This window comes from Tsuneonella aeria (assembly GCF_009827495.1).
In the GTDB taxonomy this organism is placed as follows: Bacteria; Pseudomonadota; Alphaproteobacteria; order Sphingomonadales; family Sphingomonadaceae; genus Tsuneonella; species Tsuneonella aeria.
Genome location: NZ_WTZA01000001.1, coordinates 1838302 through 1944952, shown reverse-complemented (window position 1 = coordinate 1944952; position 106651 = coordinate 1838302). Strand labels below are relative to the sequence as shown.

The following is a 106651-nucleotide window of genomic DNA, read 5'->3' as shown; positions in this document are numbered from 1 at the left end:
GATATGCACACGCGGAGCGAGGAGAAATCGGTTTTCGCCAGCGCGGGATGATCGAGCAGGGCCTGATACATCGTGGGCACGCCGGGAAAGGCCGTGGCACGGACCCGTTGCAGCGTCTTGAGCGCCTGCCCCGCGTCGAACCGCGGCAACATGGCGATGCATCCCCGATTGGCGACCGTCCGGTTGAGAACGCAGGTGTTCGCGAACACGTGGAACAGCGGCAGGACACCCAGGATCACGTCGCGCGCACCGTGGTCGGGATCGATTGCCTGGACCTGCAGCGCGTTGGTGACGAGATTGGCGTGCGTGAGCATCGCTCCCTTCGGCCGCCCCGTGGTGCCGCCCGTGTACTGGAGCAGCGCGAGATCATCGGGCGACACTTCGGGAAATTCCGCCGACCCGTCCGACAGCATATCGCCCCACCGCAGCACATCGGGGCGCGAAGGGATCGCAGCGATGCTCTTGCGGCCCAGGAGAGCCAGGGCGATCCGCTTGGGCCACGGCAACATGGCGCCGAGGCTTCCCACCACGAGCGTTTCCAGCGCGGAGCCTGCCAACACTTTCAGCGCGGTCGGCAGCAGGCTGGCGACGTCCACCGTGACCAGGAGCTTCGCACCCGAATCGGCGACTTGTGCGGAAAGCTCCTCCACCGAATACAGCGGTGAGAAATTGACCACCACCGCGCCTGCCATCATCGCGCCGTAATACGCCGCAAGGTAGATCGGTACGTTGGGAAGGAACAGGCCGACGCGGTCCCCGGGCCGGATCCCCCGCGCGGCGAGGCCCGAGGCGAACCGCACCGCCTCCGCATGGACGGTTCGATAATCGTAAGTCCGGCCGAGGAAATCGATGGCCGGCGCGCTCGGCGCCTTCCGCGCCGCGTCTTCCAGCAAGGTCGGGACCGTCCGCCGCGGAATCGCGATGTCCCATGGGCACGGGTGCCGGTACTGGTCGGGAGAAGGATGGTCGGGCGCGCTAATGACATCCATGTCAGTATGGATGCGGGATTCCGGCGCGCTTTACAAGCGACCGTGCGCCGCCGAACGCGAACCCGTCCCGCCTGGCGGAGACGAGCCATTATCGCACAAGGAAAGCGGGCCCTGCGCCGACTGCCAGTCGGCGGGGGGCAAGACCGTCAGCCCTGGCCGCCTGCGGCTTCTTCTGCCCGCTTGGCTTCGAGCCATGCGGCTGCTTCGGCTTCCTGCGCCGCTTCGACCGCGACCTTGGCGGCAACTTCGCGTTCGGCGCGCAGTTCGGTGATCAGCGCTTCGCGATCGTTGCCGAGGCGCGCATCGCGCGAGCCTGCGTCTTCTTCCAGGCCCGCCTTCTTCGCCGCCTTGGCGACCATCGCGTCCAGTTCCCGCTGCGAGCAGAGGCCGAGCGTGACGGGATCCTTGGGGTTGATGTTGGCGATGTTCCAGTGGCTGCGGTCACGGATCGCGGTGATCGTGTTGCGCGTGGTGCCGATCAGCTTGGAAATCTGCGCGTCGGATACTTCGGGATGATTGCGCAGGATCCAGGCGATGCCGTCCGGCTTGTCCTGCCGCTTGGAAACCGGCGTGTACCGCGGGCCCTTGGTGCGGCTGACCGCGACGGGCACCTTGTGCATCTTCAGGCGGTATTCGGAGTCCGCCTGGCCGCGCTCGATCTCCTCGTTGGTGAGTTCGCCGGCGTGGACGGGATCGCGGCCGGTGTACTTCGCGCCGGCCAGATCGTCGGCCATCGCCTGCACTTCCAGGATGTGTAGGCCGCAGAATTCGGCAATCTGTTCGAAGCTCAACGCGGTGTTATCGACCAGCCAGGTGGCGGTCGCATGCGGCATCAGCGGAGTGGGTTGGTCGGCCATGGAGGGGTCCTGAAAATAGCGAGGCCGCCCCTCGCGGGGCGGCCGTTGCCATGCGATCTAGGCTATCGAACCCCTCAGGGCAAGGGTTACGCGGCGGAAGGAAGTTCCGCAGGCCTCCGTCCGCGCGCACGCCGCACAGCGAGCAGATCGACGACCTTTCGCACCGGCGCGGCAGCGCGCGGCAGGCGCGAGGTCGTGCCGGGATTGTTGCCCACCAGCCCGTTTTCCCAGTCTTGCAGCATAGCGTCTCGCCCCGGATGGAACCCTGTCACGGGCACCGATGGCACACCGATGTGACGGCAACGCGAAACTTGTCGGTCCATGATGCGTCAATATGACAGAACGGAGGCGGTCGGCCCGGTCAGCTTGCCGCGACCGCCAGTACGATCTTTCCGATATGATCCCCTTGCTCCATCCGCAGGTGCGCCGCAGAAACGTCCGCGAGGGGGAACGTCCGGTCCATCACCGGGCGTACCGTCCCGTCTGCCACCAGCGGCCAGGCATTGTTCGCGATCTCGTCGGCCAGCAGCGTCTTGAATTCGGCAGAGCGCGCACGGAGGGTGGAACCCGTCAGGTGCAGGCGCTTGCGCATCACCAGCGCCATGTCGATCGTCGCCTTGAGGCCACCGAGCACGGCAATGGTGACGTGGCGGCCATCTTCGGCAAGGCACTGGAGGTTCCGCGCGACGTAATCTCCCGAAACCATGTCGAGCACGACGTTCACACCGTTACCGCCCGTGAACGCCTTCACCTCCTCCACGAAATCCTGCGTCTTGTAGTTGATCGCAAGGTCCGCCCCCAGGGCGCGGATCGCGGCGCACTTGTCAGCGCTGCCGGCCGTGGCGATGACTGTCAGGCCGAACGCCTTGCCCAGCATGATCGCCATCGTGCCGATACCGCTGGTGCCGCCGTGGACCAGCAGCATCTCGCCTTCGCGGGCATAGGCCCGTTCGAATACGTTGTGCCACACGGTGAACAGCGTTTCGGGCAGCGCAGCCGCCTCTGCCAGCGAGACCCCGGCGGGGACCGGCAGGCAGTGATTGGCGTTCGCGAGGCAATATTCGGCGTACCCACCGCCCGAGACCAGTGCGCAGACCAACTGGCCCATGAGGTCGCCCGCCACGGCATCGCCTTGCGACACAACCTCGCCCGCGACCTCCAGACCCGGTATCGGCGAAGCACCGGGCGGTGCCGGATAGAACCCCTGGCGCTGGATCACGTCGGGCCGGTTGACCCCGGCATAGGCGACCCGGATCAGCACTTCGTCCGGACCGGGCCTTGGCACCGGCAGCGTTTCTTCCCGGAATACCTCCGGACCGCCGGGCGCATCGAGGCCCATCGCGGTCATCGTTGCGGGTATCGGCTGTCCCATGCGTGTCACCCCTGTTGCGCGAATGCGACAACGCGCCGCGCGTGCTGCGGGTAGCCGTGCCGGCCATTGACAGCAAGCGGGCGCAAGCGCGAAGATTCGCGGATGGACGACGACAACCGTCCCCGCCCCAAAGGTGACGCGGCCAGCCTCCTCGCGAAGGAGGACCTGTCTCCCTATTCCCTCGCCGAACTGGACGACCGGATCGCGCTGCTGGAGGCGGAAATCGCGCGGGTGGCCGATCACCGGCGCAAGTCCGCGGCCCATCGAAGCGCCGCCGACGCCCTGTTCGGCAAGCCGCGTACATGACCGCCGGCCCTCGCAATCGGCGAAGGCTCTCCCATATCGATGGCAGGCCCGTTCGGGCACACGCGATCACGGCGCGCGCCCGGCCGCCGATCCTACCCGCTGCCCCCCAGTTGCGCGCAATCGCGCGTTCACGTTCGCTGACGAAAGATACCTGAATGCCCAGTTTCGCCCAGAACCTCGAAAAATCCCTGCACGCGGCGCTCCATGGGGCGTCCGAACGCCATCACGAATACGCGACGCTGGAACACCTGCTGCTCGCGCTGATCGACGATGACGATGCGGCACAGGTCATGATCGCGTGCGGGGTCGACCTGGCCGAGCTGGGCGAGGTGGTGCGCCGATACCTCGACGAGGAATACCAGAAGCTGGAAACTTCCGAGCGGGCCGATCCGCAACCCACCGCGGGGTTCCAGCGGGTGATCCAGCGCGCGATCCTGCACGTCCAGTCGAGCGGCAAGGATACCGTGACCGGCGCCAACGTGCTCGTCGCCCTGTTTTCCGAACGTGACAGCTACGCAGTCTATTTCCTGCAGCAGCAGGACATGAGCCGGCTGGATGCAGTAAGCTACATCAGCCACGGCATCGGCAAGGGTGGCAAGCCGGCCGACATCAAACCGCCGCAGGGCACCGATTCGGCCGCGGGCGGAGAGGAGGGCAAGGCCGAGACCAAGGGGGGCAAGGATGCCTCCGCGCTCGACCAGTTTACCGTGAACCTCAATGAAAAGGCGCGGAACGGCAAAGTCGACCCGCTGATCGGCCGCGGGCCGGAAGTCGACCGGACGGTCCAGATTCTCTGCCGGCGAAGCAAGAACAACCCGCTCTACGTGGGCGATCCCGGTGTCGGCAAGACCGCCATCGCCGAAGGGCTCGCCCGCAAGATCGTCGAAGGCGACGTGCCCGAAGTGCTGGAGCCGGCGGTGATCTACAGCCTCGACATGGGCGCGCTGCTGGCGGGCACCCGCTATCGCGGCGATTTCGAGGAGCGGCTGAAGCAGGTCGTCTCCGAGCTCGAAAAGCTCCCGCATGCGGTGCTGTTCATCGACGAAATTCACACGGTAATTGGCGCCGGGGCCACCAGCGGCGGCGCGATGGACGCATCCAATCTGCTGAAGCCGGCGCTGAGCGGCGGCACCATCCGCTGCATCGGCTCGACCACGTACAAGGAATTCCGCAACCACTTCGAAAAGGATCGCGCGCTGCTGCGCCGATTCCAGAAGATCGACGTGAACGAACCCACGATCGAGGACACGATCAAGATCCTGCGCGGCCTGCGCACGGCGTTCGAGGAACACCACAAAGTCACCTACACGCCCGACGCGATCAAGACCGCCGTCGAACTGTCGGCACGCTACATCAACGACCGCAAGTTGCCCGACAAGGCGATCGACGTGATCGACGAAGTCGGCGCGATGCAGATGCTGGTGCCGCCATCCAAGCGGAAGAAAAAGATCACCGCGCGCGAGATCGAGCAGGTCATCGCGACGATGGCCCGCATCCCGCCCAAGAGCGTGTCGAGCGACGACAAGAAGGCGCTGGAGCACCTGGAGCGTGACTTAAAGCAGGTCGTCTACGGCCAGGACGCGGCGGTGAAAAAACTGTCGACCGCGATGAAGCTTTCCCGCGCGGGGCTGCGCGATCCGGACAAGCCCATCGGCAGCTTCCTGTTCTCCGGCCCAACCGGTGTCGGCAAGACCGAAGTTGCGCGCCAGCTCGCCAGCATCATGGGCATTCCGCTGCAGCGCTTCGACATGTCGGAATACATGGAACGCCATTCGGTCAGCCGGTTGATCGGCGCGCCCCCGGGCTATGTCGGGTATGATCAGGGCGGCCTGCTGACCGACGCGGTCGACCAGCAGCCGCATAGCGTCCTGCTGCTCGACGAGATCGAGAAAGCGCACCCCGACCTGTTCAACATCCTGCTGCAGGTGATGGATAACGGCCGCCTGACCGATCATCACGGCAAGACGGTCGATTTCCGCAACGTCGTGCTAATCATGACCACCAACGCCGGCGCGAGCGACATGGCGCGCCAGGGCATCGGGTTCGGCGACGTGTCCAAGGAAGACGCGCAGGAAGAGGCGGTGAAGCGCATGTTCACGCCGGAATTCCGCAACCGGCTCGATGCGATCGTTCCGTTCACCTACCTGGGCCGCGAGACCGTGGCGCGGGTGGTGGACAAGTTCATCCTCCAGCTCGAGCTGCAGCTGGCCGAGCAGAACGTTCACATCCAGTTCGACGGCGATGCGCGGGCGTGGCTGGCGGATCGCGGTTATGACAAGCTTTACGGCGCCCGTCCGATGAGCCGCCTGATCCAGGAAAAGATCAAGCAGCCGCTGGCCGAGGAACTCTTGTTCGGCAAGCTCGCCGATGGGGGGGAAGTGCATGTGACGGTGAAGCACGACCAGCCCGCGTTCGAGCTCACGCCGGCCCCTCCCAAGGGGAAGGCGTCACGCAAGGCCAGGACCGCCGGGAAGGACAAACCCGCGGCCGAGGCGTCCGAGAGCAAGTCCGAGGACTAGGAGCCACCCGGAACCGGTGGGGTTCCGGACGGTCCCGGAACCGAGTACCCGCCCGGCTGATTGACACATCCGATGGCGCGCGACTTCGCATGGATCCGGCCCGAGCCGTGGGGCATCCACGTGGTCCCGGCGGATACCTGGATCGACCCCGCCCGCCCTGTCGGCCATGCGCTGGTCACGCACGGCCATGCCGATCATGCACGCGGTGGGCACGGCGTTACCGTCGCCACGCCGGAAACGCTGGCCATCATGGACTTGCGCTACGACACGCGGGACGGCGCGGTGCCGGTCCGATACGGCGAGACGATCCGGCTGAAGGGCGGGGTCGACGCGACCTACATTCCCGCCGGCCATGTCCTAGGCAGCGCGCAAATCCTGCTGGAGCATGCGGGCGAGCGAGTCGTGGTGACGGGGGACTACAAGCGCCGCCCGGATCCCACGTGCCCGCCCTTCGAAGTGACGCCTTGCGACATCTTCATCACCGAAGCGACGTTCGGCCTGCCGCTTTTCACCCACCCCCCGATCGCGGAGGAGATGGACAAGCTGCTGGCCCGGCTCGCCGCCCATCCTGACGCCTGCGTGCTGGTCGGTGCCTATGCGTTGGGGAAGGCGCAGCGGGTGATCGCCGAATTGCGCGTGGCCGGATACCACGAGCCGATATACCTCCACGGCGCGCTGGAAAAAATGTGCCGCCTCTACGAGGATTTCGGCGTGCCGCTGGGGGACCTGCGCCTGGTCAGCGACTCGACGAAAGACACGATGCGTGGCCGCGTGGTGATGTGCCCCCCGTCCGCGCTCAATGACCGCTGGAGCAGGCGGCTGCCCGAACCGATCACCGCGATGGCATCGGGCTGGATGCGCGTCCGCCAGCGCGCCCGGCAGCGCAACGTGGAGCTGCCGCTGATCATTTCCGACCACGCCGACTGGGGCGAACTCACCCGCACGATCGAGGAGGTAAACCCGGCCGAAACCTGGATCACCCATGGCCGCGAGGAAGCGCTGCTGCGTTGGCACCAGCTCCACCAGCGCAAGGCGCGTGCCCTGGCGCTGGTGGGATACGAGGACGAGGATGACTAGGAACGCGGGGCAACGCATGCCGTTGAGCGGAAACAGCAGTTGGAGGAAAGCACTGTGAAAAAGACGTTCGTGACGATGATCGCGGCCTGCGCACTGTTGAGCGCATGTGGCGACGCGGAAACGTCTTCCGAAGCGCAGGACGCCGATGCCCAGCAGGATCTGACGCCGGAAGGCCCTTCGATCCTGTCCAAGCTGGTCGGCGGCGGAAAACCCATGCCTCTGGATATCCAGCAGGCCCATCCCAACGGCGTCATCCTGCAGATCAATTCCATTCAGGCGAAGCCGAGCGAGACGGTGATCGTAGCCACGATCACCAATGGTGACGACGGGGAGCAGACGCTCAACCGCGGCAACAGCAAGAATACGTATATCGTGGCGGGCGACGGATCGAAACTCTACCTTTCGCCGCCCACCGCCAATCCGCGGCTTCAGATACCGGCAGGTCAGCGGATGCAGGCCGAGCTCGTGTTCCTCGGCCGTCTCACCAGCGCCGACGGCGCGACGCTGATTATCAACGATGGCAACCAGACCGACAGCCAATACACCAGCACGCCCGGATTTCGCGTTCCGCTCCCCTTGAGCGAGGCGGCCTTTTCGGACGATGGCTCAAAAAAAAACTGAGCAGCACACGCAACCTGGGTGAGGTGTCGCGATCGTCGCTGCGCGCTGCCGAAGCCGGCGCGGGCGGAACGGCTATCGGCGGGATTTCGACCAGCAGCGTGGGGTCGGTCGAAGCGATCCGAAGCGAGCTCGGCGCCACGGAAACGGCGCGCGGAACGGTGGTCGCGCTGCCGGGCGATGTCCTGTTCGACTTCGACAAGGCGGACATTCGCCCCGACGCGCGTCCGACGCTCGACAAGGTCGCGCAACTGATCGCGCAGAGCGGGGGCGCGAAAGTCGCGATAGAAGGGCATTCGGATAGCAAGGGCGAAGACGGCTACAATCAGAAGCTGTCGGAAAGGCGCGCGATGGCGGTGCGCGATTACCTGAAGGATGTCCGCATGATCCCGGGCGATCGGCTGGAGGTTCGCGGGTTCGGCGAATTGCGCCCGGTCGCGGCCAACCTGACGCCTGACGGGAAAGACGATCCGGCAGGACAGCGCCGAAACCGGCGGGTGGAAGTGATTATCGCGAAGACAAGCTGACCTTGGAAGCACTCGCCGCCCTGATCGATGCGCTGGTCTATACGCGCAGCCGCAACGAGAAGCTGCGCCTGATCGCTGAATACCTCCGCGCGACGCCCGATCCCGACCGGGGGTGGGCACTGGCGGCGCTGACCGACGGGCTGGATTTCCCGGCCGTCAAGGCATCGGCGATCCGCACGATCCTGATGGAGCGGGTCGATCCCGTGCTGTGGACACTGAGCCGTGACTTCGTCGGCGACACGGCGGAAACCGCAAGCCTGCTGTGGCCCGCACCCGACAATCCGCCCGACCCGCCGACGGTCAGCGAAACGGTCGAGCTGCTCTCCGCAATGACGCGCCGGTCGGTCTTTTTCGAACTGCCCGCGCTGATGGACCGGCTCGACGCTTCGGGCCGTTATGCGCTGCTCAAGCTCGCCACCGGCGCCATGCGGATCGGCATCTCCAGCCGCCTCGCCAAGGTTGCTTTCGCGCAAGCGTTCGCGGTGGGGATCGAGGATGTGGAGGAGCACTGGCACGGGCTCGCTCCGCCTTATCAGCCTCTGTTCGATTGGGCGGCGCATGGGCACGACGCGCCCGATACGGCGAACATGCCCACGTTCCGGCCGTTCATGCTGGCCCATCCGCTGGAGGAAACAGTCGTCGATCTCGCCGCTTACGCGGCGGAGTGGAAGTGGGACGGCATCCGCGTCCAGCTCGTCCGAATGGGTGGCGAGACGCGGCTATATTCGCGCGGGGGCGACGATATTTCCGGCACTTTCCCGGAGTTGCTCGACGTGCTGCCGATGGACGCGGTGCTCGATGGGGAGCTGTTGGTGCGCGGCAGCCACCAGGGCGGAGAGGCCGGCGGCGCGGCCAGCTTCAACGCCCTGCAGCAGCGGCTGGGGCGCAAGAACGTCGCAAAGAGAATTCTCTTTGAGTATCCTGCGTTCGTCCGATTGTACGATGTGCTTATCCTTGAAGGGAAAGACGTGCGCGCGATGCCGTGGTCGGACCGCCGCGCCCTGCTGGAGGCGCTGGTCCCCCGCCTGCCCGCCAGCCATTTCGACTTGAGCGCGGTGATCCCGGCCGAAAACTTCGAGGACCTCGCCCGAATCCGCGCGGGCGCACGCGATGACGCGATCGAGGGGCTGATGCTCAAGCGCCGCGATTCGCCCTACATCCCGGGGCGCAAGACCGGGCTGTGGTACAAGTGGAAGCGCGATCCGCTGCTGATCGATGCGGTGCTGATGTACGCCCAGCGCGGCAGCGGGAAGCGCAGCAGCTTCTATTCCGACTACACCTTCGGCTGCTGGGACGGCGACCCGGATGCGGGCGCCGAGCTGCTGCCTGTCGGCAAGGCCTATTTCGGGTTCACCGACGAGGAGCTGAAGAAACTCGACCGCTATGTCCGCAACCACACCGTCAACCGTTTCGGCCCAGTGCGGGAGACCGACCGCAGCCTGGTGTTCGAAGTCGCGTTCGATTCGGTGCACGAATCGAAACGCCACAAATCGGGCCTCGCCATGCGTTTCCCGCGCATCCACCGCATCCGCTGGGACAAGCCGCCGCACGAGGCGGACCGGATCGAGGCGCTGCGCACGTTGATTCGCGATTGATGGCACGCCGGTCCGCGCTACACCCGTAGCATACCGCACGAGGACCGCACCGATGACCTATCGCGACGATGCCTGCATCACATTTGCCAACACGCTGCGCACACTGGACGGGCTGGCGGCCAGGGCCGAGGCGGCGGACCTTGGCGACGACGCACTTGCAGCGAAACTGGCCGACGACATGTTCGCGCTGGAAACGCAGTTCCGCATCGCGTTGAACCAGGTGATCATCGCGCTGACACGCGCCGCCGGCGCCGCGATCCCGCTCGACGAGACGCCCTATGGTTCATGGCCGGAAGTGCGCGCACGACTGGAGGCCGTTCGGACGCAAGTCCCCGATTGGGCGCAGAAAGAGTGGCTGGCCCCTGACGAGCAGGTCGACATGACGCTTCCGAACGGCATGCGGTTCGTCATGTCGGCGCAGGAATTCGTGCGCGACTGGTCGATGCCCAATCTCTATTTCCACGCCTCGATGGCCTACGCCCTGTTGCGCCGCGATGGGCTGGCACTCGGCAAGGCGGATTTCCTGCCGCACATGGCGCGGTACGCGGCAAGGCCAGCGGAATAGCCAAGTCGCGCGGCGCAACCTTCGCGCCCACGCCAGGACGCGCCGCCTCCGCGCGTCGCTAGAGCCCGCCCACCGCGGCCGCATGGGCCTTGGCGTTCTCGGCATAATGGGCGACGCCCATGCGCATGCCGGCGATGGCCATGTCGTCGAGATCGCGCATCTTGCGCGCGGGGCGCCCGCCCCACAGCTCGCGGTCGGCAATGACCTTGCCTTCGGTCAGCATGGCGCCGGCCGCCAGCATGGCATCGCTTCCGATCACCGCCTTGTTCATCGCGATCGCACCCAGCCCGACGAAGCCGCGGTCCGCGATGCGGCAGCCGTGCAGCATGGCCATATGGCCGACCAGCACGTCATCGCCGACGATCAGCGGCGCGCCATCGGGATCGCCGGGCCGCGCCGGATCGCAGTGGAGCACGCTGCCGTCCTGAATATTCGTTCGCGCCCCGATCACGATCCGGCTGGTATCGGCGCGCAGGACGCAATTGTACCACACGCTGGAATCCGCGCCGATCGTCACGTCGCCGATGATGACGCAGCCGGGCGCGATGAAGGCGCTGTCATGTATCTGCGGTGCGCGTCCGTGGATAGGGACGATGGTGACGCCGGGGCGGTGCATGGTCACAGGAACTTGCTCCAGATGATATCGGGCAGGATCGAAGCGTAATCGTCGGTCCACTGGCGGCTGCGCGAGGTGTCGATGGCGTCCCATTCGGCATCGCCCGCCGCCTGAAGCGCTTCCAGCCGGGCGGGATCGCGCGCCATCGCCACCCATTGCGATTCGGTGAGCGGAGACTTTGCCCCGCGGTCGAGCCGCACGATCGCGGACAGCCCGTTGGCCCGTGCCGCGGCACCCAGCGCGGGTTCCAGGTCGATGAACCGGTTGGAGATATGGATCAGCAGCAACCCGTCCCGGTCGAGCGCCCGGAGATAGACCTTGATCGCCTCGTCCGTCAGCAGGTGCAGCGGCACCGCGTCGGATGAAAACGCGTCGATGGCAAGCAGATCGTAGGTGCCCGCCGGCGCCTTCGCCAGTTCGATGCGGGCATCGCCGATCACCATCCGCGCATCGGGCGCGCAGCGATTGACGAACGTGAACTTCCCGCTGCGCGAATAGCTGAGCACCTCGGGGTCGATCTCGTAGAACGTCCACGACTGCCCGGGCTGGCGGTAACAGGCGAGCGTGCCGACCCCCAGGCCGACGATCCCGACGTTCGCGTTCGGGCCGAGCAGGCGCTCGCCGGGCGACAGCGCAAGACCGACGCCCGAACTGCGGCCGTAGTACGATGTCGGTTCCAGTTCGCGGCCGGGCTCCCGCAACTGGATTCCGTGCAGCGTCGTCCCATGCGCGAGGTTGCGCGATTCGGAACCGATGTCGCGAATGGTGTAGATGCCGAAGTAGCTGCGGCTGCGATCGCCCGACAGGCTGACGCGCATCGCGTCCATCCCGCCGAGCGACAGCATGGCCAGCGCCAGCAGCAGGCCGAAGGCGAGGCGCCAGCGCACCACCAGCAGCCCGATCACCGCGACGAGCCCGGTCAGTCCGAGGATCAGCCCGTCCGACCGCGGCGTGTCCGCAACGGCGTTTGACAGGAGGGCGATGGTCCCCAGGCCCACGGCCAGCAGCACGGCCATGACCAGCCGACCGCGCCGGGGATCGAGGCCAAGCCGTTCCGTCCAGCGGGCATAGGGCGGCAGCGGCACCAGCAGCGCCGCCGCGACGATCAGCAGCGGATGCTCCCACGTCCAGTCGAAGAACGCGGGGGCGATCAGCGCTGTGAGCACGCCGCCGAGCGCGCCGCCCGCCGACATGACAAGATAAAAGAGCGTGAGGCGCGACGGCGCGGGCCGGCTTTCGTAAAGCCGCGCGTGAAGCGCCACGGCAACGGCGAACAGCAGGAGAATGCTGACGATCGCGGCCGCCATCGATCCGTTCGCGGACAGGAGCATCGTCATGCTGCCGAGGCCGATCACGAGCGCCGGGGCGTGGCGGGAGAACAGATTGGCCGCCCCGCGCCGCTCCGCAAAGGAGATCGTGAACGACAGGAGATAGAGACCGAGCGGGATGACCCAGAGCAACGGCATCGCGACGATATCGGTGGTGAGATAGGTCGTCGTCGATAGCATGAGACCGGACGGAACCGCCGCCAGGGCGAGCCACAGCGCGATCCGCTTTGCGCCGATCGCTTCCTTCGCATCGTCGGGGGCGGTTGGCGCGCCGGTTGGCGCGGCCGGGGCAGCAGCAGGGTCGGCGGGGGCGCGGGGCAGGGTGCGCCCGGCGACAATCACCAGCAGGATCAGCGCGGCATAACCAGCGGCCCATGCGCCGCTCTGCCACCCCAGCGGGAGCAGCGGCTCCGCCAGCAGGGGATAGGCGATCAGGCCGGCAAAGCTGCCGAGGTTGCTCGCCGCGTAAAGCGCGTAGGGATCGCCCGCGTCGGGCCGCGCGGCGAACCAGCGCTGCATCAGCGGCGCCTGGGCCGATACGGCAAAGAACAGCGGGCCGATGGTGGCGAGAAACAGCAGCGGAACCCAGAGCACTTCGTTGCCGGGCCCGCTGGCCGGCAGGTTGGCGAGCGAGATCGGCAGGGTCAGCGCGGCCATCAGCAGCACGCCGACATGGATCATGGCCTGCCGGCGCAGCGGGAGGCGGCCGAGCGCGTGCGCGTAGGCATATCCGCCCAGCAGAAGCGCCTGGTACACCAGCATGGCGCTGTTCCACACGTTCGGCGCCCCGCCGAGCCGCGGCAGCGCCATGCGCGCCACCATCGGCTGCACCAGGAACAGCAGGAAGCTGCCCAGGAGGATGGTGGCCGTGAACAGCATGCGCGGGTTTCGGGTCATGCGCGTTTCTCCCCCTGAGCGGCGCGGTCGATCGAATGAACGATCGTCGGATTGAGATCCTCGCCGAAGCGTGGATCGACGTAGTCGAGGTCTTCGCGGCGGCGCATGCCCAGCCGGCGCATCAGTCCCCAGCTCCCCGTGTTGCCCTCCACGGTGAGGGCGACGACTTCTTCCGCCCCGTAGCGGTCGAACGCGGCGGCGAGCGCGGCGCTGGCGGCTTCGCGCGCGTACCCCTTGCCCCAGGCATCCTCGCGCAGGCGCCAGCCGATTTCCACCGCGCCCGTTACCGTCGAGCCGGGCGCATCGGCCCTCTTCAATCCGCAGAAGCCGAGAATCTCGCCGTCGCTCTTGCGCTCGACCGCCCAGAAACAGAACCCGTTGGCCGCTGCGCACGCCTCGACCCGGCCGCGTGTCGCCGCCATGCCGTCATAGTCCAGTACGCCGCCCAGCCAGCGCATCACCGCCGGCGTATTCGTCCCCGCCCAGAAGCGCGGCCAATCGTCGGGCCGCCAGTCGCGCAGGACGAGCCGCTCGGTTTCGATCATGCGCCGAGCAGGCGGGCGGCGTGGGCCGCGTGGTAGGTCAGAACGCCGGAACAGCCGGCGCGCTTGAACGCGGTGAGCGTTTCCAGAACCAGCGCGTCGCGTTCCCCCGCCCCGGCCGCCGCGGCCGCCTCGATCATCGCGTATTCCCCGCTGACCTGGTAGGCGAAAACCGGCACCTCGAACCGATCCCTTACCCGGCGCACGATATCGAGGTAGGGCAGCCCCGGCTTGACCATCACGCTGTCTGCCCCTTCCGCGAGGTCCAGCGCCACTTCGCGCAAGGCCTCGTCGCCGTTGGCCGGATCCATCTGGTAGGATTTCTTGTCGCCCTTCAGCAGGCCGCCCGACCCCACCGCGTCGCGGAACGGGCCGTAGAACGCGCTGGCGTACTTGGCGGCATAGGCCATGATCTGCACGTTGGGGTGGCCGTTTATCTCCAGCGCCATGCGGATCGCGCGCACGCGGCCATCCATCATATCGGACGGCGCTATGACGTCAGCTCCCGCCTCCGCCTGGTTGATCGCCTGGTCGACCAGGACGGCCACGGTATCGTCATTGACGACGTAGCCGGCGGCATCGATCAGCCCATCCTGACCGTGGCTGGTGTAGGGATCGAGCGCCACGTCAGTCAGCACGCCGATGTCGCTGCCGCACGCGTCCTTGATCGCCTTGATCGCCCGGCACATCAGGTTGTCCGGGTTCAGCGCTTCGGACCCGTCATCGCTGCGGCGGTTCGCCTGGGTGTTGGGAAACAGGGCAAGGCACGGGATGCCCAGCCCGGCCGCCTCGCGCGCGCGATCCGCGATCCGATCGGCCGACCAGCGCGATACGCCTGGCAGGCTGGCGATCGGTTCCTCGACGCCATTGCCCTCTGTCACGAACAGCGGCCAGATCAGGTCCGCCGGGGTCAGCACGGTTTCGCGATGAAGCGCGCGGCTCCAGTTGCTGGCGCGGGTCCGGCGCAGGCGAAGGTTGGGATAGGCTGCGGTCATATGCGCTCGCTGTTGCCGCATCGCATGGCGACGCGCAATCGCGGCCCGTCAGATCGCCGGGGTCCGCACGCCGGCGCGGTCGATTTCGCGCGTGGGTTCGGGCGCCCGCGCCGCGGCGGGGGCGGGTGCGAGATCGGCCAGCGCCGCGCCCGCCTCCACCGTCTTCAACCGGGCGAGCACGCCGCGGAATCGCTCCAGGCTTTCGCCCGAGAGCAGCGCGCGCGTGACGAACGAGACGCTTGAAGGATTGATCGCCTGCCCGTTGCGGTACATTTCGTAATGCAGGTGCGGGCCGGTGGAGAGGCCCGTCGAACCGACATAGCCGATCACCTGCCCGCGCCGGACCGCCTGGCCGGCACTCACCGCCATGCTGCTCAAGTGGCAGTAACGGGTCTGCAGCGCGCCGGCGTGGTTGAGGCGCACGGCGTTGCCGCAGCCTCCCGCGCGACCGGCCGACGCGACGTAGCCATCGGTCACCGCCACGATCGGCTGGCCATGCGCGGCCTTGAAATCCATCCCCGCGTGGCGCCGCATATAGCCCAGGATCGGGTGGCGCCGCATCCCGAAGCTCGATGTGATCCGCCCCGGAACCGGCTGCAGCAGGCCGCTCGTCTGCTCGCCCACCCCCGATGCCTCGAAGAACTGGCCATCGCTGCCCCAGCGCATCAGCTGTGCGCGCGGCTTTCCGTTGCGCTCGATCCCGGCGTAGAGCAGCTCGCCCGCCTTGCGCTCGCCGGTCGCGGCGCGGCGGTACGACACGATGAGGTCGAACGTGTCGGTCGGCTGCACGCCGCCCTCGAGGTCGATTCGTTCGCCGATCTGGCGGAGGTAGGCCTGCACCGCGCTGGGCGGCGCGCCGGCCCCGCGCATCGATCGGTAGAGGCTCTCGCCGGCAAGGCCGCGAATGCGCAAGGGCGTCGTATCGACCCGGATCGGCTTGCGCTCCAGCGACAGGACACCGCCTTCGCGCCCGATCTCCAGCGCGAGGTCGAACCGTGCACGGAAGGATAGCGTGTCGAGCGGGCGCGGCTGCCCCGCGGCGGCCCTGCGGCCCAGGGTGACGTCGACCGGCGTGCCGGCCGCGATCTCGTCGAGCGGCATGGCTGCCGTCACCAGGCGTTCCACCCGCGCGGCGTCGGTTGCCCCGACCCCGGCGCGCTGGAGCATGCGCCCGAAGGTGTCGCCCTGCACCAGCGTCGCCACCAGTTGCAGGGTCGGGCGTTCGGGTGCGGCCTTCAGCGTTGTCACCGCCGCCGTCGGGCCCATCTGCCGGCCGGCATCCCCGCCGAGCGCTAGCGGCATGATCATCTGGCTGCGGAATTCATCGCGCACCGCATCGTCCACCCGCGTCGCGGGCGCGGCTTCGAGCGGCGCGAAGCCCGGCCAGAACGCCAGGCTGAATGCGCTGAGGCCCACGAAGGTGCCGAGGCCGCGGAACCACCGGCGGGTGCCGATCCCTTGGGCAAGGTCGGGCGCGAGATCGACCGAGGCGAGGCGCGCCTCCGCCCGCCAGCGCACCGAATCCCATCGATCGACGAGCGCCCGGGCGCGGTGCCGAACGACGGCCGGCTCTTCGGAAACGATCTGGGCATGGATGAGCGCAGCCGCACGCCCGCCGGCCATCAAGGCCCCGGGCGCATATCCGGCCATCTCCCCTTCGCGGTCACGAAACACCGCGCGCCTCCATCGTTGCAACAGCTTGCGCATCCGGGATCCCCACCGGCGCGCGCCCGGGCCCCGCGGGCCCCCGGCATGGCTCTGTGCCCGATCGAAGTTAATGCCGGCCTAATTTGCACTCGCGCCAGCCAGGTCCAACAGGCCGGTTGCGGCGGCGGGGGCGCACTGCCACATTGCCTGGCGTGACGATCAAGGCGGTCCTCGGGCCCACCAACACCGGCAAGACCCATCTCGCGATCGAGCGGATGTGCGGCCATTCGAGCGGGGCGATCGGCTTCCCCCTGCGCCTGCTCGCCCGCGAGGTGTACGACCGGGTCGTGGCGCTGAAGGGCGAGAACGCCGTCGCGCTCATCACAGGGGAGGAGCGGATCGAGCCGCGTGACGCGCGGTATTTCTGCTGCACGGTTGAGGCCATGCCGCGCATCGGCGGGGGCCCGGATGGCCCGCTCGCCTTCGTGGCGCTGGACGAAGCGCAGCTCGCCGCCGACCGCGAACGCGGGCACGTTTTCACCGACCGCCTGCTGAATACGCGCGGCCGGGACGAGACCATGCTGCTCGGCTCCGCCACGCTGGAGCCGATGATCCGCCAGCTTGTGCCCAGGGCGGAAATCGTCACCCGTCCGCGCTTCTCGACGCTGACTCATGCCGGCGCGCGCAAGCTCAGCCGCCTGCCGCCGCGCAGCGCGATTGTCGCCTTTTCGGCCGAGCAGGTCTATGCCGTGGCCGAGATGCTGCGCCGGTTCCGCGGTGGCGCAGCTGTGGTCATGGGCGGGCTGAGCCCGGAAACCCGCAACCGCCAGGTCGCCCTGTTCCAGTCCGGCGAAGTCGATTACATCGTCGCCACCGATGCCATCGGCATGGGGCTCAACCTCGATGTGACCCACGTCGCCTTCGCCGGCCTGACGAAGTTCGACGGGCTGCGGCAGCGGCGCCTGACGCCGGCCGAAATGGCGCAGATCGCGGGCCGCGCGGGGCGTCACCAGAAGGACGGCAGCTTCGGCACCCTTGCCGGCGGCGGGGCGGGCGGTGCTGGACAGGCGCCCGAGTTCACCGACGAGGAAATCTACGCGATCGAGGAACACCGGTTCGCGCCGTTGACATCGCTTTACTGGCGCGAGGCGGAGCCGCGATACGACAGCGTGCGGGTGCTGATCGATGACCTCGAATCCGCGCCGCCGCAGCCGGGCCTCGCCCGCGCGCCCGAGGCGACCGACCTTGCCGTCCTCAAGCGCCTGGCCGATGACCCGGCGAAGATCGACGCCCGCACCCCGGGCAGCGTCCGCCGCTTGTGGGAAGCCTGCCGCCTGCCCGATTTCCGCCAGAGCGGACCCGATACGCACGCGCGCTTCGTTGCCCGGCTGTGGCAGGACTTGCGCCACGGGCACCTCGGGGCCGACTATGTCGCGGCGCGCATCGCCGAGCTCGACCGGCCGCAGGGAGACATCGACACGTTGCAGGGCCGGATCGCCGCCATCCGCAGCTGGGCCTACATCGCCCAGCGCCCGGACTGGGTCCTGGCGCGCGACGAGATGGCCGCCCGCGCCCGCGCGGTCGAGGCGCGCCTGTCCGACGCGCTCCACGCCCGCCTGACCGAACGGTTCGTCAACCGGAGGACGTCGATCCTGATGAAAAGCCTTGGCAACGATGCCGCGCTGCTGCCCGTGACCCTGGCCGAAGACGACATCGTGTCGGTGGAGGACGAGCCCATCGGCCACCTCGAAGGCTTCCGCTTCGTCGTCGACGCGGGCGCCAGCCACAGCGACCGGCGGATGCTGCTGGCCGCGGCGGAGAAGTCGCTCCCCCGACTGCTCGGCGAACGCGCGCGCACGGTGGCGGCCGAGCCGGGGCAAGTGGCGCTCGCCGACGGTGCGCTTCGCTGGCGCGAGACGGAGATCGCCCGGCTTGAGCGCAGCGGCGCGGCCGGTCGTTTTCGCCTGGCGCCTGCGCGCGACCTGGCGCAAGTGCCCGATGCGGACCGTCAGGCGCTGATGACCGCTCTCGAAGCTTGGCTCGCCCAGCGCCTGACGCCGCTTGCCCCGCTGGCCACGCTGGAAGCTGCCGCGCGCGACCCCGCCGCCGGGAGCGAGGCGCGTGCCCTGCTGCTCACGCTCATCGCCGGCCATGGCGCGATTACCCGGCAAGAGGCCGGGATCGAGCATCTGCCCAAGGAACTGCGGCCGTTCCTCCGGCGCCTGGGCGTCACGTTCGGCGCGCTCGATATCTTTGCCGCCGCGCTGCTGAAGCCAGCCGCGCGACAGGCGCTGCACGATTCGGGTATCGATGCGCGGCCACTGGCGCCGGGCATGCCGCCGGTCGTTCCTGCCACTCGCCGCCTGCCCGCCGGATACCGGCATGCGGGCAGCCAGGCGGTGCGCGTCGATGTCGCGGAGAAGCTTCTGCGCGCCGCGCACGAGACACGGGTCAAGGCCGGCACGCGGCACTTCGCGCTCGACCCCGCGCTGGCGATCTCCACCGGACTCCGCCGCGACGGCTGGGCACGGCTGCTGCACGCGGCGGGCTTCCGTGTCCAGCGCGCCCGGGCCCTGCGCCAGGGGGCAAGCGGGCCGCCGGCGCCAGACGCGTGGACCTGGCGCCCCGCCCCGCGGGCCCGGCCGGCCCCGCCGCCCTCCGCGCCCGAGGGCAGCGCGTTCGCCGCGCTCGCCGGGCTGGTCAGGCGCTAGGGCGCGTGCGGGTCGACAAGCTGCTGTGGCACTTGCGCCTGGCGAAGACCCGGAGCGTCGCCCAGCAGATTGTCGCCGCGGGGCACGTGCGGCGCAACGGAGTGCGCGTCCTGCGGTGCAGCGCCGACATCCATCCCGGCGACACGCTGACGATTCCACTGGCAGGCGGTGTGCGGGTGATCGAGATCATCGACCTGCCCGCCCGGCGCGGGCCGCCGGCCGAAGCCCAGGCCTGTTACCGCGCGCTTGACCCGCAGGCGGGTGCGGGCCTAGCAGCAGACACGATTCACTCGCCTGGAAGGGGCCAGCCGCAATGACCTACGTCGTCACCGACGCCTGCATCAAGTGCAAGTACACCGATTGCGTAGAGGTCTGCCCGGTCGACTGCTTCTATGAAGGCGAGAACATGCTCGTCATCAACCCGTCGGAATGCATCGACTGCGGCGTGTGCGAACCGGAATGCCCGGCCGAAGCGATCCTTCCGGATACCGAAGACGGGCTGGAAAAATGGCTGGAGCTCAACACGAAGTTTTCCGCCGAATGGCCGAACATCACCCAGAAGAAGGAACCGCCGGCGGACGCGGATGCGCACAAGGGCGAAGAAGACAAGTTCGATAAATTCTTCTCGCCCGAGCCGGGCGAAGGCGACTGACGCTAACTGCACGCCGGGCAGGTTTTTGCCCGGCGCGCCGTCACTTGCTGCCCGCCACCGCGGCGCCCTGCGGGGGGTGGAAATTTTGTTGCCGGCGTGCTATATAATGCAACAAGCGCGCCGGTGAGCGATTCCCGGCGTTGAAGCGAAGAGTCAGAAAGGGCGCATCACACCAGCGAAACGGCAGGCTTGCCCCCGACCGCGCGCCGCCCGGTCGCCCAATGCTGTCGCCATCTTTCGCGGAGTCTGCGTCCTCACGAAAGGACTATGAATGGCGAGTTTGGCCCCTGCTTTCGACGTTGGCGACTACGTGGTTTATCCCAAGCACGGCGTGGGCCGTGTGATCGAGCTGCAGAGCGAGGAAATCGCCGGCATGAAGCTCGATCTTTACGTGCTCCGCTTCGAAAAGGAACGGATGACCCTGCGCGTTCCCGTCAACAAGGTGGAATCGATCGGCATGCGCAAGCTGTCGAGCGACAAGACCTTGAAGGAAGCGATGGAAACCCTGAAGGGCAAGCCCAAGGTCAAGCGCACGATGTGGAGCCGCCGGGCCCAGGAATACGAAGCGAAGATCAACTCCGGGGACCTGGTTTCCATCGCCGAAGTGACGCGCGACCTGTTCCGCCCGGAAGACCAGCCCGAACAGTCCTATTCCGAACGGCAGATCTTCGAAGCGGCCTCCAGCCGCCTCGCGCGCGAACTCGCCGCGATGGAAAAGACCGACGAGCCGGCCGCGCTCGAGAAGATTCTCGACGTGCTGCGCGAACACGCCCCGAAGTATTACGAGAGCGCCGCGGAAGAGGCCTGATCGGCCCGCTTTCGATCAACGCATGATCCGAACCAACGAAGGGGCCGCCTGCAAAGGCCGGCCCCTTTCTCGTGATATTGCCGACCCGCGCATGCTGTATTGCTGTGGTAACACGGAAAACGGCATGCGTTTGGGAGAACCGGCATGATCAGGAAACTTGCAAGGACCTTGGGCCCGGCTGTCGGCATCGCGCTGGCCGCCGCCGCCCTGTCGGGATGCAGCGGCGCGGTCGCCTTCGACACCGGCGAAGGGGTTCCCCTGGCCGACCTCGACCTCACGGGCGCGGCACCGACGGGGCTGGTCCTCGCGGGGCCGGACAACGCCGTGGTCACACGCGGCGACAGGCTCGCCATCAAGGTGGAAGGCGATCCGGAGGCGGCAGCCGCCTTGCGCTTCACGCTGGAGGACGACGCGCTGGGCATCATGCGCGAAACGGATTTGCGGAGCGAAGGCACGGCCACCGTTCGCGTGACGCTGCCGGCGCTCACTCAGCTCACGCTTGCCGGCTCGGGCACCGTCGATGCCGATAGGATGGACGGGAACGCCGAGGCGACCATCGCTGGTAGCGGGACTGCGCGCGTCGCCGCTCTGACGGCCGATAAGCTCGACGTCACGCTGGCGGGATCGGGCACATTCGGGGCCGCCGGCACCGCGCGTTCCCTCGATCTCACCATCGCTGGGTCCGGTTCAGGGCGGATGGGCGGCCTCGCGGTCGAAACCGCGGACGTCACCATCGCCGGTTCGGGCGACGCGGCCTTCGCATCGGACGGAACCGTGGACGCTTCCATCATGGGATCGGGCGCGGTGACGGTGACTGGCAACGCCACCTGCACAATCAATGCGATGGGATCGGGCACTCTGCGTTGCAACCCCGCACCCGCCGCCGCGACGGCCCGTCCCGCCAGCGAGTAATTCATCCCGCTGTAACGCCACCGGGTCTAAAGGGCCGCGCAAACGGAGATTCCTCGATGCGCGGCCCAACCCTTCTCATGCTGCCGGCGGTGGCCCTGCTCCTGTCCGGATGCCTCGCCAAGACCGCGTTCGATGTCGCGACCGCGCCGGTGCGCGTGGCGGGCAAGGCGGTCGACCTCGCCACCACCAGCCAGTCGGAGGCGGACGAGAACCGCGGCCGCGAAATTCGCAAGCGCGAGGAACGGTTGGGAAAGCTGGAGCGCGAGCGCGAGAAGTCTCAGAAGGCCTGTTTCGATGGCGACCGGCGCGCATGCCAGCGCTTGTCCGCGATCAACGCCGAAATCCGCATCCTCACCCCGCAAGTCCCTTACGAACCTGACGACGACTGAACCGACTGGGCGGCCGCCCGGCGCAGCCGGTCGTTGATCGCCGCGCCGATCCCGTCCAGCGGCACCGGCGCGATCGCCACCGACGGGTGCGCTGATCGGGCCGCGCGGTGCAGGCAATCGTACAGCCGCGCCGCGGCCTCCGCCAGGTCGCCGGCCTGCGACAGCGAACAGGTGCCGGCGACAGGACCGAAGCCGATATGGAATTCGTCAGCGGTCGCGGTAACCGCATCCAGCCGCACCGGTTTCCCTGGTGAATAGTGAGCGGCAAGCTGGCCGGGCGCCTCGATCCGCGCGGACGCGATCGCGTGCGGCGGCCCGAGCAGGTCGGCGATCGCGCGCGCGCTCACCGGCCCCGCGCGAAGCAGTTGCCAGCCGAAGTCGCGTAGCGCGACAATCGACGACTCCAGCCCTTGCGCACACGGGCCCCCGTCCAGCACCGCCGGGATGCGGCCCTCCAGCGTGGCCAACACATGATCTGCGGTCGTCGGACTGACGCGGCCGCTCCGATTGGCCGAAGGTGCGGCGAGCGGGCGCCCCGTGGCAGCCAGCAGTTGCCGCATGATCGGATGCGCCGGGCAGCGCACGGCGATCGTCGGCAGGCCGGCCGTCACGGCAGGCGCGACAGCGGCGCCGTCACGCAATGGGAGCACCATGGTCAGCGGGCCCGGCCAGTACGAATCCGCCAGCAGGTCGGCACGCGGGTCGAACGTGGCCAGGCGGCGGGCGGCGGCCTTGTCGGCAACATGGACGATCAAGGGGTTGAAGTCCGGCCGCCCCTTTGCGCGGTAGATCGCCGCCACCGCGGACGCATCGTCGGCGCGCGCGGCGAGGCCATAGACGGTTTCGGTCGGCACCGCGACCGGCTGGCCCGATTCGATGAGCGCAGCCGCACGAGCGATGCCCGCGGCATCGCCCGCCAACCGTTCCGTAGCGTGCTTGTCGCCCATGGCAGCGCGCTATAAGCCTGCCCGCGGTCAAGCCAAGGAGAACCGCCCGTATGTACCGTCCCGCCACCGCCGACCAGTTGCTGGCCCTGAAGGTCTGCGCGGGGATCGAGGAGCTCGCCGGGTCAGAGCGGTTTGCCGCAGCCGAGCCCGAGATGGCCGAAGCGATTGTCGAGGGGATCGGCCAGTTCGCGGCGGGCGAATGGGCTCCGCTCAACCGGGTCGGCGACCTCGAGGGCGCAAAGCTGCAAAACGGAAACGTCACCCTGCCGGATGGCTTTGCGCAGGCGTATCGCAATTACGTCGAACAGGGCTGGAACAGCATGGCTGCGCCGGCCGAACACGGCGGCCAGGGCCTGCCATTCGCGCTAGGCTGCAACGTGCTGGAAAATCTCGGCACCGCGAACTTCGCCTTCAACCTCCTGCCCATGCTCACCACCGGCGCAATCGACGCGATCGAGCAGCATGGTTCGGCCGCGCAGAAGGCGCTCTACCTGCCGAAGATGATCAGCGGCGAATGGTCGGGCACGATGAACCTGACGGAGCCGCAGGCGGGCAGCGACCTCGGCGCCCTGCGCACCACGGCCGTGCCGGTCACAGAAGGCGAGCACGCCGGCAAATACCGCATCGCCGGCACCAAGATCTTCATCACCTGGGGCGATCACGAACTGGCCGCCAACGTCATCCACCTCGTCCTGGCGCGCCTGCCTGACGCGCCCAAAGGCAGCCGGGGCATATCGCTATTCGTGGTTCCCAAGTACCACGTCCACGCGGATGGAACGCTGGGCGGGCGCAACGATCTCCGCGCGGTGAGCCTGGAACACAAGCTGGGGATCCACGCCTCCCCCACCTGCGTGATGAGTTTCGGGGACGGCGGCGAATGCGTCGGCGAGCTGGTGGGGGCACCGCACAGGGGACTGATGGCGATGTTCACGATGATGAACAACGCGCGCATCAACGTGGGCAACCAGGGCGTGCAGATCGGCGAGCGCGCCACGCAGGCGGCGGTGGCATATGCCATGGAGCGGGTGCAGTCGGCGCGCGCCGGTTCGCCTGACAAGTCGGCGGTTCCGATCATCGAGCATCCCGACGTGCGCCGCATGCTGCTGCGGATGAAGGCACTGACCGAGGGCGCGCGGGCGCTGCTCTACTACACGGCCGGCCAGGTGGATCGCGGCACGCTGGGTGACGCAGCGGCCGCGGCCCGGGGAGAATGCCTTGTGCCCATGCTCAAGGCCTGGGGCACGGACATCGGGGTGGAGGTCGCCAGCCTGGGGGTGCAGGTCCACGGGGGCATGGGCTTCGTCGAGGAGACGGGCGCCGCCCAGCATTACCGCGACGCGCGCATTGCCCCGATCTATGAAGGCACCAACGGCATCCAGGCCGCCGACCTCGTCACCCGCAAGTTGGGGCTGGAAAATGGCGCGGCGCTGGATGCGCTGTTCGCAGACATCGTGCGCGATTGTGGCGAGGAGGCTGCGCTGACCGAGCTTTCCGATACCTGCCGCGAGATTGCGCGCTGGATGCGGGAAGATGCCTCGATCGACGACCGGCTGGCGGGGAGCGTGCCCTTCACGTCGATGGCCGCGGTTGCAGTGGCGGGCTGGCAGATGCTGCGACAGGCGCGCGCGGTCGAAGCTGGCGCCGCGCCCGCGCTTGCCGTCACCAAGCCGGTGACGGTGGGCTACTTCCTCCGCCGGGTGGTGCCCGAGGCGCTCGGGCTTGCCGCGTCGGCGCGGGGGGGCGCGGACCTGCTCTACGCTGTGCCGGCCGAGGCGCTCGCCGGATGAGCGACCCGCTAGAGCGGATCGCCGCCGCGCTGGAGCGCCTGGCCCCAGCGGCGCTTCCGGCCACGGACTGGATGCGCGCGCCGGCCTATGTCTGGGATGGCACCGCGGGCCGCGCGGTCGCGCGGATCGATGCGCCTTCCCTCAACCAGCTCAAGGGCGTCGATCGTCAGAAAGAGGCGGTCGCGGCGAATGTCGCCCGGTTGGCCAAGGGCCATGCCGCGCACGACATGCTGCTGTGGGGCGCGCGGGGCATGGGCAAGAGCGCGCTTGTGCGGGCTGCGGTCAATGCTGCGCTGGACGCCGCGCCCGGGCGGCTGGCGCTGGTGCAGGTGACCCCCGATGCCCTGCCTGCCCTTCCCGCGCTGTTTCGCACCCTCGGCGCGCAGGCGCGCAGCTTCCTCGTCTATCTCGACGATCTCGGCTTTGCGGAAGGCGACGGGACCGGTCCGCGCCACCTGCGGGCCTGGCTGGAAGGCGGCGTCGAGGCGCGCCCGGCCAACGTGCGCCTGGCGGTGACCAGCAACCGGCGCGCGATCGTGCCCCGGCATGGGGCGGAGCAGGCCGATCCACTCAACCCGCGCGACGCGGTGGACGACCTGCAAGCCCTGGCCGACCGGTTCGGGCTATCGCTGGGATTTCACGCCGCCAGCCAGGACGAATTCCTTGCGATGGTGGCGGGTTACGCCGACCCCTTGGGTCTTGAGTGGACGCCCGCCGCCGCAATCGAGTGGGCGACCCGCCGCGGCAGCCGTTCCGGGAGGACGGCGTGGCAGTTCGTCACCGAGCTTGCGGGTCGCGCCGGCCGCCGCCTGTGACGTCCATCCGCACTGCTACGGCGTCGCCTCGCGCGCGAAATCCTCGTCGAAAGTCGCCGTGCCACCGCGCAGTTCGCGCTGAGGGGGCATGCGCGCACCCGTGATCCGCTGGATCGGGGCGGAGCGCGCCGCGCCGGGCGCCGTGACCCGCCAGACGATGCCGGCGGTATCGTCAGTCACCAGCAGCGCCCCGTCGTTCGCGAAAGCGACCCAGGTCGGGCGTCCGCGCGTGGTCTTCCCGTCTGCCGAAAGAAATCCGCTGAGCACGGAAACAGGCTTGCCGGCCGGATTCCCCCGCGCGTCGAATGGCACGTAGATCACGTCGTATCCCGATTTCGGCACCCGGTTCCACGATCCGTGCCGCGCGATGATCGCGCCGGAGGCGAACCTGTCGCCAAGGGTCGATCCACCGGATGTAAACGCGAGGCCGAGGGCGGCGACGTGCGGCCCCAGCGCGTATTGCGGAATGCGCACATATGTCGGGTTGAAGCTCGACGGCGTCGGGGCGTCGACCCGGTCGTCGAAGTTGTTGCGCCACCAGACCCACGGCCAGCCGTACTGCGCGCCGATGGGCACGTTGGTCAGGTAGTCGGGCACGAGGTCCGATCCCAGCATGTCGCGTTCGTTGACGGTGGTCCACAGTTCCCCGCTCCACGGGCTGAAGGCCAGTCCGTTCGGATTGCGCAAGCCGGTCGCGAACTGGCTCTGGCGGTTCGTTGCGAGATCGTAGCGCCAGATCATCGCCCGGCCTTCTTCGGCCTCCATGCCTTTTTCGCCGACGTTGGAGGCGGAGCCCACCGCCACGAAGATCTCGCTCCCATCGGGGGCGATCAGGATATTGCGCATCCAGTGGTTGCCCGCCGGGGGCAGGTCCATCAACTTGCGCGGCGTGCCGGCGAGCGCCGTCGCGCCCGGCTGATAGTCAAACGCCAGCAGCGCATCGTGGTTGGCGACGTATAGCGTCCCGTCATGCCAGGCCATGCCCGAAGGGGACGCGAGCGCCGCGTGAGACAGGATCGCCTTTTGCTCGGCGCGCCCATCGCCGTCGGTATCGCGCAGCAGGGCGATCGTGTCGGCCGACGGTGTCCCGGCGCCCGCTTCCTTGAACAGCAGGCCCATGATGAAGCCTTCGATGCCGCCCGGGCCTTCATCCGGCGGGCGGTTGGTCTGCGCCACCAGCACGTCGCCATTGGGCAAGGTCAGCATGGTGCGCGGATGATCGAGGCCATCGGCGAAGCGGGTGACGGCCAGGCCTTCCGCAGCGGCGGGCACTTCGTTCGCCGCCCAGCCCACCGGCTTGGCGATCGCAACAGTCGGAAAAACCTCCGCCCTCGGCGCGACAAGCTCGGGATCCGTGCCGGTAACACGCGATACCGGCACTTCGGCCCGATCGGGAGTCATCAAGTATGCCGCCACGCCGATGACCAGCAGGATCAGGACGAGGAAGCCGATAAGTATCTTGCGGCCTGTGCTCATGATCCCGACGATAGGGACCCGCACCGCTTGCGGCAACGGCGCACGGCGCTAGAGCACGCCGAATGTACGATTTCCGCCCGGATGAAACCCTGCCCAAGGCCGAACGCTATCGCCAGCTCTGCGCCGCCGCCGACGCGCTGACCGCGGGTGAACCCGATGCCGTCGCCAACATGGCCAATGTCGCGGCGCTGATCGGGGAGTTCGTGCCCGGACTCAACTGGGCGGGGTTCTATCGCGCGATCGATGATGTGCTCGTCCTCGGCCCGTTCGTCGGCCGGCCGGCGTGCATCCGCATTCCGTTCGGCCAAGGGGTCTGCGGTGCGGCTGCCACCAGCGGAAAGACGCTGCTGGTGCCTGACGTCCACGCATTTCCCGGCCATATCGCCTGCGATGCCGCCAGCCGCTCTGAACTCGTGGTACCGGTGATGCGTGACGGCGCGGCCGTGGCGGTGATCGATCTCGACAGTCCGCATCTGGCGCATTTCGATGCCGAAGACGCTGCCGGGGTAGAGGCCCTGGCCGCCCTGCTGGCGCCTGGCATCTAGCGGCCCGAAGCGGGACACAGGTGCGCCCGGCCTTGGGCGGTGCGCCTCCAAGATGCTAGAATTCTTACTGTAAGCGCGATTTCATCTGCGCCCGAAGGGGATTGACCGCCATGGCCACGCTTCGCCGAAATCTCGTCGTCTCTGCAATCGGGATCGGCCTGGCATGTTCCGGGCCCGCAGCCGCCCAGGACGTCGTCCAGGGCACGCCGCCCGCGGGAGAGGCCATCGTCCTTCCTCCACCGCCCCCGCCGGTGGTAACGCCGCCAGGGCCCTATGCGCCTCTGCCCCCCGTTTATCCTTACCCGGTGCAGGCCTATCCTCCGTCCCCGCCGTATGGTGCACCGCTCCCCGGCTACGGCGCACCGGCCGTCCCATATCCGGGCCCGTACATGCAGCCGGCCATCCCCGCGATATCCGCTACGCAAGCCACGTTCGATCGTAACGCGTGGATCGCCGATTGCAGCCGCGGATTGCGCGGTGACCGGCTGCGTGAACGGGAGGCGGAGTGCGCGCGCTATCTCGACAGTTATCTCGCAGGCGCCGCGGCCGGCTATCCGGGTTATACGGTGGTCGGTTATACCACCAGGCAGGTGATCGTGCCGGTGCCGCAGCAGCAGGTCGTGCGGGAATATCTGGCAGAGGAGCCTGTACGCACCCGCTCCATCCCGCCGCGCCCGACGCCGCGCAGCGTGCAACCGACCGGCAAGGGGACGAAGATCATCAGGGCGCGGTGACGCGGGCGGCCAGGGCGGGTGTGCGCTTGCCGGTCCGGCCATCCCGGGCACGTTTCGGAGCAGACGTCGGCGCCTGACTCTCCATTTCGGCGATCGTGACCGGCCGGCACGTGATCGCCGCGCCGCTCTCATCCGCCAGCACGGCTTCGGTGAGCTCGGCAACGCATCCGTTGCCCGGGGCACCCACCATCAGTCGGTCGTCCTGCGCCCCCGCGTTGATCTCCACCAGCCCGTCGAAGCCGACGATGCCGGTCAGGCCGGAGGGCATGAACTGCACCGCGGTGCCGGTGGCAATCACCGCCCCGCCGGTGTCGCGCAGCTGGCGCAGGACCGGCCGGAATCGCGTCGTCTCGATCTCCACCAGCGCGACCGCCCGCTGGGGGACTCGGATCATCTTCGTCGTTTCGCGGACCAACGCGTCGGCCGGGAGCCTGTCGGCATCCACGTCGATCTTGATCGTCGCCTGTGCGGGAATATTCTGGACCAGCAACAGCCCGCGATCGTTGGTGACGCCCACGGCCTGGTTTTCGCGCGTGATCGGGATCCCGCCGACGCGGCCCGTTCGCACGAGGGCATAACTGCCGCCGGTCTGGTTCCGCGCGAACACCGCGCCGCCGGCCAGCAGCAGCGTGCCGCGGGCATTTGCGCGCGCCGCGACGCTGCCGTTGACCGCCTCCACCTGCCCATCGACCAGCATGCGCCTGTCGCGCCAGGTAAGGCCGCCGGATACCCTGTGGCTTCCCTGCGAGATGCTCGCCGCCCCCCGGTATCCGATCTCGCCATCGCGGATCGCATCGCGCGCAAACGTTGCGGAACCGGCGGCGCGCCCGTCGTCATAGCTCGTGTAAAGGCCCGTGTTGGTCCGCTCGCCAAAGCGCATCGAGAGGCCGAGCGCGACCGACCAGCTCGATCCGCTCGAGCTTCGCCGCCACCCAGCACCCGCAAAGAAAGTTGCGCGAGACGACAAGCGGGCGCGCAAGTTGGCGTTCATCACCTCGCTGAGCGGGTCGCGCGGGCGCGGCCCGGGCAGCACCCGGAACTGCTGCCGGGCGTAGGAGACCTGGAACTCGGTATTGGGTGCCAGGCGGTAGAACACTTGCGCTGCGTATTGCCGCGGCGGCGGCTCGTCGCCGAGACGGCTTGCCACGTCGCGATAGCCGGCGCTGGGCAAAGTCGCGCGGATGCTGCCGCCGACTTTCTGCCCGATCGATTCGAGTGCGATGTTGAGCAAGGTGCCGCGTCCGGTGTCGGAATCGGAGCTCACCCGCCCCTCGATCGTCGCCAGCGCGACTTTCGCCAGGACGAAGTCGCCCCGAAGGCCGCCGTTGCCGACGCCCCGCGTCCATTCGCCGCTCGCCTCCGCGGTCAGAGACGGCGAAAGCCCCCGTCTCACGAAGGCAGTGGCTGCAAGTTGTCCGTAATCGTTGCTGGCAAAACCGTATCGTCGGCGCACGAAGCCCGCGTTGACCGCATAGCCGGTGGTCCGCGGCGCGAGCAGCGCGTCCGACACGTAGAACCGCGCAGTCTGCACCACTTCGCGGCCCAGCGGATCGCGCAGGATCACGGACGCCTCCCCCCGCCCCGGCTGGGTCGGCACGTTGCGCACCGAGAATTCTCCCGGCTCGATGTCGCCCAGGGTGTATCTCTGGTCGCCTGCCAGGACGTCGATCGTCGTCGGCACCGCGACGTCGCCCGAGAAGGCGGGAAGCGGCAAGGTCACGAGATCGGGCCGCAGAGCGAAGTCTGACGCGATCTGGATCCCGCCCATGCGGACCGCGCGCTGGCTCTGGCTCCCTGCACTGACGAAATCGCCCAGCGAGGCGGCCGTGCCGGTGGCGGGGATCGCGAGGCGGGCGGCAGTGTCGAGCCGCAGGATCGTGGGCGTGCCCAGTTCCGGCACGGTGCTCGCCCGCGCGCTGCCGTGAAGGGCGAAATTGCCGTAAACCAGCGTCGACGACAAGAGACCGCCCGCGCTGGAGCGCGATTGGGAGAGGGTCGCCGTGAGATCGTAGTCGATCCGTAGCGCCAGCAGGGGCGTGCTTTCGCTCGCCTGGCGCGGGCGGGGGGCGAAATCCTTGAGGTTCGCGTTTTCGCCCGTGCGAAAGCGCTGGACCGTCAGGCGCTGGCGGAGGGGATCGAACGACCAGGCGTAAAGTTTGAGCGAAGCCAGGCGGATCGGCCCGGAGGCCCCCTCCGGCACGGGTAGGCCGGCATCGCGCGCTTCTTGTGCATCGATGGCCAGCGCGTCGCCGCTGCCGGCAAGCGTGACCATCCGCGCCCCAGCCTTGCCGTCGACGACGATCTCGGACAGCAGCGGAACCGCCGATTGCGCAACACTCTGCGCGGTCAGGCCTTCGGGCAGGGCAAACGGATCGCTTTGCGCCGCAACCGGCGTGTGGGTGGACAGTGCCGCGAGCGCAGCGAGGAGGGCGGCCGGCGGCCTAGCTACATGTCGAGCGAGGCTGGGCATTGACCGTCCCGCCGTCGATCGACGCGGTAACGGTCACCGTCCCGATCGCACAGGCGTTCTCCATGGGCCAGGCGATCGTCGAGTTCCCCAAGACATAGCGGAGCGAATTGCGCTCGAGCGGGACGATGGCGCCCGCAACGTTCTTCACTTCGACCTGCACGATGCGAGCGGTCAGACCGCCTGCATTGGTGAGTTCGAGGCCGCCAGGCCCGATACGCCAGTCGAGCTGGGCCGGGGAAGCCTTGGAACGGTCCAGGAATACCGGCACCGAGAAGCGGATGCGCGCCTCGGCTTCGCCGGCCCTCGCCAGTGCCGGATCGGGCAACTGGTCGACGATCAGTCTGTAGCGTTTTTCGCCGGGAACAGCCGGACCGGCGCGCAGGACGCGCACGATCTGGGTTTCCCCGGGCGGAATGGAGGTGATGGACGGAGAAATGGTCAGCTCGCTGCTGGGCGCATAGACGTCCTCGCCGCCCGCCTGCGACCAGGCAAACAGCCGAGTCTGGACAGGCAGCGCGCGCTGCGAGCTGTTGGTGAGCATCACCGTCGCGCCGCGGTTCGCATCTTCGATCTCGATGCGCAGCGGCGTGATAGTGAGGCCTGCGCCGAATTCCGACGGGGCGGAATGGGCGGCGCTCGTCAGCCCGGCGATCAGCGACCCGCCCAACGCAACGGCGGCCAGGGCGCGCAAGGTGCGGTTAGGGCGGGTCGTGATCATCGTAAGGGCTGCCTCGGTCTCAGTAGTTGACGGTTACGGTGACCGTGTCCTTGTAGTCGCCGGCGGCGACTGCAGGCTGGACCGGGACCTGGCCGAAAATCGTCATCGGCTGGTCGCTGCCGTTGCCGATTCCGGTCACACCGGACAGCGTACCGCCCCAGGGCGCGGTGCGCGCGCTGTCGGAGAACAGGTTGTAGTTAACCGTGGCGGTGCCGGTGGTCGACTTCAGCTTGCGCTGCGTGCCAACCGGATTGACCCCGTAATCGAGGTTGACGGTATAGGCCGCGCTCGGCGTGCACTTGACCGTGGTCGGCGACGATGCATCGACGACGCTGTCGAACGCGCTGACGGTCCCGAAGGCGAGCGGTTCGGCGGTCACGCTGCAGGCCGCGCTGACGTTGAGCGAAACTTCGACAGTGCCGGTGGCGGTCCCGGCGACGGCCGGGCTGGCGGCGAGGGCTGCGACAGCAGCGGCTCCGAGAGCAATCTTACGCATTACCAACGTTAATCGGTCTGAGTGCGTAGCTATACTTAGGAAAGGATGGTAAACGTCGGGTAAACGGTTAACCGTTTCCGGGCATCAGGCTGCTGACAACACTACGCCATCAGAAGTTGAGCGTAACGACCAGCGTGTCCTTGTAATCACCGGCCTGGATCTTGCTCGGGAGCCGAATGCGCCCATAAAGCGTGATGTCGAGCGCGGCACCGGTTCCCGAATTGCCAGTGACGTTCTTCAGCTGGCCGGTGCCCCAGACGTTGCCGCCCGGCCGATCGCGATAGACGTCATATGCAAGGAAGCTGTTGGTTTCCACGCTGCGCATCCGGCGATTGATGCCATTCGAATGCAGGCCCTTGTCGATGTCCACCGAATAGGCGGTGTTGGGCGTGCATTTTACCGTGACCGTGCTGGTCGAATCGAGGTCCATGTTGCCGATGTTGCCGGCCGGCACAACGAAGGTCAGGGGCCGGGTCTTGAGCGAACAGCCGCTGTAAACGTGCAGATCGACGCGCATCGTGTTGGTCGTTCGCCCGGCGTGCGCGGGCGCGCCACCGGCTGCAAGAGCCAGTGCCGTCAGTCCCGTTAGTCCCAGGCGCACCTGTCGATTCACGCATTCTCCCACGTGTGCGGAAGCTGCGATCTAACGGAGAACCATTAGGCCAAGGTAAACGGACCGGCAATCATGGGCGGCACAAGGCGGCCGGCTCGGACGATCAGATATCTCCGCCGGTCAGGCGCTGGCATACGAGATCGAGCTGGTCGAGCGTTCGATATCGGATGGTCACCTCGCCCGATCGCGGGTCCGCATCGGTCTTTATTCGGACGTGCAGGCCAAGAAGTTCCTCGAGATGGCGCTGGACCGCGACGATGTCCGCATCACCCGCAGAATCGCGCGCTACCCGCGGCTTGCGGCGGGTGCTCTCCCCCTCCCCCGCACGCCGTGCCAGCCGCTCCACGTCGCGCACGGAGAGGCCTTCCGCGACGGCCCGATCTGCGAGCGCCGCGGCGTCGGGATTGCCGATCAACGCGCGGGCGTGTCCCATCGACAGATCGTCGCGCTCGACCATGTCGAGCACCGATTCGGGCAACTGGAGCAGGCGCTGGAGGTTCGCGACGTGGCTCCGCGACTTGTCGACAAGCCGGGCGATTTCCGCCTGGGTCATCCCCTCGCTGTCAGCAAGTTGCTGATAAGCCCGGCCTTCCTCCACTGGGTTGAGGTCTTCACGCTGCAGATTTTCGATGAGGGCGAGCGCCATAACCTCGCGCTCACTCAGATCGCGGACGATGGCAGGAATCTCGTGGAGCTTCGCCCGTTGTGCGGCTCGCCAGCGGCGCTCCCCCGCGACCAGGCGATAACGGTCGCCGCCGAGTGGGGTGACAATGATGGGCTGGATGACGCCCCGCTGCGCGATCGACGCCGCGAGCTCTTCGAGCGCGGCCTCGTCGAACCGCCTGCGGGGCTGCCCCGGAAGCGGCTCGATCCGCGCGATCGCGATGGCGGCCAGGCCCTCGTCGGGGCGCGGCTTGTCGCCAGCCCCGGAAGCGCCGGATTCGTCGCCGGATACGACCAGCGGCTCCTCCCGGCGGCTCTGGCCCATCAGCGCTTCCAACCCTTTACCGAGTTTCTTGCGCGTGTCGCCCTTGGGGCGTTCCGGGATCGAGAAGCGAATCGGGTCCGTTGGGGCACTCATGCGGCTTTCCTTTCCGCGGGCAGGCGGCCAATCAGCTCGCGGGCAAGAGCCATGTAGGCGCGGCTTCCGGTGCAGTTGTGATCGTAAACCAGCGCCGGCAAGCCATGGCTCGGCGCCTCCGACAAGCGGACGTTGCGCGGAATGACCGATTCGAACACCAGAGGCCCGAGACAGTCGCGCACGTCGTCAGCCACCTGGTCCGTCAGGCGATTCCGCCGGTCGAACATCGTCAGGACGACCCCGATGATGCCCAGATCGGGGTTGAACCGCTGCTGGACGCGTTCGACCGTCAGCAGGAGCTGCGACAAGCCTTCGAGCGCGAAGAACTCACACTGTAGCGGAACCAGCAGCGTGTCTGCCGCGCCGAGTGCGTTGAGTGTCAGCAGGCCCAGCGAAGGCGGGCAATCGATAAACGCGATCTGGTGCTGCGTGTGGTTGGCGAGCGCCTTCTCGAGGCGCGCGGTGCGATCCTCAACGGCGACCAGCTCGACTTCCGCTCCTGAGAGATCGACAGTGGCCGGCACGAGGTCCAGCCCCGGGATCGAAGTGCCCTGGATGCAGTCGGCAAGTGGTGCACCTTCCACCAAAAGGTCATAGCTCGACCGCCCCCGCTCCTCGCTTCCGATTCCCATGCCGGTGGAGGCATTGCCCTGCGGATCGAGATCGATGAGAAGCGTCTTCCATCCGGTCGCCGCCATCGCAGTCGCGATATTGATTGCGGTGGTCGTCTTGCCGACCCCGCCCTTCTGGTTGGCTATGGCGATGACGATCATCGGGCGCCTTTCCTGTTATTGCTGATGCGTCCCGTGCCAACGACGATCCCGGCTTCCGGATCGGTCAGCGATCGTTCCACGTGAAACATCACCCGGATATTGCCCGGCAAGTCACGCACTTCTTGCGCGGCGGAACGCCCTTTCGGCAACAGCCATTGCGTGCGGTCTGTGGAAAAGCGCGCCGCGAGGTCGATCAACTTCGGAAGCGGCGCGAAGGCGCGTGCCGAAATGACGCTTGCGTCGCAATTTTCGATCCGTTCGATGTTCCCGAAGTGGACCTTCACATGCGAAAGTTTCAAGACCTCGACAATATGGGAAAGCCAGTCGACCCGTTTGCGGCGCACCTCTACCATCGACACCCGCCATTCGGGCCGCATGATCGCGACGACAAGCCCCGGAAATCCGGCGCCGGTCCCCAAGTCCAACCATGTTCCAGGATAGCCCGTCACATGCTCGAGTAACTGGGCGCTATCGGCGACGTGGCGCCGCCAAACATCGTTCAGAGACGACGCGGCGACAAGGTTCTGGCGCTCGTTCTCCCCCCGAAGTTCAGCCACGAAACGATCCAGCCGGCTCATAGCTTGTTCGTCGCAGCGCGCGCCGACATAGGCGCGAGCGTCAGGTTCGCTTTCGATCACGCCGACAACGCCGCGCGCCGCGCGTGCACGAGCAGGGCCGCAAGCGCAGCCGGAGTCACTCCCCGCACCCGCCCTGCAGCCCCGAGCGTCGATGGGCGCGCCGCGGCTAACCTGTCGACCATCTCGTTCGAAAGACCCGGGACGCGCGCGAAATCGAACGACCCCGGAATGGCGACATTCTCACTCGATCGAAGATCGCGCAGCTCGGCATCTTGCCGCGCTAGATAAGGAGCGTAGGACGCCTCCTCGATGATCTCGGTGGCCAGTTCATCATCGGCAAACCCTTGGGGCAACAAGGGCGCCGCGTCCGAAAGATCGAGGTTACCGGTCGCAATCCATTCCGCAAGCGACCTGCGGTCCTCGGGCTTCGCGGGGACACCCAGGGCCTCCCCAATTTCTCGCCCGCCTACCGTGCGATTCAGGGCCGTGTTCCACGTGGAACGCTTTGTTTCCCTCGCCTCAAACCATCGCCTCCGGTCTTGCCCGATGCAGCCAAAAGCGATCCCCAGCTGGGTCAAGCGGGTTGTCGCATTGCTCGCCCGGAGACGAAGTCGATACTCCGCGCGAGAGGTCAGCATGCGATACGGCTCCGTCACGCCATGCAACACGAGGTCGTCGACCATGACCGCCATGTAGGCGTTCGCGCGGTCGATGGACGGCGGGGCAAGGCCGGCGACCTGCGCAGCAGCATGCATGCCGGCAATCAGGCCCTGGGCGGCGGCCTCTTCGTACCCGGTCGTTCCGTTGATCTGGCCGGCGCAATACAAGCCTGGGATATCCCGAACCTCGAGGCCGCTGGAGAGTGCGCGGGGATCGATGTGATCATATTCGACCGCGTATCCCGGCACCACCACTTCCACTTCCGACAGTCCCGGCATCGTTCGCAGGAAGCGAAGTTGGGTGTCCGTTGGCAGCGACGTGCTGACTCCGTTGGGATAGACAAGATGGGTGTCGAGGCCTTCGGGCTCGAGGAACACCTGGTGCCCGTCACGATCGCCGAACCGGTGGATCTTGTCTTCGATCGAAGGGCAATACCGCGGCCCTTGCGCGTCGATCGCACCGCTGAACAGGGGGGAGCGATCGAGATCAGCGCGGATGATATCGTGCGTCTGCTCGTTCGTGCGAGTTATCGCGCAGGCAAGCTGCGGATTCACCCGGGCGCGGGTTAGCGGAGACATCGTCCACGCGTCCGCATCCGAAGGCTGTTCCGGCAAGGCAGCCCAATCGATTGTCCGCCCATCGAGGCGCGGCGGCGTGCCTGTCTTGAGTCGCGCCATCGGAAGCGCGGCATCGCTGAGCTGCGCGGCGAGGCGACTTGCAGCATTCTCGCCTATGCGGCCGCCGACAAACCGTTCCTCCCCGCGGAACAGGGTCCCCCCAAGGAACGTGCCCGTGCACAGAATGACTGCGTCAGCATCGATCGCGGAACCATTGGCCAGGATCACCCCGCGCGCCCGGCCCCCCGCCAGCTTGAGCGCCGCCACTTCGCCTTCGACGCATTGCAAAGTCGTCAGAGAGGCCAAGGCCTGCTGCACGGCGCGCTTGAACAACGTTCGATCCGCCTGGATCCGCGGGCCCCACACCGCGCTGCCTTTCGACCGATTGAGCATGCGATAATGGATTGCCGCAGCATCGGCCGCGCGGCCTAGGACACCGTCAAACGCGTCGACCTCCCGCACAAGGTGCCCTTTGCCGAGACCGCCGATGGCAGGATTGCAGCTCATCGCCCCGATGGTGTGTCGGTCGAATGTTACCAAGGCCACGCGAAGTCCCATGCGCGCGCCGACGGCGGCGGCCTCTACACCCGCGTGTCCGCCACCGACGACGATGATATCGAAGCGATCCATTTGCGGCGCGTTAGATCAGGCTTGGCAATTGGTCAAAGCGGGTGTTCCACGTGGAACATCTATTTGCCGATGCAGAAGCGTCCGAACAGGGTGTCGAGCATGTCTTCCGTGGATGCGCGCCCGGTGAGCCGATCGAATGCCACCCGCGCCTGGCGAAGGGATTCGGCCATGAGCAACGGGTCAACATGGCCCGTGGTGAGTGCACTGTAGGCATCTGATATCAGACCAAACTGGCGCGCGTTGAGCACCGCCTGACCAACCGGGGGCAAGGCGGTTCGCGCCGCTGCGACGAGCGCGTGCTTCAACGCCGGCACCCCCGCGCCCGTCAAAGCCGAAACGGCAAAGGCGCCATCCCGCTTCCCGACGGCCAGGTCGCTCTTCGCGGCGATCTCCCACGCCCCCGCCGGCCCGTCGCCCTCGGGACCTAACCACAGGACGAGGTCCGCCGACTCAAGCGCACGTCGTGCCCGTTCGACGCCTTCTCCCTCGATCGCATCATCCGGCGCGTCACGGAGACCGGCGGTGTCGAGAAAGGTGAATGCCACGCCCTCGATCGCGACAGATCGTTCCAGCACGTCGCGCGTCGTTCCGGGGATCGCCGAGGTGATCGCTGCCTCGCTTTCGACTATAGCATTGAAAAGCGTAGATTTTCCCGCGTTCGGGGGCCCTCCCAGCGCTACCTTGTATCCTTCCCTGAGCATCTCGGACCGCGGCCGCTCCAGCCACGCGCGCAGGTCGTCTGCGATGTCGCCGACTCGAATGGGAAAGTCAGCCGGCAGATCGGCTACGTCGTCCTCGTCATCGAAATCGAGTGCCGCTTCGAGTTCTGCGGACAGCATCAACACCCGGTGCCGCCAATCATCGACCTGGCGAGAGAAATGGCCCCCTGCCATGGCCAGCGCGACGCGGCGCTGCATCTCGGTCTCAGAAGCCAGCAGATCCGCAAGGCCTTCTGCCTCGGCAAGGTCGATACGTCCGTTCGCGAAAGCCCGTCGGGTGAATTCCCCGGCTTCGGCACGTCGCAGCCCTGCCACCGCACCCAGCGAACGCTCCACGGCGTTCACGACAGCGCGGCCACCGTGGAGGTGCAATTCGGCGAGATCCTCGCCGGTCGCCGTAGCCGGCCCGGGAAACCACAGCACCAGTGCGCGATCGAGTTCGGCGCCGTCTGGATCCCGCAGCACGGCCAGTGTCGCACGGCGGGGCGAAGGCAGCCGCCCGGCCAGCTTCTCGAGGGCATTTCCCGCCTGTGGTCCGCTGATCCGCAACACCGCGATGGCGGCCGGGGGCGCGCCGCTGGAAAGCGCGAAAATCGTATCCATCAACGCTTCGCGGGCCTATCCGGCCTTGTCGCCTGCCCCCTTATCGCCTGCCCCCCTGTCAGACTTGGCATTGGCTGAAGCAGCGCCTTCCATGAAATTCTGGAACAATTTCATACCGATCTGGCCCATCGGCGCGACCTGCTGGGCATATTCCTGGAGCTTGTCGACACTCCCCACACCCTTCATGGCCTTGGCCATGAGGTCGACATAGACCTCGTTCGCCTTGCCGACATCGGGCAGGCCCATGAACGTGCGCGCCTCCTCCGGCGTGCAATCGATCTCGATATGGACCTTCATGGGTGTGCTCCTGAGCTTAGGGCAGCGATTCCTGTCACAGCGATTTGGCAATGTCCACCGCGACCCGCTAGGCTTCGCGTTCCTCGTCAACCAGCTGCGGGAGCACCCAAAATGAGCGCACGGATCGGGATGGAAAAGTGGCACCGCGCGCTCGGCGACGGAAGCACGACTGAAGCCCTCGCCGCGATCATACGCGCCGATGCCGTGTTTCACTCACCCGTCGTCTACACCCCGCAAGAAGGGCGCGACATTGTCGTTTCCTATCTCGCCGCCGCCGGAAAGGTCCTCAACACCGAGGCGTTTCGCTACGTCCGCGAGTTCAGCGAAGGCAACCAGGCGCTGCTCGAGTTCGTCACCGAGCTCGACGGCATCCGCATCAACGGCATCGACCTCATCACCTTCGACGACGACGGCATGATCGCCGATTTCAAGGTGATGGTCCGTCCGCTGAAGGCGATCAACAAGGTGTGGGAGCTGATGGGCGCCCAGCTCGCCCGGCAGGGATAAGCGTGCCGCCGCCTAGTTGAGCGTGGCGAAGTTCTCGACCAGCTGGCGCGCCTGCGGCGAAATCGGCAGCGGCAACTCGGCGTCGATCGCCGCGCGGCGTTCTACCAGGTTGGTGGGAAAGCGCATGTGGTGCATCGACCAGGCGGGGCAGCTGCGCGCGTCGATCGGCTCGTCGATCAGCGTCAGCATGCCTGAATGGCGCGGATCGCGCGCCAGCGTTCCCATCAGGCTCATCAGATTGGCCTTCGGCCCTTCGATCAGCTGCATGAAGTTGCGACCGTTGTAGAGCAGGAAACCGGTGATCTGGCGCTCGGGATTGTTGCGCTGGGCGGATTCGACCACCCGCGCCACTTCGTCAGCGGCAAGCCCGCTGGCGGTGCTGATATAAACTATGCGACGCATGCGACCCTCGCCTCGGTGAGCGCCGGATGTGCCATCTTCTTATAGAATGTCAAACCGGCCGCCGCGGGGGGCGGCCAGTGATGCGGCGCGCCTACTGATTCATCGTCGCGAAGAAGTCCTCGTTGGTCTTGGAATCCTTCATCTTGTCGAGGAGGAATTCCATCGAGTCGATCGTGCCCATCTGCATGAGGATGCGGCGCAGGACCCACATCTTCGACAGCTTGTCCTTTTCCACCAGCAGCTCTTCCTTGCGGGTGCCGCTCTTGCCGACATCGAGCGCGGGGAAGATGCGCTTGTCGGCGACCTTGCGGTCGAGGACGATTTCCGAGTTACCGGTGCCCTTGAACTCTTCAAAGATCACTTCGTCCATGCGGCTGCCGGTGTCGATCAGCGCGGTGGCGATGATGGAAAGCGATCCCCCCCCCTCGATATTGCGCGCCGCGCCGAAGAAGCGCTTGGGGCGCTGGAGCGCGTTGGCGTCCACGCCCCCCGTCAGCACCTTGCCGCTGCTCGGCACCACGGTGTTGTATGCACGGCCGAGGCGGGTGATCGAATCCAGCAGGATGACCACGTCCTTCTTGTGCTCGACCAGGCGCTTGGCTTTCTCGATGACCATTTCGGCCACCTGGACGTGGCGGGTGGCGGGCTCGTCGAAGGTGGAGGAGATCACCTCGCCCTTCACGCTGCGCTGCATGTCAGTGACTTCCTCGGGCCGTTCGTCGACCAGGAGGACGATGAGGAACACTTCCGGATGATTGTCGGTGATCGCCTTGGCGATGTTCTGCAGCAGCACGGTCTTGCCGGTGCGCGGCGGGGCGACGATCAGCGCGCGCTGGCCCTTGCCCTGGGGGCTGATGATATCGATCACCCGGGCCGACTTGTCCTTCACCGTCAGGTCGAGCGTGTCGAGCGTCAGCTTCTCTTCCGGATAGAGCGGGGTCAGGTTGTCGAAATTGGTCCGGTGGCGAACCGCGTCGGGGTCGTCGAAATTCACGGTCTGCAGCGTCGTCAGGGCGAAATAACGTTCGCCTTCCTTCGGCGCGCGGATCTCGCCTTCGACGGTGTCACCGGTGCGGAGGCCCCATTTGCGGACCTGGTTCGGTGACACGTAGATATCGTCCGGACCGGCCAGGTAATTCGCCTCGGGGCTGCGCAGGAAGCCGAAGCCGTCCTGCATCACCTCGATGGTGCCGACGCCCATGATCGATTCTTCGTATTCCTCGTCCTCCGCCAGCTCGCGCAGGATGCAGAACATGAGGTCCTGCCGGCGCATGGTGCTCGCGCCTTCGACGCCCAGCTCCTCCGCCATGCTGACGAGGTCGGCCGGCGCTTTCTTCTTGAGTTCCTTGAGATGCATTTCGTTTGGATTTCCGTGTGTGAAGTCTGAACGGCCGGACGGTCGATGGGCTTGGAGAAAGCGGACCGGGCCACCTGTCGCGGTGGGCCAGATTGCCGGGAGTGCCGCGGGAATAAACCCGCGCCCGGGCGCCGTCAATCAGCCAGGTATTCGCTTCGTCGCAGGCCTCAGAACGGCCGGACGATGACCAGGATCACGATCAGCGCCGCGACGATGCCGGGCACTTCGTTGGCGAGGCGCAACTGCTTGCCGGTTAGGCGGCGCTCGCCCTTCGCCAGACGTCGCGCGTATCCCGCCATCCACCCATGATATCCGGACAGGAGCAGCACCAGCGCCAGCTTCGCATGGAGCCAGGCCTCACCCCACAGGTTCTGGCTCGTCGCGAGAAGGATGCCGAGGAGCCAGACCACGATGATCGAGGGGGTGAGTATGATCCGCATGAGCTTGCGCTCCCGCTCGATCCACACGCCGTCTTCGGGCGAACCGGGGCCGGATGCGTCCAAAGCTTCCTGATGATAGACCAGGTACCGCGGCAACATGAACAGGCCCGCCATCCAGAAAATGACGAAGATCACGTGACCGGCCTTCAGCCAAAGATAGGTCATCGCCAGCGCAGTTTCCATGTTCGCGATGTAGGACAAGCGGTCCCCATCGTCACCCCTTCCATGCGCGGACGGTGGCGATCAACTGCTCGACATGGGCGATCGGCGTGTGTTGTCCGATGCCGTGGCCCAGGTTGAACACGTGCGGGCGGCCCGCGAACGCTTCCAGGATGGCATGCGCCCGGCGATCGAGGGCTGGACCCCCGGCCTCCAGCAGCAGGGGGTCGAGGTTGCCCTGCACCGGCATTCCGGCGGGCAGTTCGCGCGCGGCCCAGACGGGATCGATCGTCTCGTCGACGCCGACCGCATCGACCCCGGTTTCCCGGGCATAGGCTGCCAGCTTCGCCCCGGCGCCTTTCGGAAACCCGATCACCGGCACGCCCGGGCACCGCGACTTTACCGCGGCGGCGATCCGCGCGTTGGGCGCGATGACCCATCGTTCGAACGCGTCGGGCGCCAGGCTGCCTGCCCAGGAATCGAACAGCTGCACCGCCTCGGCCCCCGCGTCGATCTGGCCGACGAGGTATTCGACCGTGACCGCGGCGATCGCGTCGATGATGGCGCCGAACGCGGACGGGTCGCGGTAGGCCATGGCACGCGCGGCGTGATGGTCTTTCGATCCTTCGCCGTTCACCATGTAGGTCGCCACCGTCCAGGGGCTGCCGGCAAAGCCCAGCAAGGTCGTTTCCGGGCCGAGAGCAGCGCTGACCCTGGCCACGGTCGCATAGATCGGCGTGAGGCGCTCTGGCACGGCCTGGAGGCTCTCCAGCGCCGCATCGGCGAGCCGGGGCGAAAGGTGCGGGCCTTCGCCAGCCAGGAAAGCCAGGTCCTGTCCCATCGCATAGGGGACGATCAGGATATCGGAGAACAGGATCGCGCCGTCGAACCCGAACCGGCGGATCGGCTGCAGCGTGACCTCGGCCGCCGCTTCGGTATCGTAAACCAGCTGGAGAAAGCCGCCCTTGTCCGCCCGCAGCGCGCGATATTCCGGCAGATAGCGTCCCGCCTGCCGCATGAGCCACATCGGCACGGCATCGCCGCGGGACCCGTGCAAGGTGTCGAGAAGCAGGCCGGGCATCGCGTGTAATCCAATCAAATAAGATTCTTAGATAGGATGAAGGAGTCTGTTGGCCCTGTGGATATCGGGGACGGCGGCGCCCTGCCCGATTTTTCCCGCGATGGCCAGATTGTCGGCGACCTGCGACTCGCCGGCAGGCCGCGTCAACGCTTCGTTTTCCCCGCTATCCCCCGCCTGTGGGAAAGCCAGCGCGCCTGTCCACAAGCGGGCGGGCCGCGGTCCGGTAGCGGGCATGGAATCGGCGCGCACGCTTGTCCGCCATCCTGTCCCGTGGTTTATGCCGGACATTCTCCACAGGGCGTGCGATCGCTCAGTTCCGAAGGCCCAGCCCGATGCCGCGCCTCCATCTGCACCTGCTGTCGGATTCCACCGGCGAGACGCTGGAGATGATTGCCAAGGCCGCGCTGGCGCAGTTCGAGGAGGCCGATGTCCAGCGCCATTTCTGGCCCATGGTGCGCAGCCGCCAGCACATCGACCGGATCGTTCCCGATATCGCGGCGCACCCCGGCCTCGTGCTGTTCACCCTGGTGAACCCGGATATCCGCGCGCGGCTGGAAGAGCACTGCGTCACGCTGGGCCTGCCCGCGGTCCCGGTGCTCGATGGCGTGACCGAGGCGCTGGCTTCCCACCTCGGGCAGCAGGCACATGGCCGACCGGGGCGGCAGCATTCGATGGACGCGGCCTATTTCGCGCGGGTCGATGCGATCCAGTACACGATCGCGCACGACGACGGGATCGCGCACGAGGATTGGGAGGAGGCCGATATCCTGCTCGCCGGCGTGTCGCGCAGCTCCAAGACGCCGACGAGCATCTATCTCGCCAATCGCGGCTATAAGGTCGCCAATATCCCCCTGGTGGTGGAAAGTCCGCCGCCGTCCGCGCTGTTCACGCTGCGGCGGCCGTTGATCGTGGGCCTGACGACCGCGCCCGACAGGCTCATCCAGATTCGCCGCAACCGCCTGCTGACGATCGCCGAAGGGCGTGAGAGCGATTATGTCGATGCCGAACGTGTCGCCGCCGAAGTGCGCTTCGCCCGGCGCCTGTTCGCCGACAACGACTGGCCGGTGATCGACGTCACGCGTCGTTCGATCGAGGAAACCGCAGCCGCGATCATCCGCCTGCTGAGCGAGCGGGACGCCCATCTGAGCCCGGCCGCCGCGGGCGGCGCGATATGATCGTGCTCGCCTCCACCAGCGCGTCGCGCTGGGCGATGCTGCAGGCTGCGGGTGTGCCGTTCGAAGCGGTGCCGGCTGATATCGACGAACGTGCGATCGAGGCGGAAATGGACGGGGCGAAGCCCGGTGCCGTCGCGCTCGCGCTGGCAGAGGCGAAGGCGGTAGCGGTTTCGCGCAATCGTCCCGGCGCAACGGTTATCGGCAGCGATTCGCTCGTTTCCTGTGCCGGTCGGCGTTTCGATAAACCGCGCACGCGCAGCGAGGCGGCCGAACACCTGGCTTTCTTTTCCGGCAAGCGCATGGAACTGCACAGCGCGGCAGCGATTGCGCGGGGCGGCATCGTCACATGGTGTCACGCCGACCATGCGCTGCTGGACGTGAGGAACCTGTCAGCGGCATTCATCGAGCGCTACCTCGCCGCTGAATGGCCAGCGGTCGCGGGCTGCGTCGGGGTGTTCCGCATCGAAGGGCCGGGCGTGCAGTTGTTCACTGCGATCGTGGGGGATCATTTCACCGTACTCGGGATGCCGCTGCTCCCGGTGCTGGGCGCGCTGCGCGACCTGGAGGAGATGGCGACATGACGGTCTATGCCGAAGTCATCGGGGATCCGATCGCGCAATCGAAATCGCCCGCAATCCACGGATTCTGGATCGCGCAGCTCGGGCTCGACGCTGAATATCGCCGCGAACAGGTCGCCCCCGGCGATATTGCGGATTATTTTGCGGCGCGCCGGGCGGATCCCCGGTGGCGCGGTTGCAACGTCACCATGCCGCACAAGCAGGCGGTCCTCCCCTTCCTCGACCGGATCGATCCGTTGGCGGACCGGATCGGCGCGGTGAATACGGTCATCGCCGAAGACGGGGCCCTGACGGGCTATAACGCGGACTGCGGAGGGTTCCTGCAGCCGCTCGCGGCGGAGCTTGGCGAAACACATTATTTCCGGATGGCACGGGTGCTGGGCACGGGCGGCGCGGCGCGCGCGATCGTCGCGGCATTGGCACAGGAAAAGTTCGTGATCGTGCTCGCCGGCCGCGATCCCGCCAAGGCTCGCGCACTGCTCGAATCCGTCGATCCCGTGGGGGAACACCACGCGATCGACCTGGCCCATTTTGCCGATCCCACGACGTTCGCCTTCGACGACCGGGACGGATGCCTGGATCTGGTCGTGAACGCGTCGCCGCTCGGCATGGCCGGCCAGCCGCCCCTGGCCTTCGACTGGAGCCACGCGCCGCCGGGCTCCATCGCGTACGACATCGTCACCGACCCCGCCGACACGGTTTTCCTCCAGGCGGCCCGCGCCGCTGGTCATCGGACGATCGGGGGGCTTGAGATGCTCATCGGACAGGCGGCGCTGGCGTTCGAGCGCTTCTTCGGCGCCGTCCCGCCCCGCGCGCGGGATGCGGAGCTGCGCGCGGTGCTGGCGCAGTGAGCCGGCCGTTTATCCTCGGCCTCACCGGGTCGATCGGCATGGGCAAGTCCACAGTCGCGGCCATGTTCGCCGCGGCAGGCGTGCCCGTCTTCGATGCCGATGCGGTGGTCCGCCGATTGCAGGGCCCGGGTGGCCCACTGCTGGCGGCGATCGAGGCGGCGTTTCCCGGCACGACCGGCGATGACGGCGTGCTGCGCGAGGCATTGGGCCAGCGCGTGTTCGGTGACCGCGAAGCGCTCGGCCGACTGGAAGCGATCGTCCACCCGGCAGTTGCGGATGAACGCCAGGCGTTTCTGATCGAGCACGCGGGGGCGCCGCTGGTCGTGTTCGATATTCCGCTGTTGTTCGAAAAGGGCGGCTGGGAAAGCGTTGACGCGGTGGCGGTCGTCAGCGCGCCGGCCGATGTCCAGCGCGCCCGGGTGCTCGCGCGGCCGGGGATGACACCCGAGAAGTTCGCGCACATCCTGTCGCTTCAGGTCCCCGATGCGGAAAAGCGCGCGCGGGCCGACCACGTGATCGACACGGGCGCGACCCTTCATCAGACGGAACAGGCGGTGAAGGCGCTGATCGCGGAGATCGCCGGGCGCTAGATGGTTCGCGCCCCCTTGCCAGTCCGCCCGGAGGGGCCGATAGACTGCATTGAATGCGCGAGATCGTTTTCGATACCGAAACCACCGGCCTCGATCCCAGTTCGGGCGACCGCATGGTCGAAATCGGCTGCATCGAATTGGTCAACCGGGTGCCCACCGGCGCGACCTTCCATGCCTACTTCAATCCCGATCGCGACATGCCCGAACAGGCGGAAGCCGTGCACGGCCTGAGCGCCGTGTTCCTTTCGGATAAGCCCCGCTTCAATGATCTGTGCCACGACCTGCTGGCCTTCATCGGCGATTCTCCGCTGGTGGCGCACAACGCCGGGTTCGATTTCGGCTTCCTCAACGCCGAACTCGCGCTGTGCGGGCTGGACCCGGTGTGCCTGTCGCGGATGGTCGATACCGTCGCGCTCGCCAAGCGCCGTCATCCGGGCGCCAAGCTTTCGCTCGATTCGCTGTGCAGCCGTTACGGCATCGATCGCAGCCACCGGGTGAAGCACGGCGCCCTGCTCGACGCCGAATTGCTGGCGCAAGTCTATGTAGAGCTTACCGACGGGCGCCAGATCGGCCTGGAACTTGCCGGCGCCGTGGTGGAAACGACCGTGATCGAAATGCCGCAAGCGGTGCGTGCCGACCGCCCGGTCCGCCCACCGCGACCGCATGCGCCATCCGCCGCCGAACGCGCTCTCCACGCCGCTTTCATCGAAGGGATCAAGGGAGCGATCTGGGCCGCCTGACGTTTACCGAATGGATCGCATAACAAGGAGTACATGTGACGATGGATATTCGCGTCTCGGGTCACCAGATCGAAACCGGCGCCGCCCTGCAGCAGCACGTTAGCGACCGCCTCACCGCCATCGTCGACAAGTATTTCAGCCGCGCCATTTCGTCCCACGTCACCTTCGGCAAGGCGCCCAACGGCGCATTCGGCTGCGACATCGTGACGCATGTGATGCAGGGCCTGATCCTCAAGGCGCATGCCGAAGCGCAGGAGGCGCACCAGGCGGCCGACCTGGCTGCCGAGAAGATCGACAAGCAGCTCCGTCGCTACAAGCGCCGGCTCAAGGATCGGCACGAGCAGGCAACGCATGCCGCGCGCGAGGAAGAAGCCGCCTACACGATCTTCGCCGCTCCCGATGTCGAGGCGGAAGAGCCCGACGAGGAAGACGCGCCGATGATCATCGCCGAAACCACGGCGGACATTCCGGAAAGCAGCGTGGCCGACGCGGTCATGATGCTCGACCTGCGGGATACCAACGCCATGTTCTTCAAAAATGCTGGCACCGGGCGGCACAACATGGTCTATCGCCGCCGCGACGGATCGATCGGTTGGGTCGAACCGCGCTGAACCGGCGCGGTCACCCCGAAGCGCGGGGTTGTGCGGCGGCGAACGGCCATCGCCGCCGCTCTGCCCGCACCCGGCAGGTCAGTCAGTCCGCACCCTCTCAATGAAGTGCCCATTTTTCGCATGAACGTGATCTTCAAGCTCCTGCCAGAGGCCGTGTGGATCGCGGAAGCTGCCGACAAGCCGTCCATCCTCGACGCATTGGCGACGCGATTCTCGCAAGTTTACGGGCTCAATCGGGAAATGGTGCTCGAAGGCCTGCAGGAGCGGGAGGCACTGGGAAGCACGGGGTTCGGCCGGGGCGTCGCATTGCCGCATGCGCGTATCGAAGGTCTGTCACGCCCGGTCGCGGCGCTGCTCAAGCTGGCTGCGCCCGTCGACTATGCGGCAGCGGACCGGATGCCGATCGATCTCGTGATCGGTCTGCTTTCGCCCGTTAACGCGGGGGCTACCCATCTTCACGCGCTCGCCGCTCTTTCGCGCATGGTGCGGGACGAAGACATGCACCGCGCGCTGACGGACGCGCCGGATACCGAAACCCTCTATGCGATACTGACCAACGCGGTCGATCGTGACGCCGCCTGATCGCGAGGGGGAGGTCCAACCGGGCGCTGCGCATTATCGCGCGCTGGAACGGCTTTATGCTGCGGCCCCCATCAACGCCCTGTTCGCCTCCAGCCTCCGGATCGTTGGCGAAGGACGGGTGCGACTGGCTTTCGATGTTGGGCCGGATGTCTATCACGCCGCCGGCGCCGCGCACGGGACGATCTATTTCAAGATGCTCGACGATGCGGCATTCTACGCGGCCAATACCCTGGTGACAGATCGTTTCCTGCTGACCACGTCGTTCAACCTTCATTTTACCAAGCCGGTCCGCGAAGGGCGCGTGACCGCAGAAGGACGATGGGTCAGCGGACGCAAGCGGGTCTATGTCGCGGAAGCGCGGCTGATCGACAGCGACGGCGACGAGATCGGGCGCGGGACAGGCACGTTCATGCGTTCGCGCATCGCCCTCTCCAGCTTGCCCGGCTATTCCGCAGAAGGCGAATGAGGACCGACGCGCGATTGCCCGCTCATCTGGAAGTGGCGGCAATTCGCCGAATCGCCGAATCGCAAGGTGGCTTCGCGGCAGTGCTCGGCAAGGGCGATCCCGACAGCGGGGTGATCGCAGTTGTAATTATCTGTCGTGATGAACCGGCGATGCTTATGGAACGTATGCCGAATGCCCGCGGGAACCGTCGTTTTATCCCCACGTTGGTCCAAGATATTGATTCCCCTGCTGAATTTTCGGCGATTCTCTCGCGCCGTCGCGATCGGGACCCGGATTCGTGGTTAATCGAGGTGGACGTCCCGGATAAGGAACGGTTCGTCGCAGCTTTGCCGGGATAAATTGACTTCGCAAGTGCAGCATTTATTCGGACGCCCTCTTCCACGGACGCAGGCGGCTGGATCGGCATGGGGTCGAACGGTCAGCGCGCAGACGGGGGACGGCCGGCAGGCTGAATAAATCGGACCCGCATTCACGCATGGAACGCGGTGGGTCCCAACCTGCGACTGTGCGCGTCCACCGCCTTTACCGACGGACCAATGCAGTTTCATCGTTCGACTGTCGCGGCGATCGCCGCGACTTGCTTGCTTACCCTGTTCGCCGCCGACGGATCCGGCGCCAACGCCGAAATCGGCGAGAATCCCACCCCGGTAACAGCACCGGCCCTGACCGACGAAACGGTGCCCGTAGCGCCCCCGGTCTCATTTGTTTCAGAAGCTGTCGTACAGCCCGTTTCGGACACGGACGCCGAACCCGCACCGCCTTCCCCGCCGAAGAGCGGTTCGCTGAAGCAGCTCGTCGCCAACATGCCGGCAGCAGGCACCCTTTCGCGCGAGATGGAATGCCTTGCGGGCGCGATCTACTTCGAAGCGCGCGGCGAACCGCTTGAAGGCCAGCTCGCGGTCGCCCAGGTGGTCATCAACCGCAGCGAATCGGGGATGTTTCCGAAGAGCTATTGCGGCGTGGTTTACCAGCCGAAGCAATTCTCTTTCATTCGCGGCGGCCGGATGCCGTCGATCGAACGCGGGTCCCCCGCGTGGCGCCGCGCCACGGCCATGGCCCGCATCGCACACGAGGAACTGTGGGAAAGCAAGGCGGACGACGCGCTGTTCTTCCACGCCCGCTACGTCAGTCCGAGCTGGAGCCGCACGAAAGTCGCGCGGGCCACGATCGACAGCCACATCTTCTACCGCTGAGGCCCGCACGTGGCAGGCATCGCGGCTAGTCTGCGATGTCGACCCACACCGGCGTATGGTCGCTGGCCTTTTCCCGGCCGCGATAGGCCTTGTCGACCCCGGCGGCCACCATGCGGTCGGCCAGTTCCGGGCTCAGCAACAGGTGATCGATGCGAAAACCGTGGTCGCGCTGCCAGGCGCCGGCCTGGTAATCCCAGAACGTCCACACCCCGCCGCGCGGGTTGAGGGTATCGATCGCGTCGGTCCAGCCGTCGCCCAGCAGGCGTGCATAGGCATCGCGCGATTCCGGCTGCATCAGCGCGTCGGGGGCCATCGCACGGGGTGACCACACGTCCTTGTCTTCGGGAATGACGTTGAAATCGCCGACCACCGCGACCGGTATCTCCATCGCCCACAGTTCCCGCATGCGGGCGCGCAGGCGGCGCATCCAGGCGAGCTTGTAATCGAACTTGGGCCCCGGAACGGGATTGCCGTTGGGCAGGTAAATGCAGGCGATCCGCACGCCGCGCACGTCGGCTTCGATATAGCGGGCGTGCTCGTCCCCCGGGTCGCCCGGCAGGGTTCGCTGCGCCTCCACCGGCTCGATACCATCGGCCAGGATGGCGACGCCGTTGAAGCCCTTCTGCCCGTGCCAGATGGCGCGGTAACCGATCTTTTCGAACTCGGCAGCCGGGAACCCTTCGTGCTGGCTTTTCACTTCCTGGAGGCAGGCAACGGTCGGGCGGGTTTCCTCCAGCCATTCCAGCAGGCGTGGGAGGCGCGCCTTGACGCCGTTTATGTTGTAGGATGCGATGCGCATCCAACCGGTTCTAGATGCCGAAGCTGGAACCGCAACCGCAACCGGCGGCCGCCTGCGGGTTTTCGACCTTGAACGCCGCGCCGCCCAGCGATTCGACGTAATCGACCGTGCTGCCCGCGACGAGGTCGAGGCTGACGGGATCGACCACCAGCCGCACGCCGTCGGTCTCGCTCACCGTGTCGTCACCCTCCGGCGCGTCGGCCAGGTCGAACTTGTACTGGAAGCCCGAGCAGCCGCCCCCGTCGACCGACAGGCGGAGGATGGCGGGCCGTGCCTGGCGCGCCGCGATCGCGGCCACCCGCGCGGCCGCACCCGGCGTGAGAGTGAGCGCCCCGCTCGCGGCGACTGTGGTTGCGTCTGTCATTGCCCCCGCGATGTAGGGCGCCAAGCGCCGCGCCTCAAGCGGTCTGGATGTAGGCGCGCATCACTTCGGCTTCCTGCGCCAGCCCGTCGATCTGCGCCTTCACCAGGTCGCCGATCGAAACGAACCCGCACAATGCTTCGTCCTGCATGACCGGCAGGTGGCGGATGCGCCGGCGCGTCATCAGCTCGAGCGCCTCGTCGATCCGCATCGACGGCGTGACGGTGATCGGCGGCGCGGTCATCACTTCGCCGACGGGCTTCGCCAGGCTCGCCTCCCCTTCCACTTGCAGGCAGTAGATCACGTCGCGTTCCGAAAAGATGCCGGCCACCCTGCCGCCATCCATTACGGGCATGGCGCCGATGCGGCGCGTGGCGAGCATGTCGAGCGCGGCGCGCATCGTCATGGCGATGTCGCAAGTCACGATCTCGGAGCCGGACTTGCCGGCCATCACACGGGCGATGTCCATCGGACTCTCCCCTTTATCTTCCCAAGGAGCCGGCAGGATGACACGATCCGCCGTTGTTGGCCAGCCGTGGGTGTTGCCTGGCGGGCGCGCCGGGCGCACACAGAGTTAATGACCACCCCTTCCCCCCTGGACGATCCGGCGATGTCGGCCTTCGCCTGGCGGCGCTGGAAGCGGATGATGAAGGTGATGGGCGCCGTCTCCGCCGTCGTGGTGATCGCGGTGGTCGCTTACCTGTGGATCGCCCTGCCCGGCATCTCGGTGCATTTCTACATCGCCGCCGGCCTCGGCGTCGGAATCTCGATGGTGCTGATGAGCGCGCTGATGGGCCTGGTGTTCATGTCGAACGGGACCGGCCACGACGATGCGGTCGCGGACCCGTTGCGCGAGGACTAGCAGACCCGCCTGCTCAGCGGTTCGTGATCCGCAGGTCGTCCACCGGCACGCCGCCGATCAGATGTTCCTGGATGATGCGTTCCAACGCCGCTTCATCGCACGAATGGTACCAGACCTGGTCCGGCCAGACGACGGCGACAGGCCCCGCTTCGCAGATCTGCAGGCAGTTCGCCTTGGTCCGCTGCACGGTGCGCCCCGCAAGGCCCAATTCCTTCAGCCGGCGCTTGAGGTAGTTCCATGCCCGTGCGCCTTCCTCGTGCGAACAGCACTTCTGCTTGTCGGACAGCGCGCACAGGAAGATGTGTCGCCCTACCCGCTCCCCGCCGATCTTGGCGAGCGCCGCCCGCGCCTTGCCGATGTCCGATGGGCGGGTCACTTCGCCCGGGGCTTGAGCCAGCGGCCAAGCCAGTCGAACACGGTGTTGTGCCATTGCAGCGAATTCTTCGGCTTCAGCACCCAGTGGTTTTCATCCGGGAACACCAGCAGCTGCGCCGGCACGTCGTTGCGCTGCAGGGCGGAAAACGCGCCCAGGCCCTGCGAATAGGGAATGCGGTAATCGCGCTCGCCCAGCACGATCAGCATCGGCGTCTTCCATTTCGCCACGTGGTTGATCGGGTTCCAGCGTTCGTAGATCTCCGGCGCCTCGCTGTAGGTGCGGCCGCCGTGCTCCCAGTCGATGAACCACTTTTCCTCCGTGGCGAACGACATCATGCGCTGGTCGAACACGCCGTTGTGGTTGACCAGGCACTTGAAGCCGTCGGGCCATTGCCCGGCGATCCAGTTCATCATGTAGCCGCCGTAGCTGGCGCCCATCGCGCAGGCGTTGCCGGTATCGACCTGGGTATCGAGCGCGCCCGCGGCGGCGAACCCCTTCCGCAGATCTTCCAGCGGCTTGCCGCCCCAATCATTGGTGATGCTGTCGGTGAAGGCCTGCCCGTACCCGGTCGATCCATGGAAATCGATCGAGACCACGGCATATCCCTGGCTCGCGACGACGCGCGGGTTCCAGCGGGTGGACCACGCATCGTTGAAGCTGCCCTGGGGCCCGCCATGGACATAGAGGATCGCCGGCATCTTGCCGCGCTGTCCGTCAAGCTTGGTGATCTGGCCCCACACGGTCGCGCCGTCCGCGCCGGCGAAGCTGAAGCGGCGCGTCACGATGGGCGCGCGCCGGCCGAGCAGGGTGGTGGCGACATCGGTCAGCGGAGCGGCCTGTGCCCAGCCGCGCGAAAGGTAGAGCTCGCTCGGGTTGCCGATCGAATCGCGGGTGAACAACAGGTCGCCGCGTGCCAGCGGCACGACGTTGCCGATGTGCGCCTCGGTCCCGGCCATCAGGTCGAGCTTCTCCACCCGGCCGGTCGCCGGATCGATGCGAAACGCCGGCGTGTCCAGCACGTCCTGCGCGGTCGCGACAATCCACCGCGAATCGGGCGTCCACGCGAGTGAGCCGACCGAACGGTCCCAGTCCGTCGTCAGCGCCCTGACGCGCCCACTCTTGAGGTCGCGCAGCATGACGGTGAGCTTGTCCGCCTCGTAACCCGGGCGGGCCATCGCGGCGTAGGCCAGCCATTTGCCGTCGGGCGAAGGCGCGGGGAGCGTGTCGGTCGCGCTGTTTGCGCGGGTGAGATTGGTCGGCGCGCGGCCCGACAGGTCGTTGAACCACAGATCGATGTTGGTCGAACCCGGTTCGTCGGCATCGGCCTTGCGGGCGGCAAAGAACACGCCGCGCCCATCGGCGGCCCACGCCAGGTCTTCCCCGCCGCCGAACGGCTTCGTCGGCGTGTCACCCACCAGGGCGTTCGCCCCCGCCTTGCCGTCGAGCGGGATGCCGTCGCCGATTGCCTTTCCGGCGGTCAGGGGAAAGGCAAAGACGCGGCTGTATTCGCCGGGCGTTTCCCACTGGTCCCAGTGGCGCACGAAGCCCGCTTCGCTGTCGTAGAGGCGCCCGGTTCCCGGTCCGGGAAGGTGGCTCGCCTTGTCGTCGCAGCCGAAGGTAGTGCAGGTCCGCGCGAAATCGCCCCACGCGGCGATGCGGGTGGCGCCGGGTGCGACCGCGAAGCCGGCCACCGGCGCGCGGAACGCGGTGACCTGGGAAATCTCGCTGACGACGCCGGCCGGGCTCACGCGCGCGCGCCAGACCTGGTCCGTCTTGCCCTCGCCGCGGTCGGACAGGAAATAGACCCAGCCGTCGTCGGCAAATGCCGGGCTGCTGGCCGATCCGCCAAAATCGAGCTTGATCGGTGCGGCGTCCCCATCGGTGAGGCTGCGCAGGTGGAGCGCGGTCGACCGGACGTACGTGGCGGGGTCGGTGGTCGTCACCGGGTAAATCGCCAGCGAGCCGTCGTTGCTGGCGGCGGGCGCCCCCAGGCGGGGCAGGACGACGAGGTCCTGCGCGCTCATCGGCGGGCGTGCTTCGGCGGGCCGGCCTTGCGCAGCGGCGGGTGTTGCCAGGAGGAAGGAAGCGGCAATGCCGGCGGGAACGGCGGCGGCGAGCGAAAGGGTTGTGAACCCGGCGGTCTTGATCATGGCACAGGGCGTAACCCCTGCGCCGCGCGGTGGGAAGAGGCTTAGCCGCGCTTGCCGGCGATGCGCGCGATCTCGTCCTTCACCATGCGTTCGACCATGCCCGGCAGGTTGGCATCGAGCCACTGACTGAGCATCGGGCGCAGCAGTTCGCGCGTGAGCCCTTCGAGCGAGGTTTCGCCCGAGCGGACGATCTGCGGCGGCGTGCCCGGTTCGGCCAGCATGGCGAGGGCGGCGAGGTTCTCGCGCATCGAATCGCGCGCCGATTCGGTCACCAGCGACCCGTCCGCAGCGCCGAATTCGGCGTCGCCCTCGTCCTCGGCATCCGCCTCGTCATCGAAGTCCGGTGCCTGCTGGACGAAGTCCGTCGCGGCGAGATCGAGCACCTCTTCCGCTTCTTCGGCATCGGCGGGTTCGGGGATCGCTTCGGGCGTGCGGTCCACCACGCCTTCCGTTTCGCGCCGGCGGCGCGTTTCCTGCGCCGTCGCGCGGTTATCGCGCGCGATCACCTTCTTGATCGATTCGAGGATTTCCTCGACCGACGCTTCGCCATCCTGGCGCATTGTAGTGGCCCCCGCCTAGTAAACGCCGGTGCCCGGCGCCGAATCATCGTTAACGGGAATTTTCGCATCCGGCGCGGGGATGTCAACGGTCCGTGTCGACTGGACGACCGGCGCGGGATCGCGCGACCAGTCGTTCCACTTGCCCTTCACGCGGTCGTAATTGATCTGCGGATCGTAGAGCGGGCCATCGTCGCCCAGCCCCAGGTCGCGCGCCTCGGCCTTGCCCATGGCAGCCAGGAGACTGAACCCGGCGACATAGGCGTTGCGCCGCGCGGTGATGAGCTGGGCCTGCGCGCCGACTAGTTCCTGTTCCGCATTGAGGATATCGAGAATCGTCCGGTTGCCGACCGTGTTGCCGGCCCGCACGCCTTCGAGGCTGAGCGCGGCGGCATCGACCGCGCTCTGGTTGCTGGCGATGATCGCGTTCGCGGCCTGCCAGCTCGCCCAGGCGGACCGCACTTGCGCGATCACGTCGCGTTCGGCCGCGATCACCGTTTCCAGCGCCGCGGCGGAACGCGCCTGCGCCTGCCGCTGTAGCGCGGCGGGGCGGCCGCCCTGGAAGATCGGCACGGAGACCTGCACCCCGGCCTGGACGCCCGTGCTGGATTGCGAGACCGAAACCGGCGAGCCCGGCATGTCGAGCGAGCCGAGGAAATTGCTGTAGTCGGCCCCGGTAAAGATCGACACCCGCGGCAGGCGCCCCGACCCGGCGACGTCGATGTCGTACCGCGATGCCTCCGCCCGCTCGCGCGCGGCGATGATGTCGGGATTGTCATCGAGCGCCACGGCGACCGCTTCGGCCACGTCGCCCGGCAGGCCGGGAAGCGGGGGCGGAGGCTGGAGATCGTCGGGGGCGAGCCCGGTCAGGCGGATATATTCTTCGCGCGCGGCGATGAGGTTCGATCGCGCGGTCTGCAGGTCGCCCTGCGCCAAGGCCAGCCGCGCTTCCGATTGCGCGACGTCCGTGCGCGTCAGGTCGCCGATCTCGAACCGGTCGCTGGTGGCCTGGGTGTTGACCGTCAGCACTTCGACCTGGTTGGCCGTCAGCCCGACGAGCGCCTCGCCTCGGATGACGTCCATGTAGGCGGCGACGGTCTGGGTGAATATCGCCGATTCGGTCCCGCGCAAGTCAGCCTGCCCCGCTTCCACCCGGTTCTCCGCGGCGCGCACGGCGTTCTTCACGGCCCCGCCCGAATAGATCGGCACGCCGAGATCGAGGTTCGCGCCGAGCTGCCTGTCGGGCGATGCCTGGCTGGTGGAGCTGGACTTCACGAACTCGATGTACTGTGCGGTCCCCGTGACGTTGGGGCGCCCGGCGGACTTCTCGATCGGCACGGTCTCGTCCGTCGCGCGCTGCTGCGCCCGGGCGGCCTGCAGGGTGGGGTTGGTGCGGTAGGCGCCGTTCAGCGCCTCGCGCAGTGTATCGGCCGCGGCAATGGAGGGCAGGGCGATTGCCGCCGCTGCGCACAGGAGCGCGGCGCGCTTCATCGATCGCGGCGTCATGTTCAGAAGCTCCACGCTTTCGGCTTGTCGAACGCGGAAAGACGCGGAATGCCCATTTCGGCGAGCGCGAGCAGGGCGATGCCATCGGCGGTCTTCTGTCCCAGGGCGAGCCGGGTGACCCCGCCCGTCACGGTCCCGGTGACGGCGCGGCCGTGTTCCGCCAGGCGCGCGGCAAGCGTTTCGGGCAGCGTCTCCGCCGCGCCATCGACCAGCAGCAGGGTGAAGCCGCCCGGCCCCTGCTCCAGCGCCTCTTGCGGCGTGATCGCCGTGACGGATGCGGCCAGGCCTTCCACCAGCGCGGGGAGGTAGCCGCTGCCGCCATCGACGATGAGCACCCGGTCCTCCGCAGTGGGCCGTGCTTCCGCCAGCATCTGGGCGTGGAACAGCGGCGCGGCGAGCGCGCGTCCATCGCCCAGCGGCACCGCGCGGTCGGTATAGGCGACGGCGCGCGCCGCCTCGGGCACGAAATCTTCGCGCGGGACCGCGGCCATGCGCGCCAGCACCCACGGCGCGTTCACGCCGCTAGTGCGAAGCTGGCTGTCGATCATCGCGCGCCGCGCGGCGGCGTGGTCGGCGGTGGTATTGGGGGCGGAAGCCATGAACCGTAAACCTGTATCAACTGTCTAACACAGCAGCGCCCGCTCTTAATAGCAAAGGCCCGGGCGCGCCAAGCGCTTTGACGCGCTGCGGCAACGAAGACTATCGGGCGCGTGCGAATCTACGGGCAAGGAACAGGTTTCGATGAGCGACGTGAAATTGGGCGAACCGGTGATCATCCGCGAGGCGGACCTGATCGACAGCGTGGCCGATGCGCTGCAGTTCATCAGCTACTACCACCCGATGGACTACATCCGCGCGCTGGGCGATGCATACCGGGCGGAGGCCGGGCCGGCCGCGAAGGATGCGATCGCCCAGATCCTGACCAACAGCCGCATGTGTGCCGAAGGGCACCGGCCGATCTGCCAGGACACCGGGATCGTCAACGTGTTCGTGAAGTGGGGCCAGGATTGCCGGCTGGAATCCGCCCGTTCGCTGCAGGACGTGGTCGATGAAGGCGTGCGCCGCGCCTACAACCATCCGGACAACAAGCTGCGCGCCTCGGTCCTGGCCGATCCCGCGTTCACCCGCCGGAACACGCGCGACAACACGCCGTGCGTGCTGTCGGTGGAGATGGTTCCCGGCCGAACCGTTTCGATCGACGTCGCGGCCAAGGGGGGCGGCAGCGAGAACAAGTCGAAGTTCAAGATGATGAACCCCAGCGATTCGATCGTCGACTGGGTGGTCGAGATGCTGCCGCAGATGGGCGCGGGATGGTGTCCGCCGGGGATGCTGGGCATCGGCATCGGCGGCACCGCGGAACACTGCGTCAAGCTAGCGAAGCAGAGCCTGATGGAACCGATCGACATGGCGCAACTGAAGGCGCGCGGGCCGCAGACCGATATCGAGGCGCTGCGGATCGAGATCTTCGACCGGGTCAACGCGCTCGGCATCGGCGCGCAGGGGCTGGGCGGCCTCGCCACCGTGCTCGACGTCAAGATCCTCGACTGGCCGTGCCACGCCGCGGGCAAGCCGGTGGCGATGATCCCCAACTGCGCGGCGACGCGGCACGCGCACTTCACGCTCGACGGATCGGGTCCCAGCTTCCTCGAGACACCGAAGCTCGATCAATGGCCCGACGTGCAGTGGACGCCCGACGCGGCGGCCCGGCGGGTGAACCTCGATACCCTGACGCCGGAAGAAGTGCAGGGCTGGAAGGCCGGCGACCGGCTGCTGCTCAACGGTGCGATGCTGACCGGCCGCGACGCGGCGCACAAGCGCATCCAGGACATGCTGGCGCGCGGCGAACCGCTGCCGGTCGAATTCCGGGGCCGCGCGATCTACTACGTCGGGCCGGTCGACCCGGTGATGGGCGAAGTCGTCGGACCCGCCGGCCCCACGACCGCCACGCGCATGGACGCGTTCACCGACATGATGCTCGACCTCGGCCTGCTGGCGATGATAGGCAAAGCCGAGCGCGGCCAGGGCGCGACCGAGGTGATCGCGCGGCACAAGGTCGCCTACCTGATGGCGGTCGGCGGCGCGGCATACCTCGTCGCGCGCGCGATTCGCGAGGCGAAGGTCGTCGGGTTCGAAGACCTCGGGATGGAGGCGATCTACGAATTCCGGGTGGAAGACATGCCGGTGACGGTCGCGGTCGATTCCACCGGGGCGAACGTCCACACGCTGGCGCCCGCCGAGTGGAAACGGCGGATCGCGGCCGCCGATACCGCCATGGCGGCGCCGTGACGCTCGATAAAGCGCCGAATCGGCTCGACACCGGTTCTGGCGATAGGCCGGCGAGCCGCTAAGACGGATGCGATGAATTCGTCCACTTCCGAGGCGCACGTGCGCGTGCCACTGCGCACCGTCCTGCTGACCATCGCCGGGCTCTGGCTGTGCTATTTCGCACTCAACACCCTGCGGGCATCCTTCGCGCTGGAGCTGCAAGGCGAACTGCTGTGGCGCCGCGGGCTGGTGTGCATCGTGGGCTTTTCGGTCACCCTGGCGCTGTGGGCCCTGCTGCGGTTGTTCGACCGGCAGAAACCCTGGCTGCAGATCGCCGCGGCGCTGGTGCTGGCCATGCCCGCGGCAGGCCTCGTCGCCTGGGCGAACGAGCGCATCTTCGCCGACGTGCAGGAACGGGTCGAGGCGAAGATCGCGGAACGGATGGGTTACACCCTGCGCCGCGACCAAGTCGGCAACGTCATCATCGAAGCGCCTGCCCCGCGCGCAACGGGCGTGGCGGAGGATCCGCTCGGCGCCGATGGCGGGCGCGCGCAGATCGTGCTGCCGGGCCGCGAAGGTGCCGGCGGGCGGCTCATCGGCCTGCTTGATCTGGCGCTCAGCCGGTATTTCCTGATCCTCGCCTGGGCGGCGCTGTATTTCACGCTGCTGGCGGGGGAGCGCGCCCGCGCGGCCGAACGGCGCGAGGAACGGTTCCGCAGCGCCGCCCGGTCGAGCGAGCTCAGATCGCTGCGTTATCAGGTGAACCCGCATTTCCTGTTCAACGCGCTCAATTCCCTCTCGTCGCTGGTCATGACAGGCAAGGCCGAGCGGGCGGAGGAGATGATCCAGGGCCTGTCCGCGTTCTACCGCCGCAGCCTGGCCGACGATCCCACCGGCGATGTCGAGCTTGCCGAGGAATTCGACCTGCAGCGCGATTACCTGGCGGTGGAAACGCTGCGCTTCCCCGATCGGCTGCGCACCGTCATCGCCCTGCCGGGCGACCTTGCCAACGTGCCCGTCCCGGGCATGATCCTTCAGCCGCTGGTGGAAAATTCGGTCCGTTACGCGGTTGCCCCGGTCAACCGTCCAGTTACGGTGTCCATCCTCGCGCGCGAGGAATACGGGCGCCTGGTCATCACCGTCAGCGATGACGGGCCCGGTGTGCCCCCGGGAACGCGGCACGGCTTCGGCATCGGCCTCGCCAACGTCCGCGACCGGTTGGCGGCGCGTTTCGGCGACGAGGCGGGCGTAGTTTCCGGACCGGTCGAAGGCGGCTATCGTACGGAGCTTCGCATGCCATTGGTGACCGAATGAGCGGACAGGATAACGAGACCGCGCTGCGCACGCTGATCGTCGATGACGAGCCGCTGGCGGTCGAACGGATGCAGGTCATCTGCGCCCGGATGCCTGAACTCCAGGTCGTCGGCACGGCCAGCGACGGTGCCGCGGCCCTGCGCCTGATCGACGCGCTGCATCCCGACCTGGTCCTGCTCGACCTGACGATGCCCGAAATCGACGGGATGGCGGTTGCGCGCAAGCTGGCCAAGCTGTCGCGGCGCCCGGCGGTGATCTTCGTCACGGCGCACGAACAGTTCGCGGTCGAGGCGTTCGATCTCGATGCGGTGGATTACGTGCTCAAGCCGGTCGCGCTCGACCGGTTGCGGCGCGCGATCGGCCGCGCGCTCGAACGGCGCGGGGCGGGCGATGGCGCGCCGGCGGGTGCTTGGGTCGAGGAATTGTGGGTGCCGCACCGGTCCGAGCTGCTTCGTATCGAGGTGCAGCAGGTCAACCGGATCGATGCCGAACGCGATTACGTGCGGTTGCACGTGGGGAATCGCAATTACCTGTTGCTGCAAACGATTGCCGGGCTGGAAGCACGGCTGAACCCGGCGGAATTCATCCGCATCCACCGCTCCACCATCCTGCGCCGGGATGCCATTCGCGGATTGCGCCACGATGGCCTGGGCGTGTGGTCCATCGAACTGGCCGATGGGGAGATGCTGCGCATCGGGCGGACTTATCTCGCCCGGGTAAAGGCCATGGCGGGCCGCTAGGCCATCGGCCGCGGATCCTTTCGAAGGACCCGCGGCTCAGGCGGGATCAACCACCCTTCTGGGCACCGTCCACGATGGCGGCCATCCGGGTGCGCGCGTTGCGCAGGGCCAGGTCATAGCATGCGGTTGCTTCGGCGCTGCGGATGCGGCTGCCGGTGTCGGCGACACGCAGTTCGCACACGTCGCGGGCCGCTTTCCGGATGCGGTTGTCGAACGTCTTCTGCCCCTGCGGGGTGGAGAGGTCGAGATCGCGGTAGACGACAGTCTGCTCGGCGGCCGCGGCGGGGGCACCGGCGACAACCGCCAGCGCGGAGAGAGTCAGGAGGAAAGTCTTCATGGCACGGTTCCTTGTACTGGTTGGCGGTTGCCGGGTTTGGGGACGGGGGCAACCGCCGGGTTCCTGGATAGGCGCCGCGCCCACGCCGTTCAGCAACGTGTCGACAGCCACCCCGGGCGCTTCGACCACGGGCGTAATCGCCAGACGACAGCCCCATGTCGCCGGACCAACCGCCATTGCGATCCGACGAGCGCATCCCACTTCCCCTGGATGGGCATCGTCGTCGTCTTTCTGCTGGGTGTCAGCAACTTCGCGCTGCATCGCGCCGCGCTGGAGAGCGGCCACCCGATGGCCGGGTCGAGCCCGTGGTACATCCACCTGCTCGGCGGACGGATCGCGCTCGCGACCGAATTCCTGCTGCTGCTCGCCGCCCTGCTGCTGGTCTCGCAAGGTGCGGCGTGGCCGGTGTGGGCCTATGTCGCCTACACCGCGCTCAATGCCGTGGGCGCCTGGCTGATCATCACGCGCAGGGTATAGCCCATGGGGTTTGCCGGGAACTTCGCGCGCCTCGGCTGCTTGAGGCGGCATGAACACTACGCGATCCGATCGCTCGACGACCTGGCTGATCTACAACGGGGCGAGCGGCAGTCATGACGATGCGGCGCTGAACGCGCTTGTGGAGGCGATGGGCCGGGCGGGGCACCCCCCGGCCAACGTGCTCGACTGCAAGGACGGAACCCCCGGCGCGGCGGACGCGGATGCGGCCGGCATCGGCCTCATCGCCGTGCACGGCGGCGACGGAACGCTCAGCCGCACGATTGGCGGTCTGGAAGGATTCTCGGGCGCCGTGCTGCCGCTGCCGGGCGGGACGTACAACCTGCTCGCGCGCGACATCTTCGGCGATCGTGATCCGCTGGCGATCGTCGGCATGCTGGGTGAAGGGCGGCTGCACCCGATGCGCCGCACCTGCATCCGCGGGCGCGATACCCTGGCCCTGGCCGAACTGCTGGCGGGCCCCGGAGCGAAGTGGGCCGACGTGCGCGAAGAGCTGCGCGATGCCAACATCGGCGAGGTGATCTCCAAGGGCTGGGACGCTGCCGCCAACAGCACCGTCGGACCGATGGTTGCGCTGACGGAACCCCCCGCCGGCCGCGAGGAGGGATATGCCGGCGTCCGGCTGGTCCCGCGTCCGCAGGGCATCTCGATCGACGGGTACGCCGCCGAAGGGCTGGGGGATTACGTGCAGCAGGGCATCGCCATCCTGCGGCGCGATTTCCGCGAAGGACCGCACGATGAACTCGGCGAGGCGCGCCGGGTGGCGCTGCGTTCTCTCGACGGGGATTCGATGGCGTTGATGATCGATGGAGAACGGAGCGAGGGCGCGGCCGAACAGGTCTTTTCGCTCGACACGCTGAAGGTGGACCTGCTTGGGATCGCCGATGGCCGATAGCTTGCTCCTGTTTCATCTGTCCGACATTCACTTCGGGCTCGAACACAACCGCGCACTGGACTGGGTCGCCCGCGAGGTGGCCGTGCGGCGCCCGGCGGCAGTGATCATAACCGGCGATGTCACGATGCGGGCACGCACGCGCGAATTCGCCGCCGCGCGGGACTGGATCATGGCGCTCGACGTGCCGGTGACGGTGGAAGTGGGCAACCATGACCTGCCGTACTTCAACCCGATCGAGCGGTTCTTCGACCCCTACAAGCGCTTCCGCGGCATGGAGTCGGTGGTGGAGCGCAAGATCGACCTGCCCGGGCTCGCCATCGTGCCTCTGAAGACGGCGGTGCGGATGCAGCCCCGGCTGGACTGGTCGAAAGGCTGGGTGAGCGACCGTGCGCTCGAAAAATGCCTGGTCGCGATCGATGCGCTGCCGCCGGGCAAGCAGGTGCTGGTCACCGTCCACCATCCGCTGGTCGAGGTGGGCACGAAGGGCACCGCGCTCACCCGGGGCGGCACGCGCGCGCTGGCGGAGCTCGCCCGGCGGAACGTGGCGGCGGTGCTTTCGGGCCATGTCCACGATCCGTTTGACCTTGTGCAGGAAACCGCGAACGGCCCCGTGCGCATGATCGGCGCGGGCACTTTGTCGCAACGTATCCGCTCCACCCCGCAGAGCTTCAACGAAATCCGCTTTGCCGATGGCAAGCTGACGGTCGAGGCGCGCAACCTGCAGGACGTGCCGAACGAGGCGATGAAGATCGAGGACGTGCCCGAAGACGCGCGCCCCCCACGCGAACCGGGCGAACCGGTCGCCCCCGTGGGCGCCGTGCCGCGGGTCGACCCGCCGGTGCATTAAGGGCTCCGGCATCGAGGGTTCCGGCATCGAGCGCCGGCATCCCCGATGCGAAAAGGGCGGCGCCTTGCGGCACCGCCCTCCCATTCCGCCGTCGCGGAAACTGGATGCGTATCAGCGCTTCGAGAACTGGAAGCTGCGGCGTGCCTTGGCGCGGCCGTACTTCTTGCGCTCGACGACGCGGCTGTCGCGGGTCAGGAAGCCCGCGGCCTTGACCGTGGCGCGCAGCACCGGTTCGTACTTCGACAGCGCCTGGGCGATGCCGTGCTTGACCGCGCCGGCCTGACCCGAAAGCCCGCCGCCCTTGACGGTGGCGACAACGTCGTACTGGCCGTCACGTTCGGTGATGCCGAACGGCTGGTTGATCACCAGGCGCAGCGTCGGACGCGCGAAGTAGACTTCCTGGTCGCGGCCGTTGACGATGATCTTGCCGGTGCCGGGCTTCACCCACACGCGGGCGACGGCATCCTTGCGGCGGCCCGTGGCGTAGGCGCGGCCCTGCTTGTCGAGCTCCTGCTCGCGCAGCGGGGCGTTGCTGACGACCGGGGTGAACCCGGCCGGCGCTTCGGCGCCATCGTCACCGGCGGGCGCATCGGCGGCCGGGCCGGCAGCGGCTTCGCCCGCACCCGACAGGTTCTTGAGGTCGGCGAGATCCGACACGGTGTTCTGTGAGCCAGATTCTTCGGGGGTCATTACACGGTGACCTTGTTCTTGCGGTTCATCGAAGCGACGTCGAGCGTCTCGGGCTGGTTGCCGGCATGCGGATGCTCGGCGCCGCTGTAGAGGTGCAGCGCCTTCATCTGCTGGCGGCCGAGAGGCCCGCGCGGAATCATGCGTTCCACGGCCTTTTCCAGAACGCGCTCGGGGAAGCGGCCTTCCAGCACCTTGGCGGCGGTCGTTTCCTTGATCCCGCCGGCATAGCCGGTGTGCTTGTAATACTTCTTGTCGGCGAGCTTGTTGCCCGTGAACCGCACCTTGTCGGCGTTGATCACGATCACGTGGTCGCCGCAGTCGACGTGCGGGGTGTAACTCGGCTTGGTCTTGCCGCGCAGGATGTTGGCGACGATCGAGGCGAGGCGGCCGACGACGAGCCCATCGGCGTCGATCAGGTGCCACTTCTTCTCGACCTCGGCCGGCTTGATCGACCGGGTGGTCTTGCTGAGCGCCTTCATGGCTGGTCTACCTTGGTTGATGCAGAACGTCCGCGGATGGCCGCGGGGAAGCGGGCCCTCTGGCGGCGAAGGGCGCAGGAGTCAAGCAAATCGGCGGGTTTGCGAGGCGGTAAAATAATACCGCCAGCATTTAGCGGGCCAGTTTTCCGAGCCATCCGGCGGTTGCCGGCGCTGCGGCATCGCACCGCCAGCCCATCACCGCGGGCGCATCGTAAGGGTGGAGTTCCGCAATGCGCGCGACCGCCCGGTCGAGCAGCGCGGCGTCGGTCTTGAACAGGACTGCCGTCTCGCGCGTGTCGCCGCGCTGGCCGTCCCATTCATAGAGGGAGCGGACCGTGCCCAGCAGGTTGGCGCACGCGATCAGCCTTTCATCGAGCAGCACGGTGGCGGCGGTCGCGGCCGCCCCTTCGTCAGGGAAGGGGCACCAGATGAGCGCGCTCATCGCCCGGCCTCCACCCGCTGCTGCGCGCGCCGGCCGTCCACGTGAACGCCCCACGCCGTCGCCATGACCAGCAGCGCGCCGACCGTCTGGTGCAGCACGGCGAGCCACACCTCCATGCCGCTCCACACCGTGGCGATGCCGAGCAGGATCTGGAGGCCGAACGCCGAATGGATCGCCACCGAAGCGCGCCGTTCCAGGCGGCGGATCCGGCGCGCGAGCACGATCAGCACCGCGACCAGTGCCCACGCCCACCACCGGTGGAGGAAATGGATCAGGAACGGATCGTGCCCCACGGTCCACAGGGCGCCGCCGGCCCAATCGACCCCTTCGGGATAGAACGTGCCCTGCATCAGCGGCCAGGCGTCCCAGTTGAACCAGCCGCCGCCGGCCACCACGCCGGCCCGCAATCCCGCGACCCAGGCACCGAGGAGCAGCTGGATCGTCAGCACCGCGAGCACCAGCCCGCCGAAACGGGTCACGCGTGCCGGGCGCGCGGCGGGATCGCGCGACAATGCCAGCAGGTCGAGCGCGGTCCACACCAGCCCGCCCAGGGTCAGCAGGGCGGTGAGCAGGTGCACGGCGAGGCGGAAATGGCTGACTTTCACATCGGTCGCGATGCCGGACGTCACCATCCACCAGCCGATCGCACCCTGCAGCCCGACGAGCCCGATCAGCGCCAGCAGCCGCGGCTTGTAGCCCGGCGGAATGCGCCCTTTCAGCCAGAATACCGCCGTAACGCCCACCAGCGCCAGCCCAATCACCCGGCCCAGCAGGCGGTGGACCCATTCCCAGAAATAGATGAACTTGTAGGTCTCCAGCGTCATCCCGGCGGGGCCGTTGACCTGTTGCCACTGCGGGGTCTGGCGATACTCGGCGAACTCGGCCTCCCACTGCGCGTCGTTGAGCGGGGGAATCGTGCCCGTCACCGGCTTCCATTCCGTGATCGAGACGCCGGATTCGGTCAGGCGCGTGATACCGCCCACCGCCACGATCGCCAGCACGAGCGCGGCCACCGCCAGCAGCCACAGGGCGAGCGAGCGGGCATTGGGGCGGATGCTTGCGGGCGCGGTCGAAGGGTTTTCCATCGGGCGCGGCCATGCCCCTGCCCGCCGCGAATCGCAAGTTGGGCGGACATGCGCACTTGCGTAACGATACAGCGTTACATAGATGCACCTGGCGCCATGGGCAAAGCATTCACCACCACCTCGATTCGCGGACGGCTCGACCGCGTGGGCATCACCCTGTCCGCGCTTTGCGCCGTGCATTGCCTGGCGACGATCGTGCTGGTCTCGGCCCTCGGTTTCGGGGGCGAACTGTTCGCCAATCCCATCATCCACGAAGCGGGCCTTGCGATCGCGATGATCGTGGCGGCGGTCGCGATCGGCTGGGGCGCCCTGCGGCACCGCCGCGCCGGGCCGTTCGTCACCGCGATGACCGGCCTTACCTTCATGGGCGGTGCCCTCGCCGTGCCGCACGGGGTGGAGGAAGCGGTGCTGACGATCATCGGCGTCGCGCTGGTCTCGCTCGGCCACATCCTCAACTTGCGCGCCTGCCGCTGTGCACTATCTGGCGTGGATGCCTGCACATCTGACTCTGACCGTTAACGGCGACAACCGCCGCACCGCCGCCAGCACCATCGCGGAACTGGTGCGCGAACTTGGCCTGGTGCCGGAGAAAGTGGCGGTCGAGCGGAACGGCGTGATCGCGCCGCGTTCGACCCTTGGGCATGCCGCGCTGGCCGATGGCGACGTGCTGGAGATCGTCCATTTCGTAGGCGGCGGCGATCATGGTGCGCCGGACGGTAGGGCGGACGGTTCGGCGGGCGATACGCCGGACGATTCATGGGAAGTCGCCGGGCGCCGCTTCACCTCGCGCCTGATCGTCGGCACCGGCAAATACGGGGATTTCGCGCAGAACGCCGCCGCGCTGGAGGCATCGGGAGCGGAGATCGTCACCGTCGCGGTGCGGCGCGTGAACGTCAGCGACCCGAATGCGCCGATGCTGACCGATTTCATCGATCCGAAGCGAACCACTTACCTCCCCAACACCGCCGGCTGCTTCACCGCGGAAGACGCCATCCGCACCCTGCGCCTGGCGCGCGAGGCGGGCGGCTGGGACCTGGTGAAGCTGGAAGTGCTGGGCGAGGCGCGCACCCTCTATCCCGACATGCGCGAAACGCTGAAGGCGACCGAGGTGCTGGCGGGCGAGGGCTTCCTGCCGATGGTTTACTGCGTGGACGATCCGATCGCGGCGAAGCAGCTGGAAGATGCCGGCGCCGTCGCGGTAATGCCGCTGGGCGCGCCCATCGGTTCGGGCCTCGGCATCCAGAACCGCGTGACCATCCGCCTCATCGTCGAAGGCGCCCGTGTGCCGGTGCTGGTCGACGCCGGGGTCGGCACCGCGAGCGACGCGGCCGTCGCCATGGAACTCGGCTGTACAGGCGTGCTGATGAACACCGCCATCGCCGAGGCCAGGGACCCCATACGCATGGCCCGCGCGATGAAACTGGCGGTGCAGGCCGGCCGCGACGCCTACCTCGCCGGACGCATGGCGACCCGCAAATACGCCGACCCCAGCAGCCCGCTGGCCGGCCTGATCTGACCCTTTGCGGACTTGTGCGCTTCCACTAGGCTGACGGGCCGCGGGGAGGGGTATCATGATGACACGGCGCATGGGATCGAGCGACCTTCCCTGGGCGACCGAACTGCTCACCGCCGCCTTCGACGGTCTTCCACCGGCAACCCACCTCTTCCACGGACCCGGGGCCGGGGCCAAGCTGGCCTATTTCATGCGGTGCGGATGCAGATATGCGCTGCTCTACGGGGAGTGCCATACAACTGAGGAACGGGACGCTGCCGCTCTATGGCTTGTCCCGGGCGCTACGCAGATGACCCCGGTCAGAATGCTTCACGCCGGGATGTTCGCGGCGCCGATGCGCTTCGGACTGCGTGATTTTCGGGCCTTTGCGGCCTTTGCCGGGCACACGGACAAAGTTCACCGCCAAGCGGTGCCCGGGCCGCATTACTACCTGCTGACGTTGGGCGTCGCGCCGGAATCACGGGGGAAAGGGGCTGGTGGCCGCTTGCTGCGCCAGATGCTCCGCCGCGCCGACGACGATCGGATGCCTGTCTATCTCGAGACTCAGCGTTCGGAGAACGTCCCGATTTATGAACGGTTCGGTTTCCAGGTGACAAGCATCGAGCCTGTAGCCCACCTCGGATTACGGAACTGGGGCATGCTGAGGCATGCAGGCAGCTGACGCCGCAACTGCTTTTCCGCCCGTTTTCAGCTGGTCGCAAACCGTCGCCCGGCCGAGGGCTAACGCGAAATTAACCATCCTGCGCGATTATCGGATCGAACAGGGGGATGACGTCATGGCTGTCACCAACGCCGCGTCGATGACGATTTGCGAGATGCGTGAATTCGCCGGCTTCACGGGCGCCGAGCAGCGCTACATCCGGCGCAGCCTCGATATCGGGCTCGGCCGGCAGGATGCGTTCAAGCTGTGGGCGCGCACCGCGGACGAGAACGCGGCGATCCGCAGCCAGTACGTCGCCTACCAGGACCTCAAGGTCCTGCGGGGCGCCGTCCCGTGCGAGACCGGGTTCGAACATATCGAACGCTTCATCGGCAAGCTGACGCGGGTCGCGGCGTTCGATCTGGCGCAGGAACGGATCGAGAGCTTTTCCGCCTTCCGCTTCCTCTACGAACGGTTGCTGGGCTCCGACGCGCGCCCCTGGCTGCCGAGCGCATTCTGCGCCGCGGCCGCCTTGCCGCAAATCCGCCCGGGCAGGCGCAAGATGCTGTTGCAGTCATTGAGCGAGGCCGCCGCCACCGCGCCCGGCTGGAGCGACCGCGCGCCGAGCTTCTATCCCGAATACATCGCGCGCGAGGCGGCGTGATAAGCGCGCCTTAACCTCGCACGCCTAATCCGGGCCAATGTCCGCCCCGATCGACCAATCGACCTTTTCGCTGGATACGGACGAACCGCTCGTGATCACCGCGACCCTGTGGCGCGGGGCCATGATCGAACGGTTCGCGCGGATCGAATTCTTCGTCGCCCGGTCGCTCGAAATCTGTGCCAGGGCCAAGCTCGTTTCTCCATCCGAAGCGAACGCGGTTTTGCCCCGCGATCGGTTCGATGCGCTGCTTGCGGCCCTCCGGCACGAGGCGTTGGCGGCGATTTCCGGCCCGGCACGCCGATCACTGGCTTTTGCGCGCGATATCTCGGCCGATAAGAATTCTCTTTGCAACGGCCGCGTCACCGCCAGGCAGGGGACGATCCGCATCGAATGGACCGCGTTTGACACCGGCGTCGCCCGCGCGGAAATAGTCCGACTGACCCCGATCGAAATACTGGAACGGCTCGCCGAACTCGACCGCCTGACGAAAGTTCTCGAAAAAGAACTGGCCAGCGTCGACAAAGTCAGCCGGGCGCTCGGCATTCAGCCCTTGTAGAGCGCGTCCAGCCGCGCGCCGTAACGTTCGCGGATCTTGTGGCGGCGAATCTTGATGCTGGGCGTCAGTTCTTCGTTGTCGGTGCTGAACGGTTCGTCGGCGATTGCGAACTGGCGCACCCTTTCGACGACCGAGAGGTCCTTGTTCGTCCGATCTACTGCGGCACGCAGGGCCATGCGGAACTCGGGCAGATCCTGCAACTCCTTGCAGTCGAACTTCTTGCCCTGGTTGTTGCACCATTCGACCATCCATTCGGCGTCGGGCACGATAAGCCCCACGAGGTAGGGGCGCTTGTCGCCGCTGACCATCGCCTGCGCGATCTCCGGCTGGAGGGTCAGCATGCCTTCCACCTTCTGGGGCGCGACATTGTCGCCCTTGTCGTTGACGATCATGTCCTTCTTGCGGTCGGTGATGACGATCCGTCCACGGTCGTCGATGTGCCCGATGTCGCCAGTATGGAGCCAGCCGTCCTGCAGCGCCTTGTCGGTTTCCGCCGGGTTCTGCCAATACCCGTGCATCACCAGTTCGCCCCGCACCAGGATTTCGCCGTCATCCGCGATGCGGACCTCAACGCCCTTCAGCGGCGGGCCCACGGTGTCCATCTTGATGCCGGCGCGCGGGCGGTTGCAGCTGATCACGGGGCCGGCTTCGGTCTGGCCGTATCCCTGCAGCACCACGAGGCCCATCGCCTCGAAGAAATTCCCGACTTCGGGGTTGAGCGGTGCACCGCCCGAAACCATCGCCTTGATCCGCCCGCCGAAACGCGCGCGGATCTTGGGCCGCAACAGCCGCTCGATTACGAAATCGGCCGGCCGGTCGCGCAGCCGGCGGCGCGGCTGGCCGGCAATCTCCAGCGCGCGCGCCATCAGGTAGCGGGGCACCTTGCCCTGCTTTTCCACCTGTTTCATGATCCGCGTCCGCAGCACTTCGAACAGGCGGGGCACCACGACCATAATGGTGGGGCGCGCTTCCTCGATATTGCTGGCGAGCTTTTCAAGGCCTTCGGAATAGTAGATTTCCGCGCCGCAGCCGATCGGCAGGTATTGCCCGCCGGTGTGTTCGTAAGCGTGGCTCAGCGGCAGGAACGAGAGGAAACGCTCATCATCGTCGAGGCCAAAGTCCTGCTCCAGCACTTCGGCCGCGCCGACGACGTTGCACAGGATCGCGCCGTGATGCTGCAATACCCCGCGCGGCGCCCCGCCGGTGCCGCTGGTGTAGATGATGCACGCCGTGTCGCCCCGCCCGATACCGGCTATCCGCGCATCGACAGCGGCGCGTGCCGCCGCGGCATCGCCCGAAACCATGTCGTCCCACTTGTGGCAGGCGATATGGCCGCCCTGGAACTGGCGTATGCCGTCGATCGCGATGACATCGGTCGCGATCCCGGACCGCATCATCGCGGTGAGCAGGGGAGCGGACAGCTTTTCTGTCGAAACGATCACCGCCCGTGCGCCCGAATTGTCGAGGATGTGCAGATGATCGCGTTCGGTGTTGGTGGTGTAGGCGGGCACGGTCACGCACCCGGCAGCCATGATCGCAAGGTCCGCGATGCACCATTCCGGGCGGTTTTCCGATACCAGCATGACCCGGTCGCCGGGCTTGAGGTCCAGGCCGCGCAGGTTTTCGGCCAGCACGCAGACTTGCGTCGCCACTTCGGCCCACGACTGGGTGTTCCATTGCCCGCCGCGCTTGGCGCCAAGGAAAGGGCGCGCGCCGCGGGCGTCGGCGCGTTTCAGGAACAGTTCGACCAGATTGTTCGCGGAATCGATATCGCTCAACTGCAACGCGGCGCTCCTCACCCTCTAGTCCGGCGGCCAGCCTCTTTCGCAGGCGGATTAGGCCCCCGCAGCCGTAGCGGCAAGCGTGCTCACTCCGCCTTCCACGTTCCTTCGCTGCGCGGATCGGCGGCGCCGACCCAGCGCCCGCCAACCCGTTTCGCGGCGTTTGCCTTGAAGCCGGGCGCGCGCACGACCACGCGGTGTCCCAGCGCGGTCAGCGGGCCGACCATGCTTTCGTGGAACGTCCCTTTTTCCAGGAACACGGTATCGCCCGGGCTGAACAGCACGGGCAGCGCCAGTGCCTCGCCGGGCAGCATATCGAAATCGAGCATGGCGATGAGGTTCTTGGCCGTCTGAACGGGGATCGTCGCGCCCCCGGCTGCGCCCACGGCGACCAGCAGGTTGCCATCCGCGTCGAACACCAGGGTCGGCGCCATAGAGCTGCGCGGCCGCTTGCCACCTTCCACCCGGTTCGCCACCGGCACGCCGCCTATCGCCGGCACTGCGCTGAAATCGGTCAGTTCGTTGTTGAGATAGAATCCGCCGAAGACGATGCCAGACCCGAAGCCGCTCTCGATCGTGGAGGTATAACTCACCGCCTCGCCCCACTTGTCGAGCGTCACGAAGTGCGATGTGCCGCGCTCTTCCGCCTCCACGCCGTCGGCCAGCGCCAGGGCGCCCGGCACCGGGCCTGCGGTGACGGCCGGCATCGTGCGGTCCTGCGCGATCAGCGCACCGCGCGCCGCCAGGTAATCGGGATCGGTCATCCCCGCCACCGGTACCTTGATGAAGTCGGCGTCGGCGGAGAACAGTTCGCGATCGGCGTAGGCGAGCCGCTGGGACTCGGCGAACACGTGCCAGAACACCGGATTGTTCGGCCCCAGCGCCTTGAGGTCGAACCGTTCGAGCTGCTTGAGGATGGCATAGACGGTCGTCGCGCCGGAGGAGGGCGGCCCCATGCCGCAGATCTTCCACGTCCGGTAAGCGCCGCAGACCGGCGGGCGGTGCTTGGCTTCGTAGGCGGCGACATCACCCGCAGTCATCGGGCGGGGGCGCGGTGTGTCCGCGGCGATCTCGGCCGCCATGGCCGCGGCGGCGGGGCCGCTATAGAATGTTTCGGCCCCGTCGTTCGCCAGGCGGCGATAGGTGGCGGCGAGTTGCGGGTTGCGGGCGATCGCACCCACGGCCAGCGGCTCGCCATCGGCGCCGTAGAACAATGCACGCCCGTCCGGATCGCGCGCCGCGGTCGATTTCTCGTTGACGAGTGCCTGACGCAGGCGCGGGGTCATCGCAAAGCCATCCGCGGCGAGCGATATCGCGGGTTCGAACAGCGCGGCCCAGGGGAGCTTGCCGTGCTCTGCATGGGCCTTGGCGGCGAGACGCAGGTTGCCCGGCACGCCCACGCTGAGGCCGCTTTCCTGCATCTGCTGGAACGGCAGGGGCTTGCCGTCGGGGCCCAGGAACCAGTCGCCGGTGGCGCCGGCAGGCGCTTTCTCGCGCCCGTCCAGCGTCTCGACCCGGCCGGCCGCATCGCTGCGAACGTAGAACCCGCCGCCGCCGATGCCGGAGCTTTGCGGTTCGACCACGGTCAGTGCAAGCATCGTGGCAATCGCCGCGTCGGTCGCGCTGCCGCCCTTGCGCAGGATCGACATACCCGCCTCCACCGCGCGCGGATCGGCGGCGGACACCAGTCCTGTGTCGGGCGCATGGCGCGCGCGCTCGGGCGAGGCGGGGACGGTGGCGCATGCCGCGACGAGCGGCAGCAGGGCGAGCGGGGTGATGATCCGGCGCAGCATCACCGGTTGCTACTCGCTACCGACAGCCTCTGCAATCGAGCTAAATCCATCGCGCCGCATCAGGTTTTCGAGGCCGCGGACGATACGGCGGGGGAGGCCCGGCCCTTCGAAAACCAGGGCGCTGTAAAGCTGGATCAGGCTCGCCCCCGCGCGGATGCGCGCCCAGGCGTCTGCCGCGCTTGCGATGCCGCCGACGCCCACGAGGGGCAGGGTCGGCCCGGCGACGGCGCGGAATCGCCGCAACTGGTCAAGGGCGAGGTCGCGCAGCGGCGCGCCCGATAGCCCGCCCGATTCGTGGGCGAGGGGCGACCGCAGCGCGGGGCGCGAGATCGTGGTGTTGGACACGATCAGCGCCGCCACGCCGTGGTCGATTGCGGCGCGCACGATCCGCTCGTGATCTCCGGGCGCGAGGTCCGGCGCCACCTTCAGGAACACCGGGGGATCGCCCGCGCGCCGCTCTGCCGCCAGCGCGGCGAGCAGGGCGGCGAGCTCCCCTTCTGCCTGGAGGTCGCGCAGGCCGGGCGTGTTCGGGGAGCTGATATTGACCGTGATATAATCAGCATGGGGCGCGAGCATGCGTACGCCGGCGCAATAGTCGTCGATCCGGTCAGCCGAATCCTTGTTCGCACCCACGTTGACGCCCAGCACACCGCGCCGCGGCCGATCGCGGAGGCGCGCCAGTGCAGCCGCCGCACCGGCGTTGTTGAAGCCCATACGATTTATCACCGCGCGGTCCTGCGCCAGCCGGAACAGGCGCGGGCGCGGGTTGCCGGCCTGCGGACGCGGGGTGATCGATCCGCATTCGACGAAGCCGAACCCGAGGCCGAGAAGCGCATTCGCCGCCTCCGCGTTCTTGTCGAACCCGGCGGCAAGGCCCAGCGGATTGGCGAAGCGAATGCCCGCAACTTCGGTCGCCAGGGGGCCCTCCCGGGCGAGCGGCAGACTCGGCGCCACCTTCAGTGCGCGAATCGCCAGGCGGTGCGCGTTTTCCGTTCCCAGCGCGAACAGCGCCGGCGATGCGAGGCGATAGAGCATGGGCCAGTTATCGCCGGCGGTGTTAAGTGTCGAGGCGCGGGATGTCCTGCACCGGTGCGCCGCACGGAATGTCGCTTTCATACAATCCGACTCGCGCCGGTTTCGCTAGTGGCATCGCTGCGACCCGAAGGGCTCGAAGCCTTCCAGCGACGAGTTCTCTACTTTCAGGGCGGTCCTTGTTCGCGCAAGGGCCGCCTTTTTTTTGCGCCGCACAAGAACCCGGCGTCCGTAGCGACGCTCGCTTGAAAAGGGCGGGGCGCAGGCCTAGTTGCAATTCGGAACGAATCATTCCGAATTACGCCATGCGATTGTCCAACCTCACCGATTACGCCGTCGTCACGATGAGCGCCGCGGCCCGCCATTGCGGCAAGGGCGCGCTTGCCGATCCCGGCGACAAACGGCGCGGGCGGACGAGTGCTGGCGAGCTGGCGGCTGAAACCGGCCTGCCCGCGCCCACCGTGTCGAAGGTCGTCAGCCGGCTGACGGCGGCGGGGCTGCTGCGCTCGGTGCGCGGCGCGCGGGGCGGCTTGCAGCTTGCCCGCCCCGCGGCGGCGATCACCCTGGCCGATATCGTCGAGGCGATGGAAGGTCCGATCGCGATGGCGGCGTGCACCCACGGGGAATGCGCGATCGAGTGTTCCTGCACCGTCAGGCCGCATTGGCCCATGGTCAATGAGACGCTTCATCGCGCGCTTTCAAGCGTCTCTTTGACACGTCTTGCGCAGGTTTCAGCATGATCGAGGACGTCACCCTGCAGGACCAGGCTGCCCGCGAGGCGGCCGAGCGCGCTGCCGACTACGAGCACGGCTGGTCGGCCGAGATCGATACGGAGTTCGCGCCCAAGGGTTTGAACGAAGACACCGTCCGCTTCATCTCGGCCAAGAAGGACGAGCCGGAATGGATGCTCGACTGGCGGCTCAAGGCCTTCCGCCTGTGGCAGACCATGGAGGAACCGGATTGGGCCAGGCTCGGCTATCCGCCGATCGACTACCAGGACGCATACTATTACGCCGCGCCCAGGGCGAAGCCCAAGCTGGGCTCGCTCGACGAACTCGACCCCGAGATCAAGGCGGTCTATGACAAGCTGGGCATCCCGGTGGCTGAGCAGGAAGTGCTCGCCGGGGTGGAAGGCGCGCGCAAGGTCGCGGTCGACGCGGTATTCGACAGCGTCAGCGTGGCGACCACCTTCCGCGCGGAGCTGGAGCGGGCGGGCGTCATCTTCCGGTCCATCAGCGAAGCGATCCGCGAATACCCGGAGCTGGTGAAGCGCTGGCTCGGCAAGGTCGTGCCGCAGCGCGACAACTACTTCGCGTGCCTGAACAGCGCGGTCTTTTCCGACGGGACGTTCGTCTACATCCCCGAAGGTGTGCGCTGTCCGATGGAGCTCAGCACCTATTTCCGCATCAATGCGGAGAACACGGGCCAGTTCGAACGCACGCTGATCGTCGCCGAGAAGGGCAGCTACGTCAGCTACCTCGAAGGCTGCACCGCGCCGATGCGGGATGAGAACCAGCTTCACGCCGCGGTGGTGGAACTCGTCGCGATGGACGACGCCGAGATCAAGTACTCCACGGTGCAGAACTGGTACCCGGGCAATGCCGAAGGCGTGGGCGGAATCTACAACTTCGTCACCAAGCGCGGCCTGTGTCAGGGCGCGCGGAGCAAGATCAGCTGGACTCAGGTCGAGACCGGCAGCGCGGTGACGTGGAAGTATCCGAGCTGCGTGCTGAACGGCGAAAGCAGCGTAGGCGAATTCTATTCCGTCGCGGTGACCAACAATTTCCAGCAGGCCGATACCGGGACCAAGATGATCCACAACGGGTCGAACACCCGCTCGACGATCATCTCCAAGGGCATCAGCGCGGGGAAGAGCAACAACACTTACCGCGGCCTCGTCCGCGTCGGGCCCAATGCCGAGAACGCGCGCAACTTCACCCAGTGCGATTCGCTGCTGCTGGGCGACCGCTGCGGCGCGCACACCGTGCCCTATATCGAGGTCAAGAACCCCACCGCGCAGATCGAGCACGAGGCGACCACCAGCAAGATCAGCGACGACCAGCTGTTCTACGCCATGCAGCGCGGCCTCGGGCAGGAGGAAGCCGTAGCGCTGATCGTCAACGGTTTTGCGAAAGACGTGCTGAAAGAGCTGCCGATGGAGTTCGCGGTCGAAGCGCAGAAGCTGCTGGCGATTAGCCTTGAGGGGAGCGTGGGGTGATGGAGCCGGAAATTGCTTTCCTTCCCAGTCGAACCCTGTCGGGTATCTTCGTTGGCGTGCTTATTCGATCTTTTGTGAAAGGACCGCGATGGTGGTTGGCGGGCTACGTGCTCCTTCTGCTCAGCCCCTTCGTCTATACCGATATTGAGCGTGATCCAGTGGCGTTTCTCGGAGTCGCGAGCGTGCCCGGTGTGTTGCTGGGATATCTGTTGACGAAGCTGCCGTTCGCGCGGCGTTTTATACGGTCAATTGCGAGAGGTGCGGTGGCCAATGACTGACCGCAAAACCCTCCAACTCCGCGATCTCTCCGAGATTGCCGACACCGCGCCCGCGATCAAGAAGAAGGGGCGGGGCTGGGAAATCTCGGAGAAGCGGCTCGATGCGCTGCACGACCGGGCGCGCGAGATGCGGAGGCATTCGAGCCCGGCGCACAAGGCGCTGGCGGAGAAGTTCGCCAAGGCCGACCTCGGCCGTTACAAGTTCACGCGCTACGCGGTGATCGGTTCGGCGATCGTCGATTTCGGCTGCGCCAATCTCGGCATGGCGATCATGCTGGATGAGGAAGGCGCCGATCCGGTGCTCGCCAAACGGCGTGACAAGAGCCTGGAGGAAGTCGGCATCCGCGTCATGCGGATCGCCGCGCCGGATGTCCTCGCCGACATGGACGCCGTGCTCGCCCGCATCACCGCGGGGATGCGGCTGCGCATCGCCGACAAGAAAGCCAGAGCCCGCGAACATGCCGCTGCCAATCCGCGGCAGGATTACTCGCGGCCGAATAGAGGAGACCGGCGATGAGCCTGCAAGCAATCGGTCTTTCACTGCTCGCGCTGGGCGCGGTGGCCGCCGCGCCCCCACTCGAGGCAGTGTCCGGCGAAAGCCTGACGCAGGCCGAGCGCCGGCTACGCGCCTGCCTGTCGGCCAATGCCAGCGGCGGTCATGCCACGCTGGAAGCCGCGGTCCTCTCCACCCGCGTCGCCTGCAAGCCGCAGATCGATGGTGCGCGCGACGCCCGCATCGTTGCCGCGACCGCGGGGCTCGGCCCGGACGAGGCGCAAGCCATCGCCCGCCGCGTGACGCGCGAACTCAACAACGAGATCGCCCATGCGATCGCCAACTTCTCCGGATTGTCCGCCCATCATGCTCACCATTGACGACCTGCATGCCACCGTAGGGGGCACCGCGATCCTGCGCGGCCTCAGCCTGGAGGTCGGCGCGGGCGAGGTGCACGCGATCATGGGGCCGAACGGGGCGGGCAAGTCGACCCTGGCCTACACGCTGGGCGGAAGGCCGGGGTACGAGGTGACCGGGGGCAGCGTCACCTTCACCCCACCTCGTCAGCCCGTGCTTGACACGGGCCTTGGCTCGTCTTCGAGCGGTCGCGCGGAAGATAACCTGGCCCCCGATCAAGTCGGGGGCGGCGATACCGCGGAGATCGACCTGCTCTCCCTTGAACCCCACGAACGCGCGGCGGCAGGGCTGTTCCTCGGTTTCCAGTACCCGGTCGAGATCCCCGGCGTGTCCAACGTCCAGTTCCTGCGCGAGGCGCTCAATGCGCAGCGCAAGGCGCGGGGGCAGGAACCGCTCAGCGGCGGAGAGTTCCTCAAGCTGGCCAAGGAAAAGGCCACGCTGCTGCGCATGGACATGGACATGCTCAAGCGCCCGGTGAACGTCGGTTTCTCCGGCGGCGAGAAGAAACGGGCGGAAATGGTCCAGATGGGCATTCTGGACCCCGCGTTCGCCGTGCTCGACGAAACCGACAGCGGGCTCGACATCGATGCGCTGAAGGTAGTGGGCGAAGGCATCAACGCGATCATGCGCGCCCCGCACAAGGGCGTGCTGCTGATCACGCACTACCAGCGCCTGCTCGACTACGTGAAGCCTGATCGCGTTCACATCCTGGCCAAGGGGCGGATCGTAAAATCCGGCGGACCGGAACTGGCGCTCGACCTCGAGCGCGAAGGATACGAGGCCGTGACTGTATGAGCTGGATCGCCCCCCTTCTCCTGATCGCCGCCCAAGCTGCCGCGCCCGCTGCCGCCGCTGCGGCAGAGGGCGCAAAGCCCGTCGATCCCGAAGTCGCCGCGCAGGTTCCGCTGATCGCGGGCAAGCTGCAGGGCTGGCAGGGCGCGTGGGGCGCGGTCGACGGCAAGCTCGCCTGCCGCACCATGAAGAGCACTGGCGACAGCGAGATCGACATGATCGGCTGCGGCGCGATGATGGCGTGCGTGAAGCCTGTCTTCCCCAAACTGAAGGCGCTGGCCGACGGACCGGGCAGCGAGGCGGACAAGAAGGCGAAGATGGGCACGATCCTCGCCGGGCAGAGCACCTGTCTCAAGGAGCGTCGCGGTCAGGGCATCGCGGCCCTGGCGCTCAAGCGGGGGGCATCGTGACGCTGGACGCGCTGCCGACGAACCGTGACGAGGAGTGGCGCTATGCCGACCCCGCGGCGATCGCGGGGCTGGATGCCGATGCGCTTGCCCTGTGGCGCGACGTGACGCTGGCGCCGGGCGAAACCCGCACGAAGGACCTGGTCCTCGGCGAAGGCGAGGCCGGCCTCCACCGCGTGCGGCTGACGGTGGGTGCGGGCGCACGGGCGGCGCTCTTTGCCATCCTCTCGGCCAGCGAATACACGCGGCTGGAGGTAGAGGTCACGCTGGGCGAAGGCGCGCATTTCGAACTTGGCGGCGTGACGATCGGCGGCGGCGATGCCGTGCGCGAAATCGTCACGCGGGTCCATCATGCGCAACCTCACGCCACCAGCAACCAGGTGGTGCGCAGCGTCCACTGGGGCACGGCGACGGGCAACTTCCTCGGCCGGCTGGCGGTGGCGCGCGATGCGCAGAAAACCGACGCTGCGCAAAGCTTCAAGGGCCTGCTGCTCGAAAGAGGAGCCAGCACCAACGCACGGCCCGAACTGGAGATTTTCGCCGACGATGTGAAGTGTGCGCACGGCGCCGCGATCGGCCGGCTGGACGAGACGGCGGCATTCTACATGGCCGCGCGGGGCCTGCCACCGGAGGCGGCAAAGGCGCTGCTGGTGCGCGCCTTCGTCGCCGATGCCTTTGCCGCGCATGGTGAGCCGGAAGCCTTGCTCGACGCGGCGCTGGGCGCGCTGGAGGGGGCGGCGTGAACACCCCGCTATCCGTTCGCACCGAGCTGGCTGATGAGCTGGCCCTTGCACCCGAACGCGCGCTCGCAGAAAGACAGGGCGTTCCGATGCCGTCGGAGATCGGCAAGGACTTCCCCGGTCTCGCCAATGCGGACGGCAGCCGCTGGCATTATCTTGACACCGCCGCCACCGCGCAGAAGCCGCAGAGCGTGATCGACGCGGTCACCCGCGCGCTGGGGGCGGACTACGCCACGGTGCACCGGGGGGTCTATTCCCGTTCGGCCAGCATGACGCTCGGCTACGAAGCGGCGCGGCGGCGGGTTGCGGCCTTTATCGGGGGGCGGGAGGACGAAATCGTCTTCACCCGCGGCGCGACGGAGGCGATCAACATTGTCGCCCAATGCTATCCCCGTGCCGCAGGTTCGGGGGGCCGCGTGCTGCTCAGCCTGCTGGAGCACCATTCCAACATCGTGCCATGGCAGCTTGCCGGGTGGCAGGTGGATGTCTGCCCGCTCACCGCCGATGGCCGGATCGACCTCGACGCAGCGGAAGCCATGCTGACGCCGGACCACGCGATGGTGGCGTTCGCGCATGTCTCCAACGTGCTCGGCTCCGTGCTGGATGTCGAACGCGCCGCGGCGCTGGCCCACGGCGTCGGTGCCAAGCTGCTGCTCGACGGGTGCCAGGCGGTTCCGCGCGTGCCTGTCGACGTCGCGGCGCTGGATTGCGACTTCTACGCATTTTCGGGCCACAAGCTGTACGGTCCCACCGGCATCGGTGCCCTGTGGGGCCGGGCCGAACTGCTCGACGCCATGCCGCCCTGGCAGGGCGGGGGCGCGATGATCGATCGGGTCTCGTTCGAAGGCACGACGTTTGCCGCCGCGCCGCAACGGTTCGAAGCCGGCACCCCCGCGATCGTGGAAGCGATCGGTCTGGCCGCGGCGTGCGATTACGTGGCCGCGCACGATCTGGCATCCGTCGCCCGGCACGAAGGGGCGCTGGTGAACATGCTTCGCGACGCGTTGCGGCCGATGAATGATGTCACTCTGTTCGGCCCCGAAGAAAGCGCCGGTATCGTCAGTTTCGCGATGCAGGGGGTGCATCCGCACGACCTCGGCACCATATTGGACGAAGAAAACGTCGCCATTCGCGCCGGCCATCATTGCGCGCAGCCCTTGATGGAGCACCTCGGCGTCCCCGCGACCGCGCGGGCGAGCTTCGGGCTCTATAGCGACGAAAGCGACGTGGCGGCCCTGGTACGCGGCATCGAGCGCGCGCGCAGGATCTTTTCATGATGCGGAATTCGGCAATGAACGAGCAGACCAGGATCGAAATCGAGGAAGTGGACGCGGTCCCCCGCCCGCCCCGCGCGATGGTGGAGGATGCAGAAAGCCCCGCGGCCAAGCTCGAGCGCAAGCGGGATTACCTCGAAGGGTTCCTCGCCCAGAAGCCGCCGGTCAGCCATGTAGGGGAGCCGGGCGGTGACCTGTACGAAGCGGTGGTCGCGGCGCTCAAGGACATCTTCGATCCGGAAATCCCCGTGAACATCTACGACCTTGGCCTGATCTACGGGGTGGACGTCACCGCCGATGGCGACGCCAAAGTGACGATGACGCTGACCACGCCGCACTGCCCGGTCGCCGAATCGATGCCGGGCGAGGTCGAGCTGCGCGTCGGCGCCGTCCCCGGCGTGCGCGATGCCGAAGTGCTGCTGGTGTGGGACCCGCCCTGGGGGCCCGACAAGATGACCGACGAGGCGCGGCTGGAACTGGGAATGCTATGATGAGCGAGACGACTCTCCGCCAGCGCCCCGCCGCCGTCATCCTCACCCCCGCTGCCGAGGCACGGATCGCCGAACTGATGGCCAGGGCACCCGCAGACGCGATCGGCGTCAAGCTATCCACCCCTCGCCGGGGCTGCTCAGGTCTTGCTTACTCCGTCGATTACGTCACCGAGGAAGCCCGCTTCGACGAGAAGATCGAAACGCCGGCAGGCGCTTTCTACATCGACGGGGCGAGCGTGCTCTATCTCGTCGGGAGCACGATGGACTGGGTGGAGGACGACTTCACCTCCGGGTTCGTGTTCAACAACCCAAACGCCAAGGGCGCGTGTGGCTGCGGCGAAAGCTTCATGGTATAATCGGTTCATGCCGCGCGGAGCAGGAAATCGAGGTCCTGCGCGACATGCTGCGCGGCGCGGAGCGTATCCTGCAGACGGTCATGGCAGAGCGCGACAACCTCATGCGGCAACTGCTCCAGGCCGGCATCCGGCCCAGGATTGGTCCTCGCAAGCGCAAACCGCCCGAAGCCGGCCTCGCTGTCCCTGCTGTCCCGCCTAGGGGACCGATGCCGCTGCAGGGCGGGGCCGAAGCGCCGCTCGACTTTTCGGGTTAGTCGGCTTTCCGCAAGGCTCTGACGCAGGCCGCGCGGTCGACATCCTGCCCGTCGCTCGCCCGTCTCGAATCGACGTAGGTCGCCCTGGGTGCCGCTCCGGGGCTCGGCGGATAGAGATAGATGTCCAGCACACAGGCATCGCCAGAAAACTGCAGTTTGCGCGCGTCGGCTTCCCACACGTCCAGCCGCGGCTTGCCGAACTGGCGCTGAAGGCCCGCCGTGTCCGCGCCGATCACCCCTTCCAGCCCGGGCAGGTTCATCACCCGCGCGGCGCGAAAGCCGGTGGTGGGCGGCGCCGCGGGATTGGTTGCGGGCACTGTCGTAACTCTGACTGGGTTCGGGGCGGAGGCGAGCTTGCCGGACGGGCCGCAGGCCGCGACCGCAAGGGCGGGGATAAGGGCAAGGAAATATTTCACGCGGGCCTCTTGCGATTGTGGACGAGGTGCGTCGCTGCCGCCGCGCCCAGGACCGGTGCCAGCAGGTTTGCGAATGGCACCAGCAACAGCGCGGCAACGATCCCGCCCAGGGCAAAGCGTGTCAACCCGCCAAGCGGCAGCCCGGCCGACGAATCGGCACGGTGCCGCAGCCAGACCATGTCGGTCAGCTCGCGGCCGAGCAACCAGGCGTTGACCGCCCAGAACAGCAGCGCGGTGCCGATTCCGGTCACCAGCAGCAGCAGGGCGATGGGCAGCGCGATGAGGTTCACGATCAACACGCGCATCAGGCCGGCGAAGGCACTGCGGGCCTCCTCCCGAAAGGGCACCTTGCGCGCGGCGGCGGCCGCGGCCGGGTAATACCGGCCCTCTACCGCGTGGACGACTTCGTCGGCGAAGAATTGCAGGACCACCAGCGCGACGATGCGGAAGAGCAGCCACGCGGCAAGCACCGCCAGGAGCCCGGCCACGACGTAGAACACGTCGCCCTCCAGCCCGGTCAGCCGCGCCGCCAGCGGCGGGCCGAAGGCGGCAAGCGCGGCGCCAAGGACAAGGAAGATCAGCAGCGTCACCGCCATGCTCTTGCCGAGCACGCGGAGCACGCGTCCGTCGCCGAGCTGGCCCAGCGCGCGCGTGAAGGCAGACAGGACTCCGGTCATCCCGCCACGTCTAGGGCGGCAAGCAGCGCCGTCAACGCGCTTGGCGCACGGGCGCGCAGCCGCTAGGCGCGCCCGCGACAATCCCCTTCGCAAGGAAACACGTGTGACCCAACCTGCACCTTCGCCCCGGTACGACGTGATTGCCATCGGCAATGCCATCGTCGACGTGATGGCACCGTGCACCGATGACCAGATCGCCGAACTCTCGCTCAACAAGGGCGGGATGACCCTGATCGATGCCGACGGGGCGAAGCGGCTCTACGAAGCGATGGGCCCCGCGCGCGAGATCAGCGGCGGTTCGGCGGCGAACACGCTCGCCGGGCTGGCGGCGCTCGGCGCGCAATGCGCCTTCATCGGACAAGTCGCGGACGACCAGTTCGGCCAGGTTTTCGCGCACGACATTCGCGCCGGCGGGATCGACTTCGACACCCCCGCGCGCGGCGCTGAACCGCCTACTGCGCAGTGCCTGATCTTCGTGACGCCCGATGCCCAGCGCACGATGAACACGTTCCTGGGTGCGAGCCAGTTCCTCCCGGCCGCCGCCTTGGACGAAACGGCCATCGCCGCCGCGCGCGTGCTCTATCTCGAAGGATACCTGTGGGATCCGGAAGAACCGCGCGCCGCGATGCGGCGGGCGATCGAGGCGGCCCGCGCCGCCGGGCGGGAAGTGGCCTTCACCCTGAGCGAAGTGTTCGTGATCGACCGGCACGGCGACGATTTCCGAGCCATGGTCGACGAAGGCCTGATCGATATCTTGTTCGCCAACCACACCGAGCTGGCGGCGCTTACCGGCGAGAATGATCTGGAGGCGGGCATCGCCGCGCTGGCTGGCAAGGTCCCGACGCTCGTCGTAACGTGCAGCGCCGACGGCGCCGTCGCGGTTCGGCGCGGGGAGCGTGCCAAAACCGCTGCGGAGCCAACCACGGTGGTCGACACGACCGGCGCGGGCGACCTGTTCGCTGCGGGCTTCCTATACGGCCACGTCAACGGCGAGCCGCTGGAGCGCTGCCTTCGCCGGGGCGCGATCTGCGCGGCGGAGATCATCAGCCACTACGGCGCGCGGCCGGAAGCCGATCTCAAGGCGCTGATGGCCGAGAAGCTGGGCTGAAAGAATAGACGGGCGGGGGTTGCTCGCCGCGATACCCGATGAAATGGCGCCGCAATTGCGTGGCATAGACCACGCGGCGCAGGCAATCGAATCGGGCGGCGGCATCCGCGGGGACAGGCTCCGTAACCGCTGCGTCCACTGGTGCGTGGCTGTATTCGAGCCATCTTTCGTCGATCACGTTCAGCGCATCGCCGCGTTCGAAGTCGCACCATGCCTCGATCCGGCGCGCCAGCAGGGTCAGCGATTCACCCGGGGTCATGCGCGGAACGCGGTCCCAATCGCCGTGCCGATCAAGCTCCGCAATGGCGGTGATGACGTCGCGGCGATACATCTCTTCGCCAGGATCGACGGCTCGCTCGGTAGCGGCGTCGGCGAAAGTCAGGCGAAAGTTGCTGTCGACGACAAGGCGGCCCAAGGCTTCACGCTGGCTCTTGCTCAGCCCGTCGGGCGGACCGGCAAGTTCGACCAGTTCCACGCCATGGTCGGGGTCCGTGACCAAGCGGTATCGGTCCGGCCCGATGCCGATATCGGCAAGGCGCCCCTTGATGGCGCCCACCCCCACGCGCTCTCCGGCAAGGAACGCTGCATCCTGCCGCGCCTGCCGCGCCTCTGGCGTTTCACGGTAGACCCCGGCGCCGCGCTCGCCCTGACAGGCACTCGCCAGCAGCGCGACCAGGAGCAGCGCACGCTTCACGCTGCGGTGCCCGGCGCCTCCCGCGCCACTTCGCGCCAACCGATGTCACGGCGGTAGAACAAGGTGGGCGCGTCCACCGCATCGACCGCGGCGTAGGCGCGATCCTTTGCCTCGGTCACGCTGGTGCCCGTGGCGGTGACGTTGAGCACGCGGCCGCCGCTGGCGACGAGACCGCCATCACCCGTGGCGGTGCCCGCGTGGAACACCTTGACCCCCTCCCCCGCAACCGAGGACAGGTCGATCGGGCCGCCCTTGTGCGGCGTGCCGGGATAGCCGTCCGCCGCCATCACCACCGTAAGCGCAGTGCCTGGATGCATGCGCACCGCCGGCGCGGTCGCCAGGCGGTTTTCGGCGCAGGCAAGCAGCAGCTCCCCAAGATCGTCCTCCAGCCGCATCATCAGCACCTGGCATTCCGGGTCGCCGAACCGGCAGTTGTATTCGATGAGCATGGGCCCCTCGCGCGTCAGCATCAGCCCGGCGAACAGGACTCCGCAGTATGAGGCGCCGGCGTCGGCCATCGCCCGGACCGTCGGGGCAATGATCCGCTCGATCACCTCGCCTTCCAGCAGCGGAGTGAGCACGCGGGCGGGGCTGTAGGCGCCCATGCCCCCGGTGTTGGGCCCGGTATCTCCGTCTCCAACCCGCTTGTGATCCTGCGCGCTGCCGAAGGCGAGGACACTGGCCCCATCGGTCAGGGCGAAGAAGCTGGCCTCCTCCCCTTCCAGAAATTCCTCGATGACGACCTGTGCGCCCTCGGCCGCGAACATGTCGGCGAGTGCGGCCTCCGCGTCCGCGCGATCATCGGCGATGATCACGCCCTTGCCGGCGGCGAGGCCATCGGCCTTGAGGACATAAGGCGCCACGAAGCGATCCAGCGCCGCCATCGCTTCGGCCAGCGAGGCGGTGCGGACGTATCCGGCCGTCGGAATGCCGGCGCGTGCGCACAGGTCCTTGGTGAAGCCCTTGCTGCCTTCCAGCCGGGCGGCGGAGGCCGAGGGGCCGAACACCGCAACCCCGGCGGCGCGCAGCGTGTCGGCAAGGCCATCGACCAGCGGCGCTTCGGGGCCGATCACCACCAGGCCGATGCGCCGTTCTTCGCAAAAGGCGGACACCGCGGCGTGGTCGGCGGGATCGAGCGGGACCAGTTCGGCATGGTCCGCGATCCCCGGGTTGCCCGGGGCTGCATAGAGCCTATCTCCGGCACCAGCCAGCAGGCGGGATTGCGCCAGCTTCCACGCGAGCGCATGTTCGCGTCCGCCGCCGCCCAGCAAGAGGATGTTCATGCCTGCTTCCGATCCGTTCGATGTGTCAGATGGGCTGGTAGCGAAGGGCCGGGCCCCGAACAACTTTGGCGACAACGCCGAGCCGCTGACGGTGAGCGAACTTGCCGGCATGCTGAAGCGCACGGTCGAGGACCGGTTCGGCTTCGTGCGCCTTCGGGGCGAGCTTTCGGGCGTGAAGCGCGCCGCATCGGGCCATCTCTACTGCTGCCTGAAAGACGAAAGCGCGGTGATCGACGGGGTCATGTGGCGTGGCCCGGCGGCTGCGCTCGCCTTCCGCCCGGAAGATGGCCTGGAAGTCGTCGCCAGCGGCAAGCTGACGACATATCCGGGCCGATCGAAGTATCAGGTGGTGATCGACAGGCTGGAGCTTGCCGGGGAAGGCGCGCTGCTTGCCCTGTTCGAAAAGACCCGCCAGCGTCTCGCCGCCGAAGGTCTCTTCGCGCCGGAGCGCAAACGGCCGCTCCCTTATATCCCGCGCACCATCGGCGTGGTCACCAGTCCGACCGGGGCTGTGATCCGCGATATCCTCCACCGGCTGGCCGACCGCTTTCCCAGCCGTGTCGTCGTCTGGCCGGTGCTGGTCCAGGGGCAGGGCGCGGCGGAGCAGGTCGCAGGCGCGGTGCGCGGGTTTTCGGCCATGGCAGAGGATAATCCGCTCCGTCCCGACCTCGTGATCGTGGCGCGCGGGGGCGGTTCGATCGAGGATTTGTGGAGCTTCAACGAGGAAGTCGTGGTTCGCGCGATCGCCGAATGCGTGATCCCCACGATCAGCGCAGTGGGGCACGAGACGGACACAACGCTGGCGGACCACGCGGCGGACCGGCGCGCGCCGACGCCCACCGCCGCTGCCGAAATGGCCGTGCCCGTCCTGCGCGACCTGGCCGCAACGCTGGGTGATTTCGCGCTGCGCAAGCGGCGCTGCGCGCTCCGCCCGGTCGAACTGGGGCGTGAGCGGCTGGAAGCGCGCGCCAGGCGCCTGCCGCGGCCGGAGGCGCTGCTTGCCCCGCAGGCGCAGGTGCTGGATGACCTTTCCGAACGCCTGCGCCGTGCCTTGCGCGACCGGGCGATGGCAGGGCGCGAATCGCTCGCCCGGCTGCGGCTGCATCCCGCCGTGCTCGAACGCGGGCTGCGCGACGCCGCGCGCCGCCTAGGCGAAACGCGGCTTGCCCCGGCGCTCCTCGTCAATCGCCTCCAGCGCGATCGGACCACGCTGTCGGCGGCGGACCGCTTGCTCGCCTCGCTCGACCCGCGCGCGCCGCTGCGGCGCGGCTTCGCGCTTGTGACTCGGGACGACGGCCGGCTGGTCCGTACGCGAGGCGAGGCTGCGGCGGTCGGGCGGCTCACCCTGCAATTCGCTGACGGCACGCTGCCGGTCCTTGCCGCCGACGCCGTGCCCGGACAGCTGCGCCCGCGCACTCCGGCAAAGCGCGCGGCTTTGCCCGCCGCGCAGGACGATTTGTTCGGATAGGCGCAAGGTGGTAGGGCGTATGCCATGTTGATGAAATCCGGCGACCAGACCGCCCAGTTGATCTACGGCCCCAACGGTTTTCGCGTGATGCGCCCCGGCAATCACGTCGTGTGCGCGGTAAGCGGGGCGCTGATCCCGCTCGAGGAGCTGCGCTATTGGAGCGTTCCGCTGCAGGAGGCCTACGCCTCGTCCGACATCGCGACGCGTCGCCTGCTGGACCGGTGATCCGCCGCATCGCACCGCTCTCCGCGCTGGCCTTGCTGACCGCCTGCATTGCGCCTTCCGCGTCCACGCCGGACATCGCCGCCATGCCTGCGCCCCCGCCACCGCCCACTGTTGCGCTTCCCCAGCCGGTAGGGCCGGCGACATTCGTGTTCGACGGGCAAGCGATCCAGGGCGGCTGGATTCGCGGACAGGTGCCGGCGGGCACCCGCACCGCGCGACTGGGCGACGACGTGCTCACTATCGATGGTGAGGGGCGATTCTTCGCCGCGTTCGACCGCGATGCCGGGCCTTCCGCGATGTTGACCGCGACTCTCCGCGATGGGCAAGTTGTCCGCAGGCCGATCCCCGTTGCCCCGCGGGAATGGCAGATCGAACGGGTCGACGTGGCGCGCACGCCCGGTGGGTCGAGCGCCGCCTTCCTCGAGCGCCGCCGCCCGGAACTTGCTCAGATTGCCGCCGCGCGGGCCAGGAGCAACGCCGTGGAAGGCTGGCGGCAGTCCTTTATCTGGCCGTCGGCGGGCCGCATTTCAGGCCGCTTCGGATCGCAGCGCATCTATCGCGGGGAACCGGGGTCGTATCACTCGGGCCTCGACCTCGCGCCCGGTGCCGGCGCGCCGTATGTCGCCCCGGCGGACGGGGTCGTGGTGCTGGCGACGGACAGGCCCTTCTCGCTGGAAGGCAACCTGCTGATCGTGGATCACGGCGCCGGTCTCAACAGCGCGTTCCTGCATTCGCAGCGCCTCGCCGTCCGCGAAGGCGACCGTGTCGCGCAGGGGCAGTTGCTCGGTTACGTCGGCAGCAGCGGCCGCGCGACGGGGCCGCATCTCCACTGGTCGCTGATGTGGCAGGGCGCGCGGCTCGATCCGCTGCTGTTTCTCCCGCCGCGCTGAGGCGCGGTGTCATGAACGGCAAGAGGCACGCGAAACCGAAGTTCCGCGCGCCTTTTTCTTGCCGCTTTGTGCGGTGAATCAGGCGGCCTGAGCAGCCTTGCGCAGTTCGCGCTTCACCTTCAGCGCGCTGCTGGAAAGCTTGTCGTCGCTGGTCTTGAGCAGCCAGGCATCGAGACCGCCATTGTGTTCCACCGAACGCAGGCCGTGGGTGCTGACCCGGAACTTGAAGCTGCGCTCCAGCTTCTCGCTCATCAGGGTCACCTTCTGCAGGTTGGGCAGGAACACCTTCTTGGTCTTGTTGTTGGCGTGGCTCACGTTGTGGCCGACCTGGCGGCCCTTGCCAGTCAGTTCGCAGATGCGCGACATGGGTGATCTCTTCGCAAAAATGGTTTCGGCGGTGCCGGGAAAGGCGCGCGCTTAGCGAGGGGTGCGCGAATCGTCAAGCCGGCAGTCGGTTGCCCCGCCCTGCCGCCGGGGCTACCGCGCCAGGCATGAGCCGCTGGCCCCTGCCCGAACCCATGCGCCGTGCGCTGGCGCTTGCGCGCGAAGCGGGCGAGGCCGGTGAAGTGCCGGTCGGCGCGGTGGTGGTCAGGGACGGCGTGATCGTGGGCGACGGGCGCAATGCCCCGCGCGAAACGCACGATCCAACCGCTCACGCTGAAATCTGCGCCATTCGCGACGCCGCCGTCAGCCTGCAGACAGAGCGGCTGACGGGCTGCGAGCTCTACGTCACGCTGGAACCCTGCGCGATGTGTGCCGGTGCCATCGCCCACGCGCGCATCGCCCGCGTCATCTACGCTGCGTCCGATCCGAAAGGGGGCGCGGTGGCGCATGGTGCGCGGGTCTTCGAACACCCGCAATGCCTGCACCGGCCCGATGTGGTCGCGGGCATCGGCGAAGGGGAAGCGGCGGAACTGCTTCGATCGTTCTTCCGGGAAAGGCGCTAGAGGCCGCGCCAGATCCTCACCTGCGTGCCGTCCGCGGGCCCCAGGCGGCGACGGTCGCAGCGCGCGGGCATGTAGCGCCGATCGTAGCAGAGCCGCAGCTCCTGCAGCCAGCCGCGCGCGTTCAGGCGAATGCCCACTGCGTCCGCGGGCCATCCGGGGTTGGCGGCAGCGAACCGATTGCGCAGCATCCCTGCGGTGAGGTCCGGTTCCTTCGACAGGCGATCGAGGTCCGGCAGCCGCAAGCCTTCGAAAAGGATGCGGGTGATCCTGAAGTAGCTTTCCGGTGCGGGGACCATGCAGGCACCGTGCTTGGCCCATTCGTTGGCCTGGAGGCGCGTCGAGGGCATCATGCACAGGTTCCGTCGCGCTTCCGCGGGGCTAAGACGGCGCGGCGTGGGGCACCACTGGGGCCAGGTGCCGCGTCCTTCGGGCCAGAGGCCGTGTACGATAAGGCCGAAATGCCCGTTCCTGCCATCGCATTGCATATCGCCCTGGCGCCCGCGCAGCTTGCAGAATTCCGGGCTCCAGCTCAGCGCCAGGGTGAAGCCGGTGATGGGCACCTTGCGCACCGGCCCATCCGGGCGGACAGTGGGAACGGTGACCCGCGCGGGAACCCGGCACTGGTACGCCTGGGCAAGCGCCGGAACCGGGAGAGCCGCGATCGCGGCAGCCAGCAAGAGTCGGAGGCCGACGAACCGCATCATCTCCGCCCTCCCCAGCCTCAAAGCGGCTTGAAATCGAGCCCGATGTCCGCGGCGGGCGCGCTCTGGGTCAGGCGGCCGACGGACAGGAAGTTCACGCCCGTCGCGGCCTTGGCCCGGATGGTGTCGAGGTTGATTCCGCCGCTCGCCTCTGTCGGGACGCGGTTCGCGACGATTCCCACTGCCTCGCGCAGGGTGCCGGGTTCCATGTTGTCGAGCAGCAGCCGGGTCGCGCCCGCTTCCAGCGCGGGTTCGATCTGGTCGATCCGGTCCACCTCGCAGATGATCTCGCGCACGCCTGCCTCCACGGCGCGGCGCACCGCTTCCCCGACGCTGCCGGCGACCAGCACGTGGTTGTCCTTGATCATCGCCGCGTCCCACAGGCCCATGCGGTGATTGGCCGCGCCGCCCATGCGGACGGCGTATTTTTCAAGGTGACGCAGCCCCGGGATGGTCTTGCGGGTATCGAGCAGCGTGCAGTCCGGGTTGTCCATCGCCCGCACATATTCGCGGGTCAGCGTCGCCACCCCCGACAGATGCTGCACGATGTTGAGTGCGCTGCGTTCGGCGGTGAGCATCGCGCGCGCATTGCCGGCAAGGCGCATGATATCGGTGCCCGCGGCGACTTCGGCGCCGTCATCGACCAGAACCTCGATCGCGATTCCTGGATCGAGCGCACGGAAGAACGCCGCGGCCAGGGGCAGCCCGGCGACCACGATCGCATCGCGGCTGTCCATCACGCCGGAAAAGCGCGCATCGGCGGGGATCACGCTCTCGCTGGTGACGTCGCGCCCGCCGCCTGGAAGCCCTTCACCGAGATCTTCCGCCAGCGTGTCGCGGACGAAACGGACAAGGTCGAAGCCGGGAAGGTCGAATTCCATGGCCAGTCTCTAGCCGGGCGCGGTGCCGTAAGTCGAGACAGGCCGGCGCGCGCGCGATTTGCCGCCGCCGTGCTGGTCGATCGGGTTCAGTGGACGAACCGCGCCACGACGTCCCTGTACGAACGGCTCACCTTAACTTCCGCGCCCGAATCGAGCACGAGGAAGCATTCGCCGTTGGTGTGTGGCTTCACCTGGCGCACCTGGTTGAGGTTGACGATGGTGGACCGGTGCACCCGCTGGAACGTGCGCGGGTCCAGCCGCCGTTCCAGATCCTTCATCGTTTCGCGCAAAATCAGGCTGTTATCGCCGGTGTAGATGCACATGTAATCACCGGCCGCCTCGATATGTTCGATAGAATCGATTTCCACCCGGAAGATCTGGCCACGATCCTTGATGTTGATCAGCTTCTCGTAGCGATCCGCGCTGTCGGAGGGCGCCTCTTCCGCGGTCGCGAACTCCTCGGCGGCGTCGGGCGCGACTTCGCTGAGCACGGTCTTGAGCTTTTCGGCTTCGTCCGCCCCGCGCTTCTCGGCAAGGCGCTGGCGAACCCGTTCGACCGTGTCGGCGAGCTTGTCTTCGTCCACCGGCTTCATCAGGTAATTGACCGCGTTGGCCTCGAACGCGCGGATGGCGTGTTCCTCGAAAGCGGTGACGAACACGAACAGCGGCGGTTCGATCTCCATCACGCCCTTGACCACGCTGAACCCGTCGAACCCGGGCATCTGGATGTCGAGGAACACGAGATCGGGCTTTTCGGTCTTGATCGCGCGGATCGCCTCGCGGCCGTTAGCGCACGTGCCGATAATCTCGACATCATCGAATTTCTGGAGGCGAAGCTGGAGGCCCTGAATGGCCAGCTTCTCGTCATCGACGATCAGGGTGCGGATGGTCATGCGGTCTGGGTTCCAATGGCGGGCGCTGCGATGGGCGCCGGAATGAGGGGAGCGGAGGGGGACGGGGACGAAGGCGGGTCTGATGGTGCCGAGGCGCCGAGTGCTTGCGGCGTGCCCGCCGCCTCGTACGGCAGCTCGATGATGACCGTGAAGCCGCCTTCGGGCGGATGGCGAATTTCGAAGCGGTGATCCTCGCCGTAAGCTTGTTGAAGGCGATCGCGAATGTTGGCGAGGCCGACGCCGGTCGACACCGTCCTGCCAACTCTCGCGAGCGCTGGCGATGTGCTGGTCCCGGCGCCCGCGTCGCGCAATCCCGGGCCGCTGTCGGACACGGCGATCCGCAGCCGTCGTCCGACGAGTTGCGCCGACAGCGAGATAGAAGCCCCTTCTTCCTGCGGGCTGACCGCGTACTTGATGGCGTTTTCGACCAGTGGCTGGAGCAGCATCGAAGGCAGGATGGCGTTCGCGGCCTCCGGCTCCACGCGGAATTCGGTCCGCAGGCGTTCCTCGAACCGCATCCGCTCGATCCCGAGGTAGAGGTTGAGGGTCTCGACCTCCTGCGCGATGGTCACTTTCGCTCCCGGCTCGCTCACCAGGGTATGGCGCAGAAAGGCCGACAGGCGCGTCAGCATGGCGTTCGCCGGCTCCGTCTGCTTGAGCAGGACCAGAGTGGAAATCGAATTCAGCGTGTTGAACAGGAAATGCGGGTTGAGCTGGTAACGCAGCATGGCCAGCTGCGCGCTGGTCGCCTGGGCTTCCAGCCGTTCAAGCCGGTCCGCCTGCTCTTCCACCTGGATGAAGAAATTGATCGCATAGTAGAGCGCCGACCACGCGCCGAGCAGCGTGCCGTCGAGGAATGCCAGTCCCAGCAGCCGCTGCGCGAACGTGAGGTCGCGCGTGGCCGAATAATAGATGCCCTGCAGCCAGGCGTCGATCCCGGCATAGAGCGCCACGCCCGCCGCAAGGGCGACCGCGGTCATCCCCCAGGTCACCAGCGCGCTGCGCTGGATCAGCTGGCGATAGATCACCGACAGGACCAAGCTGATGGCAAAACCGGTGACCACCTGGACCAGGATCACCAGCAGCAGATCCCACGGCTGCTGATTGGCCAGCGCGGACACCGCGCGCAGGGCGAACACCCCGCCCCAGCCCGCGAACTGCAGGTTCCAGAAGGCCGCGTTCTTGTTGCCGAAGAACGGTGCCGGGCGGAAAGGCAGCATCGCCATCACGTCGCACCTTAACTTAAGCGTGCGCCCCGCGTGAGACAAGTTTTGGCAACCGCGGCCGCCTTGCGCTATATCGGTGGCAAGGAGAGACGCGATGGATGTGACCGAGGACACCCTGCACGGCGCGACCGAGCGCGCGAAATTCCGGGAGATGAAGGAAGGCACGCGGGAAGACTGGGCGCTGATCGGCGGCGAATACATGAACTTCGCGCGGGGCCTGCCGGACCGGATCCTGGCGCATCTCGCGCTGCTCGACGGCGACTTCGGCGGCTTCCCGGTCTGTCGGCTGGAACATTCGCTGCAGACCGCGACCCGCGCGCACCGCGACGGACGCGACGAAACCTACGTGGTGATGGCGCTGCTGCACGACATTGGCGATACGCTCGGCACCTACAATCACCCGGAGGTTGCGGCGTCCATCATCAAGCCGTTCGTCAGCGAGGAAGTGCACTGGATTTGCCAGAACCACGGGCATTTCCAGGGCTACTACTATTTCCACTTCCTCGGCATGGACCGCGAATCGCGTGAACAGTTCCGGGGCTCGCCGCACTTCGATGCGTGCGCGGAGTTCTGCGAGAAGTATGACCAAGCCGCGTTCGATCCCGATTACGACAGCGAACCCTTGGCATTCTTCGAGCCGATGGTGCGCCGCGTGATGGCGCGCCCGGTCAACTCGCTCTACGCCAGGGTGGCCGAGGCGGCCTAGCGTTTCGTCGCCGTCCGGGCGAACCCCGTGCGCCAGTCGGCCATGCCGCCGGCCGCCCTCATCGCGGCGATCTTCGGCAGTTCCGCCGTGACGAATTCGGCCCGCTCGTCCCACCCGTCGTGGGTGCGCGCGCGGAATATCCAGCCGCCGTGCCGGGGACCCCACTGCCGGAAGAAGCGCGCCGCCGCGGCCGGATCGTAACCGGCGTTGGCGAGCAGCCACGGCATCAGGCGGTCGGCCTCCCGCTCGGTCTGGCGGATGTTGCCCACGGTGCGGCCCTCTTTCCGCAGCCAGGCGCGGTGCGCCAGCAGGTTGTGCGCCAGCTCATGCGCCAGGGCCGCCGCCATCTCGGGCTCCTCCATGCCGAGCCCGGAGAAATCGCGCCCGATCACCACCCGCTTGCCATCGGCGGAGGCGCGCCCGCCGCTGGAGAGCAGCTCGAAGCGGGTGTAGCACGCCGGGACGCCGGTCACGCGGGCATCGTGCACCGTGCCGCCGGCATCGCGCCACGCGACCGTGACCGCGCCGTCGCGCGCGAGCGCCGCGTCGACGGCATCGTGCAGATTCGCGAGGCGTCGCCAGTCGCCGGGCCGGGCGGCGGGCAGGGCGGAGATCGGCCGGTCGGCAATCGAGAGGATTTCGTCATTCGCCGCCATCCCCGCGGCTGCTGCGGGCGATCCGGGCACGACGGCGCCCACCGCCATGTCACCCGCGATGCCGGCTGCGGCGCGCATGGCCGCGGGCTGGCTGTAGTTCGCCATGTCCTGCAGCAGCAGGCCAATTGCCGGGGGCGCAGGGTTGCAGAACGGGGCGTTGCCGGTCGCCAGGCGCCATCCGATCGATTGCAGCCGCAGGTCCTCGGCCTGCAGGGCGTGCAGCGCGGCGCGGTCCTCGGCCACGCCGGCCCGGGCGGGGACGGCGCACAGGAACAACGCACCTGCAAGGACCCGTGCGGCTATCAGCCTCAAGCCCCGGCACTGCCTCATGTGTGGGGCCGCCTCACGTGCCGGTCTGGTCCCGCAGCGCCTCGACAAGCCGCGCGCGCCCCACGGCGCCGGAGAAGACCTGTCCGCCTGCGATCCAGCTCGGCGTGCCTTCGAAACCGAGCCGCTGGGCGATCTCCGCATTCTTGCGCAGTTCCAGGGTAACTTCGGGCGACGCGCCGAACGTGCGCGCCGCCTCCATATCCAGCCCCGCTGCCTGGGCGGCCGCCTGGATCGTCGCGGTGCTGGGCGGCCCCGCGGCGAACATCGCATCGTGAAACGCGGCGTATTTCCCCTGCTTTGCGGCCGCGAGGGCCATGCGCGCGGCGACGTCGCTGCCGGGGAAGATCGGCCATTCGCGCACGACGACGCGCAAGTCGGGGTCCGCGGCGATCATCGCCTTCACTTCGGCCACCGACTGGCGGCAGAACGTGCAGCCGTAATCGCTGAATTCCACCAGCACGGTCTTGCCGGCGGGATTGCCCAGCACCGCGCCGGGAAACGCTTCCGCCAGGTCGCCGCCGACCGCCGCCAGCCGCTGCGCCGATTCATACTTCTGATAGCGGTCCGCCATCTGCGGCAGGATCTCCGGATGGTCGAGCAGCCAGTCCCTGGTCGCCTGGCCGCCGAGGCCGGAGAGCGCGAAGAGCCAGGCGCCGAGGAAGCCGCCGATCAACGCGATCGCCGCCGTGATGAGATACCGGGTCATGTCCGCGCGCTACTTGCGCTTGCGCGCCCGTTCAAGCTCGGCCCGGGCCTGCATCGCGATATCCTGGGCGCGGAGCCAGTCCGGCGACCCTTCGAGCAAGCCGTTTTCCGCCGCGGTCGCGCTGCGCAGCGCCTCGGTGAAGCGCCCGCTCATCACCTGCTGCTCCGCGCTCGCCAGGCGCGCGCGCGGCATGTCGCCCTGCGCCGCATGGATCACGCCGAGCTGGTACCAGGCGAACGGATTGCGCCGGTCGCGCGAGACGGCTGCGCGCAGGACCTGCTCCGCCTCGGCATGATTGGCGCTGTCCTCCGTGGCGATCAGCGCATGGCCGAACGTCGCGGCGATGAGCGGCTGGTTGCCGGTCAGGGCAGTCGCGCGCCGCAGCGGCGCCAGCGCGTCCTCCGGGCGGCCGGATTCCAACAGCACCTGGCCTTCCAGTTCCAGATAATAGGGATTGTCCGGATCGCCGGCGAGCAGGGCCCGCGTTTCTATGAGCGACCGATCGACCTGCGCGTCCTTGTGATAGGCGTACGCGCGTGCATAGCGTGCGGCGGCGGACGTATCGGTCACGGGATATTCCCGCAGCGTCTGGGCGGGTTCCTGCACGTATCCCGCCAGCTTGGCCTTCACCCGTTCGAACCGGGCCTGGAGATCCCTGTCGACCGGTTTTTCCCAGGCAGGATCCTTCGAATAGCTTTCGCGCAAGGTGGCGATCCGGTCGCCGGAAAGCGGGTGTGTCCGCTCGAACGTCTGCTCGTCGTCCTGGCGGTAGCCGTAGCGGAATTCGAGGTTCTGGAGCTTGCCGAAGAAGGCGAGTGACCCGCGGCCGGAAATCCCGGCGTCCGACAGGTACTGCGCGCCCGCCGCATCCGCCGCGCTTTCCTGCACGCGGCTGAAGGCGAGATACTTTCCCAGGGCCGCCCGCTGGCCGGCCATCATCACGCCCATCGCGGCGTCCCCCGCGCCCGCGGCGGCGGCCGCTGCGGCCAGCAGCAGCGACAGGATCGAGATCCGCCCGGCATTGGTCGCGCCGCTGGAATTGATGACGTGGCCGCCGGTAATGTGGCCCAGCTCGTGCGCGATCACGCCCTGAACTTCATCGGCGCTGTCCGCAGCCTCCAGCAGGCCGGAATGGATATAGACCGCCTGCCCGCCGGCGACGAACGCGTTGATGCTGTCGTCGCCCACCAGGACGATCTCGACATTGCCCGGCTCCAGGCCCGCGGCGCGGATCAGCGGGGCGGCCATGTCGTCCAGCAATGCTTCGGTTTCGGCATCGCGCAGGATGGACTGGGCGGCTACCGGCTGAACGATCAGCGAAAGTGCCGCAAACGTGGCGAGAATCCGGCCGAACAAGCGCATCGGCGACCGCCTTACCCGTTTCAGGGCTGAACCGGAACTGAAGCCGCGGGGCGCGCCTCGCCCGCGCCGCGAGCGGCGGCAGGAGCGGTCGCGCGGCGCAAGAAGTCGATCATCGGTTCGCGGACGATGCCCCCTTGAGCGAAAGGTTTTGACAGCGCCATGATGATGCCCGCGTGGCCCATGCCTTCGTACTCCCGCGCTTCCACCGGCGCGCCCGCCCGGCGCAGCGCTTCGCCGAGACGCCGGGCGTTGCGCACGCGGACGACGGTGTCCGCGGTGCCGTGAAGCAGCAGGATGGGCGGCGCGCCTGCGCGGGTGAAGGCGATCGGCTGCGTGCGCTGCGGCGGATCGACATGACCCAGCGCCGCGCGCGCCGAATCGCTGGTGAAGGGATAGAAATCGGTCGGCCCCGCCATGCTGACGATGCCGCCGATCGCCGATTCCGGCACGCCTGCGTCCGCCAGCCATTGCGGGTCCAGCCCCATCATGAGGACGTTATAAGCCCCCGCCGAATGGCCGGCGAGCGCGATGCGGTCGCCCCGCACCCTGGCCTTGGCGGCCTGGCCGATGGACCAGCGGATGCCCGCCGCGGTATCGTTCAGCATGGCCGGATACCGCCCTTCGGGCACCAGGCGATAGCCGACCAGTGCGGTGGCGAACCCGGCCTCGCCCAGGGTGCGGGCGACGAAGCGGTAATGTTCTGGCGCCCCTGAATGCCAGCCGCCGCCGTGTACGAAGACCACCAGCGGATGCGCGATCGCCCCTGCCCGATCCCCTGTTGCCGGAGCCGGCTCCGCAAAGGTCTGACCGGCCGGCACCCACAGCTCCGCCCGCTGCGCCGGGTCGGGACCATACCGGCCTTGCGCCGCCAGTTCTACGGCGGCGCCGCGCGGGAAGCGGGCGTCGATCCACTCAAGGGTGCCGGCGGACCCGCTGGCGACCGCCCAGCGCCACAAGCCGAATGCGCCAAGCGCCAGCAGGCCGAGGACCATGGCCGTGATCATCGGCCAGCGCCGGGTGCGTGCACGCGCGTCTTTCATGCCCCTTCGTCCTTCTGCACCGCTTTCACGATCTGCGCCGTTTCGCCTTCTGTCGATATCCCGATGGAGCGCAGAAAATCATCGCCGGTCGCGTAGTCGTCGCCCAGCCACAAGGGCACGCCCGCCGCCTCGATCGCCGCCTTGCCCGCCAGTTCCTCCGGCGACATCGGACCTGACCGGGTACGGATGAACACGGCCTCCACCCGGCCCGGGAGTGACGTCACCGTCTCCGCATAGGCGGGCAGATCTCCTTGCGTGTCGTCGCCGATCAGGGCGAAGCGCATGTCCGGGTAGAACGTCATCAGCTTGTCGATCGCGACGCGCTTGTGCCCGCCGTGGCTGGCGGACCCCAGGGTGGCCCGATTGAATCCCCAGTCGCGCAGAAGCATCGGGCCCAGGGGCAGGCCGCGGCTCTGGATGAAGGCCAAGAGATAGGCGAACAGGTTCCACGGGCTGGAGGAAATGTAGAAGAACGGGCGGTGTGTTGCGGTGTAACTGACGCCGACGCCGTGCGGTTCGGCCAGGACCGCCCCGCCGCCAAGCGCGCTGTAGAACACATCGGCACTGGGCACCGTGATCCGTTCGTCCGGCAATTCGGCCAGCACCCGCTTCCAGTTGCGGGCGACGGATTGGAGCCCGCCGGTGATGCCGGTTTCCATGATCGTATCGTCGATATCGGAAACCACGGCCAGCCGGGTGATGCGGCCCGGGGCCAGCACGTATCCCTCGATGCATTGCGGGCCTTCGGAGGTCAGCCAGTGAAGGCACACGGTTTCCCAGGCCGGATGTTCGGGCAGCGGCCAATCGGGCAGCAGGGTAACGTCGAACCGGACGTATCCTTCATCGTCCGTCACCGCGCGATGATCGACCGTCAGCCCGGCCGGCCCTTTCAGTTCAAGCCGCACGAGCAGGCCGGGAACCTCGCGCGAGGCGAACTGGGCCAGCATCGTGCGCATGGCCTGCAGGCGGCCGCGATTGCGGAACGGGTCCGTGCGGGTTGTCCCGGCACGCAGCGCGCGCGCCGCGATGGTCAGGCGCGTTTCGCTGCGGTGGCCGAAGAAAGGTTGGACGCGGACGGGTGCACGATCGAAAAAGGACATGGCGGGCTGCTATACCGCGCGGCCGGAGGATGACACCCCGGCCGGCCCGCCCGCCGCGCTCAGGCGACCAGTTTCTTCGCGACCTTTTCTACCAGCGGCACATCGGAAACTTCGCCCAGCACGGCGATTTCGCCGCCCGTGCGCCGGATCACGACCAGCGCGAATTCCTCGCCGTCCGCCTCGATATCCTCGAAGCCCAAAGGCGCGATCGCGCGGAGCTTGCGGGCCAACGCCTCGCGCGGGGTTTCCCGCACGGCAGGGTCGCCGCCGGCATCGACCCGGCGATAGTCGCGTTCGGCCTGCACAACGCCCTTGAGGCCGCCTTCCGCGTCCGACAACAGGTGCGCCAGCATTCCGCGTTCCACGCCCATGCGGTGGGCATGGCTCAGCACGGCGGCATATTCGGTCAGGCGAGTCTTGTCGTAATCGGCCCCGAAGACCAGCTTGACCACCGGCGTCATAGGGGCGCGTTCCTGCACGGTCAGGCCGCTTTCGGCGATGAGCTCGGCAAAGGCTTCCGGCTCGGCCTGCGCGGCCAGGCTGAAATCGTAGGCGCGTCCGACCGCGGCATAAAGCGCGCTGCGGCTGCGATCTTCGCAGCTCCGCGCCGCCAGGGCCATTTCGCGGGCCGCGGCAAGGCAATCGTAAAGGCCCAGATCCTCGCCATCGGTCGCTGCAGCCAGCACCATCGCGGACCCGGTGACCGCCGGATGGGGCGGATCGTCCGACAGGCCGCCCTCGACGCCTGCGAGCGGCGCGCTGTCATCGAAGTTCACATGGACCGATGCCATGCCGGCAGGCTCCGGCGTCAGCGGGGCGATCTGCAGCGGGCGCGGCATGCTCCAGGCCGCAAGGGCCGCATCCTGCCCCGTGTCCTCGCTGTCGTAATATTCCTCGTCATCTTCAGCGAAACCGTCTTCGCCGAACGCAGGTTCGCAGGAGGCGGCGAATTCGTCTGCCCCGCCCAGCTCCAGCGGGGCGCGGCCGATCCTGCTGCCGCCCAGCGACAGCAGCGATGCGAAGCGTTCGCCGGCATCCGCGTCGTCGTCGATCGCCTCGATCGCTTCGTAAAGGTCAGCGGCGTCCTCTTCTTCGTCCTCGTTTTCGTCCTCCGCGTCCTCGAAGGCGTCGGTAAACGCACCGAATGACGGTTGCGGGATACGTTCGGCATCGTGGACGAGGGGTTCGGCGAAGGCGAGGGCGGGGACGGAGCCATATGCCAGGTCGGTCACGGGTGCAGCAGGCGGCCGGTCCTCGGCGCTTTCGAGGACCTGGTTGATTTCCAGCATGAGTTCGTCGCTGGTCATCTGATCGGCCATCTCCTTCCAGTTGATCACGCCGTAGATGAAGTCGATCGTGTCGTCGTCGCTCGAATAGGGCAGCAGGATGCCGCGATACATGATCGTCGCCCCGCGCTGGTTCACGAACTCGGCTTCGAAGCCGATCGGTGCCTGGTTGGCGAGGATCTGCATGTAATGATCGGTGATGCGGCTGAGCAGCGAACGCGTGGGCACGTCCGAAAGGTGCGCAATGCTCGGCGAGATGCCGCATTCGTCCGCCAGGCGCTCGCCGAGATAGCGCACCGCCGGGTCATCGATGCCGTTGGTGAAGTCCAGCAGCACCGAATACGGCCCGAAATCCGCCAGCGTCGCGGGATCGAGATCCTCCACCAGCGGAAAGTTCCGATCGTCCAGCAGGCTCGCCCAGTGGTTGTAGGCCCGCACCTGCATGCGGCGCTCGTCCTGGCCGATGGGGCTCGGCGGCGGCTCGAGCCCGGTGTCGTCGTCGGCCGGGCTGTCGTCGATGCCGCTGCCGATCACGTCATCGTGGCCGGCCGATCCGAAATATCCCCGCAAGCTGTCCATGACTCGGCGCTAGCCCCCCTGGTCAAAAGCAATCGCACAGGGGTGTGGCGCTTACGTGGTAAACATCCCGTTAAGTTGCGGCGCGACTTTTCCGCCGGTTCACAGCATGTAGCGCATACGCACCGCCAGCGCGACGTCGCGGTCCCCTACGGCGAAGGCGGCATCGCCAAACTTGGGGGGTGCCATGCGGACTGGCGCATCGCGGGAAAACCCGAACCCTTCCTTGGGCATCATGCCCAGGGCGCGATCCGCCTTGCCGTTGCCGTTCTCGTCATGCAGCACCGCCAGCGCGTAGCGGCCCGGCGCGACATTGCGGAACGTGAGGCGCGTCGATCGATCGGCCGGCACCGTGAGGTGATGGGATTTGGCGTCTTTCGGGCACGCCGGAAACGCGCCTGCGTCCTGGGTCATGCAGGCGCGCACGATTCCGGTGGCCGATCGCAGCCCGCTGAGGTCGACAGTGACCGTCTGGCCCGCCGGTGCGGCGCCGCCCAGCATCGCCGCCGCGCCTGCCGCAATCAAAGCGTTCCGAGGCCGCGATCCGTGCCGCACACACGGTCCCAGAAGCGAAAATACAGTCCGTAATTGCATCGGTAGAGATCGTGGTGCCGTTGATGATGGCTGGCGGTTATCAGCCAGTTTCCTACCCTTGAATGAACGAACCATCGCGGAAACATCTCCCATCCCATATGATTGCTGACCCCCATGACCGTCATAACGGCCAGAACGACACCCAGCATGGCGGCGTGAATCGGGATGAGGAACACCAGCGCCGGGATGACGACGGCGCCGGTCAGCGCCTCCACCGGATGGAAGCTCATCGCCGCCCAGGCCGTTGGCGGCCGGCTTGCATGGTGCACCGCATGGGCGATGCGGAACGGGCGCGGACGGTGCATCCACCGGTGCGTCCAGTAAAACCATGTATCGTGCGCGACCAGGTAGAGGAAAACGCTGACCGGCAAGTACCAGGCCGGCATCGCCGACCAGTCCGTGTAAATCCGCGTCCACCCGTGTTCCTGCCACCCCCATGCGACGACGCCGGCCGGAATGCCGTAGATCGCGGCCGAGGCAAGTGACCAGCCGATCTCCTTGCGGATCTGCCCGTTCAGCCCGCCGTAGAGCCCCGGCCGCACGCGGCCCGTCGCCCAGGCGAACCCTCCGCTGGTCAGCAGATAGCGCCCGGCAACGATTCCCGTCATCGCTGCGGCGGCAAGGACGATCGCATTCATGCCCCGTCCCTAGCGGCCCGATGCATTCCGCGCATCGACAATTGCGCCCAGAGGACAAACGCAGCGGTCAGACGGGAATGCGGCCCCAGCCCGCGCAGTCCGAGTCGCCGCTCACCACCAGGCGGCGCAGCGCGGTGCGGGCGAGCCGTTCGACCTCCACCTTGCGCCGCGCGGCCGCAAGCGGGTGGGACGGGGCCGGGCGCACGATTTCCGCATCGTAGCCATCGGCCACGATCACGCCGCAGCAGTCCGGCCTGAAATCCAGCCCTTCCAGCAGGGCGCGGTCGATACCCGGCGGAACGCCCCAATAAAACCTGTCGCAGAAATCGAGGTAATCGGGCCATTTGCCGTCGCCCACCAGGTCCGCGCGGCTCACCTTGATTTCCACGATCACGATGCGCCCCTTGGCATCCACGCCCATGAGATCCGCGCGCCGGCCGTTGCGCAGCGGCATTTCCGGAAGGCACCAGATGTCGTTCCGCGCGAACAGGCGGCCGATCCCGCGGGCAACGCCGATCGCGTCCAGGCGGCCGGCGGCGGCATCCGCGATTTTCAGGGCAGCGGCGGAGTCGGGCATCCGGCCCGAGTGGAACGAAACACGAACTTCGTCAAGTCGCGTGCGCGCTGGCGCATTTGCCGCGAAGGCTCAGGCCTCGCGCAGCGGCTCCGCCGTGCAGCGACCGGGCACCAGTGCGATCAGCGCGCCGCGCGCGTGCAGGTATTCGCCCCACAGGCTGAGCGCGGCGGGCGCGGGATTCTGTCCCCGTGCCGTGACCGCGAGCAGTGCCCTCAATCCCGGCGTCATCATGGCGGCCAGATCGGCAACCCCCGTCACCGCGAGATCGCGCCGCCAGCCGCCGGTACCTTCAATGTGTTCGGGAAACTGGATGACCTCGATCGCCGGCGGTTCGGGCGCGACGCCGGCCATTGCCGCAACGGCGGACGCCGCTTCCTGCAATGCCGCCCACTGTTCGCCCAGCGCGCTGGCTGCGGCACGCGGCGGGGCCGCATCGTTCCAGGCGGCGGAAAACTCGGTAGGAATGGCGTTCATCGTGAAGGCAGCCATAAAAGGCAGCGCTTGCCAAATCACTAATGCCCGGGGCCACGCGCAAAGGCACTGGCAACCGCCCCGCCCCTTTGCTAAGCGCCCGCGCCTGCAACCGGTTCACCGGCACCCGTAGCTCAGCTGGATAGAGCGCTGCCCTCCGAAGGCAGAGGTCACAGGTTCGAATCCTGTCGGGTGCGCCAACCTTTTGCCCGTATATCATTGGTTTCCTTGCCGATAGTGGCTCGGCTGGCGTCTGCGATACCACGCTTGTTCCCACACTTGATTGCGAACAGCAGCGAATGACCGCTACGGAATTTTCGGCGATTGTGCAGTTTACAAACCCACCCTCGACTCTGCGTTGATATCACGTACAAAGTCGTCGGTGCGCCAGATCAGATCGAAAAGAGGGCTGGCGCACCACCTAGGTTAGTTTCGGAACCAAGCCACCCCGAATGATTTTCGGTAGAATGGAACCGCGCCTTGCCCTCGCTTACCTTCTGATCGCGTTGCTACTCGGCGCTGCGGTGTTGTTTGGTATCAAGCTCGCCGAGAAGCGCCGCAGGCGTCGCGACATGATGAGAGGGCGTCGCAAATACTGAAAAAAATCCCGCCGGAGCGGGATGAGTTACCTTCAGTGCGACCCGAAGGGGGCTTTTAATTAGGCGGGGGTACGGGACTTGGGATACGCCTGTTGCGACCCTAACGAGCGCAAAGCGCCTTGGTTCCTCGTTTTAAAGCAGCCCCATCACAAAGCGCCAGGTGTAAAATATCCGCAGGTCAGAGAGGTCCAGTCCTAGAGGCTCAGGGGTTGTGGGGGGGTGCGGGTTCCCACCCCGATCGATCTGGGCGATCGCGTTCATATCCGGTTCTCCCGGAGCAGTTTCATGGCCGCGTCGAGGTCCACGCTGTCGCCGATCGTTCGCAACTGAATGACTGCCGCGGCGGCCCGCGCGGAAGCACTCGTGAATTTCAGCATCTCACATTGAGCGCGGACTTGACCCTTCTGCTGTTCCGTCAGGGTTTCGAACAGGGCGATCGATAAGAGCAGTTCTGGCGTGCGCTCCAGAAGCAGCAAGGAGGCAGCGTCTGGGAGCTTCGCGCGCACCCGCGGGTGGATATAGCGCTCGGCTAGCGGACTTTTCTGGCGAGCTTGGGTGCCGGCCTTGCGCTGTTCCGCAAAGCGATGGTTATTGACCACCCGGGGCGCTGCGGTTGCAGGGGGATAATGTCGGGCGATGCGGCCAGAGCCGCTTTCGTGAGGCGCTGCCGCATCACGCCGCCTCCATCTCTTCGGCTGGAGCCAGCGGATTCGAATACATGAGCTGCGGCCACCTGAGCCGGATCACGTCCGCGAGAGCGCGGATGCGCGACTTGTCCCCATCGAACGGAAAGTTGACGATCTCCATGAGCCGATCGCGCTCGCGGCGCAGGCGCGGATCCGGGTCCCCATCGCTGGTGCAGGGCCATCCGAAACCCCAACTGCCGTCCTGCTGTTGATGCAGCCCGACTTTGAAGCCGATACGATCGGCAGTCTCCATCCATGCCTCGGGATCGAAGTCAGTGCGCCCATAGGCGAGCAGGTTGCGACCGATGTCGGTGTCCGCGATGTCCCGATAGGTCGTCTGCTTGTCGATCGTCTCCAGCGTAGCTTCGTGCTCGTGGTCGTCGACCTGTATGTCCCACAGGTTCGCGGTCCCGGCTTTCTTCGTGGAGGTGACGCACCAGTGCCCGTTCGTGCTGCGCAGGCGGATATACTGCTTGATGATGAAGTCGCCCGGCGTCGTGCAAGGGGTCTCCGCGAGAGCTTGGTAGAGTTCGACCGACGCATTGCAGGCCGCGTCTATGTCCTCTTGCTCCTGTGCAGCTTCGAGGCGCACCTCACCGGCGCGCCACGCATCGAAGCGCTCCTGAATCGGTTGGCTCGACGCGCAACGCTGCATCCGGTGAAGGTCGGCGCAAATCTGGTCGGTGGTCAGGAAGCCATTGTCCAAACCAGCGCCGCGACTGTCGTTGGCGACCATCTTGGTGATGAGCTCCATCGGAGTGTAGGCCGGCGTGGACCAGAACACCGCGTCCGCCGCGTCCAGGCGCTTGCCCGCTCGATCTTCAGCGCCGTCGTCATTTTCGTCGAAGGTGGCATATTCGCGCATGGCGGCTTCGTATTCTGACTTCGCCTCGCTGAACGCCAAAGTGTAGTGGAAGCGCATCGGTGTTCTCCTGTTGGAACGCGGCCGAGGAATTCCCCGACTGATTGTTTTCATATCATCACGAAGGCTGGCGAACAAGCACGAACTGATATAGTTCAGATCAGATGATCTCGATCGAGCAATGCCGCGCCGCCAGGGCGTTACTGGACTGGTCGGCGCAGCGGCTGGCAGACGAAGCACGCGTCGGCGTGGCAACCGTGAGGCGATACGAGTCCGGGGCAGCGATCGCCGACGCTTCAATGCTCGCGATCGAGAAGGCGCTCAGGGCGGCCGGTATCACCTTCGTCGCCACCGGTGAAACATCGAAGGGCGGCGGCGAAGGCGTCCGGTTGTCTACTACCGGCTTACGGTAACCACGAGCACCACTCCGCCGCGGCGATGAACCTCGACATGGCAGGAGCAACAGAGCGCCCGCATGTGGCGCCAATCGTTCCGCTTGGGATGGCCTTTCGGCAGGTCGTGGTGAGCTTCGGCCGACGGACGTCGATGGCATCGCTGACAGTTCGGGTGGGCATCGAGGAACAATCCATTTCGCTTCTGGCGGCTGTTCGGCTTCGTCGTGCGGCGCTTCGCGCGCCACGCTCTGGGGTTACTCATTTCTTTTCCTTTCAGTGGCAGTTGCCAGCCGCCACCGTCCCACCGCTCTATCTGCTTGACCGATCGAGCCCGATGTCCGATTCCAACGTTCGACGGCAAAGGAGGCCGCCCTGGAGCACACCAACATCGAGGCTGATCCCCTGCTCTCCGGCTTCTACAGTCCGGCCGATGCAGCACGCCTTTTGCAGGTTGCGTCTCCGAAGTTGCGTGGCTGGCTCAACGGGTGGAGCAACAGCTCGGCTGGTCCGATCGTCGATCGCGACTTCAAGGACTCGCGCACGATCAGCTTTCTCGACCTGATGGAGCTGCGGTTCATCGAAGCTTTTCGCCGCCAAGGCGTCTCAATGCAGACGCTCAGAGCCGCGGCGGCGCGAGCGCGTAAGGAATGGGACCAGCCCCATCCTTTTGCGCTCTCTCGGGCCAAGTATCTAACTGACCGCCGCAGCGTCTTCGCTCAGGTCGCCGAGCTTCAAGGCGACCGGGTCACTTGGGACATGGCGACCGGCCAGCATGAAATGTGGGATGTCATCGAGGCGACGATCGCTAAGGGCGTCGAATTCGACCCCGTTTCGGAACTGGCGCGACGCTGGTATCCGCTCCCAGCCGAGTTTCCGCAGGTGGGGATCGACCCGGCTGTAGCGTTCGGCAAGCCCGCCCTCACCGAAGAGCGTATCCCTACCGCCGCAATTCATCGAATGTGGAAGGCTGAAGGTGGAAGCCTTAGCCGGGTAGCCGAAGCATTTCGCATCGGCGCTGAGGCGGTTCGTGCCGCAGTCGAATACGAGATCACGACGGCAACTTGAGGGTACGCGCCGACGAGCATATCGCTCCAGCGATTGTTCAGGCGATCGGCGAGATCGCTGCCAGCGACGGATTCGAGCTAACGTCGGTACTGGTTGAAGGCTTCGGCGGCAGCACCGATGTCCACTGGATCACTGCGTTCGCGAAAGACGGCGGTCACGCCATCCTGACGGCCGATACCGACTTCCTGAAACAGCCGCCACAGGTGCAAGCCGTCGAGCGCACCGGGCTGAAGGTCATCCACTTGCCGTCCGGCTGGGCGAATGCATCCCGAGCCATCCAGGCGGGCCATCTGATGATCTGGTGGCGTCGGATCGAGGAGCAACTGTCCGCCATGAAGCCGCGCGAGTGCTTCACAACGCCGTTCTCGGTGAACGACGCGGCTCCCTTGCGGAAGGTTGCAATCGACTTCCAGGCCATGGGCAAGAAGGCCAAGAAAGCCAACCGCGTTGGGCGTTCCGCTAGCAGATGAGGGGGTCGGGC

The 106651-nt window shown here is 67.3% G+C and carries 125 protein-coding genes and 1 tRNA gene (1 of these 126 cut by a window edge); 63 read left to right on the top strand and 63 right to left on the bottom strand.

The genetic code is table 11. From position 1 onward, the window contains the following. From GRI40_RS09585 to GRI40_RS09570, 4 genes are all read right to left on the bottom strand, one after another. Window positions 1-989, bottom strand: the 5' portion of a protein-coding gene (locus GRI40_RS09585) for a long-chain-fatty-acid--CoA ligase (RefSeq protein WP_160611105.1). The gene continues 694 nt to the left of window position 1, outside the view; only the first 989 of its 1683 coding nucleotides appear in the window; its start codon is at window positions 987-989; its stop codon lies beyond the left edge, outside the window. Between the two features lie 146 nt (window positions 990-1135). After that, window positions 1136-1846 carry a DUF1013 domain-containing protein gene (locus GRI40_RS09580; protein WP_160611104.1) on the bottom strand — a complete coding sequence of 237 codons (711 nt, stop codon included), beginning with the start codon at window positions 1844-1846 and terminating at the stop codon, window positions 1136-1138. An 86-nt stretch (window positions 1847-1932) separates the two neighbouring features. Then, the gene (locus tag GRI40_RS09575; RefSeq protein WP_160611103.1) at window positions 1933-2088 is read right to left on the bottom strand and encodes a hypothetical protein; all 156 of its coding nucleotides are present in this window, start codon (window positions 2086-2088) and stop codon (window positions 1933-1935) included. Between the two features lie 119 nt (window positions 2089-2207). Beyond that, window positions 2208-3218, bottom strand: coding sequence for an NAD(P)H-quinone oxidoreductase (locus tag GRI40_RS09570; protein WP_160611102.1), 1011 nt, complete (start codon window positions 3216-3218; stop codon window positions 2208-2210). A gap of 102 nt (window positions 3219-3320) precedes the next feature. On the opposite strand from GRI40_RS09570, the gene GRI40_RS09565 reads away from it, so the two are divergent. The 7 genes from GRI40_RS09565 (at window position 3321) to GRI40_RS09535 (ending at window position 10425) form a co-directional block, all read left to right on the top strand. Beyond that, window positions 3321-3524, top strand: a complete 204-nt coding sequence (locus GRI40_RS09565; RefSeq protein WP_160611101.1) for a DUF1192 domain-containing protein — start codon at window positions 3321-3323, stop codon at window positions 3522-3524. A gap of 155 nt (window positions 3525-3679) precedes the next feature. Further along, window positions 3680-6043 (top strand): ATP-dependent Clp protease ATP-binding subunit ClpA, encoded by a 2364-nt coding sequence (gene clpA, locus GRI40_RS09560; RefSeq protein WP_160611100.1) that lies wholly within the window; start codon window positions 3680-3682, stop codon window positions 6041-6043. A gap of 72 nt (window positions 6044-6115) precedes the next feature. Next, window positions 6116-7120, top strand: coding sequence for a ligase-associated DNA damage response exonuclease (locus GRI40_RS09555; protein ID WP_160611099.1), 1005 nt, complete (start codon window positions 6116-6118; stop codon window positions 7118-7120). 54 nt (window positions 7121-7174) lie between these two features. Beyond that, entirely contained in the window at window positions 7175-7741 is a 567-nt protein-coding gene (locus tag GRI40_RS09550; protein ID WP_160611098.1) for a hypothetical protein, read from the top strand. Window positions 7742-7764: 23 nt separating this feature from the next. Continuing rightward, entirely contained in the window at window positions 7765-8265 is a 501-nt protein-coding gene (locus tag GRI40_RS09545; RefSeq protein ID WP_160611097.1) for an OmpA family protein, read from the top strand. Between the two features lie 2 nt (window positions 8266-8267). Then, the gene (locus tag GRI40_RS09540) at window positions 8268-9860 is read left to right on the top strand and encodes a cisplatin damage response ATP-dependent DNA ligase (protein ID WP_160611096.1); all 1593 of its coding nucleotides are present in this window, start codon (window positions 8268-8270) and stop codon (window positions 9858-9860) included. Window positions 9861-9912: 52 nt separating this feature from the next. Next, window positions 9913-10425, top strand: coding sequence for a DUF1993 family protein (locus GRI40_RS09535; RefSeq protein ID WP_160611095.1), 513 nt, complete (start codon window positions 9913-9915; stop codon window positions 10423-10425). 58 nt (window positions 10426-10483) lie between these two features. Here GRI40_RS09535 and GRI40_RS09530 read toward each other — a convergent pair whose 3' ends face one another. From GRI40_RS09530 to GRI40_RS09510, 5 genes are read right to left on the bottom strand one after another with little or no spacing between them, the layout of a single operon-like run. Beyond that, entirely contained in the window at window positions 10484-11041 is a 558-nt protein-coding gene (locus tag GRI40_RS09530; protein WP_160611534.1) for a gamma carbonic anhydrase family protein, read from the bottom strand. Window positions 11042-11043: 2 nt separating this feature from the next. Further along, window positions 11044-13266 (bottom strand): spermidine synthase, encoded by a 2223-nt coding sequence (locus tag GRI40_RS09525; RefSeq protein ID WP_160611094.1) that lies wholly within the window; start codon window positions 13264-13266, stop codon window positions 11044-11046. Further along, window positions 13263-13811: a GNAT family N-acetyltransferase gene (locus GRI40_RS09520; protein ID WP_160611093.1), complete on the bottom strand. Its 549-nt coding sequence runs from the start codon at window positions 13809-13811 to the stop codon at window positions 13263-13265. Before GRI40_RS09520 ends, GRI40_RS09525 begins: the two co-directional genes overlap by 4 nt. After that, window positions 13808-14803 (bottom strand): porphobilinogen synthase, encoded by a 996-nt coding sequence (gene hemB / locus GRI40_RS09515; RefSeq protein ID WP_160611533.1) that lies wholly within the window; start codon window positions 14801-14803, stop codon window positions 13808-13810. The genes GRI40_RS09520 and hemB overlap by 4 nt, the downstream gene beginning before the upstream one ends. 48 nt (window positions 14804-14851) lie before the next feature. Next, complete coding sequence (locus GRI40_RS09510) at window positions 14852-16477, bottom strand: M23 family metallopeptidase (RefSeq protein WP_337190535.1); 1626 nt, start codon at window positions 16475-16477, stop codon at window positions 14852-14854. A 248-nt stretch (window positions 16478-16725) separates the two neighbouring features. On the opposite strand from GRI40_RS09510, the gene GRI40_RS09505 reads away from it, so the two are divergent. The 7 genes from GRI40_RS09505 (at window position 16726) to GRI40_RS09480 (ending at window position 21922) form a co-directional block, all read left to right on the top strand. Then, the gene (locus GRI40_RS09505; RefSeq protein ID WP_160611531.1) at window positions 16726-19161 is read left to right on the top strand and encodes a helicase-related protein; all 2436 of its coding nucleotides are present in this window, start codon (window positions 16726-16728) and stop codon (window positions 19159-19161) included. Window positions 19162-19166: 5 nt separating this feature from the next. Next, on the top strand, window positions 19167-19478 hold the full coding sequence (locus tag GRI40_RS09500) for a S4 domain-containing protein (RefSeq protein WP_160611092.1): 312 nt from the start codon (window positions 19167-19169) through the stop codon (window positions 19476-19478). After that, window positions 19475-19813, top strand: a complete 339-nt coding sequence (fdxA, locus tag GRI40_RS09495; protein WP_160611091.1) for a ferredoxin FdxA — start codon at window positions 19475-19477, stop codon at window positions 19811-19813. Before GRI40_RS09500 ends, fdxA begins: the two co-directional genes overlap by 4 nt. A gap of 271 nt (window positions 19814-20084) precedes the next feature. Continuing rightward, window positions 20085-20621 (top strand): CarD family transcriptional regulator, encoded by a 537-nt coding sequence (locus GRI40_RS09490; RefSeq protein ID WP_160611090.1) that lies wholly within the window; start codon window positions 20085-20087, stop codon window positions 20619-20621. 22 nt (window positions 20622-20643) lie between these two features. Further along, entirely contained in the window at window positions 20644-20769 is a 126-nt protein-coding gene (locus GRI40_RS14030) for a hypothetical protein (protein WP_272916552.1), read from the top strand. Continuing rightward, the gene (locus GRI40_RS09485; protein ID WP_160611089.1) at window positions 20766-21533 is read left to right on the top strand and encodes a head GIN domain-containing protein; all 768 of its coding nucleotides are present in this window, start codon (window positions 20766-20768) and stop codon (window positions 21531-21533) included. The genes GRI40_RS14030 and GRI40_RS09485 overlap by 4 nt, the downstream gene beginning before the upstream one ends. A 56-nt stretch (window positions 21534-21589) precedes the next feature. Then, window positions 21590-21922, top strand: a complete 333-nt coding sequence (locus tag GRI40_RS09480; RefSeq protein ID WP_160611088.1) for a hypothetical protein — start codon at window positions 21590-21592, stop codon at window positions 21920-21922. Here the strand turns inward: GRI40_RS09480 and GRI40_RS09475 are convergent. Further along, window positions 21901-22869 (bottom strand): L-threonylcarbamoyladenylate synthase, encoded by a 969-nt coding sequence (locus tag GRI40_RS09475; RefSeq protein ID WP_160611087.1) that lies wholly within the window; start codon window positions 22867-22869, stop codon window positions 21901-21903. The two genes, GRI40_RS09480 and GRI40_RS09475, sit on opposite strands and share 22 nt — an antisense overlap. Window positions 22870-22919: 50 nt before the next feature. Here GRI40_RS09475 and GRI40_RS09470 point away from each other — a divergent pair, with 50 nt between their 5' ends. Continuing rightward, a complete protein-coding gene (locus GRI40_RS09470; protein WP_160611086.1) occupies window positions 22920-24656 on the top strand; it encodes an acyl-CoA dehydrogenase family protein in 1737 nt (578 codons plus the stop codon). Further along, a complete protein-coding gene (locus GRI40_RS09465; protein WP_160611085.1) occupies window positions 24653-25471 on the top strand; it encodes an ATP-binding protein in 819 nt (272 codons plus the stop codon). The genes GRI40_RS09470 and GRI40_RS09465 overlap by 4 nt, the downstream gene beginning before the upstream one ends. 15 nt (window positions 25472-25486) lie before the next feature. Here GRI40_RS09465 and GRI40_RS09460 read toward each other — a convergent pair whose 3' ends face one another. Next, window positions 25487-26947, bottom strand: coding sequence for a PQQ-dependent sugar dehydrogenase (locus tag GRI40_RS09460; RefSeq protein WP_160611084.1), 1461 nt, complete (start codon window positions 26945-26947; stop codon window positions 25487-25489). Between the two features lie 62 nt (window positions 26948-27009). On the opposite strand from GRI40_RS09460, the gene GRI40_RS09455 reads away from it, so the two are divergent. Then, on the top strand, window positions 27010-27492 hold the full coding sequence (locus GRI40_RS09455; protein WP_160611083.1) for a GAF domain-containing protein: 483 nt from the start codon (window positions 27010-27012) through the stop codon (window positions 27490-27492). A 110-nt stretch (window positions 27493-27602) separates the two neighbouring features. Then, window positions 27603-28226, top strand: a complete 624-nt coding sequence (locus GRI40_RS09450; RefSeq protein WP_160611082.1) for a hypothetical protein — start codon at window positions 27603-27605, stop codon at window positions 28224-28226. Here the strand turns inward: GRI40_RS09450 and GRI40_RS09445 are convergent. From GRI40_RS09445 to GRI40_RS09400, 10 genes are all read right to left on the bottom strand, one after another. Beyond that, the gene (locus tag GRI40_RS09445) at window positions 28213-30696 is read right to left on the bottom strand and encodes a fimbria/pilus outer membrane usher protein (RefSeq protein WP_160611081.1); all 2484 of its coding nucleotides are present in this window, start codon (window positions 30694-30696) and stop codon (window positions 28213-28215) included. The two genes, GRI40_RS09450 and GRI40_RS09445, sit on opposite strands and share 14 nt — an antisense overlap. Next, on the bottom strand, window positions 30668-31414 hold the full coding sequence (locus tag GRI40_RS09440) for a fimbrial biogenesis chaperone (protein WP_160611080.1): 747 nt from the start codon (window positions 31412-31414) through the stop codon (window positions 30668-30670). The genes GRI40_RS09445 and GRI40_RS09440 overlap by 29 nt, the downstream gene beginning before the upstream one ends. A 19-nt stretch (window positions 31415-31433) precedes the next feature. Continuing rightward, complete coding sequence (locus tag GRI40_RS09435; RefSeq protein WP_160611079.1) at window positions 31434-31910, bottom strand: Csu type fimbrial protein; 477 nt, start codon at window positions 31908-31910, stop codon at window positions 31434-31436. A gap of 109 nt (window positions 31911-32019) precedes the next feature. Further along, complete coding sequence (locus GRI40_RS09430) at window positions 32020-32523, bottom strand: spore coat protein U domain-containing protein (protein ID WP_160611078.1); 504 nt, start codon at window positions 32521-32523, stop codon at window positions 32020-32022. Between the two features lie 103 nt (window positions 32524-32626). Further along, complete coding sequence (locus GRI40_RS09425) at window positions 32627-33604, bottom strand: ParB/RepB/Spo0J family partition protein (protein ID WP_160611077.1); 978 nt, start codon at window positions 33602-33604, stop codon at window positions 32627-32629. Beyond that, window positions 33601-34377 carry a ParA family protein gene (locus tag GRI40_RS09420; RefSeq protein ID WP_160611076.1) on the bottom strand — a complete coding sequence of 259 codons (777 nt, stop codon included), beginning with the start codon at window positions 34375-34377 and terminating at the stop codon, window positions 33601-33603. The genes GRI40_RS09425 and GRI40_RS09420 overlap by 4 nt, the downstream gene beginning before the upstream one ends. Next, entirely contained in the window at window positions 34374-35015 is a 642-nt protein-coding gene (gene rsmG / locus GRI40_RS09415) for a 16S rRNA (guanine(527)-N(7))-methyltransferase RsmG (RefSeq protein WP_160611075.1), read from the bottom strand. The genes GRI40_RS09420 and rsmG overlap by 4 nt, the downstream gene beginning before the upstream one ends. Continuing rightward, window positions 35012-36862: a tRNA uridine-5-carboxymethylaminomethyl(34) synthesis enzyme MnmG gene (gene mnmG / locus GRI40_RS09410; protein WP_160611074.1), complete on the bottom strand. Its 1851-nt coding sequence runs from the start codon at window positions 36860-36862 to the stop codon at window positions 35012-35014. Before mnmG ends, rsmG begins: the two co-directional genes overlap by 4 nt. Before the next feature lie 59 nt (window positions 36863-36921). Further along, complete coding sequence (gene mnmE, locus GRI40_RS09405) at window positions 36922-38184, bottom strand: tRNA uridine-5-carboxymethylaminomethyl(34) synthesis GTPase MnmE (protein ID WP_160611073.1); 1263 nt, start codon at window positions 38182-38184, stop codon at window positions 36922-36924. 15 nt (window positions 38185-38199) lie between these two features. Then, window positions 38200-38481, bottom strand: a complete 282-nt coding sequence (locus tag GRI40_RS09400; protein ID WP_160611072.1) for a DUF6489 family protein — start codon at window positions 38479-38481, stop codon at window positions 38200-38202. Window positions 38482-38592: 111 nt separating this feature from the next. Here GRI40_RS09400 and GRI40_RS09395 point away from each other — a divergent pair, with 111 nt between their 5' ends. Further along, window positions 38593-38988 (top strand): nuclear transport factor 2 family protein, encoded by a 396-nt coding sequence (locus tag GRI40_RS09395; protein ID WP_160611071.1) that lies wholly within the window; start codon window positions 38593-38595, stop codon window positions 38986-38988. Window positions 38989-39000: 12 nt separating this feature from the next. On the opposite strand, the gene GRI40_RS09390 is transcribed toward GRI40_RS09395, so the two are convergent. The 4 genes from GRI40_RS09390 to hemE form a co-directional block, all read right to left on the bottom strand. Continuing rightward, complete coding sequence (locus GRI40_RS09390) at window positions 39001-39390, bottom strand: BLUF domain-containing protein (protein ID WP_160611070.1); 390 nt, start codon at window positions 39388-39390, stop codon at window positions 39001-39003. 91 nt (window positions 39391-39481) lie between these two features. Beyond that, window positions 39482-40747: a transcription termination factor Rho gene (gene rho, locus GRI40_RS09385; protein WP_160611069.1), complete on the bottom strand. Its 1266-nt coding sequence runs from the start codon at window positions 40745-40747 to the stop codon at window positions 39482-39484. Between the two features lie 167 nt (window positions 40748-40914). Then, window positions 40915-41370: a CopD family protein gene (locus tag GRI40_RS09380; protein ID WP_160611530.1), complete on the bottom strand. Its 456-nt coding sequence runs from the start codon at window positions 41368-41370 to the stop codon at window positions 40915-40917. Between the two features lie 31 nt (window positions 41371-41401). Further along, window positions 41402-42427: a uroporphyrinogen decarboxylase gene (gene hemE, locus GRI40_RS09375; protein WP_160611068.1), complete on the bottom strand. Its 1026-nt coding sequence runs from the start codon at window positions 42425-42427 to the stop codon at window positions 41402-41404. 332 nt (window positions 42428-42759) lie between these two features. Here hemE and GRI40_RS09370 point away from each other — a divergent pair, with 332 nt between their 5' ends. The 10 genes from GRI40_RS09370 to GRI40_RS09325 all read left to right on the top strand — a co-directional run bounded on the left by GRI40_RS09370 (window position 42760) and on the right by GRI40_RS09325 (window position 49213). After that, window positions 42760-43602 carry a pyruvate, water dikinase regulatory protein gene (locus GRI40_RS09370; RefSeq protein ID WP_160611067.1) on the top strand — a complete coding sequence of 281 codons (843 nt, stop codon included), beginning with the start codon at window positions 42760-42762 and terminating at the stop codon, window positions 43600-43602. Next, entirely contained in the window at window positions 43599-44183 is a 585-nt protein-coding gene (locus tag GRI40_RS09365) for a Maf family protein (RefSeq protein ID WP_160611066.1), read from the top strand. The genes GRI40_RS09370 and GRI40_RS09365 overlap by 4 nt, the downstream gene beginning before the upstream one ends. Next, window positions 44180-45031 (top strand): shikimate dehydrogenase family protein, encoded by an 852-nt coding sequence (locus tag GRI40_RS09360; RefSeq protein WP_160611065.1) that lies wholly within the window; start codon window positions 44180-44182, stop codon window positions 45029-45031. The genes GRI40_RS09365 and GRI40_RS09360 overlap by 4 nt, the downstream gene beginning before the upstream one ends. Continuing rightward, on the top strand, window positions 45028-45621 hold the full coding sequence (gene coaE, locus GRI40_RS09355) for a dephospho-CoA kinase (protein WP_160611064.1): 594 nt from the start codon (window positions 45028-45030) through the stop codon (window positions 45619-45621). The genes GRI40_RS09360 and coaE overlap by 4 nt, the downstream gene beginning before the upstream one ends. Before the next feature lie 53 nt (window positions 45622-45674). Beyond that, entirely contained in the window at window positions 45675-46361 is a 687-nt protein-coding gene (gene dnaQ, locus GRI40_RS09350; RefSeq protein ID WP_160611063.1) for a DNA polymerase III subunit epsilon, read from the top strand. Window positions 46362-46402: 41 nt separating this feature from the next. Next, a complete protein-coding gene (hpf, locus tag GRI40_RS09345) occupies window positions 46403-46972 on the top strand; it encodes a ribosome hibernation-promoting factor, HPF/YfiA family (RefSeq protein ID WP_160611062.1) in 570 nt (189 codons plus the stop codon). Between the two features lie 120 nt (window positions 46973-47092). Next, window positions 47093-47554: a PTS sugar transporter subunit IIA gene (locus tag GRI40_RS09340; RefSeq protein WP_160611061.1), complete on the top strand. Its 462-nt coding sequence runs from the start codon at window positions 47093-47095 to the stop codon at window positions 47552-47554. Next, window positions 47541-48020, top strand: coding sequence for a PaaI family thioesterase (locus GRI40_RS09335; RefSeq protein ID WP_337190534.1), 480 nt, complete (start codon window positions 47541-47543; stop codon window positions 48018-48020). The genes GRI40_RS09340 and GRI40_RS09335 overlap by 14 nt, the downstream gene beginning before the upstream one ends. Beyond that, window positions 48017-48358 (top strand): DUF1491 family protein, encoded by a 342-nt coding sequence (locus GRI40_RS09330; RefSeq protein WP_160611060.1) that lies wholly within the window; start codon window positions 48017-48019, stop codon window positions 48356-48358. The genes GRI40_RS09335 and GRI40_RS09330 overlap by 4 nt, the downstream gene beginning before the upstream one ends. Before the next feature lie 198 nt (window positions 48359-48556). Next, on the top strand, window positions 48557-49213 hold the full coding sequence (locus GRI40_RS09325) for a cell wall hydrolase (RefSeq protein WP_160611059.1): 657 nt from the start codon (window positions 48557-48559) through the stop codon (window positions 49211-49213). 25 nt (window positions 49214-49238) lie between these two features. Here GRI40_RS09325 and xth read toward each other — a convergent pair whose 3' ends face one another. Genes xth through GRI40_RS09310 form a run of 3 tightly spaced genes read right to left on the bottom strand, consistent with a single transcriptional unit; the run spans window position 49239 to window position 50842 of the window. Next, the gene (gene xth / locus GRI40_RS09320; RefSeq protein ID WP_160611058.1) at window positions 49239-50012 is read right to left on the bottom strand and encodes an exodeoxyribonuclease III; all 774 of its coding nucleotides are present in this window, start codon (window positions 50010-50012) and stop codon (window positions 49239-49241) included. A 10-nt stretch (window positions 50013-50022) separates the two neighbouring features. Beyond that, on the bottom strand, window positions 50023-50376 hold the full coding sequence (locus tag GRI40_RS09315) for a HesB/IscA family protein (protein ID WP_160611057.1): 354 nt from the start codon (window positions 50374-50376) through the stop codon (window positions 50023-50025). Between the two features lie 34 nt (window positions 50377-50410). Continuing rightward, entirely contained in the window at window positions 50411-50842 is a 432-nt protein-coding gene (locus GRI40_RS09310) for a CBS domain-containing protein (protein ID WP_160611056.1), read from the bottom strand. A gap of 108 nt (window positions 50843-50950) precedes the next feature. Between GRI40_RS09310 and GRI40_RS09305 the strand changes: the two genes are divergently transcribed. Next, a complete protein-coding gene (locus GRI40_RS09305) occupies window positions 50951-51235 on the top strand; it encodes a hypothetical protein (RefSeq protein WP_160611055.1) in 285 nt (94 codons plus the stop codon). A gap of 13 nt (window positions 51236-51248) precedes the next feature. Here GRI40_RS09305 and GRI40_RS09300 read toward each other — a convergent pair whose 3' ends face one another. Genes GRI40_RS09300 through GRI40_RS09280 form a run of 5 tightly spaced genes read right to left on the bottom strand, consistent with a single transcriptional unit; the run spans window position 51249 to window position 56423 of the window. Beyond that, window positions 51249-51611 carry a (2Fe-2S) ferredoxin domain-containing protein gene (locus GRI40_RS09300; RefSeq protein ID WP_160611054.1) on the bottom strand — a complete coding sequence of 121 codons (363 nt, stop codon included), beginning with the start codon at window positions 51609-51611 and terminating at the stop codon, window positions 51249-51251. Then, window positions 51608-53761, bottom strand: a complete 2154-nt coding sequence (locus tag GRI40_RS09295; protein WP_237489033.1) for a S9 family peptidase — start codon at window positions 53759-53761, stop codon at window positions 51608-51610. The genes GRI40_RS09300 and GRI40_RS09295 overlap by 4 nt, the downstream gene beginning before the upstream one ends. Window positions 53762-53802: 41 nt before the next feature. Beyond that, window positions 53803-54321 (bottom strand): DUF2497 domain-containing protein, encoded by a 519-nt coding sequence (locus GRI40_RS09290; RefSeq protein ID WP_160611053.1) that lies wholly within the window; start codon window positions 54319-54321, stop codon window positions 53803-53805. A 15-nt stretch (window positions 54322-54336) separates the two neighbouring features. Further along, window positions 54337-55809: a TolC family outer membrane protein gene (locus tag GRI40_RS09285; RefSeq protein WP_160611527.1), complete on the bottom strand. Its 1473-nt coding sequence runs from the start codon at window positions 55807-55809 to the stop codon at window positions 54337-54339. Between the two features lie 17 nt (window positions 55810-55826). Beyond that, window positions 55827-56423 carry a protein-L-isoaspartate O-methyltransferase family protein gene (locus GRI40_RS09280; protein ID WP_237489032.1) on the bottom strand — a complete coding sequence of 199 codons (597 nt, stop codon included), beginning with the start codon at window positions 56421-56423 and terminating at the stop codon, window positions 55827-55829. Window positions 56424-56565: 142 nt separating this feature from the next. Here GRI40_RS09280 and GRI40_RS09275 point away from each other — a divergent pair, with 142 nt between their 5' ends. From GRI40_RS09275 to GRI40_RS09265, 3 genes are all read left to right on the top strand, one after another. Continuing rightward, window positions 56566-58110, top strand: a complete 1545-nt coding sequence (locus GRI40_RS09275; protein ID WP_160611052.1) for a fumarate hydratase — start codon at window positions 56566-56568, stop codon at window positions 58108-58110. Between the two features lie 72 nt (window positions 58111-58182). Further along, window positions 58183-59403 carry a sensor histidine kinase gene (locus GRI40_RS09270; protein ID WP_160611051.1) on the top strand — a complete coding sequence of 407 codons (1221 nt, stop codon included), beginning with the start codon at window positions 58183-58185 and terminating at the stop codon, window positions 59401-59403. Then, window positions 59400-60143: a LytR/AlgR family response regulator transcription factor gene (locus tag GRI40_RS09265; protein WP_160611050.1), complete on the top strand. Its 744-nt coding sequence runs from the start codon at window positions 59400-59402 to the stop codon at window positions 60141-60143. The genes GRI40_RS09270 and GRI40_RS09265 overlap by 4 nt, the downstream gene beginning before the upstream one ends. Before the next feature lie 46 nt (window positions 60144-60189). Here the strand turns inward: GRI40_RS09265 and GRI40_RS09260 are convergent, their stop codons facing one another. Continuing rightward, window positions 60190-60480 carry a UrcA family protein gene (locus GRI40_RS09260; RefSeq protein ID WP_160611049.1) on the bottom strand — a complete coding sequence of 97 codons (291 nt, stop codon included), beginning with the start codon at window positions 60478-60480 and terminating at the stop codon, window positions 60190-60192. 210 nt (window positions 60481-60690) lie between these two features. Here GRI40_RS09260 and GRI40_RS09255 point away from each other — a divergent pair, with 210 nt between their 5' ends. From GRI40_RS09255 to GRI40_RS09245, 3 genes are read left to right on the top strand one after another with little or no spacing between them, the layout of a single operon-like run. Then, window positions 60691-60957 carry a hypothetical protein gene (locus tag GRI40_RS09255; protein ID WP_160611048.1) on the top strand — a complete coding sequence of 89 codons (267 nt, stop codon included), beginning with the start codon at window positions 60691-60693 and terminating at the stop codon, window positions 60955-60957. Window positions 60958-61006: 49 nt separating this feature from the next. Further along, on the top strand, window positions 61007-61870 hold the full coding sequence (locus GRI40_RS09250) for a diacylglycerol kinase family protein (protein WP_160611047.1): 864 nt from the start codon (window positions 61007-61009) through the stop codon (window positions 61868-61870). Next, a complete protein-coding gene (locus tag GRI40_RS09245) occupies window positions 61860-62717 on the top strand; it encodes a metallophosphoesterase family protein (protein WP_160611046.1) in 858 nt (285 codons plus the stop codon). Before GRI40_RS09250 ends, GRI40_RS09245 begins: the two co-directional genes overlap by 11 nt. Window positions 62718-62828: 111 nt before the next feature. On the opposite strand, the gene rpsI is transcribed toward GRI40_RS09245, so the two are convergent. The 4 genes from rpsI to GRI40_RS09225 all read right to left on the bottom strand — a co-directional run bounded on the left by rpsI (window position 62829) and on the right by GRI40_RS09225 (window position 65413). After that, window positions 62829-63407 (bottom strand): 30S ribosomal protein S9, encoded by a 579-nt coding sequence (gene rpsI / locus GRI40_RS09240; protein ID WP_160611045.1) that lies wholly within the window; start codon window positions 63405-63407, stop codon window positions 62829-62831. Continuing rightward, the gene (gene rplM / locus GRI40_RS09235; protein WP_160611044.1) at window positions 63407-63886 is read right to left on the bottom strand and encodes a 50S ribosomal protein L13; all 480 of its coding nucleotides are present in this window, start codon (window positions 63884-63886) and stop codon (window positions 63407-63409) included. The genes rpsI and rplM overlap by 1 nt, the downstream gene beginning before the upstream one ends. 130 nt (window positions 63887-64016) lie before the next feature. Further along, window positions 64017-64328 (bottom strand): divalent-cation tolerance protein CutA, encoded by a 312-nt coding sequence (cutA, locus tag GRI40_RS09230; protein WP_160611043.1) that lies wholly within the window; start codon window positions 64326-64328, stop codon window positions 64017-64019. After that, entirely contained in the window at window positions 64325-65413 is a 1089-nt protein-coding gene (locus GRI40_RS09225) for a COX15/CtaA family protein (protein ID WP_160611042.1), read from the bottom strand. The genes cutA and GRI40_RS09225 overlap by 4 nt, the downstream gene beginning before the upstream one ends. A gap of 96 nt (window positions 65414-65509) precedes the next feature. Here GRI40_RS09225 and GRI40_RS09220 point away from each other — a divergent pair, with 96 nt between their 5' ends. From GRI40_RS09220 to GRI40_RS09200, 5 genes are all read left to right on the top strand, one after another. After that, window positions 65510-65932 carry a MerC domain-containing protein gene (locus GRI40_RS09220; protein ID WP_160611041.1) on the top strand — a complete coding sequence of 141 codons (423 nt, stop codon included), beginning with the start codon at window positions 65510-65512 and terminating at the stop codon, window positions 65930-65932. Then, on the top strand, window positions 65904-66929 hold the full coding sequence (thiS, locus tag GRI40_RS09215) for a sulfur carrier protein ThiS (protein ID WP_160611040.1): 1026 nt from the start codon (window positions 65904-65906) through the stop codon (window positions 66927-66929). Before GRI40_RS09220 ends, thiS begins: the two co-directional genes overlap by 29 nt. A 55-nt stretch (window positions 66930-66984) precedes the next feature. Next, window positions 66985-67587 carry a GNAT family N-acetyltransferase gene (locus GRI40_RS09210; RefSeq protein ID WP_160611039.1) on the top strand — a complete coding sequence of 201 codons (603 nt, stop codon included), beginning with the start codon at window positions 66985-66987 and terminating at the stop codon, window positions 67585-67587. Window positions 67588-67702: 115 nt separating this feature from the next. Next, the gene (locus GRI40_RS09205) at window positions 67703-68230 is read left to right on the top strand and encodes a hypothetical protein (protein ID WP_160611038.1); all 528 of its coding nucleotides are present in this window, start codon (window positions 67703-67705) and stop codon (window positions 68228-68230) included. Between the two features lie 37 nt (window positions 68231-68267). Beyond that, a complete protein-coding gene (locus GRI40_RS09200) occupies window positions 68268-68786 on the top strand; it encodes a hypothetical protein (protein ID WP_160611037.1) in 519 nt (172 codons plus the stop codon). Here the strand turns inward: GRI40_RS09200 and GRI40_RS09195 are convergent. The 3 genes from GRI40_RS09195 to GRI40_RS09185 all read right to left on the bottom strand — a co-directional run bounded on the left by GRI40_RS09195 (window position 68774) and on the right by GRI40_RS09185 (window position 73395). After that, on the bottom strand, window positions 68774-70570 hold the full coding sequence (locus GRI40_RS09195; RefSeq protein ID WP_160611036.1) for an AMP-dependent synthetase/ligase: 1797 nt from the start codon (window positions 70568-70570) through the stop codon (window positions 68774-68776). The two genes, GRI40_RS09200 and GRI40_RS09195, sit on opposite strands and share 13 nt — an antisense overlap. Before the next feature lie 83 nt (window positions 70571-70653). Beyond that, complete coding sequence (locus GRI40_RS09190) at window positions 70654-72360, bottom strand: gamma-glutamyltransferase family protein (protein WP_160611035.1); 1707 nt, start codon at window positions 72358-72360, stop codon at window positions 70654-70656. A 9-nt stretch (window positions 72361-72369) separates the two neighbouring features. Beyond that, window positions 72370-73395: a quinone-dependent dihydroorotate dehydrogenase gene (locus GRI40_RS09185; RefSeq protein ID WP_160611034.1), complete on the bottom strand. Its 1026-nt coding sequence runs from the start codon at window positions 73393-73395 to the stop codon at window positions 72370-72372. Between the two features lie 302 nt (window positions 73396-73697). Between GRI40_RS09185 and GRI40_RS09180 the strand changes: the two genes are divergently transcribed. The 12 genes from GRI40_RS09180 to GRI40_RS09125 all read left to right on the top strand — a co-directional run bounded on the left by GRI40_RS09180 (window position 73698) and on the right by GRI40_RS09125 (window position 81112). Beyond that, window positions 73698-74132, top strand: a complete 435-nt coding sequence (locus GRI40_RS09180) for an RrF2 family transcriptional regulator (RefSeq protein WP_160611033.1) — start codon at window positions 73698-73700, stop codon at window positions 74130-74132. Continuing rightward, complete coding sequence (gene sufB / locus GRI40_RS09175; RefSeq protein WP_160611032.1) at window positions 74129-75610, top strand: Fe-S cluster assembly protein SufB; 1482 nt, start codon at window positions 74129-74131, stop codon at window positions 75608-75610. Before GRI40_RS09180 ends, sufB begins: the two co-directional genes overlap by 4 nt. Next, a complete protein-coding gene (locus GRI40_RS09170) occupies window positions 75607-75888 on the top strand; it encodes a hypothetical protein (RefSeq protein WP_160611031.1) in 282 nt (93 codons plus the stop codon). Before sufB ends, GRI40_RS09170 begins: the two co-directional genes overlap by 4 nt. After that, window positions 75881-76405 carry an endonuclease domain-containing protein gene (locus GRI40_RS09165; RefSeq protein WP_160611030.1) on the top strand — a complete coding sequence of 175 codons (525 nt, stop codon included), beginning with the start codon at window positions 75881-75883 and terminating at the stop codon, window positions 76403-76405. Before GRI40_RS09170 ends, GRI40_RS09165 begins: the two co-directional genes overlap by 8 nt. Further along, entirely contained in the window at window positions 76402-76761 is a 360-nt protein-coding gene (locus tag GRI40_RS09160) for a hypothetical protein (RefSeq protein ID WP_237489031.1), read from the top strand. Before GRI40_RS09165 ends, GRI40_RS09160 begins: the two co-directional genes overlap by 4 nt. Beyond that, entirely contained in the window at window positions 76748-77593 is an 846-nt protein-coding gene (gene sufC, locus GRI40_RS09155; RefSeq protein ID WP_160611029.1) for a Fe-S cluster assembly ATPase SufC, read from the top strand. The genes GRI40_RS09160 and sufC overlap by 14 nt, the downstream gene beginning before the upstream one ends. Continuing rightward, entirely contained in the window at window positions 77590-78000 is a 411-nt protein-coding gene (locus tag GRI40_RS09150; RefSeq protein WP_160611028.1) for a hypothetical protein, read from the top strand. The genes sufC and GRI40_RS09150 overlap by 4 nt, the downstream gene beginning before the upstream one ends. After that, window positions 77997-78740 (top strand): SufD family Fe-S cluster assembly protein, encoded by a 744-nt coding sequence (locus tag GRI40_RS09145; RefSeq protein ID WP_337190533.1) that lies wholly within the window; start codon window positions 77997-77999, stop codon window positions 78738-78740. The genes GRI40_RS09150 and GRI40_RS09145 overlap by 4 nt, the downstream gene beginning before the upstream one ends. Window positions 78741-78826: 86 nt before the next feature. Further along, window positions 78827-80014, top strand: coding sequence for an aminotransferase class V-fold PLP-dependent enzyme (locus tag GRI40_RS09140; protein WP_160611523.1), 1188 nt, complete (start codon window positions 78827-78829; stop codon window positions 80012-80014). A 14-nt stretch (window positions 80015-80028) separates the two neighbouring features. Continuing rightward, window positions 80029-80502: an SUF system Fe-S cluster assembly protein gene (locus tag GRI40_RS09135; RefSeq protein WP_160611027.1), complete on the top strand. Its 474-nt coding sequence runs from the start codon at window positions 80029-80031 to the stop codon at window positions 80500-80502. Beyond that, entirely contained in the window at window positions 80502-80858 is a 357-nt protein-coding gene (locus tag GRI40_RS09130) for a HesB/IscA family protein (RefSeq protein ID WP_202390177.1), read from the top strand. The genes GRI40_RS09135 and GRI40_RS09130 overlap by 1 nt, the downstream gene beginning before the upstream one ends. A 44-nt stretch (window positions 80859-80902) precedes the next feature. Next, window positions 80903-81112, top strand: a complete 210-nt coding sequence (locus GRI40_RS09125) for a hypothetical protein (protein ID WP_160611025.1) — start codon at window positions 80903-80905, stop codon at window positions 81110-81112. Here GRI40_RS09125 and GRI40_RS09120 read toward each other — a convergent pair. Continuing rightward, the gene (locus GRI40_RS09120; protein WP_202390176.1) at window positions 81109-81528 is read right to left on the bottom strand and encodes a hypothetical protein; all 420 of its coding nucleotides are present in this window, start codon (window positions 81526-81528) and stop codon (window positions 81109-81111) included. The two genes, GRI40_RS09125 and GRI40_RS09120, sit on opposite strands and share 4 nt — an antisense overlap. Then, window positions 81525-82205, bottom strand: a complete 681-nt coding sequence (locus GRI40_RS09115; protein ID WP_160611024.1) for an EI24 domain-containing protein — start codon at window positions 82203-82205, stop codon at window positions 81525-81527. The genes GRI40_RS09120 and GRI40_RS09115 overlap by 4 nt, the downstream gene beginning before the upstream one ends. 169 nt (window positions 82206-82374) lie before the next feature. On the opposite strand from GRI40_RS09115, the gene GRI40_RS09110 reads away from it, so the two are divergent. Further along, complete coding sequence (locus tag GRI40_RS09110; protein WP_237489138.1) at window positions 82375-83313, top strand: adenosine kinase; 939 nt, start codon at window positions 82375-82377, stop codon at window positions 83311-83313. Here the strand turns inward: GRI40_RS09110 and GRI40_RS09105 are convergent. Both GRI40_RS09105 and purD read right to left on the bottom strand, forming a co-directional pair. Next, window positions 83282-84007, bottom strand: coding sequence for a hypothetical protein (locus tag GRI40_RS09105; protein WP_160611022.1), 726 nt, complete (start codon window positions 84005-84007; stop codon window positions 83282-83284). The two genes, GRI40_RS09110 and GRI40_RS09105, sit on opposite strands and share 32 nt — an antisense overlap. Further along, entirely contained in the window at window positions 84004-85290 is a 1287-nt protein-coding gene (gene purD, locus GRI40_RS09100; protein ID WP_160611021.1) for a phosphoribosylamine--glycine ligase, read from the bottom strand. The genes GRI40_RS09105 and purD overlap by 4 nt, the downstream gene beginning before the upstream one ends. On the opposite strand from purD, the gene xseA reads away from it, so the two are divergent. The 3 genes from xseA to GRI40_RS09085 are packed head-to-tail and all read left to right on the top strand — an operon-like array spanning window position 85289 to window position 87873. After that, window positions 85289-86758, top strand: a complete 1470-nt coding sequence (gene xseA, locus GRI40_RS09095) for an exodeoxyribonuclease VII large subunit (RefSeq protein WP_160611020.1) — start codon at window positions 85289-85291, stop codon at window positions 86756-86758. The genes purD and xseA overlap by 2 nt on opposite strands. 24 nt (window positions 86759-86782) lie before the next feature. Beyond that, the gene (locus GRI40_RS09090; protein ID WP_160611019.1) at window positions 86783-86983 is read left to right on the top strand and encodes a DUF2093 domain-containing protein; all 201 of its coding nucleotides are present in this window, start codon (window positions 86783-86785) and stop codon (window positions 86981-86983) included. Then, window positions 86980-87873, top strand: a complete 894-nt coding sequence (locus GRI40_RS09085; protein ID WP_337190532.1) for a M23 family metallopeptidase — start codon at window positions 86980-86982, stop codon at window positions 87871-87873. The genes GRI40_RS09090 and GRI40_RS09085 overlap by 4 nt, the downstream gene beginning before the upstream one ends. Before the next feature lie 78 nt (window positions 87874-87951). Here GRI40_RS09085 and rpmB read toward each other — a convergent pair whose 3' ends face one another. Then, a complete protein-coding gene (rpmB, locus tag GRI40_RS09080; protein WP_160611017.1) occupies window positions 87952-88239 on the bottom strand; it encodes a 50S ribosomal protein L28 in 288 nt (95 codons plus the stop codon). Between the two features lie 125 nt (window positions 88240-88364). Between rpmB and tadA the strand changes: the two genes are divergently transcribed. Next, window positions 88365-88820, top strand: coding sequence for a tRNA adenosine(34) deaminase TadA (tadA, locus tag GRI40_RS09075; RefSeq protein ID WP_160611016.1), 456 nt, complete (start codon window positions 88365-88367; stop codon window positions 88818-88820). Here tadA and GRI40_RS09070 read toward each other — a convergent pair. The 4 genes from GRI40_RS09070 to GRI40_RS09055 form a co-directional block, all read right to left on the bottom strand. Further along, on the bottom strand, window positions 88817-89524 hold the full coding sequence (locus tag GRI40_RS09070; RefSeq protein WP_337190531.1) for a ribonuclease T2 family protein: 708 nt from the start codon (window positions 89522-89524) through the stop codon (window positions 88817-88819). The two genes, tadA and GRI40_RS09070, sit on opposite strands and share 4 nt — an antisense overlap. 17 nt (window positions 89525-89541) lie before the next feature. After that, entirely contained in the window at window positions 89542-90402 is an 861-nt protein-coding gene (nadC, locus tag GRI40_RS09065; RefSeq protein ID WP_160611015.1) for a carboxylating nicotinate-nucleotide diphosphorylase, read from the bottom strand. 86 nt (window positions 90403-90488) lie between these two features. Then, window positions 90489-91295: a LytR/AlgR family response regulator transcription factor gene (locus GRI40_RS09060; protein WP_160611014.1), complete on the bottom strand. Its 807-nt coding sequence runs from the start codon at window positions 91293-91295 to the stop codon at window positions 90489-90491. After that, on the bottom strand, window positions 91292-92521 hold the full coding sequence (locus GRI40_RS09055; protein WP_160611013.1) for a sensor histidine kinase: 1230 nt from the start codon (window positions 92519-92521) through the stop codon (window positions 91292-91294). The genes GRI40_RS09060 and GRI40_RS09055 overlap by 4 nt, the downstream gene beginning before the upstream one ends. Window positions 92522-92615: 94 nt before the next feature. Here GRI40_RS09055 and GRI40_RS09050 point away from each other — a divergent pair, with 94 nt between their 5' ends. After that, window positions 92616-93227, top strand: coding sequence for an HD domain-containing protein (locus tag GRI40_RS09050; protein ID WP_160611012.1), 612 nt, complete (start codon window positions 92616-92618; stop codon window positions 93225-93227). Here GRI40_RS09050 and GRI40_RS09045 read toward each other — a convergent pair. The 10 genes from GRI40_RS09045 to GRI40_RS09000 form a co-directional block, all read right to left on the bottom strand. After that, window positions 93224-94213 carry a PDZ domain-containing protein gene (locus tag GRI40_RS09045; RefSeq protein WP_160611011.1) on the bottom strand — a complete coding sequence of 330 codons (990 nt, stop codon included), beginning with the start codon at window positions 94211-94213 and terminating at the stop codon, window positions 93224-93226. The two genes, GRI40_RS09050 and GRI40_RS09045, sit on opposite strands and share 4 nt — an antisense overlap. 13 nt (window positions 94214-94226) lie before the next feature. Continuing rightward, on the bottom strand, window positions 94227-94919 hold the full coding sequence (locus GRI40_RS09040) for a DsbA family protein (protein ID WP_160611010.1): 693 nt from the start codon (window positions 94917-94919) through the stop codon (window positions 94227-94229). 9 nt (window positions 94920-94928) lie between these two features. Continuing rightward, window positions 94929-96281 (bottom strand): M48 family metalloprotease, encoded by a 1353-nt coding sequence (locus GRI40_RS09035; protein WP_160611009.1) that lies wholly within the window; start codon window positions 96279-96281, stop codon window positions 94929-94931. A 20-nt stretch (window positions 96282-96301) separates the two neighbouring features. Beyond that, window positions 96302-97321, bottom strand: a complete 1020-nt coding sequence (locus GRI40_RS09030) for an alpha/beta hydrolase (RefSeq protein ID WP_160611008.1) — start codon at window positions 97319-97321, stop codon at window positions 96302-96304. Further along, window positions 97318-98421, bottom strand: coding sequence for a phosphatase domain-containing protein (locus GRI40_RS09025; RefSeq protein ID WP_160611007.1), 1104 nt, complete (start codon window positions 98419-98421; stop codon window positions 97318-97320). The genes GRI40_RS09030 and GRI40_RS09025 overlap by 4 nt, the downstream gene beginning before the upstream one ends. Window positions 98422-98480: 59 nt before the next feature. Next, window positions 98481-100286, bottom strand: a complete 1806-nt coding sequence (locus tag GRI40_RS09020; RefSeq protein WP_160611006.1) for a PAS domain-containing protein — start codon at window positions 100284-100286, stop codon at window positions 98481-98483. 99 nt (window positions 100287-100385) lie between these two features. Next, complete coding sequence (locus tag GRI40_RS09015) at window positions 100386-100784, bottom strand: DUF2141 domain-containing protein (protein WP_160611005.1); 399 nt, start codon at window positions 100782-100784, stop codon at window positions 100386-100388. Window positions 100785-100804: 20 nt separating this feature from the next. Further along, complete coding sequence (locus tag GRI40_RS09010) at window positions 100805-101515, bottom strand: sterol desaturase family protein (RefSeq protein WP_160611004.1); 711 nt, start codon at window positions 101513-101515, stop codon at window positions 100805-100807. A 67-nt stretch (window positions 101516-101582) separates the two neighbouring features. Continuing rightward, entirely contained in the window at window positions 101583-102092 is a 510-nt protein-coding gene (locus GRI40_RS09005; RefSeq protein WP_160611003.1) for an MmcB family DNA repair protein, read from the bottom strand. Window positions 102093-102161: 69 nt separating this feature from the next. Next, window positions 102162-102566 carry a hypothetical protein gene (locus tag GRI40_RS09000; RefSeq protein ID WP_160611002.1) on the bottom strand — a complete coding sequence of 135 codons (405 nt, stop codon included), beginning with the start codon at window positions 102564-102566 and terminating at the stop codon, window positions 102162-102164. Between the two features lie 120 nt (window positions 102567-102686). Here GRI40_RS09000 and GRI40_RS08995 point away from each other — a divergent pair. Beyond that, window positions 102687-102763, top strand: a tRNA-Arg gene (locus GRI40_RS08995). 656 nt (window positions 102764-103419) lie between these two features. Here the strand turns inward: GRI40_RS08995 and GRI40_RS08990 are convergent. Both GRI40_RS08990 and GRI40_RS08985 read right to left on the bottom strand, forming a co-directional pair. After that, the gene (locus GRI40_RS08990; protein ID WP_160611001.1) at window positions 103420-103761 is read right to left on the bottom strand and encodes a hypothetical protein; all 342 of its coding nucleotides are present in this window, start codon (window positions 103759-103761) and stop codon (window positions 103420-103422) included. 73 nt (window positions 103762-103834) lie between these two features. Beyond that, on the bottom strand, window positions 103835-104770 hold the full coding sequence (locus tag GRI40_RS08985; RefSeq protein ID WP_160611000.1) for a hypothetical protein: 936 nt from the start codon (window positions 104768-104770) through the stop codon (window positions 103835-103837). Between the two features lie 104 nt (window positions 104771-104874). On the opposite strand from GRI40_RS08985, the gene GRI40_RS08980 reads away from it, so the two are divergent. Then, window positions 104875-105123, top strand: a complete 249-nt coding sequence (locus tag GRI40_RS08980; protein WP_160610999.1) for a helix-turn-helix domain-containing protein — start codon at window positions 104875-104877, stop codon at window positions 105121-105123. Here the strand turns inward: GRI40_RS08980 and GRI40_RS14135 are convergent. Continuing rightward, entirely contained in the window at window positions 105107-105367 is a 261-nt protein-coding gene (locus GRI40_RS14135; RefSeq protein WP_420006866.1) for an HNH endonuclease, read from the bottom strand. The two genes, GRI40_RS08980 and GRI40_RS14135, sit on opposite strands and share 17 nt — an antisense overlap. Window positions 105368-105570: 203 nt before the next feature. Here GRI40_RS14135 and GRI40_RS08975 point away from each other — a divergent pair, with 203 nt between their 5' ends. Together GRI40_RS08975 and GRI40_RS08970 are read left to right on the top strand one after the other, a co-directional pair. Beyond that, window positions 105571-106170: a DUF433 domain-containing protein gene (locus GRI40_RS08975; RefSeq protein WP_160610998.1), complete on the top strand. Its 600-nt coding sequence runs from the start codon at window positions 105571-105573 to the stop codon at window positions 106168-106170. After that, window positions 106167-106640: a PIN-like domain-containing protein gene (locus GRI40_RS08970; RefSeq protein WP_160610997.1), complete on the top strand. Its 474-nt coding sequence runs from the start codon at window positions 106167-106169 to the stop codon at window positions 106638-106640. Before GRI40_RS08975 ends, GRI40_RS08970 begins: the two co-directional genes overlap by 4 nt. Window positions 106641-106651: the final 11 nt, after the last annotated feature.

Excerpts from the sequence above, each read along its gene's own strand:
- GRI40_RS09110 (WP_237489138.1), top strand. The coding sequence starts at position 82,375 with ATGGCACCGTGCACCGATGACCAGATCGCCGAACTCTCGCTCAACAAG.
- GRI40_RS08980 (WP_160610999.1), top strand. The coding sequence starts at position 104,875 with ATGATCTCGATCGAGCAATGCCGCGCCGCCAGGGCGTTACTGGACTGG.
- GRI40_RS09290 (WP_160611053.1), bottom strand. The coding sequence starts at position 54,321 with ATGCGCCAGGATGGCGAAGCGTCGGTCGAGGAAATCCTCGAATCGATC.
- GRI40_RS14135 (WP_420006866.1), bottom strand. The coding sequence starts at position 105,367 with ATGAGTAACCCCAGAGCGTGGCGCGCGAAGCGCCGCACGACGAAGCCG.
- GRI40_RS09435 (WP_160611079.1), bottom strand. The coding sequence starts at position 31,910 with ATGCGTAAGATTGCTCTCGGAGCCGCTGCTGTCGCAGCCCTCGCCGCC.
- GRI40_RS09050 (WP_160611012.1), top strand. The coding sequence starts at position 92,616 with ATGGATGTGACCGAGGACACCCTGCACGGCGCGACCGAGCGCGCGAAA.
- GRI40_RS09055 (WP_160611013.1), bottom strand. The coding sequence starts at position 92,521 with ATGGCGATGCTGCCTTTCCGCCCGGCACCGTTCTTCGGCAACAAGAAC.
- tadA (WP_160611016.1), top strand. The coding sequence starts at position 88,365 with ATGAGCCGCTGGCCCCTGCCCGAACCCATGCGCCGTGCGCTGGCGCTT.
- GRI40_RS09210 (WP_160611039.1), top strand. The coding sequence starts at position 66,985 with ATGATGACACGGCGCATGGGATCGAGCGACCTTCCCTGGGCGACCGAA.
- hemE (WP_160611068.1), bottom strand. The coding sequence starts at position 42,427 with ATGCCCGGCCTGCTTCTCGACACCTTGCACGGGTCCCGCGGCGATGCC.
- GRI40_RS09530 (WP_160611534.1), bottom strand. The coding sequence starts at position 11,041 with ATGCACCGCCCCGGCGTCACCATCGTCCCTATCCACGGACGCGCACCG.
- GRI40_RS09480 (WP_160611088.1), top strand. The coding sequence starts at position 21,590 with ATGCGCGGCCCAACCCTTCTCATGCTGCCGGCGGTGGCCCTGCTCCTG.
- GRI40_RS09150 (WP_160611028.1), top strand. The coding sequence starts at position 77,590 with ATGAGCTGGATCGCCCCCCTTCTCCTGATCGCCGCCCAAGCTGCCGCG.
- GRI40_RS09310 (WP_160611056.1), bottom strand. The coding sequence starts at position 50,842 with ATGGACATCGCCCGTGTGATGGCCGGCAAGTCCGGCTCCGAGATCGTG.
- GRI40_RS09535 (WP_160611095.1), top strand. The coding sequence starts at position 9,913 with ATGACCTATCGCGACGATGCCTGCATCACATTTGCCAACACGCTGCGC.
- GRI40_RS09565 (WP_160611101.1), top strand. The coding sequence starts at position 3,321 with ATGGACGACGACAACCGTCCCCGCCCCAAAGGTGACGCGGCCAGCCTC.
- GRI40_RS09465 (WP_160611085.1), top strand. The coding sequence starts at position 24,653 with ATGAGCGACCCGCTAGAGCGGATCGCCGCCGCGCTGGAGCGCCTGGCC.
- GRI40_RS09130 (WP_202390177.1), top strand. The coding sequence starts at position 80,502 with ATGAGCGAGACGACTCTCCGCCAGCGCCCCGCCGCCGTCATCCTCACC.
- hemB (WP_160611533.1), bottom strand. The coding sequence starts at position 14,803 with ATGACCGCAGCCTATCCCAACCTTCGCCTGCGCCGGACCCGCGCCAGC.
- GRI40_RS09475 (WP_160611087.1), bottom strand. The coding sequence starts at position 22,869 with ATGGGCGACAAGCACGCTACGGAACGGTTGGCGGGCGATGCCGCGGGC.
- GRI40_RS09070 (WP_337190531.1), bottom strand. The coding sequence starts at position 89,524 with ATGATGCGGTTCGTCGGCCTCCGACTCTTGCTGGCTGCCGCGATCGCG.
- GRI40_RS09040 (WP_160611010.1), bottom strand. The coding sequence starts at position 94,919 with ATGACCCGGTATCTCATCACGGCGGCGATCGCGTTGATCGGCGGCTTC.
- GRI40_RS09015 (WP_160611005.1), bottom strand. The coding sequence starts at position 100,784 with ATGCTGGGCGGCGCCGCACCGGCGGGCCAGACGGTCACTGTCGACCTC.
- GRI40_RS09455 (WP_160611083.1), top strand. The coding sequence starts at position 27,010 with ATGTACGATTTCCGCCCGGATGAAACCCTGCCCAAGGCCGAACGCTAT.
- mnmG (WP_160611074.1), bottom strand. The coding sequence starts at position 36,862 with ATGGATCGCTTCGATATCATCGTCGTCGGTGGCGGACACGCGGGTGTA.
- rpsI (WP_160611045.1), bottom strand. The coding sequence starts at position 63,407 with ATGACCCCCGAAGAATCTGGCTCACAGAACACCGTGTCGGATCTCGCC.
- GRI40_RS09245 (WP_160611046.1), top strand. The coding sequence starts at position 61,860 with ATGGCCGATAGCTTGCTCCTGTTTCATCTGTCCGACATTCACTTCGGG.
- GRI40_RS14030 (WP_272916552.1), top strand. The coding sequence starts at position 20,644 with ATGATCCGAACCAACGAAGGGGCCGCCTGCAAAGGCCGGCCCCTTTCT.
- GRI40_RS09520 (WP_160611093.1), bottom strand. The coding sequence starts at position 13,811 with ATGATCGAAACCGAGCGGCTCGTCCTGCGCGACTGGCGGCCCGACGAT.
- dnaQ (WP_160611063.1), top strand. The coding sequence starts at position 45,675 with ATGCGCGAGATCGTTTTCGATACCGAAACCACCGGCCTCGATCCCAGT.
- GRI40_RS09485 (WP_160611089.1), top strand. The coding sequence starts at position 20,766 with ATGATCAGGAAACTTGCAAGGACCTTGGGCCCGGCTGTCGGCATCGCG.
- nadC (WP_160611015.1), bottom strand. The coding sequence starts at position 90,402 with ATGGAATTCGACCTTCCCGGCTTCGACCTTGTCCGTTTCGTCCGCGAC.
- GRI40_RS09030 (WP_160611008.1), bottom strand. The coding sequence starts at position 97,321 with ATGAAAGACGCGCGTGCACGCACCCGGCGCTGGCCGATGATCACGGCC.
- GRI40_RS09165 (WP_160611030.1), top strand. The coding sequence starts at position 75,881 with ATGACTGACCGCAAAACCCTCCAACTCCGCGATCTCTCCGAGATTGCC.
- GRI40_RS09025 (WP_160611007.1), bottom strand. The coding sequence starts at position 98,421 with ATGTCCTTTTTCGATCGTGCACCCGTCCGCGTCCAACCTTTCTTCGGC.
- GRI40_RS09180 (WP_160611033.1), top strand. The coding sequence starts at position 73,698 with ATGCGATTGTCCAACCTCACCGATTACGCCGTCGTCACGATGAGCGCC.
- GRI40_RS09045 (WP_160611011.1), bottom strand. The coding sequence starts at position 94,213 with ATGAGGCAGTGCCGGGGCTTGAGGCTGATAGCCGCACGGGTCCTTGCA.
- GRI40_RS09185 (WP_160611034.1), bottom strand. The coding sequence starts at position 73,395 with ATGCTCTATCGCCTCGCATCGCCGGCGCTGTTCGCGCTGGGAACGGAA.
- GRI40_RS09505 (WP_160611531.1), top strand. The coding sequence starts at position 16,726 with ATGTGCGGCCATTCGAGCGGGGCGATCGGCTTCCCCCTGCGCCTGCTC.
- GRI40_RS09370 (WP_160611067.1), top strand. The coding sequence starts at position 42,760 with ATGCCGCGCCTCCATCTGCACCTGCTGTCGGATTCCACCGGCGAGACG.
- GRI40_RS09425 (WP_160611077.1), bottom strand. The coding sequence starts at position 33,604 with ATGAGTGCCCCAACGGACCCGATTCGCTTCTCGATCCCGGAACGCCCC.
- GRI40_RS09125 (WP_160611025.1), top strand. The coding sequence starts at position 80,903 with ATGCTGCGCGGCGCGGAGCGTATCCTGCAGACGGTCATGGCAGAGCGC.
- GRI40_RS09160 (WP_237489031.1), top strand. The coding sequence starts at position 76,402 with ATGAGCCTGCAAGCAATCGGTCTTTCACTGCTCGCGCTGGGCGCGGTG.
- GRI40_RS09445 (WP_160611081.1), bottom strand. The coding sequence starts at position 30,696 with ATGCCCAGCCTCGCTCGACATGTAGCTAGGCCGCCGGCCGCCCTCCTC.
- GRI40_RS09470 (WP_160611086.1), top strand. The coding sequence starts at position 22,920 with ATGTACCGTCCCGCCACCGCCGACCAGTTGCTGGCCCTGAAGGTCTGC.
- GRI40_RS09575 (WP_160611103.1), bottom strand. The coding sequence starts at position 2,088 with ATGCTGCAAGACTGGGAAAACGGGCTGGTGGGCAACAATCCCGGCACG.
- GRI40_RS09460 (WP_160611084.1), bottom strand. The coding sequence starts at position 26,947 with ATGAGCACAGGCCGCAAGATACTTATCGGCTTCCTCGTCCTGATCCTG.
- GRI40_RS09380 (WP_160611530.1), bottom strand. The coding sequence starts at position 41,370 with ATGGAAACTGCGCTGGCGATGACCTATCTTTGGCTGAAGGCCGGTCAC.
- GRI40_RS09260 (WP_160611049.1), bottom strand. The coding sequence starts at position 60,480 with ATGAAGACTTTCCTCCTGACTCTCTCCGCGCTGGCGGTTGTCGCCGGT.
- GRI40_RS09060 (WP_160611014.1), bottom strand. The coding sequence starts at position 91,295 with ATGACCATCCGCACCCTGATCGTCGATGACGAGAAGCTGGCCATTCAG.
- GRI40_RS09360 (WP_160611065.1), top strand. The coding sequence starts at position 44,180 with ATGACGGTCTATGCCGAAGTCATCGGGGATCCGATCGCGCAATCGAAA.
- thiS (WP_160611040.1), top strand. The coding sequence starts at position 65,904 with ATGCCTGCACATCTGACTCTGACCGTTAACGGCGACAACCGCCGCACC.
- GRI40_RS09250 (WP_160611047.1), top strand. The coding sequence starts at position 61,007 with ATGAACACTACGCGATCCGATCGCTCGACGACCTGGCTGATCTACAAC.
- GRI40_RS09270 (WP_160611051.1), top strand. The coding sequence starts at position 58,183 with ATGAATTCGTCCACTTCCGAGGCGCACGTGCGCGTGCCACTGCGCACC.
- GRI40_RS09005 (WP_160611003.1), bottom strand. The coding sequence starts at position 102,092 with ATGCCCGACTCCGCCGCTGCCCTGAAAATCGCGGATGCCGCCGCCGGC.
- GRI40_RS09570 (WP_160611102.1), bottom strand. The coding sequence starts at position 3,218 with ATGGGACAGCCGATACCCGCAACGATGACCGCGATGGGCCTCGATGCG.
- GRI40_RS09330 (WP_160611060.1), top strand. The coding sequence starts at position 48,017 with ATGAGGACCGACGCGCGATTGCCCGCTCATCTGGAAGTGGCGGCAATT.
- GRI40_RS09280 (WP_237489032.1), bottom strand. The coding sequence starts at position 56,423 with ATGGCTTCCGCCCCCAATACCACCGCCGACCACGCCGCCGCGCGGCGC.
- GRI40_RS09390 (WP_160611070.1), bottom strand. The coding sequence starts at position 39,390 with ATGCGTCGCATAGTTTATATCAGCACCGCCAGCGGGCTTGCCGCTGAC.
- GRI40_RS09255 (WP_160611048.1), top strand. The coding sequence starts at position 60,691 with ATGGGCATCGTCGTCGTCTTTCTGCTGGGTGTCAGCAACTTCGCGCTG.
- rho (WP_160611069.1), bottom strand. The coding sequence starts at position 40,747 with ATGCATCTCAAGGAACTCAAGAAGAAAGCGCCGGCCGACCTCGTCAGC.
- GRI40_RS09450 (WP_160611082.1), top strand. The coding sequence starts at position 27,603 with ATGGCCACGCTTCGCCGAAATCTCGTCGTCTCTGCAATCGGGATCGGC.
- GRI40_RS09555 (WP_160611099.1), top strand. The coding sequence starts at position 6,116 with ATGGCGCGCGACTTCGCATGGATCCGGCCCGAGCCGTGGGGCATCCAC.
- xseA (WP_160611020.1), top strand. The coding sequence starts at position 85,289 with ATGCCTGCTTCCGATCCGTTCGATGTGTCAGATGGGCTGGTAGCGAAG.
- sufB (WP_160611032.1), top strand. The coding sequence starts at position 74,129 with ATGATCGAGGACGTCACCCTGCAGGACCAGGCTGCCCGCGAGGCGGCC.
- GRI40_RS09440 (WP_160611080.1), bottom strand. The coding sequence starts at position 31,414 with ATGATCACGACCCGCCCTAACCGCACCTTGCGCGCCCTGGCCGCCGTT.
- GRI40_RS09275 (WP_160611052.1), top strand. The coding sequence starts at position 56,566 with ATGAGCGACGTGAAATTGGGCGAACCGGTGATCATCCGCGAGGCGGAC.
- GRI40_RS09315 (WP_160611057.1), bottom strand. The coding sequence starts at position 50,376 with ATGACAGACGCAACCACAGTCGCCGCGAGCGGGGCGCTCACTCTCACG.
- purD (WP_160611021.1), bottom strand. The coding sequence starts at position 85,290 with ATGAACATCCTCTTGCTGGGCGGCGGCGGACGCGAACATGCGCTCGCG.
- GRI40_RS09000 (WP_160611002.1), bottom strand. The coding sequence starts at position 102,566 with ATGAACGCCATTCCTACCGAGTTTTCCGCCGCCTGGAACGATGCGGCC.
- GRI40_RS09200 (WP_160611037.1), top strand. The coding sequence starts at position 68,268 with ATGTCCGCCCCGATCGACCAATCGACCTTTTCGCTGGATACGGACGAA.
- GRI40_RS09090 (WP_160611019.1), top strand. The coding sequence starts at position 86,783 with ATGTTGATGAAATCCGGCGACCAGACCGCCCAGTTGATCTACGGCCCC.
- GRI40_RS09135 (WP_160611027.1), top strand. The coding sequence starts at position 80,029 with ATGAACGAGCAGACCAGGATCGAAATCGAGGAAGTGGACGCGGTCCCC.
- GRI40_RS09035 (WP_160611009.1), bottom strand. The coding sequence starts at position 96,281 with ATGCGCTTGTTCGGCCGGATTCTCGCCACGTTTGCGGCACTTTCGCTG.
- rplM (WP_160611044.1), bottom strand. The coding sequence starts at position 63,886 with ATGAAGGCGCTCAGCAAGACCACCCGGTCGATCAAGCCGGCCGAGGTC.
- GRI40_RS09305 (WP_160611055.1), top strand. The coding sequence starts at position 50,951 with ATGACCACCCCTTCCCCCCTGGACGATCCGGCGATGTCGGCCTTCGCC.
- sufC (WP_160611029.1), top strand. The coding sequence starts at position 76,748 with ATGCTCACCATTGACGACCTGCATGCCACCGTAGGGGGCACCGCGATC.
- clpA (WP_160611100.1), top strand. The coding sequence starts at position 3,680 with ATGCCCAGTTTCGCCCAGAACCTCGAAAAATCCCTGCACGCGGCGCTC.
- GRI40_RS09020 (WP_160611006.1), bottom strand. The coding sequence starts at position 100,286 with ATGGACAGCTTGCGGGGATATTTCGGATCGGCCGGCCACGATGACGTG.
- GRI40_RS09490 (WP_160611090.1), top strand. The coding sequence starts at position 20,085 with ATGGCGAGTTTGGCCCCTGCTTTCGACGTTGGCGACTACGTGGTTTAT.
- mnmE (WP_160611073.1), bottom strand. The coding sequence starts at position 38,184 with ATGGATACGATTTTCGCGCTTTCCAGCGGCGCGCCCCCGGCCGCCATC.
- GRI40_RS09420 (WP_160611076.1), bottom strand. The coding sequence starts at position 34,377 with ATGATCGTCATCGCCATAGCCAACCAGAAGGGCGGGGTCGGCAAGACG.
- cutA (WP_160611043.1), bottom strand. The coding sequence starts at position 64,328 with ATGAGCGCGCTCATCTGGTGCCCCTTCCCTGACGAAGGGGCGGCCGCG.
- GRI40_RS09525 (WP_160611094.1), bottom strand. The coding sequence starts at position 13,266 with ATGACCCGAAACCCGCGCATGCTGTTCACGGCCACCATCCTCCTGGGC.
- rpmB (WP_160611017.1), bottom strand. The coding sequence starts at position 88,239 with ATGTCGCGCATCTGCGAACTGACTGGCAAGGGCCGCCAGGTCGGCCAC.
- fdxA (WP_160611091.1), top strand. The coding sequence starts at position 19,475 with ATGACCTACGTCGTCACCGACGCCTGCATCAAGTGCAAGTACACCGAT.
- GRI40_RS09115 (WP_160611024.1), bottom strand. The coding sequence starts at position 82,205 with ATGACCGGAGTCCTGTCTGCCTTCACGCGCGCGCTGGGCCAGCTCGGC.
- GRI40_RS09220 (WP_160611041.1), top strand. The coding sequence starts at position 65,510 with ATGGGCAAAGCATTCACCACCACCTCGATTCGCGGACGGCTCGACCGC.
- GRI40_RS09580 (WP_160611104.1), bottom strand. The coding sequence starts at position 1,846 with ATGGCCGACCAACCCACTCCGCTGATGCCGCATGCGACCGCCACCTGG.
- GRI40_RS09365 (WP_160611066.1), top strand. The coding sequence starts at position 43,599 with ATGATCGTGCTCGCCTCCACCAGCGCGTCGCGCTGGGCGATGCTGCAG.
- GRI40_RS09225 (WP_160611042.1), bottom strand. The coding sequence starts at position 65,413 with ATGGAAAACCCTTCGACCGCGCCCGCAAGCATCCGCCCCAATGCCCGC.
- GRI40_RS09205 (WP_160611038.1), top strand. The coding sequence starts at position 67,703 with ATGGCTGTCACCAACGCCGCGTCGATGACGATTTGCGAGATGCGTGAA.
- GRI40_RS09010 (WP_160611004.1), bottom strand. The coding sequence starts at position 101,515 with ATGAATGCGATCGTCCTTGCCGCCGCAGCGATGACGGGAATCGTTGCC.
- GRI40_RS09285 (WP_160611527.1), bottom strand. The coding sequence starts at position 55,809 with ATGAAGCGCGCCGCGCTCCTGTGCGCAGCGGCGGCAATCGCCCTGCCC.
- GRI40_RS09140 (WP_160611523.1), top strand. The coding sequence starts at position 78,827 with ATGCCGTCGGAGATCGGCAAGGACTTCCCCGGTCTCGCCAATGCGGAC.
- GRI40_RS09295 (WP_237489033.1), bottom strand. The coding sequence starts at position 53,761 with ATGATCAAGACCGCCGGGTTCACAACCCTTTCGCTCGCCGCCGCCGTT.
- hpf (WP_160611062.1), top strand. The coding sequence starts at position 46,403 with ATGGATATTCGCGTCTCGGGTCACCAGATCGAAACCGGCGCCGCCCTG.
- GRI40_RS09325 (WP_160611059.1), top strand. The coding sequence starts at position 48,557 with ATGCAGTTTCATCGTTCGACTGTCGCGGCGATCGCCGCGACTTGCTTG.
- xth (WP_160611058.1), bottom strand. The coding sequence starts at position 50,012 with ATGCGCATCGCATCCTACAACATAAACGGCGTCAAGGCGCGCCTCCCA.
- GRI40_RS09340 (WP_160611061.1), top strand. The coding sequence starts at position 47,093 with ATGAACGTGATCTTCAAGCTCCTGCCAGAGGCCGTGTGGATCGCGGAA.
- GRI40_RS09395 (WP_160611071.1), top strand. The coding sequence starts at position 38,593 with ATGAGCGCACGGATCGGGATGGAAAAGTGGCACCGCGCGCTCGGCGAC.
- GRI40_RS09190 (WP_160611035.1), bottom strand. The coding sequence starts at position 72,360 with ATGCTGCGCCGGATCATCACCCCGCTCGCCCTGCTGCCGCTCGTCGCG.
- GRI40_RS08985 (WP_160611000.1), bottom strand. The coding sequence starts at position 104,770 with ATGCGCTTCCACTACACTTTGGCGTTCAGCGAGGCGAAGTCAGAATAC.
- GRI40_RS09400 (WP_160611072.1), bottom strand. The coding sequence starts at position 38,481 with ATGAAGGTCCATATCGAGATCGATTGCACGCCGGAGGAGGCGCGCACG.
- GRI40_RS09265 (WP_160611050.1), top strand. The coding sequence starts at position 59,400 with ATGAGCGGACAGGATAACGAGACCGCGCTGCGCACGCTGATCGTCGAT.